General features: G+C 30.2%; 120 protein-coding genes and 2 tRNA genes (2 of these 122 only partly in view). 3 read left to right on the top strand and 119 right to left on the bottom strand.

Annotated elements, in window-relative coordinates:
• The 77 genes from phoU to rpsJ all read right to left on the bottom strand — a co-directional run.
• Positions 1-157 carry the beginning of a phosphate signaling complex protein PhoU gene (phoU, locus tag SCHRY_RS01365; protein WP_016338680.1) on the bottom strand. 503 nt of this gene lie to the left of the window's left edge, so 157 of the gene's 660 nt are visible here — the first part of the coding sequence; its start codon is at positions 155-157; its stop codon lies beyond the left edge, outside the window.
• Between the two features lie 25 nt (positions 158-182).
• The gene (gene pstB, locus SCHRY_RS01360; protein ID WP_016338679.1) at positions 183-992 is read right to left on the bottom strand and encodes a phosphate ABC transporter ATP-binding protein PstB; all 810 of its coding nucleotides are present in this window, start codon (positions 990-992) and stop codon (positions 183-185) included.
• Complete coding sequence (gene pstA, locus SCHRY_RS01355) at positions 992-3,088, bottom strand: phosphate ABC transporter permease PstA (protein WP_016338678.1); 2,097 nt, start codon at positions 3,086-3,088, stop codon at positions 992-994. Before pstA ends, pstB begins: the two co-directional genes overlap by 1 nt.
• 21 nt (positions 3,089-3,109) lie before the next feature.
• Positions 3,110-4,417, bottom strand: a complete 1,308-nt coding sequence (gene ptsS, locus SCHRY_RS01350; RefSeq protein ID WP_016338677.1) for a phosphate ABC transporter substrate-binding protein — start codon at positions 4,415-4,417, stop codon at positions 3,110-3,112.
• 109 nt (positions 4,418-4,526) lie between these two features.
• A complete protein-coding gene (locus SCHRY_RS01345; protein WP_016338676.1) occupies positions 4,527-7,493 on the bottom strand; it encodes a chromosome segregation protein SMC in 2,967 nt (988 codons plus the stop codon).
• Between the two features lie 162 nt (positions 7,494-7,655).
• Positions 7,656-8,408, bottom strand: coding sequence for an ABC transporter ATP-binding protein (locus tag SCHRY_RS01340; RefSeq protein ID WP_016338675.1), 753 nt, complete (start codon positions 8,406-8,408; stop codon positions 7,656-7,658).
• A gap of 12 nt (positions 8,409-8,420) precedes the next feature.
• Positions 8,421-10,151 carry a hypothetical protein gene (locus SCHRY_RS01335; RefSeq protein WP_016338674.1) on the bottom strand — a complete coding sequence of 577 codons (1,731 nt, stop codon included), beginning with the start codon at positions 10,149-10,151 and terminating at the stop codon, positions 8,421-8,423.
• Between the two features lie 289 nt (positions 10,152-10,440).
• Positions 10,441-11,922 carry a uracil-xanthine permease family protein gene (locus tag SCHRY_RS01330; RefSeq protein ID WP_016338673.1) on the bottom strand — a complete coding sequence of 494 codons (1,482 nt, stop codon included), beginning with the start codon at positions 11,920-11,922 and terminating at the stop codon, positions 10,441-10,443.
• A gap of 505 nt (positions 11,923-12,427) precedes the next feature.
• A complete protein-coding gene (locus SCHRY_RS01325; protein ID WP_016338672.1) occupies positions 12,428-13,666 on the bottom strand; it encodes a DNA methyltransferase in 1,239 nt (412 codons plus the stop codon).
• Positions 13,667-13,731: 65 nt separating this feature from the next.
• Complete coding sequence (locus tag SCHRY_RS01320; RefSeq protein WP_016338671.1) at positions 13,732-15,747, bottom strand: hypothetical protein; 2,016 nt, start codon at positions 15,745-15,747, stop codon at positions 13,732-13,734.
• Between the two features lie 235 nt (positions 15,748-15,982).
• Positions 15,983-16,558: a HEPN domain-containing protein gene (locus SCHRY_RS01315; RefSeq protein WP_016338670.1), complete on the bottom strand. Its 576-nt coding sequence runs from the start codon at positions 16,556-16,558 to the stop codon at positions 15,983-15,985.
• Positions 16,548-17,687: a DUF262 domain-containing protein gene (locus SCHRY_RS01310; RefSeq protein WP_016338669.1), complete on the bottom strand. Its 1,140-nt coding sequence runs from the start codon at positions 17,685-17,687 to the stop codon at positions 16,548-16,550. The genes SCHRY_RS01315 and SCHRY_RS01310 overlap by 11 nt, the downstream gene beginning before the upstream one ends.
• A gap of 707 nt (positions 17,688-18,394) precedes the next feature.
• Positions 18,395-18,919, bottom strand: coding sequence for a hypothetical protein (locus SCHRY_RS01305; RefSeq protein ID WP_016338668.1), 525 nt, complete (start codon positions 18,917-18,919; stop codon positions 18,395-18,397).
• A 62-nt stretch (positions 18,920-18,981) separates the two neighbouring features.
• On the bottom strand, positions 18,982-20,523 hold the full coding sequence (guaA, locus tag SCHRY_RS01300) for a glutamine-hydrolyzing GMP synthase (RefSeq protein WP_016338667.1): 1,542 nt from the start codon (positions 20,521-20,523) through the stop codon (positions 18,982-18,984).
• Positions 20,524-20,530: 7 nt separating this feature from the next.
• A complete protein-coding gene (locus SCHRY_RS01295) occupies positions 20,531-21,052 on the bottom strand; it encodes a phosphoribosyltransferase (RefSeq protein WP_016338666.1) in 522 nt (173 codons plus the stop codon).
• Positions 21,053-21,392: 340 nt separating this feature from the next.
• Positions 21,393-24,491, bottom strand: coding sequence for a type I restriction endonuclease subunit R (locus tag SCHRY_RS01290; RefSeq protein ID WP_016338665.1), 3,099 nt, complete (start codon positions 24,489-24,491; stop codon positions 21,393-21,395).
• 2 nt (positions 24,492-24,493) lie between these two features.
• Positions 24,494-25,759: a restriction endonuclease subunit S gene (locus SCHRY_RS05440; RefSeq protein WP_016338664.1), complete on the bottom strand. Its 1,266-nt coding sequence runs from the start codon at positions 25,757-25,759 to the stop codon at positions 24,494-24,496.
• Positions 25,760-25,770: 11 nt separating this feature from the next.
• On the bottom strand, positions 25,771-27,336 hold the full coding sequence (locus SCHRY_RS01280; protein WP_016338663.1) for a type I restriction-modification system subunit M: 1,566 nt from the start codon (positions 27,334-27,336) through the stop codon (positions 25,771-25,773).
• Positions 27,337-27,582: 246 nt separating this feature from the next.
• Positions 27,583-28,401, bottom strand: coding sequence for a P-loop NTPase fold protein (locus SCHRY_RS01275; RefSeq protein ID WP_016338662.1), 819 nt, complete (start codon positions 28,399-28,401; stop codon positions 27,583-27,585).
• Between the two features lie 149 nt (positions 28,402-28,550).
• Positions 28,551-29,159 (bottom strand): orotate phosphoribosyltransferase, encoded by a 609-nt coding sequence (gene pyrE, locus SCHRY_RS01270; protein ID WP_016338661.1) that lies wholly within the window; start codon positions 29,157-29,159, stop codon positions 28,551-28,553.
• Entirely contained in the window at positions 29,152-29,856 is a 705-nt protein-coding gene (gene pyrF / locus SCHRY_RS01265) for an orotidine-5'-phosphate decarboxylase (protein ID WP_016338660.1), read from the bottom strand. Before pyrF ends, pyrE begins: the two co-directional genes overlap by 8 nt.
• On the bottom strand, positions 29,849-30,775 hold the full coding sequence (locus tag SCHRY_RS01260; RefSeq protein WP_016338659.1) for a dihydroorotate dehydrogenase: 927 nt from the start codon (positions 30,773-30,775) through the stop codon (positions 29,849-29,851). Before SCHRY_RS01260 ends, pyrF begins: the two co-directional genes overlap by 8 nt.
• Entirely contained in the window at positions 30,776-31,555 is a 780-nt protein-coding gene (locus SCHRY_RS01255; protein ID WP_016338658.1) for an iron-sulfur cluster-binding protein, read from the bottom strand. It abuts the gene before it with no gap.
• 1 nt (position 31,556) lies between these two features.
• Positions 31,557-32,822: a dihydroorotase gene (locus SCHRY_RS01250; RefSeq protein ID WP_016338657.1), complete on the bottom strand. Its 1,266-nt coding sequence runs from the start codon at positions 32,820-32,822 to the stop codon at positions 31,557-31,559.
• 1 nt (position 32,823) lies between these two features.
• Positions 32,824-33,702, bottom strand: coding sequence for an aspartate carbamoyltransferase catalytic subunit (locus SCHRY_RS01245; RefSeq protein WP_016338656.1), 879 nt, complete (start codon positions 33,700-33,702; stop codon positions 32,824-32,826).
• A gap of 298 nt (positions 33,703-34,000) precedes the next feature.
• On the bottom strand, positions 34,001-35,659 hold the full coding sequence (locus SCHRY_RS01240; RefSeq protein WP_016338655.1) for an FAD-dependent oxidoreductase: 1,659 nt from the start codon (positions 35,657-35,659) through the stop codon (positions 34,001-34,003).
• 110 nt (positions 35,660-35,769) lie between these two features.
• On the bottom strand, positions 35,770-37,305 hold the full coding sequence (locus SCHRY_RS01235; RefSeq protein WP_016338654.1) for a polysialyltransferase family glycosyltransferase: 1,536 nt from the start codon (positions 37,303-37,305) through the stop codon (positions 35,770-35,772).
• A 70-nt stretch (positions 37,306-37,375) separates the two neighbouring features.
• Positions 37,376-37,990, bottom strand: a complete 615-nt coding sequence (locus SCHRY_RS01230) for a ribonuclease HII (RefSeq protein WP_016338653.1) — start codon at positions 37,988-37,990, stop codon at positions 37,376-37,378.
• Entirely contained in the window at positions 37,983-38,864 is an 882-nt protein-coding gene (ylqF, locus tag SCHRY_RS01225; protein WP_016338652.1) for a ribosome biogenesis GTPase YlqF, read from the bottom strand. Before ylqF ends, SCHRY_RS01230 begins: the two co-directional genes overlap by 8 nt.
• A gap of 57 nt (positions 38,865-38,921) precedes the next feature.
• Positions 38,922-39,782 (bottom strand): P-loop NTPase family protein, encoded by an 861-nt coding sequence (locus SCHRY_RS01220; RefSeq protein ID WP_016338651.1) that lies wholly within the window; start codon positions 39,780-39,782, stop codon positions 38,922-38,924.
• 69 nt (positions 39,783-39,851) lie between these two features.
• Complete coding sequence (gene rplS / locus SCHRY_RS01215; protein WP_016338650.1) at positions 39,852-40,214, bottom strand: 50S ribosomal protein L19; 363 nt, start codon at positions 40,212-40,214, stop codon at positions 39,852-39,854.
• Positions 40,215-40,230: 16 nt separating this feature from the next.
• Entirely contained in the window at positions 40,231-40,959 is a 729-nt protein-coding gene (trmD, locus tag SCHRY_RS01210) for a tRNA (guanosine(37)-N1)-methyltransferase TrmD (protein WP_016338649.1), read from the bottom strand.
• 1 nt (position 40,960) lies between these two features.
• On the bottom strand, positions 40,961-41,449 hold the full coding sequence (gene rimM / locus SCHRY_RS01205; protein ID WP_016338648.1) for a ribosome maturation factor RimM: 489 nt from the start codon (positions 41,447-41,449) through the stop codon (positions 40,961-40,963).
• Positions 41,450-41,523: 74 nt separating this feature from the next.
• On the bottom strand, positions 41,524-41,820 hold the full coding sequence (gene rpsP / locus SCHRY_RS01200; RefSeq protein WP_016338647.1) for a 30S ribosomal protein S16: 297 nt from the start codon (positions 41,818-41,820) through the stop codon (positions 41,524-41,526).
• Between the two features lie 94 nt (positions 41,821-41,914).
• The gene (locus SCHRY_RS01195; RefSeq protein ID WP_016338646.1) at positions 41,915-42,781 is read right to left on the bottom strand and encodes a Pr6Pr family membrane protein; all 867 of its coding nucleotides are present in this window, start codon (positions 42,779-42,781) and stop codon (positions 41,915-41,917) included.
• Between the two features lie 71 nt (positions 42,782-42,852).
• A complete protein-coding gene (locus SCHRY_RS01190) occupies positions 42,853-43,323 on the bottom strand; it encodes a hypothetical protein (RefSeq protein WP_016338645.1) in 471 nt (156 codons plus the stop codon).
• Positions 43,323-43,808, bottom strand: coding sequence for a hypothetical protein (locus SCHRY_RS01185; RefSeq protein ID WP_016338644.1), 486 nt, complete (start codon positions 43,806-43,808; stop codon positions 43,323-43,325). Before SCHRY_RS01185 ends, SCHRY_RS01190 begins: the two co-directional genes overlap by 1 nt.
• Before the next feature lie 152 nt (positions 43,809-43,960).
• The gene (locus tag SCHRY_RS01180) at positions 43,961-44,278 is read right to left on the bottom strand and encodes a helix-turn-helix domain-containing protein (RefSeq protein ID WP_041611861.1); all 318 of its coding nucleotides are present in this window, start codon (positions 44,276-44,278) and stop codon (positions 43,961-43,963) included.
• A gap of 136 nt (positions 44,279-44,414) precedes the next feature.
• Complete coding sequence (gene asnS, locus SCHRY_RS01175; RefSeq protein WP_016338643.1) at positions 44,415-45,782, bottom strand: asparagine--tRNA ligase; 1,368 nt, start codon at positions 45,780-45,782, stop codon at positions 44,415-44,417.
• 14 nt (positions 45,783-45,796) lie between these two features.
• On the bottom strand, positions 45,797-46,507 hold the full coding sequence (gene deoD / locus SCHRY_RS01170) for a purine-nucleoside phosphorylase (protein WP_016338642.1): 711 nt from the start codon (positions 46,505-46,507) through the stop codon (positions 45,797-45,799).
• A gap of 79 nt (positions 46,508-46,586) precedes the next feature.
• Complete coding sequence (locus SCHRY_RS01165; protein ID WP_016338641.1) at positions 46,587-47,417, bottom strand: MurR/RpiR family transcriptional regulator; 831 nt, start codon at positions 47,415-47,417, stop codon at positions 46,587-46,589.
• A gap of 3 nt (positions 47,418-47,420) precedes the next feature.
• A complete protein-coding gene (locus tag SCHRY_RS01160) occupies positions 47,421-48,236 on the bottom strand; it encodes a MurR/RpiR family transcriptional regulator (protein WP_016338640.1) in 816 nt (271 codons plus the stop codon).
• A gap of 19 nt (positions 48,237-48,255) precedes the next feature.
• A complete protein-coding gene (gene tsaD, locus SCHRY_RS01155; RefSeq protein ID WP_016338639.1) occupies positions 48,256-49,209 on the bottom strand; it encodes a tRNA (adenosine(37)-N6)-threonylcarbamoyltransferase complex transferase subunit TsaD in 954 nt (317 codons plus the stop codon).
• 113 nt (positions 49,210-49,322) lie between these two features.
• On the bottom strand, positions 49,323-49,586 hold the full coding sequence (locus tag SCHRY_RS01150) for an HPr family phosphocarrier protein (protein ID WP_016338638.1): 264 nt from the start codon (positions 49,584-49,586) through the stop codon (positions 49,323-49,325).
• 93 nt (positions 49,587-49,679) lie between these two features.
• The gene (locus tag SCHRY_RS01145) at positions 49,680-50,594 is read right to left on the bottom strand and encodes a helix-turn-helix transcriptional regulator (protein WP_016338637.1); all 915 of its coding nucleotides are present in this window, start codon (positions 50,592-50,594) and stop codon (positions 49,680-49,682) included.
• Between the two features lie 17 nt (positions 50,595-50,611).
• The gene (locus SCHRY_RS01140) at positions 50,612-52,819 is read right to left on the bottom strand and encodes an ATP-dependent helicase (protein WP_016338636.1); all 2,208 of its coding nucleotides are present in this window, start codon (positions 52,817-52,819) and stop codon (positions 50,612-50,614) included.
• Between the two features lie 23 nt (positions 52,820-52,842).
• Positions 52,843-53,622, bottom strand: a complete 780-nt coding sequence (locus SCHRY_RS01135) for an RDD family protein (RefSeq protein WP_016338635.1) — start codon at positions 53,620-53,622, stop codon at positions 52,843-52,845.
• Between the two features lie 17 nt (positions 53,623-53,639).
• Positions 53,640-54,611 carry a glycosyltransferase family 2 protein gene (locus SCHRY_RS01130; RefSeq protein WP_016338634.1) on the bottom strand — a complete coding sequence of 324 codons (972 nt, stop codon included), beginning with the start codon at positions 54,609-54,611 and terminating at the stop codon, positions 53,640-53,642.
• Between the two features lie 88 nt (positions 54,612-54,699).
• Positions 54,700-55,443, bottom strand: coding sequence for a type I methionyl aminopeptidase (map, locus tag SCHRY_RS01125; RefSeq protein WP_016338633.1), 744 nt, complete (start codon positions 55,441-55,443; stop codon positions 54,700-54,702).
• Between the two features lie 60 nt (positions 55,444-55,503).
• Complete coding sequence (gene rplQ, locus SCHRY_RS01120) at positions 55,504-55,863, bottom strand: 50S ribosomal protein L17 (RefSeq protein ID WP_016338632.1); 360 nt, start codon at positions 55,861-55,863, stop codon at positions 55,504-55,506.
• A gap of 15 nt (positions 55,864-55,878) precedes the next feature.
• Entirely contained in the window at positions 55,879-56,832 is a 954-nt protein-coding gene (locus tag SCHRY_RS01115) for a DNA-directed RNA polymerase subunit alpha (protein ID WP_016338631.1), read from the bottom strand.
• A gap of 14 nt (positions 56,833-56,846) precedes the next feature.
• Positions 56,847-57,236, bottom strand: a complete 390-nt coding sequence (gene rpsK / locus SCHRY_RS01110; RefSeq protein WP_016338630.1) for a 30S ribosomal protein S11 — start codon at positions 57,234-57,236, stop codon at positions 56,847-56,849.
• A gap of 18 nt (positions 57,237-57,254) precedes the next feature.
• Positions 57,255-57,620 (bottom strand): 30S ribosomal protein S13, encoded by a 366-nt coding sequence (rpsM, locus tag SCHRY_RS01105; protein WP_016338629.1) that lies wholly within the window; start codon positions 57,618-57,620, stop codon positions 57,255-57,257.
• Between the two features lie 16 nt (positions 57,621-57,636).
• The gene (gene rpmJ / locus SCHRY_RS01100; protein WP_016338628.1) at positions 57,637-57,750 is read right to left on the bottom strand and encodes a 50S ribosomal protein L36; all 114 of its coding nucleotides are present in this window, start codon (positions 57,748-57,750) and stop codon (positions 57,637-57,639) included.
• 23 nt (positions 57,751-57,773) lie between these two features.
• A complete protein-coding gene (infA, locus tag SCHRY_RS01095; protein WP_016338627.1) occupies positions 57,774-57,992 on the bottom strand; it encodes a translation initiation factor IF-1 in 219 nt (72 codons plus the stop codon).
• 16 nt (positions 57,993-58,008) lie between these two features.
• A complete protein-coding gene (locus tag SCHRY_RS01090) occupies positions 58,009-58,647 on the bottom strand; it encodes an adenylate kinase (RefSeq protein ID WP_016338626.1) in 639 nt (212 codons plus the stop codon).
• An 18-nt stretch (positions 58,648-58,665) separates the two neighbouring features.
• Positions 58,666-60,087 (bottom strand): preprotein translocase subunit SecY, encoded by a 1,422-nt coding sequence (gene secY / locus SCHRY_RS01085; RefSeq protein WP_408020249.1) that lies wholly within the window; start codon positions 60,085-60,087, stop codon positions 58,666-58,668.
• Positions 60,084-60,521: a 50S ribosomal protein L15 gene (gene rplO / locus SCHRY_RS01080; protein ID WP_016338624.1), complete on the bottom strand. Its 438-nt coding sequence runs from the start codon at positions 60,519-60,521 to the stop codon at positions 60,084-60,086. The genes secY and rplO overlap by 4 nt, the downstream gene beginning before the upstream one ends.
• A gap of 15 nt (positions 60,522-60,536) precedes the next feature.
• Positions 60,537-61,199 carry a 30S ribosomal protein S5 gene (gene rpsE / locus SCHRY_RS01075; protein ID WP_016338623.1) on the bottom strand — a complete coding sequence of 221 codons (663 nt, stop codon included), beginning with the start codon at positions 61,197-61,199 and terminating at the stop codon, positions 60,537-60,539.
• Positions 61,200-61,216: 17 nt separating this feature from the next.
• Complete coding sequence (gene rplR, locus SCHRY_RS01070; RefSeq protein WP_016338622.1) at positions 61,217-61,570, bottom strand: 50S ribosomal protein L18; 354 nt, start codon at positions 61,568-61,570, stop codon at positions 61,217-61,219.
• A 21-nt stretch (positions 61,571-61,591) separates the two neighbouring features.
• Complete coding sequence (rplF, locus tag SCHRY_RS01065; RefSeq protein WP_016338621.1) at positions 61,592-62,131, bottom strand: 50S ribosomal protein L6; 540 nt, start codon at positions 62,129-62,131, stop codon at positions 61,592-61,594.
• Between the two features lie 21 nt (positions 62,132-62,152).
• On the bottom strand, positions 62,153-62,542 hold the full coding sequence (gene rpsH / locus SCHRY_RS01060) for a 30S ribosomal protein S8 (RefSeq protein WP_016338620.1): 390 nt from the start codon (positions 62,540-62,542) through the stop codon (positions 62,153-62,155).
• Positions 62,543-62,560: 18 nt separating this feature from the next.
• A complete protein-coding gene (locus SCHRY_RS01055; protein WP_016338619.1) occupies positions 62,561-62,746 on the bottom strand; it encodes a type Z 30S ribosomal protein S14 in 186 nt (61 codons plus the stop codon).
• A 12-nt stretch (positions 62,747-62,758) separates the two neighbouring features.
• Complete coding sequence (gene rplE, locus SCHRY_RS01050; protein ID WP_016338618.1) at positions 62,759-63,298, bottom strand: 50S ribosomal protein L5; 540 nt, start codon at positions 63,296-63,298, stop codon at positions 62,759-62,761.
• Between the two features lie 19 nt (positions 63,299-63,317).
• Positions 63,318-63,638 carry a 50S ribosomal protein L24 gene (gene rplX / locus SCHRY_RS01045; protein WP_016338617.1) on the bottom strand — a complete coding sequence of 107 codons (321 nt, stop codon included), beginning with the start codon at positions 63,636-63,638 and terminating at the stop codon, positions 63,318-63,320.
• Between the two features lie 10 nt (positions 63,639-63,648).
• The gene (gene rplN / locus SCHRY_RS01040; RefSeq protein WP_016338616.1) at positions 63,649-64,017 is read right to left on the bottom strand and encodes a 50S ribosomal protein L14; all 369 of its coding nucleotides are present in this window, start codon (positions 64,015-64,017) and stop codon (positions 63,649-63,651) included.
• A 20-nt stretch (positions 64,018-64,037) separates the two neighbouring features.
• Positions 64,038-64,298 (bottom strand): 30S ribosomal protein S17, encoded by a 261-nt coding sequence (rpsQ, locus tag SCHRY_RS01035; RefSeq protein WP_041611857.1) that lies wholly within the window; start codon positions 64,296-64,298, stop codon positions 64,038-64,040.
• Positions 64,295-65,218, bottom strand: coding sequence for a 50S ribosomal protein L29 (rpmC, locus tag SCHRY_RS05645; protein WP_016338614.1), 924 nt, complete (start codon positions 65,216-65,218; stop codon positions 64,295-64,297). Before rpmC ends, rpsQ begins: the two co-directional genes overlap by 4 nt.
• Positions 65,219-65,220: 2 nt before the next feature.
• A complete protein-coding gene (rplP, locus tag SCHRY_RS01025) occupies positions 65,221-65,634 on the bottom strand; it encodes a 50S ribosomal protein L16 (protein WP_016338613.1) in 414 nt (137 codons plus the stop codon).
• Between the two features lie 2 nt (positions 65,635-65,636).
• Complete coding sequence (gene rpsC / locus SCHRY_RS01020; RefSeq protein ID WP_016338612.1) at positions 65,637-66,395, bottom strand: 30S ribosomal protein S3; 759 nt, start codon at positions 66,393-66,395, stop codon at positions 65,637-65,639.
• Positions 66,396-66,413: 18 nt separating this feature from the next.
• Complete coding sequence (gene rplV, locus SCHRY_RS01015) at positions 66,414-66,752, bottom strand: 50S ribosomal protein L22 (protein ID WP_016338611.1); 339 nt, start codon at positions 66,750-66,752, stop codon at positions 66,414-66,416.
• Between the two features lie 23 nt (positions 66,753-66,775).
• Complete coding sequence (gene rpsS / locus SCHRY_RS01010; protein ID WP_016338610.1) at positions 66,776-67,051, bottom strand: 30S ribosomal protein S19; 276 nt, start codon at positions 67,049-67,051, stop codon at positions 66,776-66,778.
• Positions 67,052-67,145: 94 nt separating this feature from the next.
• Complete coding sequence (gene rplB / locus SCHRY_RS01005) at positions 67,146-67,982, bottom strand: 50S ribosomal protein L2 (protein WP_016338609.1); 837 nt, start codon at positions 67,980-67,982, stop codon at positions 67,146-67,148.
• Positions 67,983-68,039: 57 nt separating this feature from the next.
• Positions 68,040-68,327: a 50S ribosomal protein L23 gene (gene rplW, locus SCHRY_RS01000; RefSeq protein ID WP_016338608.1), complete on the bottom strand. Its 288-nt coding sequence runs from the start codon at positions 68,325-68,327 to the stop codon at positions 68,040-68,042.
• Entirely contained in the window at positions 68,327-68,953 is a 627-nt protein-coding gene (gene rplD / locus SCHRY_RS00995; protein ID WP_016338607.1) for a 50S ribosomal protein L4, read from the bottom strand. The genes rplW and rplD overlap by 1 nt, the downstream gene beginning before the upstream one ends.
• A gap of 21 nt (positions 68,954-68,974) precedes the next feature.
• A complete protein-coding gene (gene rplC / locus SCHRY_RS00990; protein WP_016338606.1) occupies positions 68,975-69,727 on the bottom strand; it encodes a 50S ribosomal protein L3 in 753 nt (250 codons plus the stop codon).
• Positions 69,728-69,792: 65 nt separating this feature from the next.
• Positions 69,793-70,101 (bottom strand): 30S ribosomal protein S10, encoded by a 309-nt coding sequence (rpsJ, locus tag SCHRY_RS00985; RefSeq protein ID WP_016338605.1) that lies wholly within the window; start codon positions 70,099-70,101, stop codon positions 69,793-69,795.
• Between the two features lie 232 nt (positions 70,102-70,333).
• On the opposite strand from rpsJ, the gene SCHRY_RS00980 reads away from it, so the two are divergent.
• Positions 70,334-70,831 carry a hypothetical protein gene (locus SCHRY_RS00980; RefSeq protein ID WP_016338604.1) on the top strand — a complete coding sequence of 166 codons (498 nt, stop codon included), beginning with the start codon at positions 70,334-70,336 and terminating at the stop codon, positions 70,829-70,831.
• Positions 70,832-70,844: 13 nt separating this feature from the next.
• On the opposite strand, the gene SCHRY_RS00975 is transcribed toward SCHRY_RS00980, so the two are convergent.
• From SCHRY_RS00975 to SCHRY_RS00910, 14 genes are all read right to left on the bottom strand, one after another.
• Positions 70,845-71,315: a 23S rRNA (pseudouridine(1915)-N(3))-methyltransferase RlmH gene (locus tag SCHRY_RS00975; RefSeq protein ID WP_016338603.1), complete on the bottom strand. Its 471-nt coding sequence runs from the start codon at positions 71,313-71,315 to the stop codon at positions 70,845-70,847.
• Between the two features lie 2 nt (positions 71,316-71,317).
• Complete coding sequence (locus tag SCHRY_RS00970; RefSeq protein ID WP_016338602.1) at positions 71,318-72,466, bottom strand: hypothetical protein; 1,149 nt, start codon at positions 72,464-72,466, stop codon at positions 71,318-71,320.
• A gap of 73 nt (positions 72,467-72,539) precedes the next feature.
• Positions 72,540-73,907 (bottom strand): replicative DNA helicase, encoded by a 1,368-nt coding sequence (dnaB, locus tag SCHRY_RS00965; protein WP_016338601.1) that lies wholly within the window; start codon positions 73,905-73,907, stop codon positions 72,540-72,542.
• Between the two features lies 1 nt (position 73,908).
• Positions 73,909-74,358, bottom strand: coding sequence for a 50S ribosomal protein L9 (gene rplI / locus SCHRY_RS00960; protein ID WP_016338600.1), 450 nt, complete (start codon positions 74,356-74,358; stop codon positions 73,909-73,911).
• A 79-nt stretch (positions 74,359-74,437) separates the two neighbouring features.
• Positions 74,438-75,307, bottom strand: a complete 870-nt coding sequence (locus tag SCHRY_RS00955) for a hypothetical protein (protein ID WP_016338599.1) — start codon at positions 75,305-75,307, stop codon at positions 74,438-74,440.
• A 153-nt stretch (positions 75,308-75,460) separates the two neighbouring features.
• Positions 75,461-75,536, bottom strand: a tRNA-Ala gene (locus SCHRY_RS00950).
• A gap of 12 nt (positions 75,537-75,548) precedes the next feature.
• Positions 75,549-75,625 (bottom strand) — tRNA-Ile (locus tag SCHRY_RS00945).
• Positions 75,626-75,714: 89 nt separating this feature from the next.
• Positions 75,715-76,638: a hypothetical protein gene (locus SCHRY_RS00940; RefSeq protein WP_016338598.1), complete on the bottom strand. Its 924-nt coding sequence runs from the start codon at positions 76,636-76,638 to the stop codon at positions 75,715-75,717.
• A gap of 146 nt (positions 76,639-76,784) precedes the next feature.
• On the bottom strand, positions 76,785-77,525 hold the full coding sequence (locus SCHRY_RS00935; RefSeq protein ID WP_016338597.1) for a tRNA pseudouridine synthase A: 741 nt from the start codon (positions 77,523-77,525) through the stop codon (positions 76,785-76,787).
• A gap of 2 nt (positions 77,526-77,527) precedes the next feature.
• Complete coding sequence (locus SCHRY_RS00930) at positions 77,528-78,493, bottom strand: energy-coupling factor transporter transmembrane component T family protein (protein WP_016338596.1); 966 nt, start codon at positions 78,491-78,493, stop codon at positions 77,528-77,530.
• Between the two features lie 4 nt (positions 78,494-78,497).
• Positions 78,498-79,415, bottom strand: coding sequence for an energy-coupling factor transporter ATPase (locus tag SCHRY_RS00925; protein ID WP_016338595.1), 918 nt, complete (start codon positions 79,413-79,415; stop codon positions 78,498-78,500).
• Complete coding sequence (locus SCHRY_RS00920) at positions 79,403-80,269, bottom strand: energy-coupling factor transporter ATPase (protein WP_016338594.1); 867 nt, start codon at positions 80,267-80,269, stop codon at positions 79,403-79,405. The genes SCHRY_RS00925 and SCHRY_RS00920 overlap by 13 nt, the downstream gene beginning before the upstream one ends.
• Positions 80,270-80,476: 207 nt before the next feature.
• A complete protein-coding gene (locus tag SCHRY_RS00915; RefSeq protein WP_016338593.1) occupies positions 80,477-83,422 on the bottom strand; it encodes a DNA translocase FtsK in 2,946 nt (981 codons plus the stop codon).
• Positions 83,423-83,513: 91 nt separating this feature from the next.
• Positions 83,514-85,181 (bottom strand): ribonuclease J, encoded by a 1,668-nt coding sequence (locus tag SCHRY_RS00910; protein WP_016338592.1) that lies wholly within the window; start codon positions 85,179-85,181, stop codon positions 83,514-83,516.
• A gap of 206 nt (positions 85,182-85,387) precedes the next feature.
• Between SCHRY_RS00910 and coaD the strand changes: the two genes are divergently transcribed.
• Entirely contained in the window at positions 85,388-85,810 is a 423-nt protein-coding gene (gene coaD, locus SCHRY_RS00905; RefSeq protein WP_016338591.1) for a pantetheine-phosphate adenylyltransferase, read from the top strand.
• A 17-nt stretch (positions 85,811-85,827) separates the two neighbouring features.
• Here the strand turns inward: coaD and SCHRY_RS00900 are convergent, their stop codons facing one another.
• The 24 genes from SCHRY_RS00900 to rsmG form a co-directional block, all read right to left on the bottom strand.
• Positions 85,828-87,108, bottom strand: coding sequence for a glucose-6-phosphate isomerase (locus SCHRY_RS00900; RefSeq protein ID WP_016338590.1), 1,281 nt, complete (start codon positions 87,106-87,108; stop codon positions 85,828-85,830).
• A gap of 47 nt (positions 87,109-87,155) precedes the next feature.
• A complete protein-coding gene (locus SCHRY_RS00895; protein ID WP_016338589.1) occupies positions 87,156-87,479 on the bottom strand; it encodes a S1 RNA-binding domain-containing protein in 324 nt (107 codons plus the stop codon).
• 80 nt (positions 87,480-87,559) lie between these two features.
• Positions 87,560-89,566 (bottom strand): type I DNA topoisomerase, encoded by a 2,007-nt coding sequence (topA, locus tag SCHRY_RS00890; RefSeq protein ID WP_016338588.1) that lies wholly within the window; start codon positions 89,564-89,566, stop codon positions 87,560-87,562.
• 91 nt (positions 89,567-89,657) lie between these two features.
• Entirely contained in the window at positions 89,658-90,974 is a 1,317-nt protein-coding gene (locus SCHRY_RS00885; protein ID WP_236607996.1) for a hypothetical protein, read from the bottom strand.
• Between the two features lie 163 nt (positions 90,975-91,137).
• Positions 91,138-92,385 (bottom strand): DEAD/DEAH box helicase, encoded by a 1,248-nt coding sequence (locus SCHRY_RS00880; protein WP_016338586.1) that lies wholly within the window; start codon positions 92,383-92,385, stop codon positions 91,138-91,140.
• A gap of 199 nt (positions 92,386-92,584) precedes the next feature.
• Positions 92,585-93,517 (bottom strand): carbamate kinase, encoded by a 933-nt coding sequence (gene arcC / locus SCHRY_RS00875; RefSeq protein ID WP_016338585.1) that lies wholly within the window; start codon positions 93,515-93,517, stop codon positions 92,585-92,587.
• 35 nt (positions 93,518-93,552) lie between these two features.
• Positions 93,553-95,052: a YfcC family protein gene (locus SCHRY_RS00870; RefSeq protein WP_016338584.1), complete on the bottom strand. Its 1,500-nt coding sequence runs from the start codon at positions 95,050-95,052 to the stop codon at positions 93,553-93,555.
• Between the two features lie 52 nt (positions 95,053-95,104).
• Positions 95,105-96,109, bottom strand: a complete 1,005-nt coding sequence (gene argF / locus SCHRY_RS00865; protein ID WP_016338583.1) for an ornithine carbamoyltransferase — start codon at positions 96,107-96,109, stop codon at positions 95,105-95,107.
• A gap of 28 nt (positions 96,110-96,137) precedes the next feature.
• The gene (locus tag SCHRY_RS00860) at positions 96,138-97,337 is read right to left on the bottom strand and encodes an arginine deiminase (RefSeq protein ID WP_016338582.1); all 1,200 of its coding nucleotides are present in this window, start codon (positions 97,335-97,337) and stop codon (positions 96,138-96,140) included.
• Between the two features lie 297 nt (positions 97,338-97,634).
• Positions 97,635-98,507, bottom strand: a complete 873-nt coding sequence (locus tag SCHRY_RS00855; protein WP_016338581.1) for a hypothetical protein — start codon at positions 98,505-98,507, stop codon at positions 97,635-97,637.
• A 54-nt stretch (positions 98,508-98,561) separates the two neighbouring features.
• The gene (locus SCHRY_RS00850; protein WP_016338580.1) at positions 98,562-99,311 is read right to left on the bottom strand and encodes a hypothetical protein; all 750 of its coding nucleotides are present in this window, start codon (positions 99,309-99,311) and stop codon (positions 98,562-98,564) included.
• Complete coding sequence (gene rsmI, locus SCHRY_RS00845) at positions 99,295-100,206, bottom strand: 16S rRNA (cytidine(1402)-2'-O)-methyltransferase (RefSeq protein WP_016338579.1); 912 nt, start codon at positions 100,204-100,206, stop codon at positions 99,295-99,297. The genes SCHRY_RS00850 and rsmI overlap by 17 nt, the downstream gene beginning before the upstream one ends.
• Positions 100,196-100,765 (bottom strand): aminoacyl-tRNA hydrolase, encoded by a 570-nt coding sequence (pth, locus tag SCHRY_RS00840; protein WP_016338578.1) that lies wholly within the window; start codon positions 100,763-100,765, stop codon positions 100,196-100,198. The genes rsmI and pth overlap by 11 nt, the downstream gene beginning before the upstream one ends.
• Positions 100,766-100,775: 10 nt before the next feature.
• Positions 100,776-102,068, bottom strand: coding sequence for an adenylosuccinate lyase (gene purB / locus SCHRY_RS00835; RefSeq protein WP_016338577.1), 1,293 nt, complete (start codon positions 102,066-102,068; stop codon positions 100,776-100,778).
• Positions 102,068-103,369 (bottom strand): adenylosuccinate synthase, encoded by a 1,302-nt coding sequence (locus SCHRY_RS00830; protein WP_016338576.1) that lies wholly within the window; start codon positions 103,367-103,369, stop codon positions 102,068-102,070. The genes purB and SCHRY_RS00830 overlap by 1 nt, the downstream gene beginning before the upstream one ends.
• 101 nt (positions 103,370-103,470) lie before the next feature.
• The gene (locus tag SCHRY_RS00825) at positions 103,471-105,075 is read right to left on the bottom strand and encodes a CTP synthase (RefSeq protein WP_016338575.1); all 1,605 of its coding nucleotides are present in this window, start codon (positions 105,073-105,075) and stop codon (positions 103,471-103,473) included.
• A 58-nt stretch (positions 105,076-105,133) separates the two neighbouring features.
• Positions 105,134-105,667 (bottom strand): DNA-directed RNA polymerase subunit delta, encoded by a 534-nt coding sequence (rpoE, locus tag SCHRY_RS00820; protein WP_016338574.1) that lies wholly within the window; start codon positions 105,665-105,667, stop codon positions 105,134-105,136.
• A gap of 31 nt (positions 105,668-105,698) precedes the next feature.
• Entirely contained in the window at positions 105,699-106,922 is a 1,224-nt protein-coding gene (locus tag SCHRY_RS00815) for an HD domain-containing protein (RefSeq protein ID WP_016338573.1), read from the bottom strand.
• Positions 106,915-108,375, bottom strand: a complete 1,461-nt coding sequence (gene gltX, locus SCHRY_RS00810; protein ID WP_016338572.1) for a glutamate--tRNA ligase — start codon at positions 108,373-108,375, stop codon at positions 106,915-106,917. Before gltX ends, SCHRY_RS00815 begins: the two co-directional genes overlap by 8 nt.
• A gap of 55 nt (positions 108,376-108,430) precedes the next feature.
• The gene (gene ispF / locus SCHRY_RS00805; protein WP_016338571.1) at positions 108,431-108,883 is read right to left on the bottom strand and encodes a 2-C-methyl-D-erythritol 2,4-cyclodiphosphate synthase; all 453 of its coding nucleotides are present in this window, start codon (positions 108,881-108,883) and stop codon (positions 108,431-108,433) included.
• 11 nt (positions 108,884-108,894) lie between these two features.
• Complete coding sequence (gene ychF, locus SCHRY_RS00800; protein WP_016338570.1) at positions 108,895-109,995, bottom strand: redox-regulated ATPase YchF; 1,101 nt, start codon at positions 109,993-109,995, stop codon at positions 108,895-108,897.
• A gap of 23 nt (positions 109,996-110,018) precedes the next feature.
• A complete protein-coding gene (locus SCHRY_RS00795) occupies positions 110,019-110,900 on the bottom strand; it encodes a ParB/RepB/Spo0J family partition protein (RefSeq protein ID WP_016338569.1) in 882 nt (293 codons plus the stop codon).
• On the bottom strand, positions 110,890-111,660 hold the full coding sequence (locus SCHRY_RS00790) for a ParA family protein (RefSeq protein WP_016338568.1): 771 nt from the start codon (positions 111,658-111,660) through the stop codon (positions 110,890-110,892). Before SCHRY_RS00790 ends, SCHRY_RS00795 begins: the two co-directional genes overlap by 11 nt.
• Positions 111,661-111,720: 60 nt before the next feature.
• Positions 111,721-112,419, bottom strand: a complete 699-nt coding sequence (rsmG, locus tag SCHRY_RS00785; protein ID WP_016338567.1) for a 16S rRNA (guanine(527)-N(7))-methyltransferase RsmG — start codon at positions 112,417-112,419, stop codon at positions 111,721-111,723.
• A 95-nt stretch (positions 112,420-112,514) separates the two neighbouring features.
• Here rsmG and SCHRY_RS00780 point away from each other — a divergent pair, with 95 nt between their 5' ends.
• Positions 112,515-113,015, top strand: coding sequence for an isochorismatase family protein (locus tag SCHRY_RS00780; RefSeq protein ID WP_016338566.1), 501 nt, complete (start codon positions 112,515-112,517; stop codon positions 113,013-113,015).
• 33 nt (positions 113,016-113,048) lie between these two features.
• Here SCHRY_RS00780 and SCHRY_RS00775 read toward each other — a convergent pair whose 3' ends face one another.
• The 4 genes in view from SCHRY_RS00775 to secE are tightly spaced (at most 32 nt apart) and all read right to left on the bottom strand, a layout consistent with a single transcriptional unit that may run on beyond the window.
• Positions 113,049-113,633, bottom strand: a complete 585-nt coding sequence (locus SCHRY_RS00775) for an HNH endonuclease signature motif containing protein (RefSeq protein WP_016338565.1) — start codon at positions 113,631-113,633, stop codon at positions 113,049-113,051.
• A gap of 6 nt (positions 113,634-113,639) precedes the next feature.
• Entirely contained in the window at positions 113,640-114,236 is a 597-nt protein-coding gene (locus SCHRY_RS00770; RefSeq protein ID WP_016338564.1) for a DNA-3-methyladenine glycosylase, read from the bottom strand.
• 32 nt (positions 114,237-114,268) lie between these two features.
• Positions 114,269-114,913 (bottom strand): transcription termination/antitermination protein NusG, encoded by a 645-nt coding sequence (nusG, locus tag SCHRY_RS00765; RefSeq protein WP_016338563.1) that lies wholly within the window; start codon positions 114,911-114,913, stop codon positions 114,269-114,271.
• 31 nt (positions 114,914-114,944) lie between these two features.
• Positions 114,945-115,343 carry the 3' portion of a preprotein translocase subunit SecE gene (gene secE, locus SCHRY_RS00760; RefSeq protein ID WP_016338562.1) on the bottom strand. Its footprint extends 102 nt past the window's final position, so 399 of the gene's 501 nt are visible here — the last part of the coding sequence; the start codon falls outside the window, past its right edge; its stop codon occupies positions 114,945-114,947.

Raw genomic sequence — 115,343 nt, 5'->3', positions numbered from 1 at the left:
TAATTGTTTCATCCATTTTAATTACCGCTTGAGCTAATTCAAAATCATTTTTTTGAATACTCAATAGCATATCTTCATATTGATGGGTAGTAATTTTTATCATATCAATTACAATTTGTTTAATTTGTAATAAGTCATTTTCTACTCTAACACTCATTTGCTATTCCTCCTTATTCTTTTTGTTACTCAAAGCGACCAGTAATATATTTTTCCGTTTTTTTATTGGCTGGATGGGAAAAAATAATTTTTGTTTTATTATATTCAATTAATTCCCCTTTTAGGAAAAAAGCGGTGTAATCAGCTACCCGCGCTGCTTGTTGCATATGATGGGTAACAATGATAATTGTAAAATCTTTTTTTAACTCTTGAATTAATTCTTCAATTTTGGAAGTTGAAATTGGATCTAAGGCACTAGTTGGTTCATCCATTAATAAAATCTTTGGTTTCATCGCAATTGCCCGAGCAATGCATAATCTTTGTTGCTGACCCCCAGATAAAGCAAAGGCGGAATCTTTTAAATTATCTTTCACTTCATCTCATAGTGCTGCTTTTTTTAAACTATCAACAACTAAGCTATTTAATAATTTTTTATCTTTAACCCCTTGATTACGTGGACCATAAGCAACATTATCGTAAATTGACATTGGAAAAGGGGCTGGTTTTTGAAATACCATGCCAATATCTGTTCGTAATTTAACAATATCTGTATCAGCATCATAGATATTTTTCCCATTAATCAAAATTTCCCCTTCAAAAACTGTTTTTGGTTCCATATCATTCATCCGGTTAAATAATCTTAATAAAGTTGATTTACCACATCCAGATGGTCCAATAAAAGCGGTAACGGTATTTTCCTTAATATTCATTGAAATATTATATAATGCTTGCTTATTTCCCTTATAGAAAAAGTTAACATTTTTAACTTCAATTAAATTAGGATTATTATCCGATGAATCAAAAGATGGTCTTTTTAAAAAACTTCTTGCGTCCATTATTTATCTCCTTGTTCTTTTTCTATTCGTGCTTGTTTACGAGCGCGTTGTTTACGGAATCAATGTTGTCATTTTTTCTCAATTTGAACTTTTTTATCTTGATAAAACTCTTTTGAAAAAAAGTATTTAAGAGCGGCAAAACGATTTGTTCACTTTTGTTTAAAGCCAACTCTGACATAGTCAGGAGCCATTTTTTTACCCAAAGTTGCGGCTGAGGTATTTGCTAGCAGAATTAGGACCATAATTGTAAAGGCTAATTCATACATAATTCGCATTGCATCAGCAGTTGATCCTTCTTTTGATAACATTAAGATTTGCGTTGTTAAACTAGCACCTGGTGATAAGAATCCAGCAATTGGTAAACGGACCGCTGTTCCTAATGTTAAATAAACTGGCGCTGATTCCCCAATTACCCGTCCAATCGCTAAAATAATAGCGGTTACAATCCCAGGCATCGCATTTGGTAAAACAACTTTAATTGTTGTTGATGTTTTTGTTGCCCCTAAAGCTAACGAAGCACTACGTAAACCTGGGGAAACTCCTTGTAATGATTCTTCAATACTACGAATCATAATTGGTAAAATAACAATTGTTAAGGTTAATCCCGCCGATAAAATCGAGATTGGTAATTTACAAACCCCAATAAAAAAGGCTAAACCAAAGGTTCCGTAGATAATACTTGGCGTTGATGATAAAACATCAATTGCATAGCGAACAATACGTGCTAAACGACTACTTGGGGCGGCATATTCACTTAAATAAATTGCGACAATCATGCTTAAGGGAATGGCAAAAATCATTGCACATATTACTAATAATAATGTTACTAGAAAAGCAGATAAAATTCCAGCCCCTTCACTATATGTTGAAGTTGAAATTAAATCATGTCAAACCATACCAAATAACCCTTTTCAAATAATCGTGACAAGGATTAATAAGGTAAAGGAAATTACAATAATTGTTGATGAAATTAGGAAAAAGAAACCAATCCCATCGCGAACTTTTTTAATTGTGCGGGTTTGTTCAATTTTATTATAAAAAAGACGATTCATTTTTTTAGCATTATAAGAAGTACTTAAAGTTAATTTTTTTCCTTTTTTAATACTATGTAAATTTTTCTTACGACTTTTAATTGCTTGGGAACTAATAACAATAATATTAATAATACAAACAAAAATAAATAGAATTAATCCAATTGCATATAACGCTGATTCATGCATTGGTCCTGAGTTTTCTAGCATTTCTAACCCAATTGTTGAAGCTAAGGTTGTAATTGAAGAAAAAATAAAGTTTAAGAAACCATTATCAATTTTTAAACCATCGGGAGCATTTCCCGCAATCATCATAACAGCCATTGTTTCTCCAATGATACGAGCAACTCCTAACATAATTGCTGTCACTATTCGAAATGAAGCTGATTTTAAAACAATACGATAAGTCGTATGAGTTTTACTTAATCCTAATGCTAATGAACCAAAGCGATAAGCTTCCGGAACATTTTCAATCGCATTAACAGATAAAGAAATCATAATTGGTAACCCCATAAAAGCTAGAGTAATTGATGTAACCAATAAGTTTGATGTTGATGGAGCTCCCATTAACATAAATAAAGGTCCTAAAATTGTTAAGGCAAATAGTCCAAAAACAACGGAAGGAATTCCAGCTAGCAACCGAACAATCCCAATTACTTTTGCTTTTATGCGCGGGCTTAAATATTCGGTAATATATAAGGATGAAAAGATTGTTAATGGCACAGCAAATAACAAGGAAATTAATAAAACAAAGAAAGTTGAAATAATAATCCATCAAATCCCAAATTGATTATTATTAGCATTTCAAGTTCGTCCTGATAAAAACCCTCAAAAACCACCAGGGTAATTTTGGAAGAAATAAATTGATTTATAAATAATAAAACCAACTAGGGTTAATAAAATTAAGACTGTAATAACGGCAAAACTATAAATTAAAACTTTTGATAAAAAATCAATTAATTGTTTGCGGTTACGGAAATTGTTTTTAACTCGTTTCCAATAATTTTCTCACTTTTCTTTAACTGTTAATTTTTGAATCGAGATTGGGGTTGTTGTCTTTGCCATTGCGAAGTGCTCCTTTATTTCTTAACCTTTATATTCATAGTCTTCTAAATCTTGGTAGTTATTATTAGGGATTTTCTGACGAATTAAATCTCAAATACTTAAATAATTTTGATTGAAGTTTCATGGGAAGGGTTCGGTCAGTGTGGTCTGTCCACTAAGTGCAAATGCGGTATTATTATTATATTTCTGAAAATAATGATCTTTGGGTGTTAACGGTTCTTCTCCTTCTAAAATATATCAATAAGCGGCATCATGAGGGTCTAATTCATATGTTGGATCATAAAACCCACTATCTTTGACTGTTTTAGCATAGGGAATTGGATCCAACATTCAAGCTAAAAATTTTAAGGTTGGAACCAGTTGGGAACTATTAGTATTAACAATCCCAGTAAAAGGGCGATTTAAAGAATACATGGCATTAAAAGTAAATTCTCCTTCTGGTGTTTCAATGAATGGTACTTGCGGATCGGGTGATATTGTCTGATCTTTAACAGCGGCAATACGATTTTTCCCTAATTTAGCTGCAACTTGCTCAATGAAAGAAAAAGAAATATAGCCAAATGACCCTGGTGTGCGTGATACTGATTGGAACATCGCTCCATTTGAAGCAGCAACTTCATTTTGTGAATAATCTTTTTTATAAATTACTGATGATTCAAAGAAACTGCGAGTCCCACTTCCAGCTTCTCTGGTAATTTTATAAAATGGCGCATCATTTTTACAAGTTAATTGACTACCAAAAACACTTTTTCAAGTTGCATTTTGACTATAAATTTCTTGCATTGCTTTTGTTCCTGGTTCAGGATTACCGTTTTCGTTAAGACCAAACTCTGAAAAAGTTAATGGTTTATTATTATCATTTAATGAACAACCATTTGGTAAATTATAGAATAAGACAATATAATCACGGGCAAAAACAAAACGATTAATACCATTATTATTTCATAAATTTTGGGCATTTCTCCCATTATCTCCATCAATTGGTGTTGAATGAACATCTTCGGATAATAAACCAAATTCATAACTACCATTTTTAACCCCAACTAAAGCAGCGGCACTCCCTAAAGAATTATATAAGACATCACTTCCACTATCACGGCGATATTGTTCAGTAATATCAGCCATAATTGCCGAAACAGAGGTACTTCCTCCCCCAACAATTACACTACTAGCAGACGCAATTGTTCAAATTATGATTGAAATAACTAAAATTAACACAAAAGTAATAATTGTCATCATTCGGTGACTAGCAATTGCACTAAAAACATTTGTAAAAAATGTTTTAAACTTATTAACTTTTTTTGGGCTAGCAGGGTTTGCTTTTTCCATGAAATTTATTAACCTCCTATACTTCAAGTAATTAAAAATTTCACTAAACTACTTGTTAATTATATCAAAAAAAGGATGGAAAGCGATAAAATCGTTTTTTAATTCCAAATTAATTTGTCTGATTTTCTCCTTCATTTTCAATATTTTTAATTAATTCTTCCGCTTGTTGTAATTTAATACTTACAATTTTTGTAACCCCTTTTTTCTGCATTGTTGCCCCATACAAGATATCACAATTTGCCATTGTTCCTACCCGGTGGGTTACAATTAAGAATTGGGTTGTATCAATAAATGTTTTAATATATTTAGCGAAACGTTCAACATTAGCTGGATCTAATGGGGCTTCTGCTTCATCTAAAATTACTAACGGGATTGGGCGCGCCTTTAAAATTGCAAATAAAACTGATAATGCAACTAATGATTTTTCTCCCCCGGATAGTAAATTTAAATTAGCAATATTTTTCCCTGGTGGTGAAACTTTAATATCAACTCCCGTTTCTAAAATATTGTCTGGTTCAGTATAAATAATTTTTGCTGTACCCCCACCGAATAATACTTCAAAAGTATGCGACAAATTTTTATTAACAGCTTTAATTGTTTGATCAAATTGTTCTTGCATTAAAGTATCCATTTCAGAAATTGAATGTAAGAGATTTTTAACAGATTTATTTAAATCTTCATATTCTCCCAACATAAAATTATAACGGCTATCTTCCTCTTGATATTCTGCAATTGCTTCTAAGTTAACATTCCCAATATCGGCTAAATCACTTCGTAATTGTTTAATTTCTTCCCGGACAGCTTCTTCATTATCAATTGCTGCTAATGATAACGTTGTTGCATGTTCATAGGTCATATGATATTCTTCAGTTAAACGCATTAGATCTTGTTGGGTTTTAACATTTAACATTGAAATATCGGTGCTAATTTTACCAACTTGTTCTTGTAATGCTGAAATATAATAACGTCGTTCAGAAATATAGTTATTTAAATCATTTAATGTTACTGTTTGTTTTTCTTTTAAACTACGAGCAACATTTAACTGTTGTTCAATATTGACTTTAATAATTTCTTTTTGATTAATCAAATCAATAATGTTAATACTTTCTGAACCACTTTCAAATTCGGATTCATCAATATTTTTTGCAGTTAATAATTGGTACTCATTTTTAATTTTTAATTTATCTTGTTCGACAATTTCGATTTGGCGTTTACTTGCCCCAATTGATGCTTGGTTTTCCGCAATTTTTTCATTAATTTCATCTAACTGTGTTTTTAAACCATTTAGCTGTTTATTAATTGCTTCTTGTTCCGCCACTTTTTTCGCTAATTGTTCACGAATTATTGTTAATTCTTTTTCAAAGTTAGCAATTATTTGTTTAACATTTCTTGACCCCCCAGTAATTGCTCCTTGCGGACGAATAATTTCCCCATCTAAGGTTACAATATTATATTTAAATTTTAATAATTGGCCAACTTCTTGCGCACTATCAAAATTATCACAAATAATATAGCGACTCAATAAATAATCGATTGCCTGACGGTAATCTTTTTTTGTTGCTACTAAATTATGTCCTAATCCTAAAAAACCAGGAACAGATTTGATAATGAATTGTTCATTATCACTAATATAACGCGGTTGAATCCGGTCTAACGGAATAAAAGTTGCATGACCAGCATTATTTTGTTTTAAGTATGAAATCGCTTTTTTAGCACTATCAACATTTTTAACAATAATATCTTGTAAACGCCCGCTTAATGAGACTGCTATTGCATATTCATATTTATCATCAAAACTAATAATTTCTTGGACTAAGCCAATAATCCCTGGTAAAACATTTTTATTTTTAATAATGTTTTTAACCCCGGGGTGTAAATTATCTTGGTTATCAATATTACGTTGTGCTTGGTCTAAATCCGTTTCAAGACGAATAATTGAACGGTTTAAAGCTCCTAATTGTTCATTTAAACTACCTTGCGTTTTAACTAAGCTGCGTTGACGATCATGGTCTTCTACTTGTTGAGTTTTTAACGCTGCTAACTTCTCAGTTTCCATTTGGACAATAACTTTTAAGTCATTGTATTTTGCTAACATTTCAACAATCGTAATATCATTATTAGCCATTTTTAAAGAATTTTTCTTATTATCTAGTTCAATTTTTTGAACTTTTAAATTCCCAATTTCTGTTACTAATCCTTGGAAGTCTTTTGATAATGAGTTAATTTTACTATCTAACCCATAATTAACTTTTGTTAGCTCATTATATTCATTTTCTTTGTTTTTTAAATCACGTTCTGCTTCATGTTTTTCTGATGTAATAACTTTTTGTTGTTCACGTAATTCTAATAATTTTTCATTAAAAAAGGTAATATCTTTCACTAAAATCGATAACTCAATTTCATTTAACTTATCTTTTTTTTCTTTATAACGTAACGCTTTACTACTTTGGCGTTTTAAAGTGGGTAATTTTCGTTCAATTTCATTAATAATATCTTTTAAACGATCAAGGTTTTCATTAGCACGGTCTAATTTTTTTAACGATTCTAATTTCCGTTTTTTATATTTTGCCACTCCGGCTGCTTCTTCAAATAATGCCCGGCGTTCTAATGGTTTAGCTTCGGCAAAAGCATTAATATTTCCTTGCGAAATAATTGCTAATGATGATTTAGTTAAGCCAGTATCAAGGGCAAATTCTTGAACATCTTTTAAACGAACCCGTTGATTATTAATAAAATATTCATTTTCTCCTGAACCACGAAAAACACGCCGAACAATTTCAATTTCATCATAATCAAGGTTAAAAATTCGGCGCGTATTATCAAAAGTCAATTTGACTTCGGCCATATTTAATGCTGACTTAGCATCTGAACCATTAAAAATAACATCTTCACTATTATCTCCCCGTAAAGACTTAATTGATTGTTCTCCTAAACATCAACGAATGGCGTCAGTAATATTTGATTTTCCACTCCCATTAGGACCAACAATTCCAATCATTTCATGGTCAAAATTAATCGTTAACGGATCAGCAAATGATTTAAATCCTACTGCTTCTAATCTCTTTAAAAATAACACCTGTTGGTCCCCTTTTATCCCTCAAATAATAAATTTTCTCACTTTAATTATTCTATAAAACGCTTTGTTTTGCAAGAAAAAACCTTTAATATGTTAAAAAAACAGTAAGAACAACTTTGATTGTTTTTACTGTTTTTTTCGACTAATAAAATTGTTATAAAATTATTCAGCAAAAAAGCTGTCTAATTTTGTTCCTAAGTTTTTGCGTTCTTTTCATCCACCCGCATATTTTTGATAGATTTCCATAATATTATCTTTTTTATGGTTAAAATCAGCTTCATAAACAATTGTCCCCGCTTCAATAATAATTAATTTATTGATGATTTTTTCTAGTTCATCAATAATATGAGTTGTTATGAAAAAACCAATTCCTTTTTGATTTAAAGATTTAATAATATTTAAAATTTCAATCCGTGCCTCAACATCTAAATTAGCTGTTGGTTCATCCATGAAAATAAATTTCGGTTTAAAAATCATTACCCCAGCAATTGCTGCACGTTTTTGCATTCCAGCTGATAATTCCCGGATTAGTTTGTTTTTTGAGTCAGTTAAATCAAACATATCAAGTAACAGCGTAATTCGTTCTTTTAATTCCTTAGGATTAATTTTTGATAAAATCCCAACTAATTCTAAATACTCTTTTACTTTAATATCTTGGGGTAAATTAGTTGAATCAGGTAAAAAACCAATCTTATTATCTTTATTGTAGATTTTGAAAGGTTTTCCATTAACAGTTACTTCCCCAGCGGTTGTTTTTAATTCATTAAAAATTGCTTTAATCGTTGTTGTTTTTCCGGCCCCGTTAGCACCAACAAAGCCAATAATATCAGTTAGATTAAAGGAAAAATTTATTTTATCAATTCCACTGGTTTTATTAAATTGTTTTGTTAAATTTTTAACTACAAATTGTTCCATACTGTTTTCTCCTTAAAAAATAATACTTTTGCGAAATTGGTAGTATCCTCAATAACCAATTAAACCACTGGCTAGTAACCAACTTAAACAAATAATTGTTGGATAAACTATTTTATGATTGGCTGAAACTACAACATTATTTTCATAATCATTCATATCATATGCAAAACTACGGATATTATTTGCTTCAATTGGAGTATTAAATGTTACTGTATGATAATTATTAATAAAATTAGCCATATTTGATCCTAACACTGAATAATCCATACAGTTTTTTTCATTAAATTGATAACTAAAGTTATTTATTGCTCATAAACCAGCTAACGGATTTAAATAACTTTGCAACCGAATTCTTTTCACAATTTCGTTAGTTCTGCTAACATTTGGTTTATTGATAAACATTTTTGAATTAATAACTAGGCGAATTAGCGTTGAATATATTTCATTTTCTCCCGGGGAAGTTAACAATTGTTCATATATATCCATACTATAGTTTGGTGAAAGAGAAAAACCTGACTCTTTATTAACTAACATTGGTGGATATGAATTACCCCATTCATTAATTTTTTGTATCTGTATTCTAGCATAATCATATTTATTAGCAAAATCATAGGCAAATTTAATAACAGCTTTAATCTCTTTTATTTCAGTCTTTGAATACCCTTTTTGGACTAATTTATCAATATTTTTATTCATTATTTTATAAGTATATCAAAGATTATATTTTGGCATTTTGTAAGTTGTTAAATTATCAAAGCCCATATGACCAATACGATAATAAGTTATTCATTCATCTTTTGCTCATTTATTATCAACTTTATCAGCTTGATAAACTTCAGTTTTTAAAATTTCATTTAAATCAAACATTCAGTCATAAACTGTTTGTGGTGCATTTGCTTTTACTGTTGCTCCAGAAAAGAAAATTGGTAAATTAATTGAAACATCTCCATTTCAATAATTATCAAATAACGCTTTTTCATCTTTATCTAAACCTTGAGACTGAGGATTATAAATAATATCATATTTGTTTAAAATATCACCCGGGTTATTACTTAAATCTTTAAAAATTTTATTATTGTTTTTTAGTTTTAAAGCTTTTTGCGCATATTCATTACGAATATTTAATTCATTAATATCTGCCATTACTTCAGTCATTGTTCCATCCAAGAAAACATATGGATTAGTGGCAATTTCCATACATGAAAAAATCAAAGCAATAAAAGTTGATAAGATAATTGCTAAAACAGGTTTACGAAATGAAAAAATCAATAGTGTTAATGCTATTAAAAACACTTGCACAATAAATGTCAGTAAGTAATTTTGGGTTAATTTAATTACTAATAGATTAACATCCTTATTAATTCCAACAATAAAGAAAATATTAATCAGAAATAATCCTAGTAAATATACTCACAACCAAATTAGTGAAATTAAAATTTTTCGTAAATAAATTTGTCAATATGATTGACCCATTCGTAACTCCAGATTCCATGATCCATTTTTATAATATACAATTATTTCTTTGTAAAAATAATACACGATAAATGATGCAGAAAATAAAATTAAAATAATTGGGGCAGTAATTGATAAGACTTGAATAAACTCCATACTCATTTTATATTTTACCCCATATATTAAAACAAATCCTTGTACTGCAATAAACATAACAGCAAATAAAGCTCCTAATATAATATTATTTTTATCCCTAAAAGTTTTTTTAATAAAATAATTATAAACTTTCACTTCAATATTTCTCCTTTTTAATCAGCATATGCTTTGAACTAACTATTTTTGTAAAAGTTTATATTATGTTTGATACAGTTGATAAAATTATAATTAACTTGTTCATAATTATCTCCTTATTAAATTTTTAATTTGTATTTTCTAGGTTATGCTATGAATTTATTATATCGGTTTTTATTTAGATTATGGAATAAATTTAGTTTATTTTAATTATCTTTAAAATTTTTTTATTAAAAGAAAATTTTAAAGATAAAAAAATATGAGAAGTTGCTCATATTTTTTTACTTTATTATTTATCTTCTGGTTTTGATTTTTTTGATTCTTTCCTTTTTTTAGTTTTATTTTTCTTTTTATTTTTAGCCAAACTAATTTTTGCTGAAATTCAGTTCAATGTTCAGAACCCTTCATTTAGTTTTTTTGGTAAAACTAGGTTTAAGAAAATCCCAACAAAAGCAGCTAATGCTGTTCCAGAGAATGATAATGTCCCACTTCCAATTGTAAAGTTAAAGATGGCTCCCCCTAATCCTAACACTAAAATAATTGAAGTAATAAAGACATTACGAATATTACTATAATCAACTTTATTATTAATTAAAACTCTAATCCCATTTGTGGCAATTAAACCAAACATAATGATACTGATTCCACCCATGACAGGACCTGGCATCATTTGGACTAATTGATTAACTGGGGCAATAAACGATAAGATAATAGCAAAGATGGCCGCTAAGCCAGTTACTCACACCGAGGCAATTTTAGTCATTCCAACAACTGAAGTATTTTCACCGTATGTTGTATTTGGTGGTCCCCCAACCATTCCATCAAAGATAATTGAAACCCCATCAGCTATTAATGTACGGTGCATTCCGGGATTTTTAACAAAGTTTTTCCCCGTTAAGGCCCCCATACTAATATGATCACCAATATGTTCAGCAATGACAATAATTGCTAAAGGACTAATTGCTAAAACAGCAGGACCAATATTTTTTGGGTTTAAGTTTCAAAATGCTTTAAATGATGGGTATCATTGTCAAACACTTGGATCATTGATTTTACTTGTATCAAGAATATGATTTTCTGTTCCTAAAGCAAAGTGTAAAATCACACTTAGTAAATATCCAGATACTACCCCGATGATAACTGGAATTACTTTTGTAAATCCTTTACATTTCATTGCCACTAAAGCTGTTACTGTAAAAGTAAAAGCGGCAATTCCAACCCCAATTCAACGAGAATAACTTTGGTTTCATTGGGCTGGGTTTAACCCTGAGTTGTTAATTGCACTAGGGGCAACTGACATCCCAATAATAATAATTAAGGGTCCAACAATAATTGCTGGTAAGATTTTTTCTAAGAAAGTATTCCCAACATAGTAAACAATTACTCCGACGGAAATATAAATAACCCCAACAATCATAATGGCAATAAAAACAGCATTACCATATAATGGATAACATGATCCAATTGCCCCCATGTAGGCAAAGGAACTCCCTAAATACATTGGTACTTTTGCACTTGTACAGACAATATAGATTAATGTTCCAACCCCCGAACAAAATAAGGCCATTGAAATATTCATAACTTCAACCCCAGCAATTTGGTTAATTGTTAATGGCACTAAAACAGTTGATCCAAACATGGCAAAAACATGTTGTAATGATAGAATTGCTCATTGTCACATGTTTTTTGGTCGTTGGTTTGGTTCTAACAATAATTTAATGTCATTAACTTCATAACCTTGCTCAGTAATTTGATTTTGACTTTTCTCCATTTTTCCTCCTGAACCATAAAAAAACTAGTTAAATAAATAACTAGTTTTTTTATTATTAATAATATTTTTTGCAAATAATAGAATGTTAAAAACATTGATAGTAAAACGACTATTTTGTAAAAATCTGCATTTTTTAATAATAGAATTTCTTTGCATTGCTACCTCAACATTCTTAAGAAAAATATTAACACAACCTAATTTAAATGTAAAGAATTTAAAATATATTTTTCAAATAAAACTTTATTATTAAAAAATCATTATTTATAAAACTCAAATTTTTTAGCTTTTTTGATATTTAAATTATATATACTAAAAAATTATTTTTAATATATTAAAATAATTATAATTCCAATATTTTTTAAATTTGTTTTATAGTCATTATAACAAATCTAGTAAATTATATAATTTATCAATCACTTATATTTAAAATAAATTTAAAATTAAATTTATTTTTTACAAAATAAAAAATTTATACATACAGTAAAAAAATAATATATTTTTTTGGCTATCTAAAATGTGATTGTAAAATATTTTTTTTAAAAACATATATTTTATCTACTCTAGTAGCTTTTCCTGACTTAGTTCCCATTGAATTTGTAGCTTTTAATTTTTGTTGAATATTATCTTCATATATTTTAATTAATTTTAAATCTGTCAAATGTTTAAAATCATTTCAAATTTTTTCAAATGAGTAATTAATTTTTTCTGATTTTTTGACATCTCCAATTACTAAAATAATCGTAGAATCTTTATTACATATCTCTGATATATTACTTAAATACTGTAGCATAAAATTCTTATATTCATTAATATTATGCCTATCATCTAATTTAAGATTTTTATTATCCTCTCTTGTATCAAAACCTAGCATTCACATTTTTAACCAATTTTGTTGAGTATAATTAATTATATTTAAATATGGGGGTGAAGTAAATACTAATTTTGGTACTATATTAAAATATTCAGAAATATTTAATGCATTGCCCAATTTAACTTCTGCTTTGTTTTCATAAAATTTAGATTTTTTAAGGATATGTCTTACCCTATTCCGAATTTTATCAAAAATATTATCTTCTGGCTTAATTAAATTATGTTTTAAAGCATAATTTTTAACATAATTAACAGACATTGATGTATGATTACTCATATGCAACGATAAGTAAATAGATTCACCAGATTTTTTCATTGGGCCATGCAAGATACCTAAGGTTATAGCTAAAATAAAATTATCTTCATCACTTAAATTTTTAAAATCCTCACCATACATTTTTTTTATAAATAACAATTGTCTTAAATTTATATCGCTATAATAGACTTTTAAGTCTTGATTAATACAATTTAAATTTAATAATGAATTTTTTGTTTTTAAATATTCTAATTCTCATTTATTTACTCTTGAAATTATCTCATCTTCTCTAAAACTTTTTGCTTTAGCACGAGTAAGAACATAGGCAAACGGATTTAAATCTACTGAATATGCCTTTTTGTTTAAAATTCTTGCTTGTAATAATGTAGTTCCACGCCCAGAAAATGTGTCCAATACAATATCTCCTTCATTTGGAGCATATTCATTAATAAAATGATCGGCTAATGCAGGCGAAAACATAGCTACATATGAGCATATTCTGTGCATCCAATCACCTCAAAGACGACTATATTTTTTTCAAGTTTTATCTTCTGGTAAATTAACAATATGATTAGTTTGTATATTTTTTAATTTAATTAATGTTGCATCTTTTTTCATATTGTCTTTATCCCCATTTCTTATTATTATAATTTTATCTTTTATATTTTTATATACAACGCTTTTTAAACACTTTGTTTAAAATAATCTAAAACTAATTGTAAAAATGAAAATACTATTTCTAAATTAGTTTTTAATTCAGAAGTTATAGTAGTAATCCCAGTATCATTTACTACATCAAAAATATAATGATTTTTATGTATAATTCTGTTTAAATAAATTGTATTACTAGATCAAGAAATAAAATTAGCAAAAGAAGTTAGCAAAGTATCAATTTGATTCTCATTTCTTGAAATAAAAGTACCATATTTTTGTTTTAATGAAATTTTAAGTTTTTTTAAAAAACTTAAAATTTCATTAGCAGATGACTTATTCATAATTGATAAGATGATTTTACCTTCACAGCCATTTCTACAATAGTTTTCTTCTATTTCTTTTTTTAATTCATTATTATTGATAACATCCAAAATATGTTGGCCATAGTGATTTTTAAATCAAGTAGGAGAGTAATTACTATACTTTGTCTTAAAGTCATTAATAATAGATGGTTCAAATATTACAATTATATTTTGAACTAGTTCAGAAGTACTTCTTAGAAGTGATGAAACCAATAAAAAGGGGTAGTACTTGGTTTCTACATAAGCTCTACTATGAATTAATGATTTAAATTCTTTGGTTCAAATGTATATTAATGAAAAAAACATTTTGTCATTTATTAAATTAATTCTTTTCTCTAATTCTATTGCTATTGAATATATTTTATCGACTTCAGGCAAAATATTATGTTTTATTTCAAAATATATTCTTTTTTCATTACTATCAGCAAAAATAATATTGTCTTCTCTTAAAGTTTTTATTGCTTCTATTGAAACTTGGCTAAAACGAATTCTACTACTGTTTGATGAATTAACTAGTTCTTTTGCGTCACCAACACTAGTAATTCCAAGTAATTCTTGAAGTTCAAGAATATATTCAGCTTTAAATTTACGAGTATTTAATTTTCCATTTAAAATTGATTCAACTAAATAAATGCAAACTTGGGCAAAAATACTTTCATTTAAATTACTATCTATTTTCCATGAATAAATATCTATATTTAAATTTATTTGTTTTTTTAAAGATTGAGGATATCCTTCAGAATTTAAAACTTTAATTGTATTAAAAGCAAGCTCAAGCGATGAAACAGAAAATGGTTTACTACTTATTAAATTACCATTAATTTCATTAGCGTCCTCAGAAAGTATGTCGTCTTCTTCGCTGCTAATTTGGTCATCTGTCATTTCAAGTAGGATTTTATTTTGTGGTCGGAATTCATTATATGTATTAATACATTTTAATGATCATAGTGCTCCCTTAAAATCTAATTCATTAATTTTTTTTCCTGTAAAAGTTTCAACAGTAATTCACAGTTCATCAAATTCGTTTTGATTTAATTTTTCATTATTTTTTATGTTATTTTTATTTCTAAATTTAACAACTTCATTATTTATTGATGATAAAACTAATCCACGTGGCCAATTTAATTTTCCTTTTCGATTTCCAAAATGTCTAGAATTAAGAACTTTTCATATTTCACTATCTTGTCTACCACTAACATTATAAATTTTACATTCAATAATTGAAAAATCTAAATTACTACTTTGTTCAAAAATTTTTTCAAACTTTAAATATAAATTAGAAGATATATATTTTTCCAATACTTCTCGAGAAATTCCAATGTTTGAAAGCAAATGAAGAGCAAATAATCTTCTATTCCCTTCTAAAACATAAAAAATATCTGTTCCATCAACATCTTTTATATTATTACTTTCTAAGTAAGGCGATTTAGTAACTAAAATTTCATCAATATTAGGCTCAAAACCTTTACTAATACTTTCAACTAATTCATATAACTTATCAATCATACGCTGATTTTTTAAAAATTTTTTATAATATTCTTCAATGTTTTGTTGATATATATCATTACCATATTCATCGAAATCTTCAATTCCTATATTATTAAAAGATACATCATTACTATTAGTATATCGAGGATTTTTTGCTCAAAAACGTAATTTTTGAGTATTATAATCATTTGTCATATTAATTTCTCCACTATTCTTTATTTTTTAATTTACGTTTTCGCTATATTTCTACATATTTTTTAATATTAATATGATAATTATGTTATTAACTGAAATTACTAATTTTAATATTAAAAATAAAAATATTAATAATATAAAAGTCAAATTATTAAGAAAATTATTTTTATTCTAATATCAATATTTACCATGATATCAATTTTATTTAATAATTTTCTATTCAAAACTAAGCCTCTTATTTTAAACAAATAATTATATTTTGTCTTCCAAAATATTTAATTATTAAATATAGGTTTTTTTCTATTTCTAATATATCACTTCAAGAAAAATTTGTATTTCCACCATGAGCAGCTAAATTTCTATTTTTAATTGCCTCAGATAAAACTTTAAAAATTTCTTTTTTCTTTCTATTACTTCTATTTGTAATATTTTTACTATAGTTAAATATTTTAAATTTTTTAGACAAATTATTAGTAAATAAATTTAAAATTTTTTTAATTTTCTCTTCATTATAATTTGAATTATTCTTAATATTATTTTCTAGATAATTAACTAAAATTTTTTTTGTGGGATTTTCATTATTTCATTTTACATTTCACAAGATTCATTTATATATAAACTGATCAAATATAGACATAATTAAAACTAATAGGTATTTTTCCATACTTTTTCTAATATTTATATTTATATTTTTTTTTATGTTATAAGGATTAATCTCATTTTTGATAAAATTAATCTCATTTGCAATTTGGTTCAATTCATTACTAGGATCTATTCTTAAAAAAATACTTTTTATTTTTTTATTTTTCATCAATAATTTTTTGCAATGCTTTTTTTACAGTTTCATATCTATATTTAATATTTACGAGATCCATTGTTTTTTCTTGAACACATCTTTGATAATCTGAATCTAAAAATATTATATCTATAAACTTATTTTTATCAATTTCATTAAAATTATTCTTAAAGTCATATTTTTTATAAAAAGAATAAAATCCATACATGAAAGAATCAAATACAGAAGTATTGAAAGATTTAGGAATTAACATTTTTTCCTTTTTTTCATATCTATAAAAAGCTTTGGCACCTAAAAAATTATAAATCAATTCTAACAAATCAATAAATTCTTCTTTAAATATTTTTTTATTATTAGGATCAATATTTTTATAGTTTTTCATGCATTCATTTAAAACTTCTTTTAAATTTATTTTTGGTGGTAAACCTGGTGGACTATTTATTACTATATTTTTAAGACCAAAATATCTTAAAATTACTTCAGCATCTAACATCCTTATGTCAACAATGTCTTTTCCTTTATACATTTTTTTTCATATTTCTGTTTCTGCTATTTCATTAAGTAAATCATTAAAAGGCCCTGCATATATAGCATTTCTAATCTCTTGCGAATTTAAAGGTACACTTCCTGTATTAATTCTTTCAAACAGGCCAAAAATGCTATCATTACTATTTTTGGGTATAACTTGCTTTATTATTATTGTCCTAATCAAAGTTCTTTTAATTCTTCTTTTTTCTTCTTCACTTAAATTTGAAAAAGACAGATTTCTTCACTTTTCATTAATAGTTTCTTTTGAAGATAATGCAAATTTACCATTAATATAGTCCTTAGCTGTTGTAATTCTCTGAAGCCCATCTACTATTCAATATTTATTTTTTTCAGTTTCTGAAAAAAATATATTTGGAATAGGAAATCCCATTAATAATGATTCAATAAATTTACTTTTTCTAAATTTATCTCATACCAACTTTCGTTGAAAATTAGGAATTATTAAATCTCCCTCTTTTATCATTGTACATAATTCATTAATTGTAAAATCTATTCCTTGCCAAGTAAAATCATATACATGAGTAGCTAATTCTTCTTCATTCTCAGTTTCTAAATCATTAGAATCATAATTTCAAAATATATCTTTATTAATCATATTTATTTTCCTTACTGTTTTCTAGCTTTTTAACTATTGTTCTATTTTAAAATTTCTTTTACTAATTTTGATACTTTAAATAATTACTAATCTGTTAACTAAATTTTGGCTTAACATAAATTAATAATGTTTAATACAGTTGATAATTATTTTTATTATAATATAAAAATTAGAATTTATATTGAAATTCTAATTTATTTTCTTCTTTTAACTTCTTTACTTATTTACTCAATTAATGTTACTACATAACAACAACTATTTTATTAATTTGCTAACATATGTTGGCAAATTAATATTAAAAGATTATTTACTTTATTATCTATAAGCATTTGTTCCAAAAAATATATGCTTTTTTATAGGTAATTTAAAAATTATTTATTTTTCTATTAATATATCTTTTTATTTTATACTATTTTTACCTAATATCAAGAAAAAATATCTATTATGTTTTAAGGCTATAAATTTAAAATATTAAATTTATTTTTAATAATTTTATTAGATAATTATCTAAAAATATCTTCAATTATCCCTAAATAATTTTCAATTGTATTAATTTGCAAATTTTCTTTTTGATAAAAATTATCTTCAAAAAAACGCCTTCTTATGAACTTATCCTTATTTTCTTAATATTTTGTTTATAAATTATATAATTTATAATAATAATTGTTTCCAAAATTCTTTATTATAAATTATTATTTTATTATTACTTAAATTTTTCATTTTATTTTATCAATAAACAAACAATCAGGACAATTTAAAGTTGTTATGAGATTTTTATTAAAAAATAAAATTTGTAAATATGATGTAGGTAATTTATAATTTTTTTTAATTAGTTTTTTACAAATATCTTTATTATAATATTCCTCTTCTTTTGAGATAATTTTATCATAAAATTCTTTATACGTAGATTCTTTTTCACATGTAAAACAATAAATATTTGGATAAGTCTTATAAATTTCTTCAAAAATCCATATGCATGTTGCAGCATATTTTCTATATTCAACATAAAAATTTAGTTTTAAATCATTGTTATTCTTTAACTGTATTTCCCATTCTTTAAATTTTAAATCTAATTTTTCAATAACTTTAGTCTTTTTTTCAAAATTATGTTTTTTTACAGAAAAATATACAGAAGAAAATAAAATTGCTAAAGTTGAAATTATGCTAGTAATTATACCTGTAATTAAGTATACATCATTAAGATTAGTAGTTGTAATACCAAAAAAATACATTAAATCAATCCTTTTCATTAAAAATTATATATTTATTTTAAAAATTTTAATATACTGCAATTCTATTCCCACTCAATTGTTGCTGGTGGTTTTGAAGTAATATCATAAGTTACTCGATTAATATTGCCCACTTCACTGACAATTCTGCGTGAAACATGAGCCAAGAAATCATAAGGTAATTCACTTCAATGCGCCGTCATAAAGTCGGTTGTATTAACACTACGTAATACAACGGTATAACCATAAGTTCTGACATCTCCCATTACCCCAACTGATTGAACTGGTAATAAAACAACAAATGCTTGTGATACTTCATGGTATAAATGATTTTTATGTAATTCTTCCATAAAGATATGATCAGCTTGTTGTAAAATATCAACTTTCTCCGGGCTAACTTCCCCAATAATTCGAACAGCTAAACCTGGTCCTGGGAACGGATGTTTATAAACAAAGTCATGACCAATTCCTAACAATTCCCCTGTTTTACGCACCTCATCTTTAAATAATTCTCGTAATGGTTCAATTAATTGGAATGGCATTTCTTTTGGTAATCCCCCAACATTATGGTGTGATTTAATTGTTGCTGATGGTCCTTTAACCGAAACTGATTCAATAATATCGGGATAAATTGTCCCTTGTCCTAATCATTTGACATCTTGCATTTTTTGCGCTTCTTCATTAAAAATTTCAATAAATAACTGACCAATGATTTTTCGTTTTTGTTCGGGATCAGTTACTCCTTTTAAACTATTAAAGTAACGTTCTTTGGCATCAATGCGCATCACATTTAGCCCAAATTGTTGTTGTAACTGTTGAATATCATTTCAACCACTATCTAAGCGTAGTAATCCTGTATCAATAAAAATACATTGTAATTGACTACCAATTGCTTGATTTAATAAGACAGCACAAACACTTGAATCAACTCCACCTGATAAGGCTAAAATAACTTTATCTGCTTTAACTGTTGTGCGAATATTTTCAACAGTGGTTTCAATAAATGATGAAAGTTTTCAGTCAGCCGCACACTTAGCAATTTTAAAGGCAAAATTAGCTAATAATTGTTTCCCTATTACCGTGTGGGTTACTTCTGGGTGAAATTGTAACCCATAAATTGGCAGTGAAATATGTTTAATTGCACTAATTGAATTAATAGTATGCCCTAGTTGTTTAAACTCTGGGGGTAAAATTTCAATATGGTCAGCATGGCTCATTCATACTTGTTCATTATTCTTAATTTGATCAAATAACTCATCACTTGTTTCATCTAGCATCAAACTAGCAAAGCCAAATTCTTGTTTTGCAGATCGACTTACTTTTCCATTAAATAAATGACAAGTTAACTGCATGCCATAACAAATTCCTAAAACAGGAACCCCTAGGTGATAAATTGCTTTTTCAATTAGAAAAGCATCTTCAGCATAAACAGAAGCTGGTCCTCCTGATAAAATAATCCCTTTAATCCCGGGTCCCTTTAGCTTTTCTAAGCTAACATTATACGGTCATACTTCACAGTAAACTTCTAAATCACGAATACGACGGGCAATTAATTGCGTATACTGTGAACCAAAATCTAAAATAACAATAAAATTTTTTTCTTTCATAATTTTCCTATCCTCGATAAATATAGATATCTTCTAATTGACGATAACGATCATCAACATCAAATCCATAACCAACAACAAACTCATCTTTAATATCAAATAAGGCTTCATACTCATATTTAAAGTCTGGGTGACAAACAACTTTATCAGCTAAACAAACAACCCGTAAACTTTTTGGTTTTAATTTTTTAATTTCTTCAATAACAACCGATAATGTTTTCCCAGTATCTATTAAATCCTCAATTAATAAAACATCTTTATTTTCAATATTTTTTGTCACTGCTTTACTAAAAATAATTTCTCCCGTTGAATTAATCCCTTGATAACTTGAGACAGTAATTGTATCAATAACAATATAATTATCAATCCGACGGAGTAAATCACTAAAAAAGAATAATGAACCATTCATAATTCCAATACAATGTAAGATTGTTCCTTTATAAAGTTTAGTAATTTTTTCCCCATATGCTTTAATGCGACTTTGTATTTCCTCAGCGGAAATATATAATTCTAATTTTTCTTTATCCACTTTTTTTCTCCTTTACCCCAAAAAATAAAAACATAAACAATTTAACTTGCTAAACTGATTATGTAAAAGAAAATATGCTATCATACAAATTTCATAACCTATAGTATCTTAATATTGACAAGACGTAGAAACGCTAGTTCATCTTACTAGCATATATAAGCTTTATTTAGTTATAAGTACAATATAACTTATCTCTTGTTATTTTGCAACTAAATTAGCCGATAATAAAAATAAAAACTAGGAATATTTTCCTAGTCTGTAAGTTAAAATTTATCAATTTTAGAACTAAATACTTTTCTTATATTTACATAAAATATTTCTGAAATATGTTTAGTATTTTTTACTCTAGTCCATAAAATTGGTCAAAATATTTTTGTATTTCAGTTATTACCCTTTCACGTGTTTTATAATAGTTTCCATCTCCAAATCTTGATATAGGCGGTAAAATCTTATTAAAATTTGTTCCTGTAGTTTTAACAATGCCATTCTCAAAACAATCTAAAATAAATTTTTTAGTTTCATCTTCTTTTAATTTTTCAGCTTGAATTATTTTTTTTAAGGATGTTACTTTTTCTTTAACGATAAATCTTCGCCAAACAGATACAATGTCTTGGACATCATTAATCCCATTAATAAAATTTCTAATTAATTCCTTCTTACTTCTTAATTGTGGCGAAGAATCAATTGCTTTATAAATTGAAATAAGAATTTCTTCATCTTTTGAATAACTTTTATGATATTTTTCCACAAGTATTAAAATGTAATCAATATTAATTTCAACCTGTTTTAATAATTCAATTTCAAAAACAACATCATCATTAATAATTTCCGCTTCACCAGCTTGGTGTTTTGATCATTGATCTTTTAAATCCAAATATCTTCCACAATAATCTTGAAAATCTCTTTCAGTAATTATCTCATTGCCCTCAAATTTATCATATGTAGTTAATAAATTACGCATTCTTAAAATTGCTCCAAAAAGAGTAATAAATTCTTTCTGTTTTTGTTCACCAATAATTGAAGATTCCCTTAAGGGGTATTTTTCAAATAATTCATCAATCATTTCAACATATCCCTTTTGTTTTTGGCCATTATGATCTGTGTAACCATGGTAATAATCATCAAACCCCTTTAATAATACAATTCCTGAAGCATCTTTATTCCCAAATAACGCTATTGCTTCATCAGTTTGTTTTTGAAGATTTCGAAAACAAACTATATTACCAAAAGTTTTAATAGAATTTAAAATCCGATTAGTTCGTGAAAAGGCTTGAATTAAACCATGCATTTTTAGATTTTTGTCAACTCAAAGTGTATTAAGTGTTGTAGCATCAAATCCTGTCAAAAACATATTAACAACAATTAATAAATCCAACTCTTTATTTTTCATTCTTAATGATAAATCTTTATAATAATTTTGGAATTTATCGCTAGAAGTATCGTAATTTGTTGAAAACATTTTATTATAATCTTTAATAACTCCCTCAAGAAAATCCCGTGATGATTGATCTAAATTAGTTGTTTCTTGACTATCTTCTTCTCCTAAAAGCCCATTACTTTCTTCTTCATTTGCAAAATAAGAATAAATTAATCCTACTTTTAAATTTTGGTCGGGTTTTTCCTGCATTTGTTTTTTAAATTCATTGTAATAAAGTTTTGCTATTTCAATTGATGAAACAGCAAAAATAGAATTAAAGCCATCAATATTAATTGATACTTTTTTTTCCATAAAGTTATAACAATTTTTATCATTAACAACATCAGCAACATTAGAAATAACATTGTGTTGAAATACCTTTTTCGTACGATATGTCTTCTGATTAAAATGATCTAAAATGTATTCTGTTACCATTTTTATTCTTCTTGGATCTGAATATACTTTTTCACGATCAATATCTCGAACTTCTTGATCTTCAATATCATCGCGGCTTGCCAATGTTGTATTATAATCAATTCGAAAAGGTAAAACATTATTATCATTTATGGCATCAACAATTGTATAGGTATGAAGTTTTTCTCCAAAAACTTGTTCAGTAGTTTTTAAAGCTGGATTTTTGGAAGCTCCAGCATTAACAGTAAAAATTGGAGTTCCTGTAAAACCAAATAAATAATATTTTTTAAAATGCTTAGTAATTGCCATATTCATTTCACCAAATTGTGAACGATGACACTCATCAAAGATAATTACTACATGTTTATCAAAAGTTTGATGAGCTTTATTTTTTGTTATAAAACGCGATAATTTTTGAATTGTTGTAATTATAATCTTTGAATTAGAATCCTCTAATTGTTTTCTTAAAATTTTTGTTGAAGTATTGGAGTTAGCGGCTCCCTCTTCAAAACGATCATATTCTCTCATTGTCTGGTAATCTAAGTCTTTGCGATCAACAACGAATAATACTTTATCAATATAAGAAATTTTACTTGCCATTCTTGCTGCTTTGAATGATGTTAATGTCTTACCAGAACCAGTGGTATGTCAAATATAACCACCTGCGGTTCTTGAACCATATTTTTTATAATTAGTGGCAATTTCAATACGATTTAAAATTCTTTCTGTTGCAACAATTTGATAAGGACGCATTACTAAAAGCATATTTTCAGAGGTAAATACACAATATTTCGTAAGAATATTCAAAAGAGTACGTTTCGAAAAAAACGTTTTTGTAAAATCTATTAAATCAGGGATAATTTTATTATTGGCATCGGCTCAAAACGAAGTAAATTCAAAACTGTGACTTGTCTTTGTTTTTTTTCCGGGGAGATTTATATCATTTATATGATTAAAGCGAGTAGTATTCGAATAATACTTTGTGCTTGTTCCATTAGAAATAACAAAAATTTGGACATATTGAAATAAACCTGTTTCTGCTCAAAAAGAATCTTTTTGATAACGGTTAATCTGATTAAATGCTTCTTTAATTGCAACACCACGGCGCTTTAATTCAACATGGACTAATGGGAAACCATTTACTAAAATAGTAACATCATAACGATTTTGATATTTGCCCTCTTTTACCTCATATTGATTAATAACTTGTAGCCTATTATTATGAATATTTTTTTTATCTAATAAATTAATATTTTTTGAAGAACCATCATCACGAATTAAAACTTGTCGATAATCTTCTTGAATTATTTTAGTTTTTTCAATAATACCATCATTCTGATTAGCCAAATTATGATTAAAAAAGTTTTCTCATTCATCATCGGAAAAATTATATTTATTTAATAGTTCTAATTGTTTTCGTAAATTTTTTCTTAAGTCAGTTCCATTGTGGACAGATAAAAATTCATATGATTGATCTTGCAATAAATTTATAAATTCTTTTTCAAGATCTGCTTCACTTTGAAAAGAATTTGCCTTTTTTATAACTGAGATATATTGACTAACAACTGTCAAATCATTACTTTCTGAAATAATATTAAAAGATGACATAACTAATTCTCCATCTCTTTAAAATTTAATAACTTATTACGATAATATTCATATTGTTTTTTTCTTACTGTAAGCTCTGATGTCAGCTCTGCTGTAAGCTCTGATGTCAGCTCTGTAAAAGAATCAAGTATTCGAACAATTTCATTTTGAATATCAATTCTAAAAAATGGGATTTTAATTTTGCTATATTCACTTATTCATTGGCGTCTATGATTACTAGGAAGATATTTTATTGATTTCATTGCATAATATAAAAACCTAAAATTAAATTTTATCTTTTGATTGGGTTTTAAAATTTTAATTGCTGACGATTTAATTTTAAAATTAAAATCAATTCAATGAAATGATGTTGTAAAATCATCAAATATAATTACTGGTTGTTCTTTTGAAGCTCAGTAAATACCATCATTTTCTTCTGTAAATCCAAGTATAAAAGTTTTTCCTGCAGTTAAAACAGGGATATTGAAGTTGGAATTATAATTTGTATCTTTAACTATATATTTATCTGGTTGCTCATATGCTAATAAATCGTTAAGTCTTCTATATTTAACAACATTACTATCAACAATTCTTTGTTTATTATCTAATATTTTTTTATTTTCATAAAATAATAAAATATTTTTTAATTTTAATTCATCTAATAATAAATTTAAAAAATATTCATATTGTTTTTTTCTTGCTTCAATCTCTGATGTCAGCTCTGATGTCAGCTCTGATGTCAGCTCTGTGAAAGAATCAAGTATCCGAACAATTTCATTTTGAACTTCTATTGGTGGAATAGGTATTTTTAAATCTAATATTTTTGACATATCAGGATGCTTTATTCCTGAGCCTCTATAAAAAGATGAAATAATATTGAGCTTATTAATAAAATAATAGTATAAAAACTTATTATTTAAAACATTTTTATCAATAGATGTTGCAATTCTATTGTCTGATGTAATAAATTTTCCATTATAATATTGTATATTTGGGTTACTGCTCCCTCCTGGTAAACAAACAATTTCCCCTTCTGTCATATAAACACCTGCAAGCTCTTTATCTGTAAATAAATTAGTAATGTTTGTAGTGAGTATTTTTACATCTCCATTTTCTTTCACAAAAGAATTTAAATCCTTTACAAAAAAATATTTATACTTAACAACTTTACTTTGTTTTATTTTATCTACTGAATTAAATTTTTTATCTCATATAGTAACTTCTCAAATTTTTTTAAAAGGAACACCTCTTGGGCAAAAATTTTCTATTAATTCATTTAATTTAATCATAATATCTTATCCTATACTTCTATTTCTTCTAAAATTTTTGCAATTTCTTCACGCAGTTTATTTTGTTTTTCAACAATTGTTTCTATTTCAGCATTGAGTTTAACAATATCAATTTCTTCAAATGTATCTTCTTTTTCAACATAAGTAGAAACAGATAAATTATAATTATTTAGAACAACTTCATCATAAGAGGCCAACTTGACAACATATTCTTTATCTGTTCTATTAATATATGCATTAATGATGTTATTTATATTATCATTTGTTAACTTATTGTTATTTGCTGCACTTAAATACTCTTTACTTGCATCAATAAATACAATGTCACTATTAATTTTAGATTTTTTTAACACCATTATACAAGTTGAAATTGTGGTACCATAAAATAAATTATCTGGTAACTGAATAATACAATCAATAAAGTTGTTATCAACAAGGTATTTTCTTATTTTTTGTTCTGCACCAGCTCGATACATTATTCCAGGAAAACAAACAATTGCTGCAGTCCCGGTATTAGATAACCATGATACTGAGTGCATAATAAAAGCTAAATCTGCTTTACTTTTTGGTGCTAGAACTCCAGCTGGACTAAAACGAGGATCATTAATAAGAAGTGGATTACTATCACCATCTCACTTAGTTGAATAAGGAGGATTAGAAACTATTACATCAAAAGGTTCATCATCTCAATGCTTTGGGGCTATTAAAGTATCTTCACATGCAATATTAAACTTTTCAAAACCTACATCATGTAAAAACATATTTATTCGACATAAGTTATAAGTTGTGATGTTTTTTTCCTGACCAAAAAAACCTTGTTTAATATTTTCTTTACCCAATATTTTTATTGCTTGTAATAACAAAGAACCTGAACCACAAGCTGGATCATAAACTTTATTGACTTTTTCTTTTCCAGTTAAAGCTAATCTAGCCAGAAGTTCTGACACTTCTTGCGGTGTAAAAAATTCTCCCCCAGATTTTCCAGCGTTACTTGCATACATTGTCATTAAGTATTCATATGCATCACCAAAGGCATCAATTGTATTGTTTTGATAATTTCCTAATTTCATATTTCCAATTGAATTTAAAATTTTACAAAGATTTTTATTTCTTTTTTCAACAGTAGCACCTAATTTATTAGAATTAACATCAAGGTCATCAAATAATCCTGAAAAATTTCTTTCGGATTCTGTTCCTTTTGCTGATTGTTCAATATTTCTAAATACTCTTTCCAGTGTTTCATTTAGATTTTCATTATTATCTGCATTTTCTCAAACATTACAAAATAGTTCAGAAGGTAAAATAAAAAATCCTTTTTCTGCTATTAAGCCTTCCCTTGAACTTTCTACATCATTATCTAAACTTTTTTCATAATTAAATAATTTATTACCTGCATCATGTTCACCTTTATTAATATACATTGCTAAATTTTCTGAAATATAACGATAAAACATTATTCCTAGTACATATTGTTTAAAGTCTCAACCGTCAACAGCTCCACGTAAATCATTTGCAATATTTCAAATTGAGCGATGAAGTTCATCACGTTCTAGTTCTTTCTTTAAATTTATTCCCATTTTATAATCCTCCTATTTTATATTTTATAAATATTTATAATATTTATTTTAATTTAAATCTATCATAATCTTTCTAATTTTTGCAACATTAAATAACCATATCTTAGAATTAAATACCTTGTTTATTGATTATTTTCTTTAATTAATTTTTTATTAATCATATCTATTATACATTAATCAATTATTTATAAGAATTTTTAAGATTAAAATGTACAAATTAAAACTAGATTTTACAGCTAGTCCTTTTTAAATTTCAATAATTTTACTATTAGTTGCTTTGGCATAATGATCAAAGACTTTATTATTGGCTAATTCTTCTTCTGATAACACTAAATTATATGAATAATAATGGTTTAAGACTTTGGTCATATGATGTTTATTAATTGGACAAACAATCACTAAATTACTAATATCTAAAAAACTATTTTTAATAATTTCCAATGTATCCTTAATATTATCAGCTTTACAAACATCAATATTATCTAAAAAAATAATTGTTTTCTTTTGCACTTCTAAATTACTAATATCAGAAGCGGGAGTAAATGGTAATTTTGAGGCAAAAATATTAATTACTTTCATCCGCATTTTTTTATTCATATATACTTTATAATTAGCTAATGAAACTAACCGCCCAATTAATAACGACCCATAATCATGGTGGCGATTTTGTTCAATCTTTTGACAATCAACATAAGAACTATTATAGTTTTTATCTTGATCATAGAACTGTCAACAATGAGATAAAATCGCATCTTTTTTAATATTTGAATCAATAAATAAGATGTTTTCGGCATCATTATTATTAATCATTTCCCCAATTGTATCAATAATCATTGTAATCGCTTGTTGTGTTTCTCCATCAGGATTTATTTTCGTTTTTAATAGTTCTTCACGAGCATCATATTTTGCTCTTTTTAAATTAGTTTTTCATTGTGAAAATAAATAAATCCAATAACACAATAAGAAAACTAAATAACCAAAAATTGCTAACCCAAAAAATAATCAATTGGCTCAACTTGTCATAACTTCATAAAAAATATCATAAGCACTATTAAATAGATTCATCTCTTTGCGCCACCTAACTAATTAATTTTTGTTACTATTTTTAATACCTTTATATTATATTATTATTTACCCCCAATTACTAGTTATCAACATACTTTACCTAAATTAACGATTACTTTTCTTCCTTACTTTAAAATCCGAATAAACAATTATTGATTCAAAAAATGATGAAATTCTGCTAATACTTTTTGCTCCGAAAAAGTCAGTAATTGATCATCTTTTATTAATTGTTCAAAATTAGTTAAGGTATATAATGGGATTCCTAATTCAGCAAATGAATCTTTCGCTTTATTTAACTGATAACTAAAAATAGCTAAAACCCCCACCACTTCTATGCCCGCTTGTTGTAAGGCTTTAACAACACCAATTACTGAACCACCTGTTGAAATCAAATCTTCAATAACAAGCCCTTTTTGGCCGACTTGATAAACCCCTTCAATTTGATTTTCCTTACCATGATCTTTTTTTGCACTACGAACATAACCTAATGGCAACTGTAATAAATGGGATAAAAAAGCGGCATGCGCAATTCCTGCTGTTGCTGTTCCAAAAATAACCTTAATTTCATCAGCTTTAAAATGCTTATTAATTAATTGCTGGAAAGACTGACTAATTTTTCATCGTAAATCCGGATATCCCATTATTAAGCGATTATCAATATAAATTGGTGACTTAATCCCTGAGGCTCAAGTATATAACTGGTTAGTATTAATACTAATTGCTTTTATTTTAATTAATTCTCCTAAAATTTTATTCATTTTCTACCCTCTCTTTTTCTAAAAACTGAGCTGTCATTTCTTGATAAACTTGATAAGGATTATCAGCTAAAGTAATTGCCCGACCAACAACTAAATAATCTGCCCCTAATTGCTGTGTTGCTTTAACAGTTGTTGTTCGTTTTTGATCAGTTTCTTGTCCTCTCATTTGAATCCCCGGTGTTATTGTTTTTAACTGGTGATATGTTCTTTTAATCATTTGTACTTCATGGGGCGAACAAATAACTCCATAAAAATCATATTCAACAGCTAAACTAGCTAAATTCATTACTAGCTGCTCACTTGTTAAAGTTTGGCAACCAAATATTTCTTGTAAATCCTCATCATCCAAACTCGTTAAAACAGTTACTCCTAATAATTTTGTTCCTGTTGATTTACTAATTTCTTGGGCCTTCTCCAAAGCTTGTCGCCCACTTGTTAAATGAATTGTCAAAAAGTCAACTTGATATTGGTTTAAAGCAATAAGCGCTTTATGAATTGTGATTGGAATATCATGTAATTTTAAATCCAGAAAAATTTGATGACCTGCTTTTTTTAATTCATTAATAATTTCAAAACCAATTCCATAAATTAACTCCATTCCTAATTTTAAAAACAACGGTTTTGGGGGAAACTTATCTAAAAAAGTCATTAATTGTTGACGACTATTAAAATCACAAGCAATAATTATTTTATTCATAATCTTTTCTCCTTGGTTGAGCCAAACCAATTATTTCTTCAATACTATTTAAATTATTAGCAATGCAATATTCTTTTAACTTCCTCTTAATTTCTGTAATCATCTCTGGGCTGCGAAATATGCTTGTCCCTATCCCAACAACACTAGCCCCCGCCATCATAAACTCTAAAACATCTTCATAACAGCTAACTCCCCCAATCCCAATGATTGGGATTTTAACAACACTAGCAACTTCATAAACCATCCGAACCGCAATGGGTTTAATACATGGCCCACTTAATCCCCCAATAATATTACCAAGGGTTGGTTTTCCAGTTTGGTAATTAATTTGCATTGCCGGAATTGTGTTAATCAAACTAATCCCATCCGCTTTTTCTTCCTCACAAATTAAAGCAAACTTTTTAATATCACTAACAGCTGGGGATAATTTTACAATTAATTTTTTATCTGGTAAAACAGCACGAACAGCACGAACAACTTTACGCGTTAATTCTAAATCCGTTCCAAATAATATTCCCCCTGCTTTGACATTTGGACAAGAAATATTTAGTTCAACAAAAGCAATGACCTTAATCTTATTAATTGCAGCCGCTAAAGTTTGATACTCTTCAATTGTTTTACCATTTAAATTAACCATAACCGGGATTTTAAAAGCTTTAAATGTTGGAACAATGTCGCTAACAAATTGATCAAAACCAGAATTTTCTAATCCAATCGCATTAATAATCCCACCCGTAACTTCGGCTAAACGGGGTTGGGGATTACCACTTCGAGGTTCTAAAGTAATCCCTTTTGTTGTTAAGATTCCTAATTCATTAACATCAAAAAAATCTTGATAACATTCCCCATAACCAAATGTTCCACTGGCTGTTGTTAAGGGACAATTTAACTTAAATCCCAAAAAATTAACTGTTAACATTTATTCACCCTCCTGTTCTATGTACTTATTAATGATGACCGGGCCATCAATACAAAGTTTATAACTAGTATTATCTTTGATAATCGTACAGCCCATACAAGCCCCAACCCCACAACCCATTCTACTTTCATAAGATAATTGGGTTGAAATATTATTTTGTTCTCCCAACTTTGCAATTTGATTTAAAACAACACTAGGCCCACAACCAATAATCACCTTTGGCTTGTGTTGTTGTAAATATTCTTTTAAAGCTTCAATTACATTTTGTTGCTTTCCAATTGAACCATCATCAGTTACTAATATTAATTTTTGCAATTGAGAAAACATTGCTGCAACTGTTAATGCTGCTTGGTTTTGACCCCCAAAAATTACTTGATACTTTTTCTCAGTTTTTTCTAACTGATCAATTAAACACTTCATTGGGGCAATCCCAATTCCCCCAGCAACAATCAAAATATCATTTATCTCATCAATTTGAAAACCTTGACCATGGGGGCCTTGCATTGTCACAATTTGACCAATTTTTCACTGCTGGGCCATGTATCATGTTCCTAAACCTTTGCTTTGATAATAAATCTGCACTGTCTGTTCGGTTTTATTAATATCAAAAAAACTAAATGGGCGTTTTAAGAAAAACTGTGCAGCAGGTTCAATTAAAACAAACTGACCCGGTTCGGCTAATTGACTTATGATTGGGGCTTTAAAAGTTGCCAATCATAAGTCACCACTTAATTGTTGATTTGCTAATAAAACTACTTTTTCTTCAACCTGTTTTACCATTTTATTCATCCTCCGTTAAATAGTGAATATTACCGTTATAAACATTAATTATTGGCCAACCAACTAATTTTTCACCAATAAAAGGAGTATTTTTTCCTTTTGATTTTAAGAGAGTTGATGTGACAATTTTATTAAGGGCTAAATCAATAATTGTAAAATTAGCTTTTTGATTAACCTCTAGTTCCACTGGATCATGATTAATTAATTTTTGGGGATTAACTGTTAAAGCAGCAATTATTGTTGCTAAGTCAACTAATTTTGGGCGGACTAATTTTGTATATAAAACTGGGAATGTTAATTGTAAGCCAATTACTCCCATTACTCCTGTTGCAAAAGAATCTTTTTCAACTGGTAAATGGGGAGCATGATCAGTGGCAATCACATCAATAACCCCTTCATTTAATCCCCTAATTAAACTGCGCTGATCTTTTTTTAAATTAAGGGGCGGATTCATCATATAATTGCCATTATTATTTTTGATATCTTTAATTGAAAGCGTTAAATGATGGGGTGTAACCTCACAAGATAATTTGGGGTTTTTCTTTTTATATTTACGTACTAATTTAACACTTTTTGCTGTTGAGATATGACACAAGTGATATCCCAAACCCTTCTTATTAATCAATCGTAAATCTCTTGCTAAGGGTTCCCCTTCGTATCTTCAATTAACACCCTTTAAATGAAACTTTTTTGCGCTCCGCTTATTTAAGATAACTTTTTCTTTTAATAGTTTTTGACGACTATCAACATGCAACGATACTAACTTTTTCTCTTTATCTGCATACTCTAAAACAGCCAATAAAATTTCTTCATTCACCAAATAATTGCCATCATCACTAAAACCAATTACATAATCTTTTAATTCATTTCAAGGGGCTGGTACTATTCCCGCTAAATTCTTTGTAATCGCGGCAAAAAACTGAATATTAATTGGTAATAAAACGGTTTTTGTTAATAAAGCTTTTAAAAGTTTTAAATTATCAATTGTTGGAATTGTATTAGCCATCAAACAAACTGTTTGATACCCCCCATATAAGGCACTCAAGGAACCTGTCACGAAATCTTCTTTTGTTGTTTGGCCTGGTTCGCGGAAATGGGCATGTAAATCAATAAAACTGGGAACAATAATTGCTGATGGAGGTAATTTAATTTCGGTCCCAATAATTTCAGGGCCAATATTAATAATTTTATTGTTTTCAATTGTAATATTTTGGTTAATAAATTCTTGCTGGTAATAAATCTGTCCGTGACTGAAAGTGTAGATCATTTTACTGACCCTCTAAAGCATTATTAATTAAAGCCATACGAATAAAAACACCATTTGACATTTGGGCAAAGATTTTCGAGCGCGAACATTCTACAACTTCATCATCAATTTCAATGCCTCGATTAAAGGGGGCTGGGTGCATAATTATCGCTGTTGGTTTCATTGTTGCCACAAGGGGTAAAGTTAATTTATAATTTTGTAAATAAGCAAGATGGTATTTTTCATTATCCTCAAAGCGTTCAAATTGATAGCGTAATATCATCACGACATCCATTTTGGCTAATCCTGTTTTAAAATCAATTTGTTGAACATTAGGGATTTGTAATTCTTTGATTCCTGTGACATAAACATTCATCCCTAATTTTTGCATAATTTGAATGTTTGTTTTGGCAACACGTGAGTTCTTGATATCTCCAACAATCATAATGCTTAACCCCTCAAACTGATTAAAATGTTCTTTAATTGTTAATAAGTCTAATAAACTTTGGGTGGGATGATTACCACTACCATCCCCACCATTAATAATTGGGGTTGATATTTTTGTTGCTAATTGTTCGTAATAATTGTTCTGATGATGGCGAATAATAATGGCATCTACACCTAATGCTTCAAAAGTCTTTATTGTATCATACAAACTTTCCCCTTTTTTTGTGGCACTAAAACTTTCATTAAAATTTAATGTTTTACACCCTAATTTGTGGGCTGCAACAACAAATGAATAATGTGTTCGTGTTGATGGTTCAAAAAATAAATTAGCGACAATTTTATTTTGCTGATAATCAATTTGTTTCTCTTTATTTTTAAACTCTAAGGCGCTTGTTAACAAGACATTAATATCTTCTTCTTGTCAGTCATCTAAATTAAATAAACTCTTTTTCATTTTTGTTCCTTCTTTCTAGCAATTAAATGGCATAAAAAAACTTACTTAATTAATAATCAAATTTTGTTATTAATTAAGTAAGTTTTAAAACTATTGGGAGAGAATAAATTAAATAAAAGATGAATAATAAAACTAGTCATTAGCAGGCGATCTGTTTTGACCTGATTTTGATTTTTTAGTTCCGATTTTTTTCATCTTTGCATTTATCTTCACCTTAATTATATATATTATCAAAAAAATATTTTTTGTAAAGGATAAAATTAACTTTCTAATAAAAAGTTATTTTCCGAACTCTTAATTAAAACTTATGATATTGTTGATATACCATTCAATATTCATAACCTCCCGCTAGGTTTTTAACATTTTTAAACCCATGGGCTTGTAGAATTAAAGTTGCATTATATGAACGTGCTCCTGAACGACAATGGACAAGATATTTTTGTGCTGGATTTAATTCGCTAATACGATGACGTAATTGATCTCATGGGATATTAATTGACCCGGGAATTTGACCCATTGCTGTTAATTCGGTTGGTTTACGAACATCTAAAATTTTTCACCCTTGTGCTTGTAAAGTTTCAACATCTTCGACATAAGCAATTTGATAAGTTTGTGATAAAATAAGGCGTGCTGCCCGACCAGCCATATTAATTACATCAAAAGAATTATCAACAACAGGATTATAGGCGACTTGATATTCAACTAAATCAAAGATGGTTTGTTTGGCATACATCACAATTGCTAAATAAGTAATCCGTTTTTCAGTGCTTTCTGGGCCAACTGCTTGTGCTCCTAAAATAGAACCTTCTTTAGTAAATAATAGTTTAAATCAAATAAACTCTCCCCCAAGTAACCCTAATTTATTTTGTTTGGCAACAACAACTTTGTGATAGTTAATTCCTTCCTCTTGCAATTGTTTTTCCGTTTTACCAATTGCGGCAATTGTTGTTGAAAAAATACTAATTGCATTTGTTCCTTGACTACCCTTGTATTCATCCTTAATTTGATAAATATGATTAGCAACAACAACTGCTTGACGAGAAGCCGGAGTAGCTAAAGCAATTCGGACAGGATTACCGTCAAGATCAAATGTTTCAGCAATATCACCAATTGCATAAATATCGGCAATATTAGTTGCCTGGTGTTTATCTGTTTTTATTCCTCCCGTTTGACCGATTGCAATACCATTTTGACGATAAATTTCTACCTCTGGGCGAACGCCAATTGTTAAAAATGTTAAATCCGTTTTAATTTTCTCCCCATCTGCTAAAATAATTGTTTTACCATTATCAGCAAAACTTGCTAAACTTTTTTGTAATTTTAAGGTAATCCCTTTTTCTAATAAGGCTTTATGCCCTCAAGCCGCAATATCTTTATCAACGGTTAAAAATAATTGATCTTGAGCATCAATAATTGTGACATTTTTAACTCCTCTAATTTTAAAATTTTCGGCAATTTCGACCCCAATAAAACCTCCACCAACAATGACAACATTTTCTGGTTCACCATGGTTTTTAAAATATTCATCAACCGCTAAAATATCATCAGGTGTTTTTAACGAAAAAACATTATTGCTTTCTGCTAGCCCTGGAATGTTTGGTCGTAAAGCAGGTGCCCCAGCCGCAATAATTAAAACATCATAATTATCACTAAATTCTGTTCCTGTTAATAAATTTCTCACCTTGATTGTTTTGGTTTTAACATCTAAGTCAAATACTTCATGTTTAACAAAAACATCGAAATTATAATTTGCTTTTAAAGCTTCCGGGGTATTTAAGATTAAACTATCAAAGTTTTTAATCTTATGGGAAAAATAATATGGTAAGCCACAATTTGAATAAGACACAAACCCTGATTTTTCATAAACAGTAATTTGAGCTGTTTCATCTAACCGACGACATTTTGCGGCAGCACCAGCACCCCCAGCGCCTCCACCAATAATAACAATTTTTTTCATAATATAATTACTCCTTTGCAAATTAATAATTAATTACTACTATGCTTATTATAGCAAAATATTTGTTCTGCTAATGTTTTTGCCTAGGAAAGGAAAAAAATCAGAATATTTTACTCTGATTTTATTGCAACTGTTTTACTTTTTTTAACATGACGATAAATATAATATCCGCCAACTCCGCTTGCGACAATAACTATTGTTGGGATTAGGGTTGTTAATAAAATAATAATTCACTTGTTATGTTTAATTGGCATATTTTGATTAAAAACCTTACTAAAATCAAGAACTGTACTATCTTTACCATATCAATTAAGGGCTGTTGTAATATCTTGACTTGTAGGAAAAATAAATTCAATAATTTGTGGTGTTGCTTGGGCTTCATAAAAAGATTGCACTGATGTTGATGTTCCAAACATATAATAACCAAATTTAGTTTTCCCAGTTACATCAGTTGTAAAAGTATCTGTTAATGGAAAAACTTCAATTGGCACTTCTTGCGGAACAATATGAAATCAGTCACTATAATCATTAACGGTTTTTTTAACAGTTTGTGCTAACTTATTTAAATTGCTTTCTTTTTCACGCGGATGGGGTTTATACAAAATGTTTGTTAATCCATCATTTTGGTAAAACTTATTATAATTATTAACAATTACTGCCACTTCATTTGCTAAGGCTGTTGATTCACTCATTAAAGAACCCGAATAAACAATATTTCTTTTATCAATTGTATAAGAAAAATCAAAGGTATTTAAATTATAAGCTGCTTTAAAAACATTCTGAGTTGCTGGGGTCATTGCTGTTCAAGCTTGGTGCAGTCCTGTCCCAATTTCATTTCAAGCTCGTGGTGATGTTGTTCCTTCTAAATAGTATTGATCTGTTCCAACTCAACTATTAACTTTGTTAAAACCTTGGCCAAAATTTGTAATTGCTGGCAAATACTGACTAGCTCCTATTAAATCATTGCTGGTATAATCAGCTGTTATTTTTGCCCCCGCAAAAAGATTTTGTCAAATTTTACTGTAATATTCTTTTGTAGCACTAGATAACTGATCAAGATACTGTTGAGTTTTGGCAGTAAAAACAAAATGGCCAACTCCATCAGTTGGAAAGGTAATAGAATCTATCACTGCTCATGAATCTGATAAATCACTAATCATTTGTGTGGGACGAATTTGTCCTAATGCAAAATCTTCAATGTAAACATCTATTTTCTGGTTTGGTTGTAATTTATCTTTTACCGCCTTTAAATCTTGATCAGTAATATATTCTTGCGTTTGTGAGCGACCAAAATGAAAATTAGGAAAGTGCGCTGTAATCGCCGATCAATTAATTATCCCAATTGCATCACTATCTTTAATTCCCGGACTTAAATAAAAATAAACTTCCTTATTTGGATTTTGAGCTGTTAATAAAGCCGACAATAACTCTTGAATCGCAATAAAAGCGCCATTACGGCCAATAAAATAAACTGAGATATTATTTATTTTTTCATTTGATAAATTTTCTGTAACATTATTTAAAATTCCCTGCCCTGCCCGAGAGGTTTTTGTTTCTAACGATTCTTTCTGAAAGACTGGGATTTGTCCAGCAAAGCTACTAGTTACCATACAGATAGCACCTGATATTAATAATAATTTTTTCATATTTTATATTTCTCCTAGATAATAATTTTTAGTATTTTTGAATTCAAGAAAAATAAGATTTTTTGTTTTTTTATCCTAGCTTTTCTTTTACCATCGTTTTAATTGGTTGATAAGTTTTGCGATGAATTTTTGTATACCCATGTTTTTTTAACATTGCCAAATGATGTTTTGTACCATAACCTTTATTTTGATTAAAATGATATTGGGGAAATTGCCGATGATATGCTTGCATTAGATTATCACGGTATACTTTTGCTAAAATTGAAGCGGCCCCAATAGTTTGTGATAAATTATCACCATCAATAATTGGAATGAAATCAAATTTAGAATCAATTTTTTCAGCATCAGTTAAAATTAAATCTGGTTTAATTGTTAATCCTAAAATTGCCCGTTCCATCCCAACAATGCTAGCACGTTTTGGATTTAACTGTTCAACTTCTTCGACCGACATTACAACAATTTGATAACTAATTGCCACGTTGATAATCTCTTCGTATAATTCAAGTCGTTTTTTTTCTGTTAGTTTTTTACTATCTCTAATTGCAACGTTTTGATAGTCTAGGGGTAAAATAACAGCACCAACTACTAATGGTCCTGCTAAACATCCCCGTCCTGCTTCATCTGTTCCAGCTAAATATTGAATTGGTTTATGGTTCTTTAAAAGGTTTTGCTCAAATTTATTCATTGTTATCCTCTGATGGTCTTTCAAATGAAACTAGTCCTAACTTGTTATTTCAAACTTGGTTTAAAAAATCGTTGACAATCCGCTCAATATTATCCTCACTTTTAACTTTAAATTTATTTGTTTGCATTTCCAACATTAAATTAAAGAGTGTTACTTCATCTTCAAGATTAAGGTCAGGATTATAAGTTAGTTGATAAATCTGCGCTAAAGGGTTAAAGTAATGCTGGTAAAAAAATTTTAATGCCCCAAAAGCAACTTCTTCTTTTGGTAAAATATCTTCTTTAATTGATCGGGTAAAAGCAAGATTTAAAGCAACTTGCGGGTCATCAAACTTTGGCCATAAAATTCCTGGGGTATCAACTAAATCAATTTGATCGTTTAATTTTAATCATTGCTGTCCCTTTGTTACTCCTGGCTTATTCCCAACTTTTGCTGACTGACGTTTAATTAAAGCATTAATAAAAGTTGACTTACCAACATTTGGAATTCCAATAATTAAAACTTTTAGTTTAGGGTTTTTAATTCCCCTTGTAAGCGCTTTTTCAATTTTTGGGGCCAAAACTTCGTAAATCTTAGCAATTATTTCTTTTTTAATTTGTAAATCTTTACTATTTAAAGTAATTGCTGTTTGACCTTGTTGTTTATAATAGTTAATTCATTGTCCCGTAATTTTGGGATCAGCAAGATCTTTTTTATTTAAAATAATCAACTTTGGTTTATTGGCAAAAATCTTATCAACTAAGGGGTTACGTGATGAAATTGGGATACGACTATCAACAATTTCAATAACTAAATCTATTAACTTATTCTGTTCATCTAATTGGCGAATTGTTTTCGCCATATGACCAGGAAACCAATGGATATTTGCTTTCATATTACCCCTCAAACTTTCTTACTTTAATTATAACGAAATAAAAAAATCCTTACAAAATTATAAGGATTTTTTTTCATAATCACTAACTCATTCAATGCTTACTTTATCAATCCGTTTACCACTAATAAAGTCTTTAAAAAAGTTAGTACAAGCAACCGTTAAATCAGAAATTTCATTAATTTGGATTGCTTTGGTAATTGCCATAATTTTAATTAAACAGTTAACAATATCATTAACCTTCATTGGTTCTTTTGGCGTCAGACCATAACCTTCCTCTAATTTCTTTTTGTATTTTTTAACTAAAAATTCAAATATTTTAACAGCGACACTTTCCTCATTACCATCAACATTAAAGATTCCTAACATTTGGGTATGTCAATAAACATCTTGGTCAAAAGGAGTAAAGGGAGTAATATCAGGAGTTACCATAATTTCAACTCCTTCAAAACGTGTTGCTTTATATTTTCAATATAAATTACTTGGAATTCCAGTAACTAGTTCTGGTAAATTAAATAAATTTGCCAAAACCATAGTTCGTAAACTATCTGGTAATCCAATTATTAAAATTTTTTTATTCTTAAATTTTGTTAATTCTCCAGTTCAATCACTGTTAAGAAATTCTTGGTTATCTTCTAGCAATAATTTATCAGAATCAAGAATTTGACACTTGATTCCTTTGTTTTTATAAAATTCAACCCAAGCATCTGTTTGCTTGGCGTCTGCTCTGTGTGGATTTGTTAAAAATATTAGTCGTTTTTTATTCCCCAAAGCATGGTAATCCAATAAATTTGCCCCGGAAAAAGGAATTCTGGCATCAACAATTTCAACCACTACATCCATTTCCTTAGCTAAATCTAAAATCTTTTTACTAATTTTGATAAATTTAGAGGACACTAATTCACCTTGTTCTGCGTGCATAACTAATATACCTCCTCGTGCTATTAAATTATTGTTGGATAATATGCAATTTTTCTTTATCGTGACATATTATTTTTTTCTTGGATTAATAATTTCTTTAATACGAGCAGCTTTTCCTTGACGATCTCTCATATAGTAAATTCTTGCTCGACGTACTTTCCCATATTTAACAACCTTAATCTTTTCGATTAAAGGCGAATGAATTGGAAAGTTTCTTTCAACACCAGTTCCATTACTGATTTTTCTAATTGTTACTGATTTTGTAATACCACTACCTTGTAATTTAATTACAACTCCTTCAAAAAGCTGGATTCTAAATTTATTTCCTTCTTGAATCTTGTAATGGACTTGAATAGTATCTCCTGATGAAAATTCAGGTAAATCATTACGAAGTTGACTGATTGTTACTTCATCTACTAAACGCATATTCATAATCTTTGTTTCCTTTCTAATTTTCTTTTTGTTCTAATTCTGCTAACCATTGTTGTTGCAGTTGTGATAATTTTTTTTGTTTTAATAAATCTGGTCTTTTGTGAAATGTTTTCTCAAAAGCTTTAAATTCTCTTCATTGGGCAATATTTTGATGATGACCACTTAATAATACTGCTGGAACTTCATGACCCTCAAAAATAACTGGTTTGGTATAAACCGGATAGTCTAATAAACCGTTGGAAAAAGAATCATTTTGATGAGAATCAGGATTAATAACATCGTTTGCTAATCGCGCAATACTATCAATTAGTACCATGCTAGCTAATTCTCCTCCCGTTAAGACATAATCTCCTAACGAAAGTTCTAAATCAACATAATGTAAAATTCGTTCATCAAAACCTTCATAGTGACCACAAATTAAAATCAAATCAGCACTATCATTGGCAAGATTAACTGCCAATTTTTGCTGGTAAGTTTCGCCTTGGGGAGTTAATAAGATTACAAGACTATTGCTTGTTTGATGATCATGAATTGCTTTTACCAATGGTTCAAGCATTAAGACCATTCCTTGTCCCCCACCATATTGATAATCATCAACTTGATGATGTTTACCAACACTATAATTACGAATATCAACAATTTCAATCGTAATTAAATTTCTCTCAAGTGCCTTCTTAATAATTGATGTTGTCACAAACCCTTCAAACATTTCGGGAAATAAAGTTAAGACTGTAAATTTTTTCACATTAAATCACCTTATCTAATATTACACTTCTTGTTGTTTCATCAATTGTTTGAACATACTCTTTGACAATTGGGATTAACATTATCTGATCACTTTGTAAATCTTTAATTCGCAGAATCGGATGAGCTTTTGTTTCTAACTGGTCAATTACTGTGCCAATTATTTGATCATCTTTGATTACTTGATAACCAATCAGCGAAGTTAAGACTGGGATATCACCAACATCATCTTTTTTAAAATAAACATCACAACCTTGGAATTTAATAACATCATTAATATTACAATATTCTTTCAACCGCATCACTAATTTGTCAATTGTTCCAAAAACTTTCACAACTGTCACAGGAATAAAAGTTTCACCTGTTTTAATAAAAGCTAATTTATTATCAACTGTTGCGTACGTTTTAAGATTAATCAAGCCAACGACTTTTACTTCCCCTTTAATGCCATGGGGTTTTTTGATTGTAAAAACTTTAATTAAATTTTTCATAAATATGTCCTTATTCTAATTAACTTTAACATTGGTTAAAAAATAATAATTAATTTGATGAATTTAATTAAATGTTATTCCCCTTTTTTTGGTTTGGCACTATCTTTTTTAACTGCTTGTTTTTCATTATGTAATTTTGTCATTAGACCTTCTTTACTTAATAAATTACGAACAGTATCAGTTGGTTGCGCCCCATTTTGTAGTCATTTAAAAGCAATTTCTTGATCAATTTTAACATCACCATTAATTGGGTTATATGTTCCAATTAATTCAATGTATTCACCATCACGTTTGACACGAGCATCAATTGCAACAATGCGATAAAAAGCCGTTTTCTTTTTACCTGTTCTTTTTAAACGTAGTTTTACCATACTAAATATCCTTTCTAAAAAATTTCTGCTGTTAAACTATAAAACTTAACATCAATATATATTCTACCAAAATAAAAAAAAGTGTCAAGTATTTTTACTTAACATTTTTCTCGTTTTTACTATCTGCTATTTTTTTAACATAACTTTTATTTAAATTTATTAATGTTGCCGGAATAAATACTTTTTCATTTTTAATTGGTAATGGTTTGGTATTAATTCCAAAAACCTTTTTGTTAACTGTTGTATTTAAGGTTTCTCCTTTATTTCGTCTAAATAGCATATTGTTTATTCATAGATAAATATATTGTAACCCAACAAATAAAACAAGAATACAAATAAAAATTAGCGCCAAAATCAAAATCCCATTTGGTTGGTAAATATTTAAAAAGAAATATGGAAACCACGTTCCTTCAGGGCGATGGTCCATTTGTCGGAAGATACCTCGAATTAAAATAACTACAAAATATAAGACCGGATAAGCTAAAATTAATCATAATGATAATTTATAATGGTTACGAATATTATACTGACTTTCTCCCGCCGTTAAAATATAACTCAAAATCATACAGAATGGAATCACTAAGTGTAAAATTATTGTTGAAATTCATTCATAAGAACTATATGAGGTATTTGTTTGCGTATTGGTAAAAATTCCAAATCAGAATACTAGCATTGTTACTGTAATGTATGTTACAACCGCTAATTTAATTACATCTGATGGGCGCGTATTACGAAATTTTGATTCAAATAAATAACCTAAGAAATAAGCCGCGACAATATAATTACTTTGAGTTGTAAAAAAAGCATAGTAATTAGAAACTCGCTCTGCATATCCTAAATCAGCATTAATTCCTGCAGGGTTGATAATTGTTAAAACTAGATCAGAGATTAAAAAGAATACCACTACTAGTAAAGCGCTTAATCTAAATCAAAATAATATCTTATTATTTAACTTTAACATTTGCTCCTCCTAATATTTTTTAAAATATTAATTTCTGTCGTTATTATAACATAAAATGGTAAACCATATTCTTAGTTTAATTTTAAATTTTTAATTAAATCTTTTGAACAATCTAAGCAGGCTAATGATGGAAAAACATCCCCATTTGAAACAAATTTTGTTCCTATTGGGTTAAAGAATTGATGACAAACGTCACATTCTTGTAATCCTTTTTGAACTTGTAGAAAACAACTATCACACATATTTAAATTGTTTTCCCGAGCAAAGTATTCATGACAATGAGTACAAATTCCAACTACGCTTTTAACTTGTGCTGTTTCTCATTTTGAAAATTCATAGCGATCATCAGCAGGAATATAGTTAAAGACTTGTAAAATTCAACGATTATCTTTGATGATCTTTTTCCCTTCAATTGTTACTTTTGTTAATAAATATTTAACTGTTTGTTCAGCAGTTGTAAAAACTTTAACAACTTTTTCGCTACGACGTTTATTGGGGTCTTCAACATAAAAAATAACATATAAATTTTTTTGCATATTCATTATTTCATCTCCCTTTTCTTTGGTTCTTTTTGATAGTTTTGTTCTGCACATTTAAAACAAATTTTATATTTGTGACCTTCATAAATTAATTCCCCATATAATTCACGAGCAAAATCATCACGAGTTAAACGTTGTTTTTTACATAAATCACATTTAAATGTTTCCAAACCAATTAATTCATTTTCACATTCTGAACAAATTTTGTCAGCGTTTAATTTATGTTTAATTCGGTTACACTGTTTACATAATAGCAAACTATTAATAAATTCTCCTGTTAAGCGTTTGCTAAATTCATAACTTTCATTGCTATCATCATAACTATAAACCAAACAAAATGAAATTTGCTTCACAATGTCTTCGTTATATTTATTATCCAAATAACAATCCTGTAAAGCTAAAACAGCATCTTCAGCTGAACGACAAATGCAACGGATTTCTTGGTTAATTCCATTACTGTCAAAAATAAAATAATAATTTCAGATCATATTTTCCTCCTGGTATTTAAACCTCTATCTTATTTATTATAACATTAAGGGGTTAAAACTGAAAAAACCCTTTACAAAAAAGGGTATCTTTATCATATTTTTTCTAATTGCATAACTAGAAAAATCCTTATTACATATTTATTTAAATTATTTTAATTTGAAAAAATTCTTAAAATTTTGGTGGCCAATAATTTTGGATTATTGGCCAATTCTTTTCTAATTTTAGGATTATCAATAATTAATGATAAAAACTCACATACTTTTCTCGAATTAAATGAATTTAGTTTTGTAATAAAGTCATTTACATCAATTTTCAACGCAATTAATAGGGCCAATAATTTACTTCAGCTTGTTGCTGAACAATTATTTTCAATTCGACAAATTGTTGATTGCTGTAACCCTGATATCTCCGCTAACTCTCTTTGCGTCAAACCTCGTGTAATCCGTAATTGTTTAATAATTTCGTTCAAAAAGATCCCCTTTCTTTCCTTTTTGTCCCAAGATAAAGGCAAAGTAATTAAGTCGTTCCTAACTATGCAATACACCGATTATAGCATAAAAAAAATTTTATTATTTAATAAAATTCTTTTACAACATATTTCAATTTTAAAATAATAAGTTTTTTGGTGTCCGTGGAAACGGAATTACATCGCGAATATTTAAGATTCCTGTTACATACATCACTAGGCGTTCAAAGCCTAGACCAAAACCAGCGCTTTTATAGTAACCATATTTGCGTAAATCTAAATATCAAGTTAATTCCTCAACTGGTACATTCATTTCATGACAACGAGCAACAATTTTGTCATAGTTACTTTCCCGTTCACTACCCCCAACTAATTCCCCAATTCCGGGAACCAATAAATCACACGCTGCAACTGTCTTATTATCCGAATTTACTTTCATATAAAAAGCTTTAATATCTTTTGGATAATCCGTTAAAAACATTGGTTTTTTAGTGACTTCTTCACATAAAAATCTTTCATGTTCGGTTTGTAAGTCCATTCCTCAGAAAATATCTTTGTTTTCAAAAGGATGATTATTATTTAAAGCTGTTGTTAAAACATTAATTGCTTCACTATATGTCATTCTAGTAAACGAGCTATCTTTCAAAATTGTTAAGCGCTCTAATAATGTCTTATCAACTGTCTCATTTAAAAAAGTTAACTCAACGAAATTATGGTTAAATAAATAATTAATAATTGCTTTAATCATTTCTTCAACTAAATCCATATTTTGACTAAGGTCATTAAATGCTACTTCTGGCTCAATCATTCAAAACTCCGCACAGTGCTTTGTTGTATTTGAATTTTCAGCACGGAATGTTGGGCCAAATGTATATACTTGCCCAAAAGCTTGGGCAAACCCTTCAGCATGTAATTGGCCTGAAACTGTTAAACTAGCTTTTTTACCAAAAAAATCTTCGGCATAATTACCATCTGTGCGAGTGGTAACAACAAAAGATTCCCCTGCTCCTTCGGCATCATTACCTGTAATAATTGGAGTATGGACATAAATAAAATTATTCTTATTAAAAAACTCATGAATCGCAAAAGCGCAACTACTACGAATCCGGAAAACAGCATTAAAAGTATTTGTTCTGGCACGTAAATGGGCAATTTCTCGTAAATATTCAAATGAATGTTCTTTTTTTTGGACTGGACTATCTTCGGTTGCTTCATCTAAAATTTCAATTGCTTGCGCTTGAATTTCAAATGGTTGTTTTGCCGTTGGAGTTAAAATAAACTTTCCTGTTACTTTGACCGCCGAAGAAAGTTTAATTCCTTCAATTTTGGCAAAATTTGCGACTTCACTTGGTTTATAAACAACTTGGACATTTTGAAAAGCCGAGCCATCATTAAGAACTAAAAAACCTAACTTCCCATTATTACGGTTTGATTTAATTCAACCCCCAACACTAATAACCTCATCACTTGTTATTTTATTATTAAACAAATCAACAATTTTAATCATATTTCTCCTTTTTCCTAAAATTTAATTATTGTTTCTAATGCTAATTCCATCATTTTTTTAAAATTATTTTGGCGTTCTTCGGCGGTTGTTAAAACTCCACTAATAAAAGAGTCAGAAATTGTTAATAGACAACCAGCTTTTTTATTTAAAGCACGAGCATTAGCAAATAGGGCGAAAGATTCCATTTCAACGCAAAGCGCATCATACTCTTTATTAATTTTTTTTCAATCATCAGGGTTTTGACGATAGAAAACATCAGAAGAATGCACACGAGCATTCTTAAGTTTTAACTGTAACCCTTGGGCCGTTGTTGTAATTAAATCAACAACTTCTTGGGATGCTTCTAGAACTTGATCATCAATTCCAGCAACAATTTTAGCATAATTATTTTCCCCATACGCTGAAGTAACATTAACTAGATCATAAATATCTAATTCGCTAACATAACTTCCTGCCGAACCAATTCGGATAATACATTCAACATCATAAAACTTAAATAATTCATATGAATAAATCCCAATACTAGGACAACCCATGCCACTTCCAGCAATTGTAATTTCTTTACCATGATATGTTCCTGTATACATATACATATTACGAACATCATTTACTAATCGAAAATTATCTAAAAAATTTTCAGCAATAAATTTTGCTCGTAATGGGTCTCCAGGCATTAAAACAATTTTAGCAATATCTTTTTTTTCAGCATTAATATGTGGTGTCATTGTGTTCCTTCTTTCTTTATTTGATTTTTATTAATATCATTTTACTATCAAGTTGAAAAAAATGATAGTTCTTTAAGAATTATCGGTATTTTTTTACAAGTCTAATCATTTTTGCTTTATTATCAAGATATTCTTTATCACTATCAAGGGTCATAATATGTTGCAACAAGGTATCATTTCAATAAATTAACGGTAATAAACTTGAAATCATTACTTCACTCTTATCATATAATGCCGAGGTAATAATTCCATAATTTAAATCAGCATAACGACTAATATCAGTATTTAATTTTGCAGTAACAGTAATAACATATGCCCCACGTGCTTTTGCCTCTTTTGTTGCATTGATTAAAATACTATTATGATGGTCTAAACAAAAACAAATTAAAACATCATTTTCATTTAATGCCGCTGCTTTTAAAATAATATTTTCGTCAGTTCCCGTTAAAACATTTGCAAAAAAACCAAAATAAAATAACCGTGTCGCTAATTCTTGGGCTGCTAATTCTGCTATTCCTAAACCAGCAATTGAAATTATTTTCGCTTTTTTAAATCAGCCAACTATTTTTTGCAACGCTGGTTTATCAAAAACTTGATTATTACGTTGAATAATATCATGATAAAACTGGGAAATATTTTCAGTCGCATCCGCATTTAAATTACTATTATTTAACCGTTCTTGTTCAGCAACTACCGCAATAACAAAATTACGATAACCTTGGAAACCCAACTTTTTAATCAGTGAATAAATTGGCGAATAACCAATTCCTGTTGCGGTTGATAAATCTTCAATTTTAATTGTCCGTAGGTTATTAATATTTGCTTTCAGATAATTAACAATTTTTGTTTCTTTTTTGGTCAAACTACCTTGGATCATTGATAATTTTGATAAAATTGAAATTGCTTCCACGAATTAATAATCTCAACGATTTTCTTGTTTTGCTAAAACAAATTCGCGATCAACAAAGCCTGAAGACCATAAACGATTAATTAAATCATCTGTAAAATACATTCAAGGTAATAATTTATTAACATAAACTTCATTGTCATTTAATTTTTGATTTGGGGTTGAAATAATATGCGTTCAATTAGCCAATTTAACAACTTTTGACATATCTTTTCCTGAAATTGCAACAATTGTGGCTTGGTTATCTTTCGCAATTGCCAACGCTTTATTAACTGCTTCATTATCACCAAATAATGAATAAGCAATAATTAAATCATTTTTTGTCATAAAGCGAGCACGAACAACTAAGTCTTCTTCATTTTCATCTAAATTATAGGCATTAAAACCAAAACGATATAATTCTAACGCTAATGTTTGTGATAACGAATTTGTTGTTCCCATTCCAATCACAAAAATACGATATGCTCCAGTAATAGCATTAACAGTTTGTTGCACTAATTCATTATCAATCATTGTGTCATTTTGATTAATAATGTCAAAATAGGTTTTCTTCATTAACTGTTCCATGTTACTCATATCTAATGATTTAATTTCAACATCCGCAGCAATTGAAATTAAAAAGTCTCGATATCCTTTAATTTGCATTTTTCTTAATAAACCATAAATTGCACTGTATCCAGTATCAACTTTTTGAGCTAAAACCTCAATATTCATTGTTGTTACATCACGCATATTTTCACGGATGTATTTAATAATTTCTTTTTCTTTTTTTGTAAAATTTTTAGAATCAAATGTTTCTAAAATCGATAGAAATGATGCCATCGTTATAATTCTCCTTTTCCTATTTATTGTTATTATTTAAAATTTCTTGATATCCTAACCTCGCAATCATTGCCCCATTATCAGTACAATATTCTAATTTTGGTACAACAGCTCGTAATCCTAGGTTTTCTAACCCTAAAAATGCTTTTCGTAAACTTTGATTAGCAGAAACACCACCAGCTAAAACTACCATTCTCGGCTGATAATCATTAATTGCCATTGTTAATTTTTGCATTAAAGTATCAACACAAACTTTTTGAAAAGTTGCACAAAAATCATTAACATGCAGTTCTTCGCCCCGATTTTTAATTTTAGCAATTAAATTAGCAGCAGCTGATTTTAAACCACTAAAAGAAAAGTTATAGCTTTTATCTTTTAATGGTAATGGTAATTGGTATCGTTCAGGGTCACCCTTTTGAGCTAATTGATCAATTACTGGTCCTCCAGGATAGTTTAATCCCAACATCCGGGCAACTTTATCGTAGCATTCCCCGACAGCGTCATCAAGGGTTGAACCAAGAATTTCAAATTTTAAATGTTTTGTCATTAATATTAATTGTGTATGGCCCCCACTAACTAATAATGCTAATAATGGAAATTCAAATTGTTGTTCAATTGCGGCCCCATAAATATGACCTGACAAATGATTTAGAGGTAATAAAGGAATTTCCAAATAAGTGCTTAATGTCTCAGCAGCAACTTTACCAATATGCAAGGCGCCAATTAACCCAGGACTTGCTGTATATGCGATATAGTTAATCTCTGTGATTGCTATTTTGGCGTTATGAAGTGCTTGTGATAAAACATAACTTAAATTTTTTAAATGTAGGCGTGATGCTAATTCCGGCACAACCCCACCAAATTTTGTATGTTCAGCGATTTGGGACGAAATAACATTACTCAATACTTTTCCATCTTCTAAAATCGCAATACTTGTTTCATCACAACTTGTCTCAATTGCTAAAATGACCATATTTACACCTCAATTTTAATTATATACTAAATATTAAAACAATAAACTTTTTGATAAAATTTAAAAAAAAAATTAAAATTTCTAAAATTTTAATTTTTTATGAATTGTAATAACTATATAACTTTGTTATCTTTCATTATTTTTTCAATTCCGCTAATTGCTGCTTCTTCGTCTTCACCAGTTGCAACAATTTCAACTTCTGCCCCCTTGTGAATACCCAAGGCAATAATTGTCATAATTGATTTTAAATTACCACTTTTTCCTCCTGAAAAAATTGTAATATCCGATTTGTATTTTCCTGCTTCTCCTACAATTAATGCGGCTGGACGAGCATGCATACCAACTGGATCAATAATAATAGCCTTAAACGATGCCATTCAAATTTCCTCCTTAAATATAAATCTTAATGTCCTTAATAATTATATCAAAGAAATGTAATTTTCAATAAAATATTCCGTTTTTTTATCCTTTTAATCGTTAATTTTATAGCGTAATTCTAATGTTTCTGCTTTTTGGTCCGGGTTATTAAGAATTGTTACTAATTTTGTTAGCATTTCCGTTCAATCAATTACCATTGTTTTAGCACTTTTTCATGGATGATTAATATCTTCATCATTTCAAGTAATTGTCGCTACTGCTACAGGATAATTTGCAAGTTTTGATAATAAAAACTGTGGATAATCTTCATAACAAATAACTGCTTCAATCTTATTGTCAATAATTATATTAGTTAAGTTAAGTTCATCTTCATCCCCAATTTGTTGCAATATTAATTGTTGGGGAGTAATAGTAACTTCTTGACAAGCTTTATAATAACCGCGATAAAACTCTTTATTATCATTTTCTTTTGTGTTTAAAAATAAAATACTTTTAGCCTTTGCCAATAAATGCATTGTAAAATCATACATTAGCCTCTCATTATTAATAAAGAAAGCAGTTCAGTCAGGGCAATTTTGGCCAATTAAAATTGATTGTTCTTTTCAAGGCTGTAAAAAATCAAGAATTTCGGTAATAAAGCCATTGGCTACTGGTCAAAATAAAATTATTTTTTCAAAATTACTATTAATTAGTAACTTTAACTGTTGTTCATCATGTTGCTCTCAATTAGATGTTAGAAAAATTGTATTAATTGCATACTGCTGATCTAACAAACAATTTAATAATTTCTGAAAAAGCAAAAAATAGCTGTGATTTAAATTAGTTGGTAATAAAAGGTAAATTACTTTCGCATTTTCACTTTTCTTTTCATATTCATTAGTCTTTAAAATTGCTTCAATGCGTTGGGTCATTTGAGGGCTAATTGAACCACCACTAAAATAACGCGAAATCGTCCCAACCCCACAACCAGCAATTTTTGCTAACTCTTTATAATTGCGAATTTTCATTTTTACCACCTCTTTTTTTATCCCTTTGTAATTGCCTTACTATCAGCGGAAATAATCTTTGAACCAATTGGGGACGGAAAGACAATTTGAATATTTTGAGCAATAATTTTAACAACTACCCCCGTTCCAAATAATTCATGGTTAACTGTATCATTAATTTTTCACTGATTTTTAACAGCATCTGTTTCTTTATTTTTTAAGTATTTTTGTGAACCAAAATCCTCTAAGCTAATTCTTCAATCCTTTTTAAAGTTTTGAAACTTATCAATATATTTTGATTCTGGTTTTGTATGTTCAGTTTCTATTAAATCAAAATAATTTTCATTTAGTTCTTTAATAAAGCGTGATGGGAACCGTTCATTATTAGTAATATAAGAAAAGCCATCAGCATAACTAATAAATAATTGCTCTTTTGCTCTTGTAATTGCAACATAAAATGTTCGTCTTTCTTCTTCCATTTGGCTTGCCCCTCCGCGAATCGCTTGAGCCGAGGGAAAAATCCCTTCATTTAGGCCAATAATGAAAACAACTTTTTTTTCTAATCCCTTCGCATTATGAATTGTCATTAATGCAACAGCATCTTCTGATACTAAATTATTATCATTATCAGTTTGCAGCGCCATTAATTGGAGATATTCATTAACTAAATCAATTCCATTTAAATCACTATTTTGTTGATCAAATTTTTTAATTGAATTAAATAATTCTTTAATATTTTCAACGCGTTCCTCTTCAAAGTTATCTTTTAAAAGTTGTAAATAACCACTTTCTTTTAGCAATTGTTCTAACACTTCCCCAATTGTTTTTTCTTCTTGCAGAGCTTTTTGCCCAGCTATTAAGGCTTTTTTTAGTGGTTCTAATTTGTTTGCTAAACCTGTCCCTAGTAGTTCATGATGATTAATTAATAAGTCACTACCTGTTAGGTGTTCTGTTGCAATCAGTTCAAAAAAATGTTCAATAGTTTTTTCCCCTACTTTTGGAAATAATAATAACACCCGTTGTAAAGCTAACGGATCATTATTAACTAATAAGCGTAAAAAAGATAAGGCATCCTTAATTTCTTTACGTTCATAAAATTTAAAGGCACCATAAATATGGTAAGAAATCCCATAGTCAGCTAAGGCACCTTCAATATCGCGTGATAAATAATTAGCACGATATAAAATTAAAATGTCTTGGTAGCGCACCTCTTCATTTTTAACAAGGGTGTGAATTTTCCCAGCAACAAATTCAGCTTCATCCCCGCCACTATGACCATGATATAAAATTGGTTTAATCCCACTTTGATTAGCTGTAAACAATTCTTTTTTAATCCGATTTGGATTATTTTCAATTAAACTATTAGCTAAATTTAAAATATTTTGACTTGAACGATAATTTTGATCAAGAATAACTGTTTCGGTATTTTTAAATTCCCGATCAAAGTTTAAGATTAAACTAATTTTTGCTCCTCGTCATGAATAAATCGTTTGATCAGGGTCACCAACAACAGTAATATTTTGTTGTTCACCAGTTAATCACTTAATAATACTAAATTGTAAATCATTTGTATCTTGAAACTCATCAACTAAAAAATAATCAAAACGACCTTGTCATTTTGCTAACACTGTTAAATGATCACGAAATAATTGGTAAGTTAATAAAATTAAATCATTAAAATCTAAACTATTTAATTCTAGCAACCGTTCTTGATATAGTTTATAGACATGGGCTCAGCGACGCGCATTTGGATTATCGCTGTTGTTGGCGCTTGCACTAGCCGGGGAAATAAAATCATTCTTTCAATTTGACAAGGCACTTTTTAACAACTTTGCCTCATTATTATCATACTTATAATCCATTTTTTTATAGATTATTCTAAAAATACTATCTTGGTCTTGATTATCAATAATATTGAAATTACGATTATAACCTAATGTATCAATATCTTCTCGCAAAATCCGCACACATAAGGCGTGATAGGTTGAAATACTACATTGTTTACCATCTGAACCAATCAAGTCAATAATACGTTCTTTCATTTCATTTGCGGCTTTATTGGTAAATGTTACAGCACAAATTCTTCATGGTTTCAAATTACCATATTTAATTAAATAAGCAATTTTATTAATAATAACTCGGGTTTTGCCGCTTCCCGCCCCCGCAATAATCCGAACGGGGCCTTTAATTGCTAAAACCGCCTCGCGTTGATTTGGATTCAAGTTTGTAATAAATTCATTTAACATTTTTTAAGCTCCTTTTTATAATATTATGTTAGTTCATCAATTTCTTTTAACGCTTCATCCGTTAAATTCCCTGGTTGATCTGTTCCTAAATGAACATGTTTTTTATCTCGATTAATCAATTTTTTAATTGGTTTGGTTGGGGATACGGGTTCTTTTGGTTTTATTTTAACAATCATTAATTTTGATTGCCGATCAAGTAAAATTTGATGATCTTTATTAAAAATAACCGCAAAAATTAAGCCTAAATATCATAGAAAATAAAAGGTCACAACTATTTTCATGATAATAACAGCAATTGGGGCATCAATTGTTTTATTTTTAAAAAGATCAATAATATTTATTTTAAAAATCATAATGCAGGCAAAATCAAATAATAATTCAATTAGTCACGGAATAAAAATAATTAGTGCTTCACGGACAAAAAGGGCTAAAAAAGTTATTTTTTGATTTAAACAAATTAATTTAATCCGTAGAACTCATTTACAAAAAGTTTTGCCACCCCACAAATACGGGATTACAATAAAATAAAGAAATAAAAAAACAAAAGTTATGACAATTAATAGAATCAAACCCCAAATCGCATAGGTTGGATTTCATTTGACCATTGTTATTGATAAGACTAGCGGTAAAATACTAGCAATAATAATATCAAAAAAACGGGCTAAAATAATTCGTCAGGGCGAAGCTAAAAGAAAATAATCTAGTTCGGAATGTTCAGGCTCTGTTGATGGTAGTGGTCTTTTTACAACTTGTTCATTAAATTCTGGGGATTTATCAGTCGTTTTTTTCGTAATAATTTTCATATTAACATTAAAAAATCTTATCTAGCAAATTCAGCACGTCATGCTTTAATATAACCTTTAATATCTCCAGCAATTATTCGGAATTTAGGTTCGCTAATGTTTATAGCATACTTATTTTTCATAAAAGATTTAATTCGGCGATCAACTTTATTTTCCGCACTATTAATTGCTTTAATTGCTAATTGTTTATTATGTTGTAAACGTACTAATCGTAAAAATGACACTAAACAGAAACGAACATAAGCATATTCTAATTCATCATAATATTCTTTATACAAATTATGTTCACGATAAAAGTTAAAAATATGAACTCATTGTTTTAGTAAGTCAAAAACACTGTATTTAACTTGTCCTAAATCATAGTCAGCTAAGATATCTTTAACTGCAACAACTCCATCCGCATAAGCTAAAACTTTATAAATAAAGAATGTTTCGTTACGAGTGTAATTAGCAAAGTAAATTTGTTTTTTAATTAACATTTCGCGATTAAAAGCTTTTGTATGCAATAAAGGATGCACATATGCTAAAACTTCTTTATTTGTTTTTGGTGATAATAATTTTTCGGTTGCTAAACGACTAAAACTATTTGTTTTTAGATTAGCATATCGAATCCCAAATTCTAAAAGATTAATTACTTTATTATTAGTGCTAAATTCTGCTACTGTTTTTTTCAATGTTGCAACAAGATTTTCATACAGAACTTCACCTTCTTTAACAAAAACAATGTATTCGCCAGTGGCCTTATTAATTCCTGTATTCATTGAATATGAAAAACCTTGGCTACGTAAATTGGTAATTACTTTGATTTGTTTGTTAAATTGATAAAAATATTCTGACATAAAGTCTAAAACAACTGATTTTGGTTGAAAACCAGTATCGTCAACTAAAATAACCTCAAAATCTTGTTCTGTTTGCGCACGAATTGAACTAAGCGTTTTAATTAATTTAACGGGATTATTCTGCGCGACAATAAGAAATGATAAAAACATATAAACATCCTTCCTTTTTCATACCTTTATTATAACATTTTAAAATTATTTTTTTATTGCGGAATGCAATTTTAATAATTATCTTTTATTATGTTAATACTTCACAACCTTGGTCAGTAATTAAAATTGTATGCTCAAAATGGGCACTATTTAAACGATTTTTTGAAACAGGGGTTCAGTTATCACTAAGCATTTTAATCTCTTTTGTTCCAATTTGGACCATTGGTTCAATACAAATTGTCATACCTGCTTGTAAACGCATCCCAACTCCAACTGGACCACTATTAGGAATATGGGGTTCTTCATGTAAATTACGCCCAATACCGTGTCCTGTAAACTCTGTTGGCAAAAAAAAGCCATTTTCTTCAACATAACTTTGGATTGTTGCACTAATATCACCAATTCTGACTCCTGGTTTTAAAATCGCAATCGCTTTTTCCAATGATGTTTTGGTTACGAAAACTAGTTTTTCGTCAATTGGATCTTTTGGGTTACCAACAATTACGGTAAAAGCCCCATCTGAATTATAGCCTTGATAAGCACATCCTGCATCAACTGATACTAAATCCCCATTTTGAAATGGGCGATGATCAGGAATCCCATGGACTAAAACATCATTTAACGAAACACAAATTGAAGCGGGGAAATTGTATAAGCCTTTAAAATTTGGCACACAATCATTGGCGGCCATGATTTCTTCAGCCTTTTGATTTAACATTAAACCTGTTACTCCTGGTTTAATCATTGCTTTTAATTCTTGGTGAATTAATTTTAGCGTTTCACATGCTTTACGGATATAACTAATTTCTTGCGCGGTTTTTATTGTTACCATTTTTTCTCCTCTTTTCTCCTTCTAATTATAAAATAAAAAAACTAATGTTGCCATTAGTTTTTATACTAATTCGATAATTACCATAGGGGCATTATCGCCTTTACGATTATCTAACTTCAGAATTCGAGTGTATCCACCGTTACGATTTTTATATTTTTTAGCTACACCATCAAATAATTTTTGTAATGCTGTTTCTTTTTCATTTGCATCAATATTACGTAAGAAACTTGCCGCACGACGACGTGAATGCAAATCTTGTCTTTTTCCTAAAGTAACTAGTTTATCAACATGTTTACGTAATTCTTTTGCTCTTGTTTCAGTAACTTCTAGGCGTTCATGAATAATTAATTCTGTTGCTAAATTACGCATTAAGCCGTTTCTTCATGAAGTGTTTTTCCCTCTTTTTTGTTGATATGACATTTGAACTCCTCCTTACTAATCTCTTCTAAAGTGTAACCCTAATTGGGCAACTTTTTCTTTAATTTCTGTTAATGATTTTTTCCCTAAATTACGGATTTGTTGAATTTCATCTTCTGTTTTTGAAACTAAGTCACGTAATGTATCAATTTTTGCTCGTTTTAAGCAATTTTGTGAACGTTGCGTAAACTCTAACTCATCAATACTACGGTCTAATTCATCTTCTTCTGTTTCAGTTTCCGATGAAATAATTTGCGTTGCTTTAATTGCTTCATTTAAGTTAACAAAGAATTCTAAGTGCTCTGTTAATACTTTCGCTGCCATTGCTACGGCATTAACCGGAGTAATTGAGCTATCTGTTTGCACTTCTAATTCTAATTTTTCTAAATCAGCATTTTTCCCAACTTTTGTTGGTTCTACTTTATAAGAAACTTTTTCAATTGGTGAATAATTTGAATCAATTACAATTAAATCAGCATACTTTTTTTCTTTTTTATTGTCATTAAATGATTTATACCCACGTGAATTACGAGCATGTAATTCAATTTCTAAACTCCCACCTTTTGAAATTGTGGCAATATGAAGATTTTGGTTAACAACTTCAACTCCAGCTGGCAAAATAATATCTTTTGCTAAAACTTCTCCTTCTTTTGTTGAAGAAATTTTTAAGATTACTGATTCTCCGTCAGGAATAATATCTTGGTTAATAATTAACACTAAATTTTTAATGTTTAAAATAATTTTTGTTACATGTTCAACAACGCCGGGAATTGCGGTAAATTCATGTGATGCTCCTTTGATACGAACAGCAAAAACTGCTGCTCCTGGTGTTGCTGATAATAATGTTCGGCGAATAGCATTACCTAAAGTTATTCCAAAACCTCGTTCTAATGGTTCAACTAAAAACTTACCATAATTATTTGTTTTATCTTCAGCTTGTAATTTAAATTCAGGTCTAATAAATTGTTTCATTAAGTATCTTTCTCCTATCCTCTTGGTCTTTTTGGTGGTCTTGCCCCATTATGAGGAATTGGAGTTACATCTTTAATTGAAGTAATTTCTAACCCAATTGCTTGAATACTACGTACCGCAGCATCTCTTCCTGGTCCCGGACCTTTAACTTCAACTTGAACACTATTCATGCCATGTTCTTGGCTTGCTTTTGCAGCGGCTTCAGCAACCATTTGCGCAGCATATGGTGTTGATTTCTTACTTCCTTTAAATCCCATTGCGCCAGCTGATGATCATGAAATTACATTTCCTGCTTCATCTGAAATTGTCACAATTGTATTATTGAAAGTTGAATGAATATGGGCGATTCCTTTCAGAATATTTTTTTTCGCTTTTTTCTTGCTAACTGTTTTTTTACCTGCCATAATTATTCTCCTCTCTACCTATTTTTTCTTATTAGCCACAGTCTTACGTGGCCCTTTAACTGTTCGAGCATTTTGTTTTGAAGATTGTCCCCGCACTGGTAATCCTTTACGGTGACGCATTCCCCGATAACTTCCAATTTCCATTAATCTTTTAATGTTTAGAGCAACTTCTCGACGTAAGTCCCCTTCAGTTTTATATTTTGCAATTTCATTTCTGATTTTTGTTAATTCATCTTCTGATAAATCTTTAACGCGAACATCTTCTGAGATGTTAGCTCCTTTTAAAATTTCTTGTGATAATGGTTTTCCAATTCCATAGATATAAGTTAATGCAATAACTACTCGCTTATCATTTGGAATATCTACTCCGCCAATACGTGCCATTTAACTTCCTCCTTTATTAACCTTGTCTTTGTTTATGTTTTGGTTGTTGACAAATTATCATAACACGACTTTTTCGTCTAATTACACGACATTTGTCACAAATTTTTTTTACAGATGATCGTACTTTCATCGTGCTGTCTCCTTTTACATTTTCTATTTATGTCTAAAAATAATACGCCCACGTTCTAAATCATATGGTGACATTTCAACAGTTACCGCATCCCCTGGTAAAATGCGAATGTAATTCATCCGGATTTTACCAGAAACGTGGGCAAGAATAACTGCGCCATTTTCTAATTTCACCTTAAACATTGTATTTGGTAATACTTCTAAAATTGTCCCCTGGACTTCTAATAAATCACTTTTGGCCATTAAATATTACCTCCTTTTATTTAAGTACCGCCACGATTTGATCTCAAACGGCATTTCCCGTCATATCAGCATCAATGACCGTTAAATTTTGTTGATGTAAGTAGTATGCAACTAATGGGGCCGTATCTTTATGATAGGCTACTAAGCGAACTGTAATTTTGTCGGCGCTATCATCAGCGCGTTGAATTAAAGTGCTCCCATCAAAATCACAAAGTCCTGCTTGTTTTGGTGGTAAAGCCGTTAAATGGTATGTTTTACCACATTTTGGACAAATGCGTCGCCCAGTAATACGGGCAATTATCTTACTTTCATCAATTTCAAAATATAATGTATGATTAATCTTACGCCCTAATTTTGCCAATAATTCGTCTAATTTTTGCGCTTGATTAATTGTTCGTGGAAAGCCATCTCAAATGATGCTTCCTTGTAAGTTTTTTAAATGGTCTTCAACCATTGCAATCATAATATCATCGGGAACTAGTTTACCCTCTTCGGAATATTTTTTACACAATTGACCATATTCCGTATTATCGTGAATATTTTTACGAATAATATCTCCGGTTGAAAGATGGTGAAAACCATATTCCTTAATTAAATGTTCTGATTGTGTTCCCTTCCCACTCCCAGGCGCTCCTAATAAAATAATGTTTTTCATTACAATATTTTTCCTTCTCTATCATAAATATGAATCGTTTTTGTCATTAATAATATTTTCGGCTTTTTTATCAATAAAGGCTTGTTGAGTAATCCGTCCTTTAACTTGACGGACAGTTTCTAACGCAACTGACACCATAATAATTAAACCAGTTCCCCCAATTGCTAAGGCACTTGGTAGGGATGTTAATTTACTAATAATGTATGGTAAGACAGCAATTCCCGCTAAGAAAATTGATCCTAAAATACTTAAACGATTAATTGTCCCTTTAATATATTTTTCTGTTTCTTTTCCTGGCCGTACTCCGGGAATAAAGGTTCCCGCTTTTTGAAAGTTTTCGGCAATCTTTTCTGGATTCATTTGCACTTGCGAATACAAGAAAGTAAATAGAATCGTTAAAACAGCATAAATAATAATTCCAGGTCACGTATTAAATGATAAATAGTTATTACTAAATCACACAAAACCATTTGTTGGATTATTAACACTAATGATTTGGGCAACAGTAATTGGCGCTGAAATTAATGCTGAAGCAAAAATAACAGGGATAACTCCGGCAGAGTTAATTTTTAATGGTAAGAACGGTTTGGTCTCTTCTTGACCCCCCGCGGATAATCCACTTCCGGTTTGTTGAATTGGTAGTTTTCGTTCCGATTCATTTAACATTACAACAAAGAGAATTACTAATAAGAACATGATGACATATCCTAAGAATTTTAGGATTCCATCAAACAATAAGTTAATATCTTCTTGCCCTGAAATTCAGAATTTGAAAGTTGTCACTAAGTTTTCTGGTAATTTAGCAACAATTCCGGCAAAAATAATTAACGAAACCCCATTTCCAATTCCTTTAATGGTAATTTGATCAGCCATTCACAACATTAACATTGTTCCGGCAATCAAAGCACAAGGAATTAAAATATAATAGAAGATTGGGCTCCCTGTTCCAAAATCACTTGATGTTCATTTTGGGGTAATTAAACCTTGATTAGCCATGGTAAAGATAGTCGCAATCCCCTGCATAATTGCAAAGGGGATTGTTAATCATTTTGTTAAACGGTCCAATTTTTTTCGACCTTTTTCCCCACTTTTTGCTCAGCGCGATAATGGTGGAATTACATCAGTTGATAATAATTGGACAATAATTGAGGCGGTAATATATGGTGATACCCCTAAGGCTAAAATTGAAAATTGTCCTAGTGTTCCCCCACCTAACATTGAAATTAGCGCAAAGAATTGTTCGGATTCTGCATTACTATTAAAGTTATCAGAAACCTGAACGCCAGGGACGGTTAAGTAACTACCCAAACGAATAATTACTAAAACCATAATTGTAAATAAAATTCTTTTAATCAAATCTTTGTTTTTAACAAAGAAACTCGATGATTTTGTCAAACTTATTTCCTTTTTTTGTTTTTTAGCCTTAGTTTTCACAACTATACTACCTCAACTTTCCCGCCAGCTTTTTCGATTGCATCTTTAGCACTAACTGAAATTTTGTTAACTTTTACATTAACTGTCTTAGTAATTTTACCATTACCTAAGATTTTAATTAATGCTTTTTCATTTTTAATTACTTTTTTTTCAACTAAAGTTTTGTGATTTACATCAGTTAAACTAATTTTTTCTAAATCATCTAAGTTTAGAATTGTATAATCTTTTTTATTTAAGCTTGTAAACCCTACTTTAGGTAAACGACGGAAGATTGGTGTTTGTCCTCCTTCAAAGCCAGGACGAACTCCTCCCCCACTACGAGCATTTTGTCCTTTATTCCCTTTTCCTGAAGTTTTTCCGATTCCTGATCCAGTTCCACGCCCTAAGCGTTTTTTGCTATGACGTGAACCTTCTGTATATTGTAATTCATTTAATTTCATGATCAATTCCTCTTCTTATCCTTTTAATTCTTCAGGGGTTTTATTACGTAATTTACTAATTTGGTCAATTGTACGTAGTTCTCTTAATCCTTCAAGCGTTGCTCTAATCATATTAATTGGTGTATTTGATCCTAGTGATTTTGTATAAACATCTGCTAATCCTGCTAATTCAATAATTGCTCGTGCTGGTCCTCCAGCAATAACTCCAGTCCCTTTTTTGGCTGGTTTAATTAAAACTTTTGATGAACCAAAGTGGCCAATTACTTCATGAGGAACTGTTGTTCCAACAATTGGGACACGAACAAGTTGTTTTTTTGCTTCTTTAATTGCTTTTTTAATCGCGTCAGGAACTTCATTTGCTTTTCCTGTTCCAAAGCCAACACGGCCTTTTTTATCACCAATTACAACAACAGCAGCGAAACGGAAGTGACGCCCCCCTTTTGTAACTTTTGTAACACGATTAATTGTAACAACTTTTTCTTCAAACGGATTTTCTTCTAAATTGTTACGACGACGGTCATTGTTTTTATCTCAACGTTGATTACTGTCGCGACGAGGAGTAAATCCTGTTTGTCCGCTTTTGTTTTCTCTTGTTCCAACACTATTACCTTCTGCTTTAACTGGTGAATTTTCAACTGGTGTTGTTTGTTCTACAACATTTTCTTTTTTTTCTGCCATTATCTTAACTCTCCTTCTTAAAACTTCAGTCCTGCTTGACGAGCAGCTTCAGCAAATGCTTTTACTTTTCCATGGTATAAATACCCTCCACGGTCAAATACAACGGTTGTGATTTTTTTAGCGATCGCTTGTTTGGCAATTTCTTGCCCAACTTTTTCGGCCGCCGCAATATTGCTTGTTGATTTTAAATCAGCCATTTTTAAAGTTGAGGCTGACACAATAGTTGTTTGCTTAACATCATCAATTAATTGGGCATAAAAATGTCCATTTGATTTGAATACATTCAAACGTGGAATAGAGGTTGTGCCGCTAATTTTTGCTCTAACACGGAAATGTCTTCTTTTACGATTTTTACTACGTGAATTTGTCATTTTTCTTCTACTCCTTTGCTGTTATTTACCAGCTGATTTTCCTTCTTTACGAATAATGTATTCATTTTTATATTTAATCCCTTTCCCTTTGTAAGGTTCTGGTTTACGATAACTTCTGATGTTTGCAGCAACTTCTCCGACTAATTGTTTTGAAATTCCTTCCACCACAATTTGCGTTGGTTTTGGGATTGTAACAGTAATTCCTTGCGGAATGTTATATTCAATTGGATGTGAATATCCTAAGTTTAGGGTAATTTTATTCCCTTGTAAGGCTGCTTTATATCCAACCCCATTAATTTCTAATTCTTTTTTGAACCCTTTACTTACTCCTTCAAGCATTCCTTGAATTAATGAGTTAATTGTTCCATGTAGTTGTTTAGTATGTTTAATTTCATTACTTCTTTTTGTTGTGATCACACCATCAGTGTTTTCAACTTTAATTACACTTGGAATTGTTTGTTCTAATTGCCCTTTTGATCCTTTTACAATCACACTATTATTTTGAATTGTTACTTCTACTCCTGCTGGAATTTTTAATTCGCGATTACCAATACGTGACATTTTCTCTAATCCTGTATCTTTCTATCACACATAAGCAATTACTTCGCCACCTAAGTGAGCTTTTTTCGCTGCTTTGTCTGTCATAATTCCTTTACTTGTAGATATAATTGCAATTCCTAATCCATTTAAAACATGAGGGACATTTTCAACGGGTACGTAAACTCTTAAACCTGGTTTTGAAATTCTTTTTAATCCTGAAATAACTTTTGTTTTACCTTTATATTTTAGCGATAATGTTAACTCTTTTTTAGCATCCCCTTCAACTTTGAAATCTTCAATGTATCCTTCTTCTTTTAAAATTTCGGCAATTCTTACTTTCATTTTACTTGAAGGCATTGATACACTTTTGTGTAATCTTTGGTTTGCATTTCTAATTCTAGTTAACATATCTGCGATAGTATCAATCATCATAATTTTCAGTCTCTCTTTCTACCATGAAGCTTTCTTTACCCCAGGAATTTGGCCTTTGTATGCTAAATTTCTAAAGCAAATACGGCATAAGTTATATTTACGTAAAACGGCATGTGGTCGACCACATTGTCCACAACGAGTATATCCACGTGTTTTAAATTTTGGATGACGTTGTTGTTTAACTTTTAATGATTTTTTCGCCATGTCTCGATCCCCCTATTTTTTAAATGGCATTCCCATTTTTACTAATAATGCGTGTGCATCTTGATTGTTTTTGGCATTTGTAACAATTGTAATATCCATCCCACGAACTCTTTTTACTTTATCATAATCAATTTCTGGGAAAATAATTTGTTCTTTAATTCCTAATGTGTAATTTCCTCGTCCATCATATCCTGATGAACTAACCCCACGGAAGTCTCTTACTCGTGGTAAAGCAATATTAATTAATTTATCTAAAAATTCATACATTTTTTTACCACGCAAAGTTACTTTGGCCCCAATTGGCATTCCTTCACGTAGTTTAAATGATGCGATTGATTTTTTTGCTTTCGTAATTAAGGCTTTTTGGCCAGTAATTAATCCTAATTCATTTGTAATATCTTCGATTACTTTTGTGTTGCTTGTTGCATCCCCTGCTCCCATATTAACAACAATTTTTTTAACAACTGGTACTTCCATTACTGAACTATATCCTTGCTCTTTGAATAATTCTTTGGCAATTGTTTTTTTGTATTTTTCTTCTAAACGAATCATCTCTAATTATTCTCCTTTATTAAGCTAAGTGCGCTTTCGATTTACGAGCAACACGGATTTTTTTACCATTGTCATTAACTTGATAACCAATTTTTGTTATTTCTTTTTTATTTTTTGGGTCGATTAATGCAACATTTGAAATATGAACTGATGCTGGAACTTGTTGAATTCCTCCTTCAGTATTGTCTTGTGATGGTTTAACATGCTTTGTATTTGTAATTCCTTCGATAATCACACGATTTTTTTCACGTAAAACTTTCATAATTGGGCCTTCAACACCTTTATGTTTTCCGCTTATAACTTTAACTAAGTCACCTTTTTTAAATTTAAATTTATTCATGCTTAGCCTCCTATAATACTTCTGGGGCTAATGAAGCGATTTTTACAAATCCAGCTTCTTTAACTTCCCTTGCGATTGGTCCGAAGATCCGTGTTCCTCGTGGTGATTTATCTTCTTTAATAATTACAACTGCATTTTCTGAGAATTGAATTTGAGTTCCATCATCTCTTTTCAATCCACGTTTTGTTCGCACAATAACCGCTTTAACAACTTGTCCTTTTTTAACCATTCCGCCAGGTACAGCTTTTTTAATAGTACATACTACAATATCCCCAATATTCGTAAACTTACGTCATGAACCACCTAAGTTTTTAATTACTAAAACTTCTTTTGCCCCTGTATTATCCGCAACTCTTAAGCGCGACTCTTGTTGAATCATTTTCTAATTCCTCGCTTTGCTTAGCCAATTGCTTTTTCAATAACTTCAACTAAACGGAAGCGTTTAATTTTTGATAATGGGCGAGTTTCCATAATACTTACTTTGTCTCCAATGTGAGCTTGGTTTTGTTCATCATGGGCTAAATATTTTTTTGAATATTTAACACGTTTTCCATATAGGGGGTGATTTTTGTAGGTTTCAACTAAGACAGCAATTGTTTTATCACTTTTGTCAGATACAACACGTCCATATAAAACTTTACGATTATTTCTTTCCATTATTTGTCTGTCCCTTTCTTATCTTTGTTTTTGTCGGTTGTTGGTTTTTTTGTTGTTGCAGCGATGATTTTATCGCGGTTTTCTTGTCAATTTGTTCCATATGTATACATTTCTGCATTTGGATCTTTATCTTTTGTTTTTAAATCAATTTTAACGCCAGTTCCACGTCCTACCGCCGTTTTTGATCCTAATGAATTTTTTAATTCTGATAATTTTTCTTTTGCATTAGGTTGCGCTGGCGCAGCTACTTTTGCTGCCTTTGGTGCTGGTGCTGTTTTTGCTTTTAAAGCTGCTGGTTTAATTTCAGCTGTTTTTGATGTTGTTTTTGCAACTGGTTTAGTTTCTGCCTTTGGTGTTTTTTCCACTGCTGGTTTAGCAGCTACTGGTTTTTCAACCTTTGCTGGTTTTTTCGCAACTGGTGCTGGTTTAACATCCTTTTTTGGTGCTGCTTTTGCAAGCGCCGCTTTTGGTGCTGGTTTAACTGCCACCTTTGGTGTTTTTTCCATCGCTGGTGCTGATGAAACTGTTGTATCTTCGCTTGGTATTGTTAAATCTCCCATTGCGTCATCTAATGATAAATTCATTAAATCAAGATCACCAGTTCCTTCGTCACTTTGTTCAGCCATCATTTTTTCAATTTTGGCTTTACGTTCTTTGGCAAATTGTTGTGATTCTTTTTCAATTTTGGCATAAGTTTCATTTAGATCAATTTTAACGTTAATTGTGGTATTTTCTCCAGCAATTCGGCGAGCAGATAGAATAGTTAGAATACGAGCAATTTGTTTTTTTAATTTGCTAATTCGATCAGGTTTTTCTAGGTTTCCCATCGCTGATTGGAATTTTAACGCAAATAATTCTGCTCTTGATTCTTCTTCAAGTTTTTTTAACTCTTCAACAGATTTTTTGTTTAAATCACTAATCATAATTATTCTTCTCCTTTTTTAACAATTTTACATCTCACTGGTAACTTATGCATTGCCAAACGTAAAGCTTCACGAGCAATTTCTTCCGAAACACCTGCTACTTCAAACATAATTGTTCCGGTTTTAACTACTGCTACTCAATCTTCTGGGGCCCCTTTTCCTGATCCCATCCGTACTTCTAATGGTTTTTTAGTCTTTGCCATGTGGGGAAAAATTCTAATTCAAACTTTTCCTCAACGTTTCATATAACGTGTCATTGCAATACGAGCTGCTTCAATTTGACGGTTTGTAATTCAAGCTCCATCAAGTGATTGTAGGCCATATTCTCCAAAGTCAACTGTTGTATTTCCTTTGGCTTTTCCTTCATAACTAATTCGATGAGGGCGACGGTATTTAGTTCTTTTTGGTAATAACATTTTTATTTCGCCTCCTTAGAATTATTATTTGGACGGTAATTTGATTCACGGCGTTCAAATCTTGGTTTATCAAATCTTGGTTTATCAAATTTTGATTTTTCATCACTAGTACTTAATGATACTAGGTCTTTTCCTAAAATTTCCCCTTTACAGATTCAAACTTTAACTCCGATTTGACCATAAGTTGTTAACGCTTCAGCGAAACCATAATCAATATCACTACGTAATGTTGCTAATGGTACTGTTCCTTCAATATAACCTTCACGGCGGGCCATATCAACTCCCCCTAAACGTCCTGAAACTGAAGTTTTAATTCCTTTTGCTCCAGCTTTTAAAGCTTTTTTAATCGCAATTTTTTGTACTGTTCTAAAAGATGCCCGGTTAACAATTTGTGAAGCAATTGTATTTGCTACTAATTGTGCATCTAAATCAGGGTTTTTAACTTCAACAACATTAATTTTGACTTCAATTTTACGGTCTTTGATTGTTTTACGAACTAACTTAATTAACTCTGGGATATTTTTCCCTTCTTGTCCTAAAACAACCCCAACACGAGCAGTTCTAATAAAGATAACAATAGTACTTTTAGTTTTCTCTATTTCAATTGTTGAAACAGCATCACCTAATACCTTAATTAAAGCTTTACGAATATTAATATCATCATGGACTCATTTAACATACATGTCTTCTGAATATCATCTTGAATCTCAATTTTTAATGACTCCAACTCTTAAACCAGTTGGACTTACTTTATGTCCCATTCTTGTTATCTCCTTTTCTTATTTCTGCCCATCACTGACCGTAATTGCCACGTGACTTGTCCGTTTTAAAATTTCGTATGCTCTTCCGTGTGCTCGTGGACGGAATCTTTTTAATGTTGGTCCTTCGTTAACGAAGATTTCTTTAATAAATAATTTATCAGCGTCTAAACCGTTATTATTAACTGCATTTGCAACAGCTGATTTTACCAATTTTTGAACTGGTAATGATGATTTTTTGTTGATATTGTTCAAGATAACTATTGCTTCTCCCACTTTTTTATTTCGGATTAAATCGGTAACCAATCTGACTTTACGAGGAGAAATTCTAATACTTCTTAAATGTGCTTTTACTTCCATTTACTCTTTTCTCGCTTTCTTCCTTATTTTTTCTTTTTCTTGTCGTCACCATGACCACCGAATTTACGTGTTGGAGAAAATTCTCCTAATTTATGTCCAACCATATCTTCTGTAACATAAACGGGAATATGTTCTTTTCCATTATGCACCGCAAAGGTATGACCTATAAAATCTGGGAAAATTGTACTTCTTCTTGATCAAGTTTTTATTACTTCTTTTTTATTTGCTTTATTTAAGTCTTCAACTTTTTTAATTAAGTGTTGATCAGCAAATGGTCCTTTTTTAAGACTTCTTGACATTGCTTCTACCTCCTACTTTCTAAATAACCTTATCTTATATTGAACCGCTTCTGTGCTAATAATTTAACAATAGAGAGCGTTCCTAACATAACAATTATTTAGGACGTCTTCTAACAATTAATTTAGTTGAAGCTTTTTTCTTATTACGAGTTTTTACTCCTAATGCTTTTTTGCCTCATGGTGTCATTGGTGCTTTTCGTCCAATTGGAGCTTTTCCTTCTCCACCACCATGGGGGTGATCAATTGGGTTCATTACTGACCCACGAACAGTTGGACGAATTCCTCGTCAACGGTTTCTTCCGGCTTTACCTCAATTAATTAAGGCATAGTCTTCATTTCCGACTTCACCAATTGTGGCACGACATTCTGCTAAGACTTTACGTACCTCTCCTGATGTTAAACGAACAGTAACATATTTACCATCGTCATCTTTTCCTAATAATTGGACTGATGAACCAGCTGAACGAGCTAACTGTCCACCCTTCCCAGGGCGTAATTCTAAGTTATGAATCATTGTTCCTTCAGGAATATTCATTAATTTCATGTTGTTTCCAACTTTAATATCAGCTTTTTCACCACTGATAACTTCCATTCCAACTTTGATCCCTTTTGGAGCTAAAATATATCTTTTTTCTCCATCAATATAATTTACTAAACAAATAAAGGCGTTACGGTTTGGGTCATATTCAATTGTGGCAATTTTACCAACAATGTTGTCTTTATTTCGTTTAAAGTCAACAATACGATATTTAACTTTATGGCCTCCACCTTTATGTCTTGTCGTAATAACCCCTTGGTTATTACGTCCAGCATGTTTTTTACGAGTTTCTGTTAATGATTTTTCGGGACGATCAGTTGTTAAAACTGAGTAGTCCATTGTTGTCATATTACGACGACTCGCAGTTACTGGCTTAAAACTCTTAATTGGCATTGTTATTTATCCTCCCTAATAAGCCAATAAACAGTCCCAGATAGTTGTGTCCTGGAATTATTTATTTTCTCCTAATAAATCTAATTGTTCTCCTGGTTTTAAAGTGATAATTGCTCTTTTTGTATATTTTGTTTCTCCAACAAATTTTCCCATTTTCTTTTCTTTTGGGTCATAGTTGATAATATTTACTTTCGCAACTTTTACTTCAAAAATTGTTTCAAAGGCTTTTTTGATTTGCACTTTGTTCGCAGTAATTGCTACTTCAAAAGTGTAAACACCACTTGCCATATTACGGTATGTTTTTTCTGATAAAATTGGTTTTTTAATCACATTTGTAATATGCATTATGCCAACACCTCCTCAATTGCTTTTATAGCTGCTTCTGTTACAAGTAATTTATTTGCATTTAATAAATCATAAATATTAATTCCACTTGAACTAATTATATTTACTTTTTGAATGTTACGTGATGACTTAACGTTTACTTCATCGCCATCAGTTGTCACGATTAACACTTTTTCATTATTTACTTTTAAGTTATTTAGGACTTCAACCATGCTCTTTGTTGATGGTGTTTCAATCCCGAATTGATCAATTACCACTAAATCTTTGCTTTGTGCTTTTAAACTTAAAGCTGATTTCAGTGCTAATTTTCTTACTTTTTTGTTAACATGTTTTAAATAATTTTTTTCGGGTGTTGGTCCAAAGACAATTCCCCCACCTTTTCATTGTGGAGCACGAATTGATCCTTGACGGGCACGTCCTGTCCCTTTTTGTCGTCAAGGTTTTCTTCCTCCACCTGACACTTCAGTTCTTGTTTTAGTTTTGTGTGTTCCTTGACGCATTGATGATTGCTGAGCAATAACTGCATCAAACATTGCTTGTTTATGTGGTTCAATTGCTCAAATTGTATCGTTTAAAACGATTTCTTTTACGCTAATTCCCTTAGCATCAAATACTTGTTGTTTCATCTGTTCTATTCCTTCCACACATTACTCAGCCACAACTGCTACTTCAGGAGTAGCTGGTGTTTCAACTGGTGTTACCACTTCTTCTTTTACTAAAACCTCTTTTGTGTCATTTTTAATTGGTGTTCTTTCAATTAAAGTTGTTGGTTGACTTGGTACTAATCCTTTAATACTTTCTTTCACAACTACTAATTGTTTTTTTGGTCCAGGAATTGATCCTTTCACTAAAATGGCATTTTTTGCTGTATCAATTGCAATAATTTCTAAATTTTGAATTGTTACTTTTTCAGCTCCCATATGCCCAGGCATTTTTTTTGATTTAAAGATTCGGTTTGGGGCAATTGGACCCATTGATCCAACTCCACGGTGGTATCCTGATCCATGACCCATTGGTCCACGTGAATAATTATGGCGTTTAATTGACCCGGCAAATCCTTTTCCTTTTGAAGTTCCTGTTACATCAACGAATTCCCCAGCGGTAAAGATATCAGCTTTAATAGTATCACCGATTTTATATCCAGTCATATCTCTGATTTCTTTTACGAAGCGCTTAGGTGTTGTGTTTGCTTTTTTAAACTGTCCTTGGTCTGGTTTTGAAACCAAGTTAACTTTTTTATCTTCAACAGCTAGTTGTAATGCTTCATAACCATGTTTTTCTGTTGTTAAAACTTGTAAAACACTGTTTGGTTGCACTTCAACTACTGTAACTGGTATTAGTTTTCCTTCAGTTGTGAAAACTTGTGTCATACCAATTTTACGTCCTAAGATTCCTTTCATTTTTTATCCTCCCTGAAAATACGTCATGTACATTTTGTTGGAAATATTCGTGTCCGAATATTTATCTATTTCATTTCAATTTCAACACTGCTTGGTAGTTGGACCCTTTTTAAAGTATCAATTACTTTTGGTCCATCTGGATTGATAATATCAATTATTCTTTTATGTGTTCTCTTTTCAAATTGTTCGCGTGAATCTTTATATTTGTGAGTCGCACGTAAAATAGTAATAATTTCACGATCAGTTGGTAAAGGAATTGGTCCTTTTACTTCAACTCCAGCGGCTTTCGCAGCTTCAATAATTTTTTGAATTGATTGGTCAACAACACGGTGGTCATAACCTTTCAATTTAATGCGCATTTTAGTTTGAGCCATAATTTTCCCTCCTAATTTATTTGGTTTTTTTGCGTAAACATTGACAACGCCTATCAGTGTATCAATGATAGGCCACAAAATATGTTTGCACAAAATATACATGCTATTTAATTTTAGTGAATGTTAATAATAATTGCAAGCATTTTTAATAAAATATTTATTATTTTTTCAACTAACGATATAATATTTTTAACTAAAAAAAAGAATAAAATCAATTTTCGAGGAGGATAAAATGGCCAAACAAAATACCAAACAAAAAACAACTAAAAAAGCAAAACCAGAAAACTATGCCAAAAATCTAAATGAAAAATACCTAAATTTTCGGCAGGAAATGGTTAAAATGCAGCTAGATAATCTCGCCAAACGTACCTCACGAAGCCATGAAGTTAATAAAAAAACGCGAAAAAAAGTTGTTCAGGAAAGTAAAAAAACCCTTGATAAAAATAATCCAATGTATAAAATTTTGCTTAATGCGCAGAAAAGAAATGAAGAATTACGCAAAAAATCATACAAAAATAATGACCCAGAATATCTTGATGTTAATAATCTTAGCGTTGCTGATCGAGTTAAAATTTTAAAATTAGCTAAAAAGAAAAACAACCCTCTTTACCGGCAACTATTATTAGAAAAAAGTACAAGCGGATTAAGTGAATTAGCCCGCCAACGAAAACGTGAATTAATGGCAAAATCACAAACAAATAAACCAAAAAAAGAAAAAAATAAAGGGTAATAACCCTTTATTTTTATTTATGGTATTTTTCATTATTAATAATTGTAAAAGCGCGATAAACTTGTTCTAGTAAAATCAAACGACATAATTGATGAGGCAAAGTAATTGCCCCAAAGCTAATAATTTTATGAACCTTACTATGAATTTCATCAGTAAAACCATGACTAGGACCAATTATAAAAACTAATTTTCCCTGGCGATAAGTTTGAATCTCGCTGATCATTGCACTTAATTGTTCACTAGCAATTTGTTGACCATTAATATCTAATAAAACTTTATAGTAGTCAGGATAACTTTTCGCCAATTTCTCAATCATTAATTTCGTTTGATTTTGCTTTAAAACATTAACTGGTTGGTTTACTAATTCTTTTATTTCAATCACATCTATTTTGCTATACATTTTAATGCGTTCAAGATAAAGTTGACATCCCGTTTGTAAAAAAGGTTTATCTAAATTACCAATGACTAACAATTTAATATCCATTTTTATTTAAATGATTTAATTGATGTTGGATCAATTTCTCAACTAAATTCTGGGAAACTATATTCTTTTGTATGTAGTGGTAATGTTCCTTGGTCTTTAATTGTTTTTTCGGTTTCATCATCAACAATCCCTTTATCATCACCTTTTAAGACATATCCTAACGCTACTTCTGTTCCAATTTGTAAACTTGGAACAGTAACATTAAACTTATGGTAATCATCATCTTGACGAGTTGCTAAATCATAGAAACTATAGCCAATAAAGAATCATTGATGGGCATATTCTTTGTCATTATTTGGATTTTTATAAGCAATGTAGTTAGCTACCCCAGTTAAATTATGAGCAACAGCACTAAAGGTATAAATTTTATCCTTGTTTGTAAATTCAAAGGTTACTTTAACATCTTTCATTTGAATGAAAGCATAACGTGTTGATTGATATTTTGTTGATTTATCAATTTGGTCTTTCCCTTGGTTATAATCAGCACTAGCATTTAATCAGTCAATTGCATTAGCAACTGGTGCTAAAACTCTTAATGAATTAGGTGTTTGAACAAATTTGTCCCCTTCTTTTGGTGGTTTAACTCATTCTTTTTCCCCTGATCTCGTAAAGTTAGGGGTTGTTTGTGTAACACTTTTATCATCATTAACAAGATTTTGATTATCTTTTGCCACAATCCCAATTTGAGTAAAATATGAATCATCTGTTGTTGAATAATTATTAAAGAAACTTGTTCACAATTCTTTTTGTTCATCATTTCCTGCATTAGCAATTAAATCATCTTTGCGTTGTGATAAACTACTATTTAATTGTTCTTCGGTCCAATGGGCTCCTTTTTGACTTGTTCAATTATCTTTTGATAAATTAATTCCATACATTAATGGTAATACTAATTGTAATAACCCTGATGGTAAGAATGACCCATTATTTAACATTGTTTCAAAAGGTTTATCATCAGCATCTTTTCCTGATCCAAAGGCATTTTGAATACCAAGTTCTTCATTAGGGGTTGGATCATGTAAAAATTCATTGTCCCCATTATAAATAAACATTGGGACTGTTCTCCCTTTGTCGGCTCCACAAGCCACAACTGATGTAATTGATGTTGTTCCAATTGTAAACGATGTTAATACTGATAATAACTTACGCATTGTTTTCCTCCTTGTTAATAATTATGCTTTTAATATTAACTAAATATTTTCTTCACTATTGTATAATACTAACTTAAAATCCTGGTTTTTGCAAACCAAAATCGGCAAATGAACCATGTTTTTTTACAAATAATAATTCAACATTCCCTGTTGGCCCGTTCCGGTGTTTTGATAAAATTAATTGCGCTTTTTCTGTTTCCATTGCGTTATTATCATTATTATCACCTAAATGATAATACTCTTCCCGATATAAAAACATAATAATATCAGCATCTTGTTCAATCGCTCCTGAATCACGTAAATCTGACATAATTGGTCGCTTATCTTCCCGTTTTTCAACTGACCGTGATAACTGTGATAAACAGATAATTGGTACTTCTAATTCCCGCGCTAGGGCTTTTAATTGTCGTGAAATTGTTGAAACTTCTTGTTGACGTGATTCTCCATAACTACCACCAACGCTTAATAACTGTAGGTAATCAATTACTACTAATGATACTTCATTATCACGACATAGCTTTCGCAATTTTGATTGTAATTCAATCACTTTTAATCCGGGAGTATCATCGATAAATAATTTTGTATGTTTTAAAAAGTCTCCTGCTTTTGTAATTTTTTCTCAATCATTTGCTGTTAACCCTTTTCCTGTTCGAACTTTTGATGAATCAACTGTTGAATAACTCCCAATCATCCGTTGAATTAATTGCTCAGAAGGCATTTCGACTGAAAAAATTGCGACAGCTTTATTTGATTTCTCTGCACATTTAACAGCAAAATTTAATGCTAATGCTGTTTTCCCCATCGAAGGACGAGCCGCTAAAATAATAAAGTCACCCTTTTGAAAACCTGATGTCATATAATCTAAATCACGAAAACCACTCGGACTTCCTGTTAAAAGTTCCCCTGAACTTTCTAACTTTTCTAACTTAGCTAAAACATTATCAACTTCATCAAATGAGCTTTTAAATAAATTCCCTTTTCGCTCTTTTTTTACATCTAAAATAGCTTTTTCGGCGCTACTTACAACTTCATCAATTGGTTGATTTAAATTGATTTCCCGATTAATATTATCAACAACTTCTTTTAATCGTCGTGAAGTTGTATTTCTAATAATAATATCTAAGTATTCTGTTAAATTAGCATCAGTAGTATAAGCTTGAAATAAATCGGTTAGAAATTCAATTCCCCCAATTTTTGTTAAAACATTATTCTTTAACATATAATTACTTAATGTTGTAATATTAATTGCCACTTTTGAAATAAATAATTCTTGTAATGCTTTAAAAATTGATTTGTAATTCATTACAGTAAAGTCTTCTTCTGATAATAATGAAAATATTTCTTCCGCTGCCATTGGCGAATGAGCGGCAATTGCTAAAATATTTTGCTCAGCCTCACTAATAGCTTTAATCCTTTCCATCCCTTTATTATTTTCTGCCATACTAACTCTCCTTTTTTTCAATCATTACTTTTAATGTTGCTGTTACTTGATGATTTAACTTAATTGTTAAATAATGTAACCCAACATCAACTAAATTATTTTTATCAACAAAGTTTTTTTTATTTACTTTCAACTTAAACTCTTTTTCTAAACGATCAACAATCTGAACCAATGAAATAGATCCAAAAACCTTATCATTATGCATCTTTAACTTAAAATTTAGGGTTAATTTTTCTAATTCAAGTTTTAGCAACCCCAATTTCGCAATTTCTTCATCAATCGTTTTTTGGTTTTCTCGTAAATTTTCATTTAATTTATAAACATTGGCATTAGTTGTTGGAATTGCTAAATTTTGTTTAAGTAAAAAGTTTTTGGCATAGCCATCAGATACTTCTATAATATCATTAGCTTTCCCTTTTCCTTTGACATCTTTAATTAAAATAACTTTCATTTTTATCACCTACCAAAAATTATATAATAAATATCATTAAAAAGAACTAAATTATTTTCGATAATTTAGTTCTTTTCCCTTATTGAATTTCTAATAAATATAAACATAAAATTGCTTTTTTAAAAATTTTATCCATGCTTCTTTCATAATCAAGATCTTCTTGAAAAGTTAATGAATTACGATGTTTTGAGTGCTCAATAAAACTAAAAATATCATATTCTAATTTTGGATTAAAATCTTTAATTTCTTGGCGCTTTTCTTCTAATAAAGTGGCAAAATTAGCTAGAATTTTATTTTTTTCAACTAAATCACCATTTTTACTAAAATACTGATTAAAGATAACTTCCTTATCTAACTTATTTACTAAAGGAGTTTCATTTTGATTAACAACATCTTTTTGGTAACTCAAATAATATAGAACATTGCTCTCTTCTGATTTTGGAGTAATTGTAATTTTAAATAAAGCAAATAATTCTTCTAATTTAGTAAGATATACTTCTAATTCAAGCTTTTCTTCCTTCGATAAGTCTAAGTTTGGTAATGCTAGAATATACTTACTAATATTATAAGAAAATTCACAAAACTTAAATACATCAGAGTTTTCTTGTAATAAGCCATTAATCAAACTAATTACTTCTCGGATAATATCGCGTTCCTTTTTATTTTTTAAATGATACTCTAAATTTAAATTAAAGTTTTTTAAAAACTTATGTTTAGATTTTGCTTTCCCGATTTCAATTTCTTTTAGCGCTTTATTTCTTGCTAAATTAATGCTAAAAAACTCCATTGTCTGTTCAACATCTAACCCAAAAAAAAGCATTGATCCCTGATCAGCTAAGATCGCAATTTTTTTATTTTTTAAAAATCCTTTTCATAAATCTAAAATTTCCCCAAAATTAGTTAAAAAAAACGCATATTTCTTATTATTTGATTTATCAAAAATTGACATTGTGAACCCCTTATATTTTTCTTTTTTCTTTTTTTAATTATATCAAAAAAATCCTAAAATAAAAAGAGCCCCCATAAAGCAAAATTATCTTTATAAAATAAAAAAGGCATTAATTTTTAATTAATGTCCCTTATATATTACCTTTAAACTAAATGGTGGACCCGAACGGGATCGAACCGTCGACCCCCTGCGTGCAAGGCAGGTGCTCTCCCAGCTGAGCTACGGGCCCACAAAATAAAAATGGTCGGGCTAAATGGACTTGAACCATCGACCTCACCCTTATCAGGGGTGCGCTCTAACCAGCTGAGCTATAGCCCGAAAACCTAAATAATTATAACATTAAATTAAATAAAAAAACAATAAAAAGTAAAATTATTTTGAAAAATATTCCTTAAAATAATTTTACGTTATTCAACAAAACTATCTAAATCTTCCAAATTATCATATTGATCATATTTGCTTAGTTTTGCCATTTTTTTGGCGTTTTTTTGTTCTACTTTGTTTTGTATTTTAGCCGCCTTTTTCTCTTGTTTTGCTAATTTTTTCAATTGGCGTTTTGAAAGTTCACCATATTCTGAACTTGTCGGTTCATTGTCAATGAAATTAAACATATTAACACTATCATCTTTAAAATTATTATCTTGGTTATCGTTTTCTTGAAATTGACTATTTTCCTGTGCAAAATTATTGATGTTATTATTTTCAAACCCAACTTCTGGCTGAGAATATTGACTATCTTGTGATTGATTATTATCTGTTTCATTATTATAACTATAATTTTGATTAAAATTTTGGTCTTGGCCAAGATAAACTGGATTAGCCATAAATTCTTGTTCATAATATGGTGGTTGATTTAAATTATAATCATTTTGATTAACATTATCATTAACACTATTATCAAAATTTCCTTGCCCTTGGCGATTATTTTGATTATTGCCACTATTGACATTATTACCTGGTTGATGTTGATGGTCAAAACCATGTTGACATCCACAACCATTGATTGGCATTGGTGGTACCATCATTCCTGGGGCTGGACAAGAACTATAAAAAGGATATGTTGATGATGGATATGGGGCTTGTGCCGCTGGTTGTTGGATGAAAAAAACTTGTGGTGAAGATTGTGGTGGATACATTGGCATCATTGGTTGTCCAGGCATATAACCAGGATATGGGGCTTGATAACCCATTCCATGTTGTGGGGTTGTTAGTGCACTAATAAAAACTTCCGCATCACGGCGGCTACGAAATAATGCTACATCCCCATTTGTATCATATGATTTTACCAAATAGCCCTCATCATTTGGTAAAATGTAAAACCCGTTATTCATTTTGTTTCGCTCCCCTTTAACGCTTTTATATGTAATGACCTATACTTTTTTGCATTATAATTATATCATAAAAAAGCAATTTTAACTGCCTTGCCCCAAAAATTCTTTTTGTTAGGGGCGAAATGATAATTGCTTAATGTAATTACTTAATAAATAATTTTAGCTAAGCATAAGCCATATGGCTTAGCACTAAAAATTGTTGTTTTACCAGCCGGCGGATTTGCTAACTGTTCTTGCAAAGTTTCAATCGTAACCCGACCATGATAACACTCAAGAATATTCTGAACTATCATTCGAATTTGATAACGAATAAATCCTTTGCCTTTAAAATGAATTTTTATTTTTTTAGTTTTATCACGGGCAACATCAATTGTATTGATTGTTCGAACTGTCTTAATTGTTTCGCCAATTTTTACACCACTAAAAAAGGCAAAATCATGTTCGCCAACAAAAATTTGGGCAATTGTGTGAAGGCGTTCTTCATCATATTGTTGCTTAGTTCGTAATTCGTAACGATGATTAACTAAATCATAGTCTTGATCATTAATTGTATAAATATATTCTTTTTCTTTTGTGTCACGAACATTAAAATTTTCATCAACAACAACATAATTTTTAATATTAATATTAAGCGGTAAACTATAACTGACAGTTTTAATAAAAAAAACTAAGTCTTTTGGTTGAAAAGGAATTTTAACTAACACTTTTTGATCACATGCATGGACACCCGCATCAGTTTTACTTGCTCCTAGGGTTCAAAGTTTAATTTGGCAAACATTAAAAAAGGCTTTTTCTAATTCTCCTTGAATTGTTAAAGCATTTTTTTGTTTAATTCAGCCCTTATAATCAAAGCCATCATATTCTAAAGTTAACAGTAGATTTAACATTATTATCAACCTACAACAAAATCATCAAGATGAGGAATTCTCATTTGTAAAAATCCTGTTTTAAAATATCCATAAACTAACTCTGTCCCATTTCAATGTCATCCCTCATAAAAGGTTGTGAATTGTCCCATTGTTGCTGATTGAGCAATCACAACACCAGCAATTCCTACTCCAAATATGAAAATGATAACATCAACAAAATGAAACTTATAAGCACGATAGCGTGTTCGTTTGGCATGAGGGTCATATCCCCTAGCATCCATTGCATATGATAAATCTTCTGACTTTTGAAAAGCTGATACTAATAATGGAATAATTAAAGATGTTGTTGATTTAATTTTATCTTTAAAATGACCATGTTTAAAATCAACTCCCCGCGAAGCTTGCGCTTTCATAATTCGGCTTGCTTCTTCAATTAAAGTTGGAATCATTCTTAAAGCAATTGAAATAATTGTTGATAAAATATGAACTGGGAATTTAACTAATTTTAACGGACTCATTAAATCTTCTAACGCTAATGTTAAATCTAATGGTTGGGTTGTTGAAGTTAAAATCGTTGTAATTGTAATCATTAAATAAATCCGAATTGCCATGTATAAGGCACTATAAATTGCCTTTTCTGAAAAAGCAAATCATGTTTGACCACCAGGGGCAACTGGACCAATTGCTTCAGGACTTCCCCCTCAATGCCAACCTAAATAACCACTTTTAACCAAAAAACAGTTAATAATTAATAGAAAAATAAACATAAACATAATTGGTTTTAATAATGAAAATAGCATTCTAAATGGGAGTTTTGATAAAATATAAATTAAACCAAGGGCAATCCCAATAATAGCATAGCCCGTAAAACCTGATGGGAAAAATATCGCAACCATCAATGTTAGTAACATAAATAATTTCAGTCTTGGATCCATTCGATGAATAACTGAATCATACGCGATATAACGACCAAACGATAGTCTCATATTTTTACCCCTTTCTTTGTTTTTTAATGTTAATAATTTTATCAACTAATTCATTAATATTACGGATATTTTCTTCCCGTAAATCTAAGCCATTTTCAGCTAATTGATAAATTAAATTATAAATCTTTGGTGGTTCAATTTGTAATTCATGTAATAACGTTTTATCTTTAAAAATTTCAAACGGTGTTCCAATTTTAATAATTTTCCCATCTTTTAAAGCCACGACTTCATCAACAATGTCTAAAACATGATCCATATTATGCGTAACAAGAATAATCCGTTTTTTCTCATTCTTATTAATATTGTTAAATAATTTAATAAAATCTTCTTCCCCTTCAGGGTCTAAGCCTGCAGTTGGTTCATCTAAAATTAAGGTGTTTCCTTCGATTGCTAAAATTCCCGCAATCGCTACCCGACGTTTTTGACCTCCTGATAAATCAAATGGTGAACGTTGTAAATAGTTTTCTGGTAAACCAACCATTTCAAGATATTTCTTTGCATTAGCTCGGGCAACTTCTTTTTCTTCCCCTAAATGAACTGGTCCAAACATAATATCTTTTTCAATGGTTTCTTCAAATAATTGATATTCAGGAAACTGGAAAACTAAACCAATTGATTTACGTAATTTTTTAATATCTTTAATCTTTTTTTGCTTAGCTTTGATTATAAAACCATTGGCATAAACTTCTCCCCGAGTTGGGGTTAATAAACCATTAATGTGTTGAACTAACGTTGACTTTCCACTACCCGTTGAACCAATTACTGCCGTAATTTTTTCAGGTTTAATTTCCAAGTTAATATCAGTCAAAGATTGGTATTCATACGGTGATTTTGGCGCATAAACATATGAAACATCTTTAAAAATAATTTGATCATTTTCCGGCATTGAAACTGATTTTGCTTTTTTTGCTATTTTTGACATATGTCTTTCACCAACTCTCCCATGTCTAAAGTATTATTAACATTAAGGCCCTTTTCTCTTAAACTATTAATTACTCTTGAAATAAAAGGCACATCCAAGTGAATTCCCTTGAGGAAATCCCCATCATATAAAATCTCTTCTGGGCGACCACACTTTACCATTTTTCCTTTATTCATCACAATTACTTTATCAGCATTAATAATTTCATCCATATCATGGGTAATTGAAATAATAGTTTTTTGACGAGTATTTTTTAAATCAACCATAATTTGTTTAACTTCTTGACGGCCTTTGGGGTCTAACATACTTGTTGCTTCATCAAATATAATAATATCTGGTTGCAATGCCAAGGTTGAAGCAATCGCGACACGCTGTTTTTGACCCCCTGATAACATTAATGGTTCATGGTCTAAGTAATCCAACATTCCAACTTTTTTTGCGGCATCATCGATAATTGCCTGCATATCTTTTTGGGCAATACAACGGTTTTCTAAGCCAAAAGCAATATCATCACGAACAGTTGAACCAATAAATTGATTATCTGGATTTTGAAAAACAATTCCTAAAAAACGGCGAATTTCAGTTAAGGTTGTCGCATGCATTTCATTACCAAATACTTCAATTTTTCCCTTTTGTGGTCGTAATACCCCAATAATAATTTTACTAATTGTTGATTTACCACTCCCATTATGGCCAATAATTGTAACATATTCACCATGATTAATTTCAAAACTAACACCATCAACAGCATTTGGATGAGTCTCACGATATTTAAACTCAACATCTGTTAATTTTAAAGAAATATTATTTTTTTTCTCTAAATGATTATCGTTTTTTTTGTGTTTCTTTTTCATTGTTTGCCTCATCCCTATTAACCGTTTATACTTCTTATTTATATAATTAATAATTTAATTATATCGTATTATAAAAAATAGTTACTATTTTTTTCCTTTGTCCGTTTCTTTTTTAATTATATATAAAAAGGATATATAAACAATCAAAAAAATTAATTTCTTTAAATTTATTAAAAAAGTTACTTATCGTAACTTTTTTTGTTTTTCTTAATAATCATTATCATCTAAATCAATGTTTTGAATATAAACATCCCGTGGTTTAGCACCATTTTGTGGGCCAATTACGCCATTTTCTTCTAATGTATCCATTAAGCGACTAGCGCGATTATAACCGATTGAGAATTTCCGTTGAATTAATGATGTTGAAGCTTTTTGATTTAAAATAACAAAGTTTTTAATTTCTTGATAAAGGGGATCTAATTCACTAGTTAAATCACCATTATTAACACCATTATGACTATTTTCAATATTTAAGAAATCTTCATCATAGCTAGTTTCTTGTTGTGATTGACAATATTCAACTAAGCGTTCAATTTCATCATCAGAAATATAAGCTCCTTGCGCGCGAGTTGGGATATTTTGTCCAGCGGGGGCGTATAACATATCCCCATAACCAATTAATTTTTCAGCCCCACTTTGATCTAAAATTGTGCGTGAATCAATTGAAGAAGCAACAGCAAAGGCAATTCGGGATGGAATATTTGTTTTAATAACTCCAGTAATAACATCTGTTGAAGGTCGTTGTGTTGCGATAATCATATGAATTCCAGCTGCTCGCGCTAATTGTGTAATGCGCATAATTGAATCCTCAATTTCTTTCCCCGCTGTCATCATTAAATCAGCTAATTCATCAATGATAATAACGATATAAGGTAACTTCTCTTCGGGAGTTACTTTCAAGTTAAAGGCTTCAATATTTCGTACTCCCCGTGTGGATAATAAACTATAACGACGTTCCATTTCCGCAATAACTTTTTTCAATGCTGGATTAGCTAATTTAGTATCAGAAATAACGGGTGTTAATAAGTGCGGTAAATTATTGTATACTGCTAATTCAACTTGTTTTGGATCAATTAATAATAATTTCACTTCTGATGGTTTTGTACGTAATAATAGCGATGATAGAATTGTGTTAATACATACTGATTTCCCACTTCCTGTTGAACCTGCCACTAATAAATGGGGCATTTTATCTAATTCAACAAAAATAATATCGCCATTAACGCTACGGCCAATTGCCACTAGTAATTTCTTATCTTGTTTTTCCAATGGGATTCGCTCCATAATTTCGCGTAAAGTAACTTTATTACTAATTTGGTTAGCAATTTCAATCCCAACCGCTGATTTCCCTTGAATTGGGGCTTCAATTCGAATTGTTTGTGTTGCTAAAGCATATTTTAAATCATTTTCAAGACTCATAATTTTATTAACTTTAACTCCTGGTTGCATTTGAATTTCAAACTTAGTAATTGTTGGACCAATATTAACTCCTTGCACACTAGCGGCAATATTAAATTGTTGGAATACTTCATTGATTTTTAAAGCCTTATTATGGGCCGCCATTTTATTTTGTTCATTATTATTTGCATTATCTTGTTTTTCATTTAATAATGTTAAATTAGGTAATTTATAATTGGGATTATTAAAGGCTGGTGGGCGGCTTGTTAAGACTGGCTCACGTTTATCAATAACAACATTACGGCGTGGTCGATCAAATATCTCAACTTTTGGTTGCGGTTTTGGTGGGGCTGTTCAAAAATCATTTGTTGGTCGCTCAACCTCAGGTGTTGATGTGATTGGCGTGCTATTAACAAGTGTTTGAGGTTCTCGTGGCTGATTAAAATCTTTTACTTCCCCACTATCATCATAAAGCGATGTTTGCTCAGCAGTTGGTGGGTTTGATGGCGCACCATCCCGTTTAATCTTTCCAAACGGAGTAATATTTGCTTGTGAATTTAGTTTATTGCGTGCCTCATTCAAATCAACATTTTGACCAAAAGCAGAAGAATAAACTGGTAAATCATTAATATTACGATTATCATCAAAGCCAGAATTTAACCCACTACGACGATTCCGTGGTTGAATATACTGATCAGGTTGGGGCACAACTGGTTTTTTAACCCCTCCTGTTCGAGAATATGAAAAATCTTGTTGCGCTACAAAATTACTATCGCGTGGTTGTTGAGGAGGTTGACTATTATAGTCATCAAACTTAACATAATTTTGTTTTGTTTTTTTCTTACCAACAAAATCATCGGCAATTAAATCCTCAATTAACTGTTGATCATGCAAAGCAGTATATGAAGGCATTTGAATTGTAATATCAGAAGATTCTGTTGTGTGCATTACTTGTTGGGGGGTAAAAAATTCATCATCAGGAACATTTAACGATTGATAAATTGAGTTATTCCCTGGCTTTTTAATTTTTTTTGCCTTGTTTGATCATAATCTTGTGACACGAATTCCTTTATTACGACGACGTTGTTTTGGTAAAAACAACCCTAAAAAACTTCCGGTAAAAACTCAACTAAATCAACCAAGATATAAAATTAAACATAAAACAACTGAACCAAATATAGTTAGATAAGAAAAAACCCCAGCTAAAAAGTTTCCAATAATTCCGCCTCCAGCTCCTAATGTAATTCATTGACCATTAAAGCCTACAAAAGTAATTGATTTTAAAGCTTCTGGCGAAAAAATTGAAGCATTCTGTCAATTTTTAATATAGGCTTTAATAATATTTAAAAATGATTGTTGATCAAAAAATGGCATTTGGTTTTGCGAAAATTGGTAAATTAATAAAATTGCGCTGACAAGTCAACATGTTAAAATAATAAAACAAATTGTCATCCAACGAACTCTGCGTTTTATCTTAATTTTAACGCCTAAAAAAATCGTTAAACCAACAATTAAACAACAGAAATACAATAAATATTTAAACCACCCAAAAAGAAAGGTAAAAATAACATCATCAATAAATTGACCAATTAATGTAATCCGTCCAACTGAAATAATTGTAAAAAAAACTACTAATAACGCTCCAATAACTCAACCAATCGCATCATTACGGCGCGGTTTTTTTTCGACTTTAATAATTGCAGTCGTTTGATTTTGATCATTGAGAGGGTGATCAGTATAAGTTCTTTTCTTCATTTAATAGCCCTCCTAATTAAAGTTTTAGCTCTGTAGTTTAAATGACCATACTAAAAAATAAACTACTTTACAATATAAATATATCACAAAATTAGATTTCATTCACGATTGCTAAAATAATTGGTGTTTTTCCTGTTTCAGTTTTAACGAATGTTGCTAATACCGAACGAATTTCATTTTTTACTTCGTTAATATCATACATTTCCCCAGCAACAGCACGACCATGATGTTTTTCAACAATGTCAGTAATAATCTTTTGCATTTTTTTAAAAATATCATTATTTTCTTGAATATAAATAACGCCACGCATTTGGGTATCAATCAAAGAAGCAATTTCTTTTGTTTTACTATCAACTGAAACACCAACAATAACAACACCATCAGTTGCTAATTGTTTTCGTTCATTTAAAACAACTGCGCCAATGTCGCCAACTCCAATTCCGTCAACATATAAGTCAGCGGTTTTGATGCGATTAGTTTTTTTGGCAAAAGTTCCATCAACAAATTCAACATTTTCACCATTATCACATAAAAAGATGTTTTCGGGATTAACACCTGCTTCAATTGCAGCTGTTTTTGCTCAGACAAAATCTTTATATAATCCTTTAACGGGAATAAAGTAAGTTGGTTTAATAATTGATGTCATTAATTTAACATCTTCAAAACTAGCATTCATTGTTCAAACTTTTTTTGCTGATAAAGCAATTGTTTTAGCGACTGTTCGTGCTAATTCATCCAAAACATTAGCATGGTTTAATTCACTCCCTGGTGTTGGTGGGGTTGCTAAAATAATCATGTCAGTTTCTTTAATATCTAAAATATCATCATTACCCCCAGCAATTTTAATTAAACGACTGTATAAGCGTTCTCCTGAACCTGTAACAATAATTAACGATTTTTCTTGGCTAACTGCTTCATGCAATGGAACAAGATTAATACCATCTAAATTCATTTTTTTATTTTCGCGTAAAACTTTTAATGCTTCCAATAATGTTTGACCATAAATTCCCGCTGAAATATTATTTTCCCGAACTAAATCAAATAATTCACTAATTTTATGTAAATCTTGATCAAAACAAGCTAAAATAATTCGCCCTTTTGCTTCTTTAACTGCTCTTTCAACATAAATATTAATTTTATGATTAGGAGCCGTATAGTCTTGGCGTGATGCGGCTGTTGCTTCTGATAAAAATAATAAAATTTTTTGTTTAGCAACAATACTTTGTAAATGTTGTAAATCTGTTGAAAAATTTGTATCAGCTTTTGCATCAAACATATAATCACCAGTATAAATAATTGTTCCATCTGGGGTATGTAAAGCAAAACCAAAACTATTTGGCATACTTGTTGTTGTTAAAAAAACTTCAATTTGACACTGGCCAAAATCAATAATTTGCTTAGCTGAAATTGGGGTAAATAATTCTTCTTTCCCTCTAACTTTAAAACGTTGTAAATGAAAATTTAAAATGCTACATGTCAAATCACTACCATAAACTTGTAATGGTAATTCTTTTAAAATATATGTTATTGCCTCTGAACACTCATCAGATGGTTTTGAGATAAAAATCCCTTTAATACGTTGTTTATTTTCTTTTAAGTAATCAAAATTAGGAATAACAACATCAATTCCTAAAATTCCACGTTCTGGATTCTTTGTCCCTGCATCAAAAATAAAAATATCCTGATCAACTTCAACACAGTATAAGTTTTTACCTCTCTCGTCTAATCCCCCAAGGGCGAAAAAATTAATTTTTGCCATAAAATAAGCTCCTTATTCTCTATTTCCTCATATTTACAATTTATTATGTCGCATGGTGAACAATTGAATGTTCTAATAAATAAATGTAATCTTGTTTTATTATACATTAAGTTATAAAATTATTAAAATAAAATGTAAAAATTAATTTGAAGTTTTATTATGTCAAAATTATAGTGATTTTTAACAAGAAAGGTTCCGTAAATTTTATGAAAGCAATGTTCCCTGGCAGTTTTGATCCGATCCATGACGGCCATCTAAATATTATTAAAAAAGCAATTAAATTATTTCCAACGCTATATGTTGTTGTTTCAAATAATTTGGAAAAAACAGTTCAAACAAACATTAACTTACGTGCCGAAAAAGTTAAAGCAATTTGTGCTGAAATTAGTCCAAATATTACTGTCTTAATTAATGATACAATTCTAACTAGTAGTTTGGCTGAACAGTTAGGTATTAATTATGTTATTCGTGGTCTACGAAATAATAATGATTTAAAATATGAATTAGAATTATCTTATGCGATGAAAAAATTAAATCCGCAATTAGAAACAATTTTCTTAATTGCGGACTATGGGTTAAATGAAATTTCATCAACTTTTTTAAAACAAATTAATAAATTAAAAAAATAAAGGATTGTAAAAATCCTTTATTTTTTTCCTAATAGTTTAAACATATTAAGTTTGTAAACTTCCACACCTGGTTGGTCAAAGGGATTAATCCCTAACAAATATGCCGACATTGCACAGGCTTTCATAAATCAATATGATAAGTAACCAAACATTTTTGCGTCCATTGTTTTGAATTCTAATAAAATCACTGGCACGCCACCAGTTTCATGATGAGCATTAATAACCCCATCAATTGCAATACTGTTTACTTCATGAAGGGTTTTACCTGCTAAATAATTTAGGCCATCAAGATTATCTTGATCAGCAGTTAATGTTAAATCCAAGCCTGGTTGATTTACTTTAATTACCGTTTCAAAAAAGATTTTTTTGGTTCCATCTTGAATAAATTGACCCAATGAATGTAAATCAGTTGAAAAAACACACGATAATGGTAGTAATCCTTTACCATCTTTTCCCTCTGATTCACCAAATAATTGTTTTCATCATTCAGTAATCATTTGTAGTTGTAACTCATATGTAACTAGCATTTCTGCTAAATAATTTTGGTTGTGATTTAGGATATAACGACCAACAGCATATTTATAAGCTTCGTTTTTCGTTAAATCATCACTTAGGGTTTCCTGATAAGCTTGTTGCGCTCCTTGCATCACTAAATTAATATCAATGCCAGCAACAACCATGGCAAAAATCCCAACCGGTGTTAGAACCGAGAAACGCCCCCCAATATCATCAGGAATAACAAAACTAGCATAACCTTCCGTTGTTGCTAACTTTTTTAAAGCACCCCGATGTTGGTCAGTAATAGTGACAATTCTTTGTTGGGCAATTGCTTTGCCTTTTTTTGCTTCTAACAGCTCTTTAAATAAGCGAAATGCAATTGCTGGTTCTGTCGTTGTTCCTGATTTCGAAACAACACAAATTCCAAATTCTTTATTTGCCAGGAATTCTAAAACCTGTTTCGTATATGTTGAAGACATTGTATTTCCAACATAAATTACCTTAACTTTTGGTTCGGAAGATAGGCCATTAATCATTTCAATTGCCGCGCGAGCACCAAGATAACTGCCCCCAATCCCAATCACTACTAAGACATCAATTTCAGTTTGTAATGCTTTTCCTAATTTTTCCATTGCCATAAATTCATCATGAGGATAATCCTTTGGTCATTCAACTCACCCTAAAAATTCACTGCCCGCTCCGGTCTTATTATGAATCATTTGATGAATCTTCTTAACTTCTTGGTGATAATTTTCAAGCAGTTTTTCGTCTATTGCCTTTGCTAAATTTACTTTAATCATAATTTAAAAGCATCACTTTCCATTATTTTTATACATCTTTGATATTACTATTTGTCAGTTAATGAACTTAATTTATCACGCAATGGTTGAAATCCTGACCCAGTTTCTTGAATCTGATTGTTGTTCTTTTTCAACAATTCTGGACGACAACTCTTATAACTTAACTTTACTTGTTTTTTATTTGGATCAAAGTCAAGAACTTCAACTTCTACAGAATCTCCAATATTTACAAAATCTTTAATGTCACGTACAAAAAAGTCTGAAAATTCACTAATGTGGATTAATCCTGAAGCGTTCTGTAATTCACAGAATGCTCCAAAAGGAGTAATGTTAGTTATTTTTGCAGTAACCATTTGTCCTTTATCATACATAGTACTTATCCCCTTTCTAAACTAACCCCATTATATAATTAAAACAATGAAAATAATTTTCATAAAGATAAAATATTTTCTTAAATAATTTTAATTCGATATAATCCGTTTTGGTCTGTTTCTTCGTTTTGATCTTCTTCACCAGAACTATTCTTTGGTTCTTGATACGAATCAGTATATTCACAATTAGGATAATTCGTACAAGCTTTAAAACGCTGGTGGCGTTTATTAAACTTCAAAATAATTTCCCCAGTTCCGCAAGCAGGACATTGCCCAAATTTTGGTCCGGTTTGATGAATATAACGACATTTTGGAAAGCCTGAACAAGCAATAAATTTACCATATTTACCATAACGATAAACTAAATCAAGGCCACAATTAGGGCAGTCAATTCCTGCCTTTTCAATTGGAATTTCTTCCATTAATTCCATTGCCGCTTCAATTCGTGGTTCAAAGCGCTCCCAAAACTCTTTTAATAATGGTTTTGGCTCTAACTTTCCATTTGAAATAACATCTAATGATTCTTCAATTGAAGAAGTATAACTTTCATTAATAATGTCATTAAAGAACTCTTGTAGTTTATCACTAGTTAAAATCCCTTTTTCAGTTGCTTTAATGCTTTTATTTTCAACAATAATATAACCACGTTCTTTTAATGTCCGCATAATTGGTGCATAAGTTGAGGGGCGACCAACCCCAATTTCTTCTAACAATTTAATCAGTTTTGCTTCCGAATAACGACTTGGGGGTTTTGTAAAATGACGAAGACCGTATAAATCATCCAGTTCAATTGTTTGATCAACTTTTAAATTTGGTAATTTAATAATTTCATCGTCACTTTCATCATCAAACACATAACATTTTAAAAACCCGCTAAAAGCAACAGTACTTCCCGTCATTTTAAATTCATATGCATTATTTGTTAGGAAAATTGTTTTCCCAATTAATTTCGCACTTGCCATTAAACTAGCTAAACTACGAGCATAAATAATTTTATATAACCGTAATTGATCACGTGTTAAATAATCTTTTGCTTGTTCCGGAGTCATTGTTAAATCAGTTGGGCGAATTGCTTCATGGGCATCTTGAATATTTTTCTTTTTTGCACTAGTTTTTACTTCACCAAGATATTCTTTGCCATAATTAATGCTAATATAATCAAATGCATCTTGGGTAAATTTATCACTTAAACGAATTGAATCTGTTCGCGGGTAAGTAATAAACCCAGTAATATTATCATTAACTTTAATTCCTTCATATAATTGTTGAGCAATTAAGGACGTTTTATTTGAAACAAATCCCAATTTACTGCTAGCTTCTTGTAGCATTGTTGAAGTTGTATGGGGATTTGGTGATTTTCGCTGGCGTTCTTGTTCTTTAATTTCAGTCACAATGAATTGGTTAGTAATTTCTGTTTTAATTTTTAAAATTTCAGCTTCTGTTTTTAACTCTAGTTTTTGATTATTATATTTACTTAATTTAACGGTCGCTTTTTTATATGTTCCTTCAATAGTTCAGTATTCTTCCGGAATAAAACTTTGTCATTCTTTTTCCCGTTCAACAACTAATTTCAACGCAACAGATTGGACACGACCTGCTGATTTTGATCTAATCTTTTTTTGTAATAATTTACTTAACCGAAAACCAATAAAACGATCTAAAATTCGGCGTGCTTCTTGTGATTTTACTAAATTCATATCAATTTCTGTTTGGTTTTCAAATGCTGTTAAAACAGCATCTTTGGTAATCTCATTAAATCGTACTCGCTTTGATTTTTCTTGACAACCTAATACTTCATTTAAATGATAAGCAATTGCTTCCCCTTCACGATCAGGGTCAGTTGCCAGAACAACTAATTGTGCTGTTTTAGCTAACCCTTTTAGTTGCTTAACAAGTTCTTTTTTATTACGTTCCATCTTATATTTTGGTTCAAAAGTATTAATATCAACTCCTAAACCAAAATCACCAGTTGTTGCTAAGTTTCTAATATGGCCTTCCGATGATAAAACAATAAAACCCTCGCCTAAATATTTTTGAACAGCTTTAGTTTTAGTTGGTGATTCCATAATTACTAATGTGTTTGACATGTCCTTGTCTCCTTGTTAATTTATCCATTACCTAAATATCATTACATATTATACCGAATAATTAAAAAAACAATCATAATTTGATTGTTTTTTATTTAAATATTGTCTTAAATCATTCTTCAAATAGGTCATGCACGCTAGGAACTGTAAAATATAAGATTGTCCCCAAAGCACATAACATAATTAGAACTCCTAAAATACCTAGAAAGACATATAAGACAATCCGTTTTTTTGTTTTATGCGAAGTATTGACATATTCAACATCATCCGCACTAATTTTTTTGCTTTTTTTACCAATATTATAAAAATTATCAAATAATTTATTATATTGTTTTTCCGTTATGCCAAATCTTTCCATTACTTCAAACTGACTAATCTTTTGTTCGCCATATTCATCAAACATTTTTTGATAAATTTCACTAGCTGAGATTTTCCCCAATGCCGTTTTTAGTTCATAATCCTGATATGTTGGTTCAGCTGGGGTTGAGTCAAGGACTTGGCCTTGTAGACCAGATAAATCAATAAAATCACTTTCAAATTCATTTAGGTCATTACTATTAGTAAAATCAGAAATATCGGTTAAAAAATCTGGATTAGTAATTAAATTATCATTTTCATCGATATTAAAGTCATTTTCCATATCACTTAAATCTAAGAAATTAAAATTATTTTTTGGATCCACCTCTGATGTTCTACTATTATTTGAAATCACTGGTTCAGTTAAACCTGGATTAGCAATTACACTATTAATTGGTGAAGTTTCTTGACGGATAGAAGGATTTAAATCAGCTGCTAATTTTTGTTCTTTTCCTTCTGCTACTGGTTCTTTAACTCTAACTGGTGGTAATAAATCATTGGTTAACGTTGACGCCGTTTTGAAACGCGCTAATGAAGTTTTAACATTAGTTTGTAATTTTTGATAATCACGATCATGGCGACTATGACGGTCACGATTAATAAATTCATCTAAAATATCAGAAATATGGACAGCTCAATTATATTCTTCTTCAACATTAAGTGGTTTTTGTAAATTACGTTGCCCATCAAGGCTAAAGTTTAAATCTTTCCCCCGATGATCAAAATAACTTGCCCCGGCTAATGAATTATTATATGGTGGATATACTGGTTGTTGAATAATTGGTTGAATTACTGGCATTATTTGTGGTGGTAAATGTTGTTGGGGATAATATTGCATTGGTATTTGGTATGGATATCCCATATTCATCATTGGCGAATTTTGGGGAATTGAATAACCAACTAACGGATTATTTTGGGCTCCTGGTTGAGGATAAGAATAACCGGTTTGAGGAGGATATGGATAATATGAAAAATGCTGCATTTGATTATGATGCATGCGACAGTTATTATCACATTGATGTTTGTAATGCTGTGGATAATTGCTCTTCATTAATATTTCACCCGTACTTTGTATTTTACCCATATATTATAACATAAAAAACGCCAAAATAAAAACGGGAATACCCGTTTTTGGCTAGAGTAGACTCTAAGGTCTAATCTCTACTTTCATTATATAATATTATTTAAAAAATTAAAGTCTTTTTAACTAATTATTAACGAAATTTTTTGTTAGATTTACCAGATTTTCCACCACTTTTTCAATTACCAGGAGCATTCTTTTTAAAGTTAGAATGTCATCCACGGTTAGCTGAACGATTGGGGCTGTGGAATTTTTCTTGTGGCAACATTGATAAATCAAGATTATATAATTCAGTTTCTTTTCTTTGGTATTTTTCAATACTTTTTAAATGTAAGAAATCTTTTCTTGTACTAATAATTGAAATCGCAACTCCTTCGGCCCCAGCACGAGCTGTTCGTCCGATACGGTGCGTATAGACTTCTTGTTCTAACGGTAAATCATAGTTATAAACATAGTCAATTCCTTCAACATCAATTCCACGAGCAGCAACATCGGTTGCAATTAAAACTTTAACGTTTCCTGCGCGGAATTCGCGCATTGCCCGAACACGTTCTCCTTGTGTTTTATCACCATTAATAACTGTATTTTTAATTCCTTGTTCTAACAATAATTTTGACAATTGATTTGTCATTATTTTTGTATTAGCAAAGATAATACTTAATTGTGGATTAGTTGTTTTAATTAAATTAATAAAAGCATCACTTTTATTGTATCCTTGCGCATTAACATAATATTGTTTAATATTATTTTGTTCACGATCTTGGTGACTAATTTTAATTTGCACTGGTTCTTTTTGATATTTATCAACAATTTCTAAGACCCCTTTTGGCATTGTTGCTGAAAATAATAGTGTTTGATGTTCATTTGGAATATTGCTAAAAACTTGGTCAATATCCTTTTTGAATCCCATTTTTAACATTTCATCGGCTTCATCTAAAATAATTGTTTTAATATTGTTTAATCTTAGAGTACGACGGTTTAAGTGGTCAATAACTCGCCCTGGTGTTCCCACGACAATATTACATTTTTTTAACCCATAAATTTGGTTGGCCATGTTTGACCCTCCACAAATTAATGTTGCATTAACTCCTTGTAAGAATTGGGAAAACTTACGAATTTGGTTAAGTACTTGAATTGCCAACTCACGAGTTGGACATAAAATAATAGCCTGCGGACGTTTAAATTCTAATTGTAAATTACTTAAAATTGGTAATAAAAAAGCGGCAGTTTTACCAGTTCCAGTATGACTTTTTCCTAATAAATCTTTATTATCAAAAATCACTGGAATTGATTTAGCTTGAATTTCAGTTGGATTGGTATATCCTTCTTTTTCGATTGCACGAAGCAATTCTGGTTTTAAATTTAATTGATTAAATTCCATTTTTTCTCCTTTATATAATATTGTAGAGAGAAAATAAAATCTGCGATATTATAAAAAACTTCTTCCTTAATAATTTCTGGTCTAAAACTCCCGACAACTTTTATAATCATATACTATTTACTTAAAAAGTCAAACAAAATAATTTTAACCTTATTCCAACATTATTTAACAAAATAAAAAAGGAATTACTTCCTTTTTCTTATAATTTAATTGTTGTTCCAGCTTTACCAGCAATCGCATCTTTTGCTTGCGCTAAATCAGCAATAATTGCTGTTTTATCTTTTCCCAGTTGGGCAAAACGCATTGCAGCCTGGACTTTTGGCAACATACTACCTGGAGCAAATTGATGTTGGCTAATATACTCATTTGCTTGGGCAATTGTCAAATGATCTAACATTTTTTGCTCTGGTTTACCATAATTAATTGCAACTTGGGGAACAGCTGTTAAGATCATTAAATAATCGGCTTTAACAACTTCTGCTAACTTTGCACTAGCAAAATCCTTATCAATTACCGCTGGGACACCATGTAAACCGTCGGGTGAGTTAATCACTGGGATTCCGCCCCCTCCGACAGTAATAACAATATGACCAGCAGCAATTAAATCTTCAATAATTTGTTTTTCAACAATTTTTAAAGGTTGGGGTGAAGCAATTACACGTCGTCATCCTCGTCCCGCATCTTCTTTAACGGTAAAATTATTTTTTGCCGCTAGCGCTTTGGCCTCTTGTTCGGAATAAAAAGCCCCAATTGGTTTAGTTGGATTTTGGAAAGCAGGATCTTTTGGATCAACTTCCACTTGTGTCACAACTGTGACAACATTTTTTTTAATTTGACGTTTTGTTAATTCGTTTAGGATTGCATTTTGCAAATGGAAACCAATATATGCTTGTGACATTGCCCCACATTCAGGAAATGGCATTAACGGGATTTTATTATTAACTTTTGCTGCTTCTTCAAAGGCATTGTTAATCATCCCAACTTGTGGCCCATTCCCATGGGCAATAATTAATTCTTGGCCACTAGCAATAATATCAACCATTGCTTTAGCAGTTTCTTTAACGATTTCTTGTTGTTCAAGAGGAGAATTCCCTAAGGCATTCCCTCCTAAGGCAACGACAATTCGAGCCATAATATTAAGTCCTTTCTCTCGTTATTAACTAATAATTAGAATCAAACTCCACCATTTGAAATTGGTAATAATGATCCTGTTGCTAATAAAATAACTGCTAAGCCAACAATTCCAATAATCACTGGTCAAGCGGCTTTTAAGAATTTATCATATGAGACTTTTGAAATTGACAATGCCGCCATTAAGATCGCACTTGTTGGTGAAACTAAATTAATAATTCCGTTCGCAAATGAGAACGCGGTAATTGTACCTGACGCTAATCCAGTTGTAACACTATTAGCAACTGGTCCTAAAATTGGGAAAACAGCGGTTGCAAATCCTGATGTTGATGGGATAACAAACGAAATAATCAAGAAGAAGAGGAAGGCAACAATAATAAATCCAGTTGTTCCTAAACCTGACATTGGTGATGATAGTCCATTAACTAATTTTGTTTGCATTCCGGTATTTTGCATAATATAACCAATTCCGGCTGCAAAAGCAATAATTAAACAAACTGATAAAATATCAGCTGATCCACGAACAAAGCCATTAACTAATTTTTCTTCCCCTTTTCAATCAAATGCTGCAATTACAATTGAAGCAATAAAGAATAAAGCGGCAATTTCTAAGAAATATCAATTCCCAATTGGGGCATAGAAATTAGCAATTCATGGTGCATGTTCACTGACTCATTTTGTCATTGATTCAAAAGCACTGACGCCAAATTGGCTTCAAGCAATTAATGAGAAAATCATTAAAATAAAGGTAATGGTAAATAACCCCATAATTGCTTTACGTTTTTTTGTATACTCTGGTAAGTTTTCAGCAATCGCAAATTCTCCTTCATAAAAGTCTTTACGACTAAATAATGGTGATTTTGTTGGGTCACGACGAACACGCAAAGCATATCACATGACAAAACTAACACCTCCAGCAGTAAGTAATACTCAAGAAATAATTCTTCAAACAATTCCAGTTGAAGAAGTTAATCCTTCAACTCCGGCATTATCAACGGCAATTTGCACAACAAAGGGGTTTAAAGTTGAACCAATAACTCCTAATCCTGCTCCTAATAAAATTGTCATAATTGCAGTTAGAACATCAAATCCGGCTGCTAATAAAACTGGAATAATAACAGGATACAGGGCAATAGTTTCTTCACCCATTCCGTAAACTGTTCCTCCAATTGAAAATAACACCATAATAATTGGAATTATTCAAACTTCGCGCCCTTTCATTTTCGCAACTAAACGACCAATTCCAGCATCAAGGGCTTTTGATTCAATAACGATTCCTAAAAAGCCTCCTAATACTAAAATAAAGACAATGACATCGACTTTATCACGAAAACCATACATTGGTGCTAAGAATAAGTCAAAAATCCCAGCGGCTCCACCTTTATGGATTTCATTATTACTATCTGTTCATGCTCCAGTTGTCCCAGGAATTCATGAAATTATAATAATTAACAAAGTTATTCCTAATAAAATTGTAAAGGCGGTTGGTAATTTAAACTTAAACTTCTTTTTATTTTTTGGTTTTAAGTCACTCATAATTAATATTTTTCTCCTTTCTATTAATTAATCGTAATATTAGTATACATTATTATCCGCGAACTGTTGCTAACATTACAGCTTTAATTGTATGTAAGCGATTTTCCGCTTCTTCAAAAACATGTGAATAATGTGAATTAAAAACTTCATCAGTTACTTCTAATTCCCCAGTTCCCCCAAATTGTTTAATAACATCTTTGGCAGTATCGGTTTTATCATCGTGAAAACTTGGTAAACAATGTAAGAATATAACATCTTCTTTCCCTTGTTTAATTTTATCCATTGTTACTTGATATGGCGTTAAATCTTTAATTCGTTGTCCTCAAACTGCAGGATCTTCTCCCATTGATACTCAAACATCCGTTGCAATTGCATCAGCGTCAATTGCAGCTCTTTTTGGGTCATCAGTCATAACAATTGATCCCCCATTTTCCTTGGCAATTGTTTGACATTCTTTTAATAATTTTTCATTTGGTCATAAGTCTTTTGGAGCACACCCAACAAAATGCATTCCTAATTTGGCACAAACTACCATATAACTATTAGCCATATTAAAACGTGAATCCCCAAAGTAAACAAATTTTAATCCTTTAACATTACGAATGCCTTTTGCTTCTTGGATTGTCATAATATCAGCTAACATTTGAGTTGGGTGAAATTCATCAGTTAAACCATTTCAAACAGGTACCCCTGAATATTTTGCTAAATCTTCAACATCAGCTTGTTTATATCCACGGAATTGAATCCCATCAAACATACGACCTAAAACTTTTGCTGTATCTTCGATTGATTCTTTTTTCCCCATTTGGCTACCACTTGGTCCTAAATAAACTGGGTGCATTCCCAAATCAAAGGCTCCGACTTCAAAAGCACAACGAGTTCTTGTTGAATCTTTTTGAAATAATAACGCCACTGATTTTCCTGCTAATGGTTTTTGTTCAACTCCGGCATATTTTGCCTCTTTTAATTGTTTCGATAAATCTAATAAATAATAAATTTCTCTTGGGGTAAAGTCTAATAATTTTAAAAAGCTTCTTCCTTTTAAATTAACTGCCATTTTCTAAATCTCCTTGTTTTTCATTCTTTTAAATATTTTCTCGCCAGATTGGCATTGACATACAACGAGGTCCTCCACGACCACGTGATAATTCTGATGAAGCAATTTCATGTACTTTTACTCCTGCTTTTTTCAAAATTTCTACGGTAATGTGATTACGTGAATATGCAATAACTTCTCCTGGTTTAATTGTTAAAACATTTGTTCCATCATTTCATTGTTCTCTTGCTTGGGCAATTGGGTCATCCCCACCACATTTTAAGAACTGAACTGGCTTTCCAACTTGTTCTGATAAATAGTCTTCTAATTTTTTATCAATTTTATTCATTCCTGTTTTTGTAATTTCAAAAATTTGGAACTCATTGATGTTTTCAAAAATTAAAGGGTGAGCAATAAATTTATCATAATCAATGTTAGTAAAAACAGTATCTAAATGCATAAAGGCACGGTTTTTTGTTTTTAAATCTAAGGCAATAACTTTTTCATATGAAATTGAACTATCAGCAATGATTCTTTCTGCAACTTTTTTAATTGCTTCTAATTCTGTTCGTTGTGAAACTCCAATAATTAGGGCTTTTTCATTTAGAACTAAAATGTCTCCCCCTTCAATACTATGTTTTTCTTCACGATCATATCAAAATTTTACTTGATCTTTAAAACGTGAATGATGTTTTAAAACAAGATCAATAAATAAAGTTTCCCGTCTTCTTGTTACGGTAAACATATGGTTAATTGTTGCCCCATTTCCAATTGATGCAAACGGGTCACGTTGGAATAAAATATTTGGAAGGGGATCAACAACTAATGGATAACCATCTTTTACTGGTACTCCTAGCTCATGTTTTGTTACCCCAGCAATCATTTTATTTACTAAGTCCTTGTTAGATAATTTCTGTAAATATTTTTTTAATTCTTCTAAATATTCCTTATTTGCTCCAGATTCTGCTAAGAATTTTGTTAATAATTCTTCACGTAAATGTGGATGTTCTGTAATAGTTTCTTCAGTCAACTTTTCAATATATAATACCTCAACACCATTATCTTTTAGCGTTTTTGCAAAAGCATCATGTTCTTGTTGCGCAACCACCAAATCAGGGGTGTCATCAAATAATAATCTTTCTAAAAGATCAGGAGACAAATTAGCCAACTCATCACCTGGACGGTGTAATAATACTGTTTTTAAATTTCCTATTTCCGAATATACATTAATAGCGTATTTACCTGCCATAAATACATTCCTCCTTCTAAAACTACCACTAATGCTAAGCTAATATACCTAAATGCTTTAGTTGGTACACAATAAATATTTAAAGAATAAAATTAGGCATATTAAAAAGTAAATTACATACGTAATTGTTTCACATCTTCAATTTTATCTTATAATTTGCCTAACTGTAAGTACAAGTTAGTTTGCTAATACTACGGTTTTATCCTTCTAGTTTTAGAATACTCCTTTTTATTTATATTTGCAATAATTTTTTAAAAAATTCCGAAAATAAAAGGAAAATTAAATAAAATTTTCCTTTTATTGTTTATCTGAATTGATAATATTAGTTGCAGTTAGAATTGACATTAATAAGTCATGTAAGCATTGAATAATTTGAACTAACGGCAAGACACGATTACGATATTCGGTTGTTTTTTCAACAATTTCATTACGTTTTTCAACAGTTAATTTTAAAACAAAATCATGGTAAGCCTTCATTTCTCCGGTAATTTTTTCTTTATTAAATTCCGGTAATTTTACTTTCCCTGCCTTATAATCTTGTTCAATTTTATCAAGATTTGCTAGTTGGGCGTTTAATTTTTCTGTTTCTTTTTCTTCTGAAAAATTAGCTAAACTGATGTTTCGTTGTAAAAATAATCCTAATTGATTAATTAAATTTCAAATTTCTAATGCATCCGTTGATTTATTAATATCTTCAAGACACTTATCAACTGAAGGATCTAAGCCTTTAATGCTTCCATCATACATTTTAACCAACTCCGCCACTTCTAACTTCATCATTGTGACAAATAATTGGTTTAAATCAACTGGACTTGATTTTTTGGCACTTTCCATAAAATCATTTAAAAAGCGTGGTAATGGAATTACCGCATTAAAGAATTTACTTACTTCAATTAAAGTATTTATTTTCTTTTGCTCAACTTGTTCAGGATTTTTGTCATTAAAATAGTCTTTTCTTAACTCATCAAACAAATTTTTAATTTCACTCTTTGTATAATTAAATAATTCTTCAAATCCCTCTTTTTTTGCAATTTCTCCTAAAAAGGCATCAACACGTGGGTCTTTTGCCACATTATTGCTGTTATAATTTGTTTTAAAAGCATCTAAATACTTTGTTAAATATTCTAACATTCCTTTTTCAACATCAGTTCAAAAATTATTTTCTGCCATTATATTAAAATCCTTTCATCTTGTTATGATTTAATTTTACCGTAATTTTAAGATTTAATTAATTAAATTGCGGTTATTTAATTCTTTTTTTAAAATAATCAAATTATTAATTCTAATAATAATACTAATTAAGAAAAAGAGCATAATTGCTAGGGTTACTAAATATAGGATATAATATTCGGGATGACGAAAATCTTGGAAAAAATATGGCACATAATAATTAATACCTTCCGTAAAAGCCCATAGCTGGTTATCAAGGGGTAATATTAGTAAGACTGCTTGGCGAATAGCAATTAAAATAGTATATAAAAGTGGATGTAAATAAAATTTATATAAAGTATGGCGATAAAAATTTTTGGCATTAACAGTTTGTTTTTCAACAAATAGCGCATAATAGATGATAAAAAGAATTGGACATAATCAGTGCTGGACAATTGTAAAAAATCAATATAATCCTAAATGGCCATTTTTTGGAACAAAATTTACCTTAGTAATAACCCCAACAATGATACTAACAGTAAAAAAAAGCATTGTTAAAATTGCAGCAAATAAGACATATAGCATAAACCCATAACTATCAGCTAATTTAACCTTAATTTTTGGTAAAAAAGCCAGTAAATTAATTAAGCCAAATAAAAGAATAACAACATCGGTTTGAACACTTCATCAACTAATAAAATAAAAGAAATAATTCGCTACATTTAACTTATAAGTCAAAACATAATATAAAAATGAAGATAATAAAACAGCAAATTCTAAACCACAGAATAATATTAAAAATGAGAATTTAGCTTTTTGTTTCATTGTCTTCATCACCTATACTTTTATGATACATATTATATAAAATATTTTTACTAATATCATATTTATTTGCAATAATATCAATTGCTTGTTTAATACGATAATTGTTATTTTTAATTAAAAAATCAATTTCCTGGATCAACTGTAAATCCGCTGGGCTATCTTTATTGGCTTCCAAATCATAGCCAGCCACAACAATAACATATTCCCCTTGTTCAATATTTGCCTCTTTTGGCAAAAATGCTAATAATTCTGCAATTGTCCCGCGATAAAATTGCTCATGAATTTTCGTTAATTCTTTGACAACACAACACAAACGATTGCCTCATTGTTGATGAATCGATTCTAAAGTTGCTAATAAACGGTGTGGACTTTCATAAAAAATAGTTGTGTATGGTAATTCTCGCAAACTAGCTAATTGTTCTTTTTTCTTTGCTCCTTGAGCGGCTAAAAAACCATAAAACAAAAAATGCGTTGGATTTAACCCCGAAGCAACTAAAGCATTTAAAGCGGCATTAGCTCCTGAAAGTGGCACAATATTACAATTCTGGGCAGCAATTAAACTATTAATAATATAATAACCCGGATCACTAATTAAAGGATAGCCTGCATCACTAACAATTGCAATTGAAAGATTATTAGTTAAATCCCCAACAATCTTTGCATATCGTTCTTTTTCATTATCTTTATTTAATGAAACTAATTCCTTATGAATCCCAAAATGGTTTAAGAGTTTAAGGGTATTACGAGTATCTTCACAATAAATTTTTGCCACTTGATGCATTAACACATCAACAGCACGGGGTGTCATTTCTCCCAAGTTACCAATTGGGGTTGCAACTAAATAAACGGTTGGTAATTCACTTTTAAAACTATATTGTTTAACATTATTTGCCATTATATTCACTCATTAGCTTTTCAAAACTAATATTTTGTTCAAGATACTTTCCCACCAATTCGGTTGTTTTAACTAAAACTTCAGTTTCTAAAGTTACTAACTCTTGGGGTGAAAACTTTCCAAGAACTCAATTGTGCATGGCAATTAACTTATTATTACCAATCCCAATTTTAATACGGCAAAAGTGTTCTGTTCCCAACTTATTAATTAAATCTTTAATCCCATTATGACCAGCACTTGATCCTGTTGGTCGTAATTTAATTTTGCCAAATTCAATATCTTTGTCATCATAAATAATTAATAAATCACTAGCTGAGATCTTGAAAAAATGCTGCATTGCCCCAACACTTTTACCACTTAAATTCATATAAGTTTGGGGTTGGAGAAAAAATACTTTTTCACCATTAATTTTAGTTTCCCAATATATCCCATCAAATCCCTGTTTTGGACCTTGGGCTTGGTACTTTGCCACTAATTTATCAACCGCTAAAAAGCCGACATTATGACGCGTTAGTTGATATTCTCCTCCTGGGTTTCCTAATCCTACAATTAATTTCATCTTTTCATCCTTATCCTAATACACGTTGATAAATTTTATCAAGATTTCGTAAGAAGTATTTAATATCAAACAATTCTTCTAGTTTTGCCAGCGGATAATATTTTTCAACCCCAGTTGTAATTAAGACTGTTTTAAAGTCTTGCTGTTCTGCTTGCGCTAATAAAGTACATTTTTGAATAAAATCATAAATTTCTTCGCGTGAATAATTTGTTTCTTTAATAATTGCCGATAAAATAACTTGACTAAAATAAATTCCGCGGGCTTGAGCAATATTATTAGCAATTCGTGATTCATTAACAACAATATTAGTAATAACATTTATCATCCGTTTTACTGTATAAACAACTAAATGATAAGTATCAGGAATAATAATTCGCTCATTACTACTATGAGAAATATCTCGTTCATGTCATAATAAATTATTTTCAAAAGTAACTTGCATATTACTACGAATTAAACGAGCTAAACCACAAATATTTTCAGAACTAATTGGATTTTTTTTATGGGGCATTGAAGATGAACCTTTTTGATGTTTACCAAACCCTTCTGCTAATTCCCCAACTTCTGTGCGTTGAAAATGACGAAACTCAATTGCCATTTTTTCTAATAAACTAGCAATTTGACCAAAAGCCGTAAATAAACTAACATGACGATCACGAGAAGTAACTTGGGTAGTAATTGGATCACTGTGCATTCCTAATTTTTTTGCCACAAATTCTTCGACAGCAGGTTCAATATGGGCAAAGTTCCCAACAGAACCAGAAATTTTAACAACTTCAACATTTCTAGCTCCTTGTTTAAAATGTTGTAAACAACGTTGTAATTCCTCATACCATAATAAAAACTTTAATCCCAATGATGTTGGTTCGGCAAACATCCCGTGGGTACGGCCCATAATTAATTGTTGGCGATATTGTTTGGCTTTAATTTTTAAAATATTGCTTAACTGTTGTAATTGTTCTAAGACAATTAAATTTGATTGCATCATTAAATAGTTTTGGCTTGTATCAACAATATCTGTTGAAGTTAAACCAAAATGGATTCAGCGTTTTTCTGCTCCTAATGATTCTGATAACATGCGAGTAAAAGCAACAACATCATGCTTTGTTTCTTCTTCTAAGGCTAACATCCGTGGTAAATCCACTTTTAAGTTACTTTGCATTTTGGCAATATCACTAGCTGGGATTACCCCCAGCGCAGCTCACCCTTCACAAACAAGAAATTCAATTTTTGCTCAAATCGCATACTTATAATCATCATTTCAAATGGCGCTAATTTCTGGAACTTGATAACGTTCAATCATTAAAAAATCTCCTTATCTAATAAAATTGTTTGTTTACGATCGGGACCAACTGAAAATAAACTAATTGGAACACCAACAATTTCTGCTAATTTATTTAAATATTGCTGAGCATTAAGTGGCAATTGGGCAAATGAAGTAACATTAGTAATATCTTCCTTTCACCCACGCATTGTAATTCAAATTGGTTCACATTTTTCATATTCTTTAATCGTACTTGGAATATAATCAATTGTTTGACCATTGTATTGATAACCAACACAAATTTTAATCTCTTCAATCGTTGTTAAAACATCTAATAACATAATTGCCATACTTGTATAACCACTAGTGCGTAACGAATGTTTCATTAAGACAGCATCAAATCATCCAATTCTTCGAGGACGTCCAGAAACTGTCCCATATTCTTTTCCAACTTCACGGATGTAATCAGCGGTTTGATCAAAAATTTCCGAAGGAAAAGCTCCTGTTCCAACACGAGTATTATAAGCTTTTACTATCCCAACTACATTATTAATATAGCGGGGAGCAATCCCAACTCCGGTTGGGATTGCTGCAGCCGAAGGATTTGATGATGTGACAAAAGGATATGTCCCATGATCTAAATCTAACATCACTCCTTGGGCTCCTTCAAATAAAACTTTTTTTTCAGCTTTAATTGCATTATCAACTAAAAATGATGTATCTGTAACCAATTCTTTAATTTCAGCAAATAGCCCTAAATATTCATCATAAATTTCTTGGGCTGAAAATGTTTCAGCACCAAAGATTTTTGTTAATACTTCATTTTTAAACTTTAAATTACGTTCTAACTGCATATAAAAATTTTGCGGATCAAATAAATCTCCAACACGAATGCCAATTCGTTCGGCTTTGTCTTGATAACATGGGCCAATCCCCTTTTTTGTCGTCCCAATTTTTTGATCTTGACGATATTCTTCTTGTAGTTCATCAATTTTCATATGATATGGAAAAATTAAATGAGCACGATTACTAATTCGTAAATTTTGACAATTAATGCCATGTTCTTTTAAATAATTAATTTCAGTAATTAATTTTCGTAAATTAATTACACATCCTGTCGCAATTACATTAATTGAATTTTGATTAAAAATTCCTGATGGAACTAAACTTAACTTATATTTTACCCCATCAATAACTATTGTATGACCAGCATTATCTCCACCAGCTCAGCGAACTACAAAGTCAGCTTTTTGGGCAAAATAATCAGTAATTTTTCCCTTTCCTTCATCTCCTCACTGACTTCCAACAACCGCTAAGGTTGAATATTTTTCTCCACTCATTTGATTTCCTCCTCTAATTATTTTTTTCAACTATTTTAATAATATTACAAATCCATGTAAAAAGATATTTTTATCAGCGATAAATAAAAAAAATTCATAAATTATGAATTTTGATTTTTTGTAATCGTCGCTTTAATGAAACCATTAAATAAAGGATTTGGTTTATTTGGTCGTGAAGTAAATTCAGGATGATACTGTGAAGCGATAAAGAATGGATGGTCTTTTAATTCAATAATTTCAACCAAGTTTTCTTTTTCATAAATTCCACTAAAAATCATCCCCGCTGCTTCTAATTGTTGACGATATTTATTATTAAATTCATAGCGATGACGATGGCGTTCTAAAACTTCAGTTTGTTGATAAAGTTCGGCCGCTAAAGTACCTGGTTGCAAGGTTGCTTTATAATTTCCTAATCGTAATGTTCCCCCAAGGGCATCTTCTTTTGCTTTTCCTTCAATAATATCAATTAACGGATTATTTGTTGCTTTTAACTCTGAACTATTAGCATCACTAATTCCACAAACATTACGAGCATATTCAACAACAGCCGCTTGCATTCCAAAACAAATTCCTAAAAAGGGGATTTTATGTTCACGGGCATACTGAACAGCAAGAATTTTGCCTTCAAAACCACGTTCACCAAAACCACCAGGAACTAAAATTGCCATTGCATCTTTTAATAAGGTTTCAACATTTTCTGGGGTAACATCATCAGCTTTAATTCAGTCAATTTTAATTCTTACCCCATTTTCAAAACCAGCAATCCGTAATGATTCACTAACCGATAGATAAGCATCTGGTAATTCAATGTATTTTCCAACTAATTTAATCGTAATTTGTTTTGCTGAACAATCAATTTTACTTAAAAAGTTTTCTCACGATGTCATATCTGTTTTTGTAATATTTAAATTTAACAAATCACTGACAACATGTTGGGCATTTTGTTCATATAATTTTAATGGTACATCATAAATTGTTTTGGCATCCGCTGCCACCAAGACATGTTTACTACTAATATTACAGAATAAAGCAATTTTATCAATTACGCTGTCTTCTAAGTAATGTTCAGTTCGTGCCACAACAATATCAGGTTGAATCCCTAACGACAATAATTCACGCACTGAATGCTGCGTTGGTTTTGTTTTTGCCTCTTGTGAAGCAGCAATATATGGTACCAATGAAACGTGCATAAAAATAACATTTTTACCACCTTGTTCCATTTTTACTTGGCGAATCGCCTCAATAAATGGTAGGGATTCAATATCACCAACTGTGCCCCCAATTTCAGTAATAATCACATCAGCTCCTGATTTTTCTGCCGCTGAATAAACTTTATTCTTAATTTCATTAGTAATGTGCGGAACAACTTGGACAGTTTGTCCTTCATAATAACCATGACGTTCTTTTTCAATCACGCTTTTATAAATTAACCCCGATGTAATATTTGAATCACGAGTTAAATTTTCATCAATAAAACGTTCATAATGTCCCAAATCTAAGTCCGTTTCAGCCCCATCAACTGTCACATAAACTTCACCATGCTGATATGGGCTCATCGTTCCCGGGTCAACATTTAAATATGGGTCAAATTTTTGCATAAACACTTTTAGGCCACTAGCTTTCAACAAGACTCCTAGTGACGAAGCAGTTATTCCTTTTCCTAACCCTGAAACAACTCCCCCAGTTACAAATATATATTTTGCCATTATCTATATCCTACCTTCTTAAAATATTAATAAAATTTAAATTAGTTTTATTAAAATTTTAATTATTTTCTTCCATTTCTTTTTCCAAAGCTTTTCAATCAATTTCTTCAGTAATTCCTAATTTAGCTGCAACAGTCTCATCATCGTCATCAACTGAGTAATCTGTTTCCCCTAAATCATCAACATCAATTTCAACAAAATCTTCTGTTTCATCATCATTGTTATCTTCAACATCCTCATCAAACTCTAAGCTGTCAATTAGATCTTCTTCATCTTCAAATTCTTCATCTAAATCAATATCTTCAAATTCTTCGGTTGTTTCAAATTGATCAGTATAATCATATTGTTTTTTAATATCATCATATTTAATAAGTTCACGTAATGCTCACATTCCTTCACTTGTTAAAACAAAACGATTATCTAAGACTAAATCGGTATATAGTTCAGCAATAATGTCTTCTTTACTATTTCCGTGGACTGTAATATCGCTTTGTGAAGCAATTACATTTCAAATATTTTCAAATGTATCACTTTGTTCTGAATTTTTTAAATAATCATATACTAAATCTAATAATTCTATATTATCGTTCATTAATTTTTCCCCTTTATTATTAATAATCTTTCTATTTTAATACTGCTCCAATTGTAAAAAAATATTTTTTATCATTAACCATTGATTTAGTTGAATCAATAATCTCTGATACTTCATCTAACATCTTTATCCCATTTTTTGTCGCAATATAAATCGGCTTTACTGTGCTATTATATAATTTCACTGATTTTAAATCATAGGAAACCATAAAGTAATTATAATAGGTTTTGTATTTTTTTTTCAATTTTTTTGCAATTTCTTCTTGATTTATTTTTTCCTCATCAACTAAGCGGAAAAAATTCCTTGTTGTTAGCATTGTAGCTAAATCTTTTAAAATTTCATCATCTTCTGTTACTAATTTTTTCAAAGCTGTAAATAAACTATAATCATCTAAGTCTCAATAAGTCTCAACATCTAGCATTTCGCCCGCTAATAAAGGTTTTAAAAGCGCAATTATCTCTTGATTTTTAAAACAATAATTTGTTTGTTGTAAATCATATAAACGTTGAAATAATTGTCGAAAAGTTAAATCAAATCCTAAACTAATTGGATGTAAATAAATTTGTTGATACATATGATAGCGACCAATTAAATATGATTCAATCGCATACAAAACTTTTTCTGGAAAAACTAGCTTATTTTCCATAATTGTCACATTACGAATAATTCATTGCCAATCTAAATGGCCATAAGCAACCCCACTTGTCATCGCATCACGTAATAAGTAATCCATTCGATCAGCATCAATTTGTGATGATACTAATGATGATAAAATTGGGTCTTGATGATTTCCTTCAATCATTTCACATAATTCTTTAATTTCAGAAGGATTTAAATACTTTTGTAAAATTTGATTAACTTCTGTAGTTGACGAACTAATAATTAATGATGAATAATTTTCATGGGAAATCTTTGTTTTTGTAACTATCCCGATTTGCTCAAAAGTATGGGAAAAAGGGCCATGACCAATGTCATGCATTAACCCCGCCAATTTAACTAGTAATTGTTGGCGTTCATCATATTTTTCAGAAAATGGTTTGGTCTGTAAAAATTTGGAAATTAAATAATAGACTCCTAAACAATGTGAAAAACGGGTATGCGAAGCACTAGGAAACACAAATTGCCCGCCCGCCAATTGATTAATCCGACGCAAACGCTGAAATTCTTTACTATTAATTAAATCAATTGCTACTTGTTCTTTAATTGTCATATCCCCATGAACACTATCACGAATTATTAGCGGTGGTTTAGACATCTTTACTAATTAAGTTATTAATATTGTTAATAACTTGTTCTTTCCCAATTAAATAAATAACTTTTGCTAATTCTGGTCCGTGTTCTTGATATGAGGTAAAAATTCGAATTGGCATAAATAAATCTTTCCCTTTTAACTGATTTTTTTGGCCACATTCAATAATTAAAGTTTTAATTGCCATTTCATTTCAATCAGTAATTTGATTTAAATCATCGCGAAAACTGTTTAATCACTGGCGATCACCTGGTAAAGATTTTAACATTGCTAGAGTTTCTGAATTTAAACTTGTTGACGCGACAAAAAATGGTTGTGCTAATTGGACAATTTCTTGACCATATTGTAATTCTTTTTTAAAGATTAACATCAACATTTCTAACCATCCTTCGCTTTTATTAGTTAAATCATAAACTGTTGCTAAAAATGGTCGCACAAAGGCTAAATAATCTTCATCCGCCATTTTTTTCAGGTATAAACTGTTTATTCATGTTAGCTTTTTAACGTCAAACATACTTGGTGATTTACTAAAACGTTCTTCATCAAAAATTTTAATTAACTCTGCTTTTGTAAAAATTTCTTCTTCCCCTTTTGGTGATCATCCTAATAAAGCAATAAAATTAAAAATTGCTTCTGGTAAATACCCTAAGTCACGATATTGACTAATAAATTGCATTAAGTGCCCATCACGTTTTGACAATTTTTTATGTTGTTCATTAACAATTAAGGTTAAATGACCAAAAATTGGTGGGGTTACTCCTAACACATCATAAATCATTAATTGGCGAGGGGTATTTGAAATATGTTCTTCCCCACGAATAACATGGGTAATTTCCATTAAATAATCATCAACCGCAACAGCAAAATTATAAGTTGGGATTCCTGATGATTTTAAAATAATTCAATCTCCTAAGTCTTTTGCTTCAAAAGAAACAGCCCCACGAACCATATCATTAAATTGATATGTTTGATCTTCGGGAACATGAAAACGAATACTTTTTGGTGTCCCTAAAGCTAATTGTTCAGCCACTTCTGCCGGAGATAAATGATAGCATTTTAAATCATATGTTGGAGCAACATTACCATTGGTAATTTGTTCTTCGCGCGATTTTTCTAACACTTCTGAAGAACAAAAACAATAATATGCTTTTTTTGTCGCTAAAAATTGCTCAGCATATTTTTGATAAATATCTAGCCGTTCTAATTGGCGATAAGGGCCATATTCCCCCGGCTTATCGATTGTTTCATCTGGTTCAATTCCTAATCAACGTAAATTATCTAACTGTGATGCTTCCGCACCATCAACGTTTCGTTCCGTATCGGTATCTTCAATTCGTAAAATAAAATCACCATCATAATGTTTAGCTAATAAATAATTGAATAATGCTGTCCGTGTATTTCCAATATGTAAATAACCGGTTGGACTTGGCGCATAACGTAATCTAACTTTGTTTCCCATTTCTTTCATTCCTTACTGTTAACATTTATCTTTTCTCTTTTATTATAACTAAATTTTATAATTTCTGTAATAAAATCACTGTTTGGGCTTGAATTATTGTTGGAAAGTTTTTTTCGGTTGTTGTAAATTTCAAATTAATTTGCTTTGCCGAAAGTTCTAATAATTCCCCTAATGTTGCTTTTATCTTATCGCGAAAAGGACTTAATTTTGGCTCATCAATAATCACTGTTGTATCAATGTTGACAATTTGATAACCCTCTTTTTTTAATAACGTTAACGCATGAGTAATAATTTTAGTTGATGAAAATTTTTCGGTTGTTGGTTTAAATCATTGCCCTAAATCACCATATCCCAAGGCTCCAATAATCGCTTCTCCAATTGTATGTAGTAAAACATCCCCATCCGAAATTGCTTCAACAGTAAAATTGGTAGGAATAAAAATCCCTCCCAAATAAAAACCTGTTCCTGGCAGTAAGTTATGAAGATCATAACTATGACCTATTCTCATCTATTATCCTCCTAAACATTAAATTTGAAGAAGCAAACATCACCATCTTGCATAATGTATGTTTTTCCTTCACTGCGTAAGCGGCCATTTTCTTTGACAGCTTTTTCACTACCATACCTGATTAAATCATCATATGAATAGACATCTGCTTTAATAAATCCTTTTTGGAAATCAGTATGGATAACCCCCGCACATTCAGGAGCTGTTGAACCTTTTTTAAAAGTTCAAGCGCGTAATTCTTGTTTCCCGGCGGTAAAAAAAGTTTCTAGCCCTAATAAATAGTATGATTTACGAATTAATTGACTTAATCCTGATTCAATAATCCCATATTCAGCCATAAAAATTGCTTTTTCATCAGGGCTTAATGAAGATAATTCTTCCTCAATTTTCGCACAAATTGTCACAACTTCAATTTGGTGTTTTGCGGCATACGCTTTCACTTTTTGAACATGTTCATTATCACCAACTTTTAAATCATCCTCGCTAATATTGGCAGCATAAATAAATGGCTTAATTGTTAACAAGTTAAAATTCTTAATAACTTGGTATTCTTCCTCAGTTAAAACTAAATCTTTTAATAATAAATTTTGATTTAATTGTTCTTCTAACTTTAATAAAATATTGTATTCAATCACGTCATCTTTTTGTTTCAACGTTTGCGCACGTTTTGCTACTTTATCTAACCTTTTTTTAATTTGTTCTTGGTCAGAAATCATTAATTCTAAATTAATAATTTCAATATCACGAATGGGATCAATTGTTCCTTCAACATGAGTGATATCTTTACTATCAAAACAACGAATAACCATACAAATTGCATCAGTTTCGCGAATATTTTGTAAAAAGGCGTTTCCTAATCCTTCCCCTTTACTGGCACCAGCAATTAATCCGGCAATATCATAGAACTCAAAAGTAGTATGAATCGTTTTATTTGGTTCAAAAATTTTTGCCATCGCATCAAGACGTTCGTCTGGTACTTCCACTGTTCCAACATTTGGATTAATTGTTGCAAACGGATAATTAGCCGCTTCAACTTGTGAGTTTGTAATTGCATTAAATAATGTTGATTTACCAACATTTGGTAAACCAACTATTCCCATTTTTAAAGACATTTCTTTTCCTACCCTACTATTTTTTAGTCATCTGTTAAACCTAAAATTTCTAAAATACGGTTTAAATCTTTGACTCCAACATAATTAATAATAATTTTTTTCTCTTCCACTGTCACTTTTGTTCCTAGTTTGCGCATGATTTTATTTTCCAAAAACTCATTAATTGAACGTTTTTGAACTTTTTTGGCAGTACTTGTTTCCCCCCCACCTTGTTGTTCTTTTACTAAATCTTCAACTTGACGAGCACTAAGATTATCGCTAACAATTTTTTCAACCAAACTTTTTAACTCATTATCACTTAACTTTAAACTAATTAATGGTTTTACTTGTCCCATTGTTAATTTTCCATTTAAAACATAGTCTTGTACTTCTTTTGGCAAACTTAATAAGCGAATTGTATTGGCAATATGACTACGTGATTTCCCAATTCTTTCACTTAATGCATCTTGGGTTAATTTTAATAAATCAAGTAATTCTTTAAATGCAATTGCTTCTTCAATCGCATTTAAATCAACACGCTGAATGTTTTCAATCAACGCTACTTCTTTCATTTGCTGATCATTAAAATCAACAATAATTGCTGGTAATTTTGTTAAATTAGCTAGTCGCGCTGCTCGTACCCGACGTTCTCCTGCTACTAAATAATAACCATTCGTTGTTTTTTTAACAATAATTGGTTGAATTAAACCATGTTCAATAATTGATTTTGATAATTCTTTTAACTCTTCATCGTTAAAAACTTTTCGGGGCTGATGGGGATTTGGTAATACTTGCGCTAAGATAATTTCTGTTGCACTGCTTTTTAACTCTTCATTATTTTCGATTTCGTTAATAACATCAGTAATTCCTTCGCCAAAAATTTTGTCTAATCCTTTTGCACTTAATCTACTTTTATTATTTGCCATTATTTGCTAACACCTCTTTCACTAATTCTTCATAGGCCACAGCTCCGGCTCCACCTTTGTCATATTCAAAAATACTTAACCCATGTGATGGTGACTCACTAATTTTAATATTACGGGGAATATGTGTTTTATAGACTTTTTCATTAAAGTATTTTTTAACTTCGCTCATTACCTCAAATGATAATTTTGTTCTTGAGTCAAACATTGTTAAGACAATTCCTTCAATTGTTAAATCTTTATTAAACATTTTTTGAACAAAACGAATTGAGCTCAATAATTGTGCCAATCCTTCTAAAGCATAATACTCAGCTTGAATTGGAATTAATACTGAATCTGCACATGCTAAAGCATTACGATTGATTAATCCTAAAGATGGGGGACAATCAATTAAAATAAAATCATAATTATCTCGTACTGGTTTAATTCGTTCTAATAAAATATTTTGATTTTCTTCCGAGTGTTCCATTAAATAAACATCAGCCCCCGCTAATGAAATTGTCGCAGGAGCTAAATCAACGCTTTCAATAACTTCTGGAATAATAATACTCTTTAACGTTGCTTGACCAATCAAAACATCATACATGCTTTCTTGGATTTCATCTTTATTTGCTCCAATTCCTGTTGTTGCATTTCCCTGTGGGTCAATATCAATTAAAAGAATTTTTTTACCATGACGAGCTAATCCCGCTGCCAAGTTAATTGAAGTGGTTGTTTTCCCAACCCCTCCTTTTTGGTTTGTAATTGCAATAATTTTTCCCATAAATTCCTTCCTTTTTCTTCGTTATTTAACAATTGTTTCATAATATTATTATATAACAGTTTAGCCAATTGGGCTTTTTTTTATTTGATTAAAATGACGGGGGTATTTTCACGGCGTTTTTTTCATTTTTGTAAAATAACAAAAATAGCGTTCCCCAATTTCAGTGACCAGTTCATGGTCTGTTTTTGTTAAAACAAAATTTAATTCCCCGAAAGTCTTTTGCGCGCCATTAATTTCTTCGTGTACTTTTGGCCCTTTATAACAAATGACTGTTCCTGTTACTTTTACTAACTGAGAAACTAGTTCTAATAAGACACTCAAATTAGCGACCGCCCTGGTCAAAACAAGATCAAATTGTTCGGGATGCAAACGACTATATTGTTCAACACGATCATGAATAATTTCAACATTAGTTAAGCTCAGGGTTTGAACTAAATTGCGTAAAAAACGACACCTTTTTTCAAGAGCTTCAATAATTGTTAATCTTATCTGTGGAACAAAAATTTTTAAAACAATACCTGGAAAACCAGCCCCACTTCCAACATCGCAAACTAACATACCATCTGTAAAATGATATTTTTTTAGTAATAATAAAGAATCTAAAAAATGTTTATAGTAAACTTCTTCTTCATTAGTTATGGTTGTTAGATTCATTAAGGCATTTTGTTCAATTAAATATTGATAATATTTTTGAAGTTGCTCGGCTTGCTGGGTTGTTATTGTTAACTCTGGCAAGTGTTTTTTAATTATTTCAATCATTTAATCACCACTTTCCAACTGCTTTCTTATTATATCAAGATATTTTTGATATTATTATAAGTAATTAGGAAAATAATAAAAGCGAGGAAATAAAAATGAAAAAAGCTCTAATTGTTGTTGATTATCAACATGATTTTGTTAATCCAACTGGTTCATTGTATGTTCGTCATGCCGAACAACTTTTACCAAAAATCAAAGCCTTAATTGATCAATACCAGCAGGAAAATAATCTTGTTATTGCAACAAAAGATTTTCATCCCGAAAATCACTGTTCTTTTACAATCTGACCCCCTCATTGTCGTCAAAATACTCCTGGGGCCGAACTATATCATCTTTCCGAAACAAGTTTTACTAAAATAATCATGAAAGGAACCCGTCAAAATTCAGATAGTTATAGTGCTTTTTTTGATGATGATCAAACAAGTAATGGCTTAGATGAATTTTTAAAAGCGAATAATATTACAATGATTTCAATTATTGGGGTTGCCTTAGATGTTTGCGTATCAGCAACTTTAAAAGACGCCATTAAATTAAATTACCAAGGGGAAGTGTTATTAGATTATTGTGTTGGTTTGGAAAATAAAATTACTTTTTAAAAAACAAAAAAAACAGTTCAAAGGAACTGTTTTTTAAAACTCATCAAGATTTTCATCTTGTCATTTTTCAATATTTTTAACACGTTGAATAAATTCCCCATTTGGTAATCGCCCGATTCGCCCATTTTTACCACTTTCTCATTTTACTTGATAATAAATGATGCCTTGGGCATGTAATAATTTTAATATTTCAATTCAATTATAAATTTTACCATTATAAACTCAACGCTTTTCACTGTGAGCAGCGACTAAATCACGATTGTAAAAACTATGGGGATGTGATCACATTTTAATTTGGCGACGAGTATTTTCTTTTTTAGTAACAATTTCAAGATTAGCGACTCGATTATCGCGGGGATTACCATTGATATGATCAATTGTCATATTTGGTGGAACAGGACCAATAAATAATTCAACCATAATTTTATGTAAAAACTTTGTTTTAATTTTACCCTCATCTTTACGTCGTAAAACATAATAATTACTATTTTTTGGTCGTTTTAATTCTTTAACTTCTTTTGTTATTTTATTCCTAACTTGTCCTAAACTACTAAACTCATAATAGGGAAACTCGGGATGGGTTTTTCAAACTTCTTCGTGTTCTTTTTTATTACTCACTTTATTTTATCCTTTCGATACAGCCTTGTTATCTTTAATATAAAACCGATATGGTTTTGATTTATAATTCGTCGCATAGTCAACATTAATTCGCTGTGTTCTAATAATATTTGCCAATGGAACAGCAAGATTATCAATTAAATAAATCTCCTCACTAGTTCTTAAATCAACACGATCAAGGCCACGATCAATTGCTAAATATCGAGAAAACTTTCCCGGTCCATTAGCTAATTGAGGATTTGGAACAAAGTTAGGATCTCGTTCATCAATTATAATTTCCCCAGCCCGAATTAAAACGGCGCTGGGAATATCATTTTGATCTGTAATCACATTAAAACAATTATGACAACCATAAATTAAAAAAACATGAGCAAAGCCCCCCGATCAAAATAATGGTTCATTGCGGACTGTTCGACGATTGTTAAATCCGTGGTTAGCATCATCCTCGGCCCCATCATATGCTTCAACTTCGACAATTTTTGCAACAATTCGTTTATTATTAATAACACGAACTAGATACTTTCCTAATAATTGTTCAGCAACAGTACAAGCATTGGGAGTAAAAAATGTTGGAGCTGTAATGCGGTTTTTAAAATTAATCATTGGTCCAAGAAAAAAAGAAAGTTAAAATGCTTTTAACCTAATTTTTCGCACTGATCAAATTCAACTTCTGTTGGAGTTAAACGACCAAACATTTCAAGAGTAACTGTTGCAATCCCTTTTGAATTATCTAATTTTGTAACTTGTCCTTCCATATTGATAAATGGTCCTGACAAAATTTTAACATAGTCATTTAAATTAAAATTTGCGACAAAAACTTTTTTTACTTTTTTTGCTGCTTTTTTATCTTCCGCTTTGGCTGCTAATGATTTTGTTAGCATTGAGCGTGCTTCATGATCTGTTAATGGAAATGGTTTTGTCCCCCGTCCTGATGAACCAATAAATCCTGTAACACCGGTTGTATTACGGACAATATATCAAGCTTCATCATTCATAATCATATTAATAAAAATATACCCCGGATATAAGTTTTTTTCCGTTGGTTTTTTCCCTTTTTTGGCTGGGACAACTTCTTTTACCACTCTAATATCGAAGACAACATCTTTCATATTTAATGATTCAACTCTTTGAATTAAGTCATCTTTTACCCGGTCTTCATGGCCTGAATAACAATTAATAACATATCATTTTCCAGGATATTTCATCAAGTCATCAGCTGTTTCTAACTGGCTATTATTTGATTCTTGTTGTTCTTCTAAAATTGTTTTTTCTTCCAACATTGGTTTTACTCCTTTTATTATTTCTTTCTTTTTAGATAATTTTTGCTACATGTAATAAATTAAATAGAACTTGGTCTAAGGCTAGATAAAAGATTGCAAAAACAGCAATAAAAGCAATTGTAATTAGAAACTTGCGTCCTAAACTACCTTTACTTGCTCAACGAATTCGGCTAACTTCTTTTGCCATCTTAACTGGAAATTCACGGAAAGCTAATTTTCAATTAACTTTTTCAGCTTTTTTCTTTTTCTCAGTTTTTCGGTTAAAAAAACTCTTTTTCCCTGACCCATCTGGCGCGGCTAAATCTGCTGGTCCTTTTTTTCCGACATGAATCGATGCTTTGGCAGCTTGCTGACGTTGAAAAACTTGCGCTGCTTTGGCATTTTTTCGAGCAACTTTTTCAGCTTTTTTCGCTTCTTTTGATAATTTTGT

The sequence above is a fragment of the Spiroplasma chrysopicola DF-1 genome, from assembly GCF_000400935.1.
Lineage (GTDB): Bacteria > Bacillota_I > Bacilli_A > Mycoplasmatales > Mycoplasmataceae > Spiroplasma > Spiroplasma chrysopicola.
Note: the sequence above shows the minus strand (reverse complement) of the source record. Positions and strands in the feature narration are given on the sequence as shown.